Source organism: Mesorhizobium sp. M1006 (assembly GCF_040318825.1).
Lineage (GTDB): Bacteria > Pseudomonadota > Alphaproteobacteria > Rhizobiales > Rhizobiaceae > Mesorhizobium.
On the sequence record NZ_JAMYMZ010000016.1, the window covers coordinates 1 to 110,841 of the forward strand.

The following is a 110,841-nucleotide window of genomic DNA, read 5'->3' on the forward strand; positions in this document are numbered from 1 at the left end:
TCGACCCCTCTACCCGCTCAAGTCAAAATGGCAGTCGCGCCATCTCAGAACGAGGCGCCCCTCCCGCGAAGCGGGTTCGTGCATTAGGCGCAAAGCGGCCATTTAGGCCCGGGCGGACGTCAGTCGCCTTTGGATCATGGGCGTGAATTCGCGGGGCGGACGAGCGGCCGCTTAAGATCAAAACTCGGTCGCTCGAGGTAATTGGGTTTTGACCTCAGCGATACTCGAAGATCGACCTGAAAATCCCGGGCGCTATCACCGATAGCGGATTGACCTCCAGGTTCGGCTTGTTGGCGTTGCCCTTGAGCCTGTAGGTGACGCCGATCAGGCCCCGGTCGCGGCCGTTGCCGAGCAGTGCGCCGATCAGCGGCAGTTCGCCGAAGATGCGGTTTACGCCGTAGGCCGGCATGAACGTGCCGGTCATGTCCATATTGTTGTTCTGGTCGTAGAGCGTGCCCTGGAAGGTGGTGCCGATGCGCGAGCCGCGCAGTACGCCGTTGCGCAGCTTGAGATAGCCGCTGCCCTTATCGATCTCGCTGAAACCGCGCTCGAACTTCACCCTCGACGTGTCGAGATTGCCTTTGACCGCCTCGTTGAGGCTGCGGTTGTCGCCGGCCGGCGTCGTCGACACGATCGAGGCGAGCTTCGGCTCGTTGACGACAAAGAAGTTCTTGGCGTCGACCTGGCCTTTCATCGGACCGTCGCCGGCCCCGGTGAGCGCCAGCGTGATCGAGCCGCCTTCCATATGCTCGTAGATGTTGAGGAAGCGCAGTATGGCGCCGGCGTCGGCCGACTTCATGTTGAGCGTGCGCAGGCCGCCGCCGGTCGTGTTGCTGATGGTGATGGCGGCTCCCGAACTTGCCGTGGCGCTCACCTTGAGCCCGTTCACCCGGGACCCTGCGGCGCTGTAGTCGAGTTTCAGATTCGACAGCACCTCGTCGTGGAAGCCGGTCAGGGAGCTGACGTCGGCGCTGACCGAGATCGCATCGACGCCGGTGGTCTTGGTGGCGGTATCGACATCGGACGTGAATTGCTTGATCAGCGAGCGTGCGTCCAGCGCGCTGCCGCTGACCTCGACCGCATAGGCTTTGCCCGACCGCTTCACCGAGACGGCGACGTCGTCGCCCCTGTTCAACGTGACCTTGCTGAACCGGGCCGAGGACAAGGCGCCGTTGACCAGCACGGCGCTGCCGTCGATGGAGAAGGTCTTGCCGTCGAGTTCGAAATTGGACAGCGTCGTGGTGTCGCCGGTCTTCGCCATGGCGAAGACCACCTTGGCGGGAATGCCGGGGCCCTTGCTCCAGCCGGCCCAGGGAATGTCCAGCCTGGCATTGGTCAGGTCGGCCGACACGTTCTGGTTGCCGGTGCCACTCTTGTCGATCGCCACCTTGATGGTTCCGGAAAGCAGCGTCGACAGGCCAGGCATGGCGGTGGCGCGCGTCTTGTCGTCGAGCACCAGCTCCACTTTACGACTGCGCGGCGGGCCGCCATCCCTGAGTGGCTCGATCAGGTCGAGCTCGGCCGGAATGCCGTTGAGCAGCGCCTTGGCCGAGATCACCGCCCGGTCGGGCGCGACCGTGATCGAGCCGTCGGCATGGCTGACCGTCTGGCCCTCGAACGGCTTGCCCAGCGACAGGTCCTTGTAGTCGAGCGCCACCAGCCAATCGAGTTTGGAAGAGTCGACACCGGACTGCAGCGGAATATCGGCCTTGACGTGGCCGGTCACCGTGCCGGACAGGTCGTCCGGCAGCAGGCCGACATGGCGCATGGCGTTGATCGGGTCAAAGGATGCCAGCTCGGCGATTGCCGGCGCCTCGCCGGCGACATCGATGTCGAGCGCGCCGATCACCGGCGGATGGTTCGCCGCCTTGACGGTGAGCGTGCCGTTGCTCGCCGCCACCGTGCGGCCGCTCGGCATATAGACGCTGCCCGACGACAGCGCGACGTCGACGTCATTGCCGTGGAAGCCGACGACGCCGACGGCATCGCGGATCGGCGGAATGCGGCCGGCCGTGTCGAAGCGCGATCCTTCGACCTGGAATCGGCCGAACACTTCATCGGCCGAAAGTGGCACGCCGTTGCCGAGCCGTCCGGGCACGACCTGGAACTGCAGGCTGCCATCGACGACGCGGCCGCCGAACAGGTTCTTGAGCACCCACAGCCTGGCATTGCGCGCCGAAAACCAGGGCCATAATTGCTTGACGTGCGAGACCGGCATGTCGTGGACATTGAGCGCCACCGATATGCCCGGCGCCTGGTTGGCGACGAATGAAACCGAAGCCGTGCCCAGCACTTCGCTGCCCGGTCCGGACCGGACGCCGATCTGCTCGGCGACCAGCTTTTGGCTCGTCGGCTGGTAGACGCCGGCAATACGGGCAATGAAGCTGAGCGCCGGCTCCGGCGAATCCGAAGGCGCCAGGGTCGAACCGTCGCTGGTCAGGTCGTAACGATAGGATGGCTCCTCGCCCGCTGCGCCGGTAGCGGGCTTCGGGCCGATCGAACCGGCGAAATCGAAGGTCGAGCGGCCGGTTTTCACCAGCAAGCTTTCGACCTGGATCTTGTTCGACCCGGCGACGAGCGTCGCATCGAGATCGATGTCGGCCGGAAGCAGGCCGCGCGAACCGAGATTGAGCACCGACCCGGTCAGTGACAGGGCAGCGGTCAGCCGCGAACTGTTGTCGCCGGTCCCTTCCGACCCCGCCAGCTTCAAGGCGATCGCGCCCAATTTGCCGCCTGCTGCCGCAGCTTCGGCATCCGCCGCCTGGATGCTGGCATCCAGCGTGGTGATGCGTCGCGTCGCCGGATCGCGGGTGGCGGAAGCGGCGATGGTAAGTCCCCTGCCGTCGACATCCGCATCGGATGAAAACTCCATGCTTCCCGGTCCCGTCTGCGACACGGAGGCGTCGGCGATGGTGACCGACTTGACCGATCCGGTCTCGGGCAGTGCCAGCTCGACGTTGCGCAGATCGATCTGGCGCATCGAATCCACGCGCACCGCATCGAGCGCGCGGTTGACGTTGGCGAAGACGGCGGCGGAAAGTTTTTCCGGATCGATGAGGCCATCCTGGTTGCGCAGCCCGGCCGTCCAGTCGCCGCCGGACGGCATCGCGGCCATGACGATGTGCGCGTCGGAAATCCGGGCGCTGGTCAGCCGTACCTCGCCCGAAAGCAGCGGGATCAGCCGGATGCCGAAGCGGACCCGGCCGGCATCGGCCATCGGTTTGCCGTCGGCGGTCTTGAGGCTGACGTCGCTGACCTGCAGCGCAATGAAGCTCGACCCGTCAAGCGTCAGCCGGGCCGGCCCGACGGCAACGTCGACATCGAAGCCGGCCAATCTCTCGATTGCCGTTTCGGCTTCCGCGCGAAGCCGCTCCGAGCCGAAGCCGGACACGCCGATCGCGTAGACGCCGGCGCCAGCCAGCAGCACAAGGGCGACAAGGCCGGCAAACAGCCGCGCCATCAAACGGACGCCGCGACCGATCGACGCCTGGCCGAGCGGCGGGACGCGGCACGCGGACGGAAAGGTTCCCAGGTCGGTGATCTCGTCACGCCTGAACCTGATCTTCTCGTGCTGCGGTAGCTCCTGATCCACGCAATCTTCCGTTGAAACGAATTCGATCGTGGACGAATCCCCGCTCGACATTATATCGATGCAGCCTGGCGCGTAACCTCAAACAAGGGCATCGGTATGGCTGGCCTCGACGTGGGCGATGTTGCGCCGCAGTTCGATCTTCCGCGCGACGGCGGCGGTTCACTCAGCCTCGCCGCATTGCTGGGAAAACCCATCGTACTCTATTTCTACCCACAGGACGACACCACAAGCTGCACCAACGAGGCGATCGGCTTTTCGCAGTTGAAGCCGGAGTTCGAAAAGGCCGGCGCTGTCGTCATCGGGCTCTCGCCGGACAGCGTCAAGAAACATGACAAATTCAAGGCGAAATACGATCTGAGCGTCAACCTTGTCGCCGACGAAGAGCGCAAAGTGATCGAGGCTTACCATTTGTGGGTGGAAAAGAAGCTCTACGGCCGCACCTATATGGGCGTCGAGCGGGCGACGTTCCTGATCGGCCGGGACGGACGCATCGCCAGGATCTGGCGCAACGTCCGCGTCAAGGGGCACGCCGAAGAGGTGCTGGAGGCGGTTCACGCCCTTTGAGAGCTGCGCCAGGCCGCTGTAATTCGATACCCGTTTTGCGCGAAGACCTTTGCCTGTCGTTCGATCGGCAAAACTTTGTTAACCCTAATAATGTGTAATCAGGCTTGTCGTTGGTGTCGTAACGAAAGCTTGGTCCCGTGAACGTAGCCAGTCAGTCAGCGGTCTTCGGCAGACGCAGAGAGCCCCACACGGTCATCATCGCCCGGGGCGACCAGATAAGGCATTTCACCATACGCCCGTGGCTGGCTGCATTTTGCGGCTCGGCGCTGGCGGCGGTCGTCATCGGCTACCTGCTGGCGACCTCCTATCTGGTGCTGCGCGACGATCTAATCGGCGCCACGACGGCGCGGCAGGCGCGCATGCAGCAGACCTACGAAGACCGCATCTCGGCACTGCGCAGCCAGGTCGACCGCATCACCAGCCGCCAGCTACTCGATCAGCAACTGATGGAAACCAAGGTCAGCGAGCTGCTGGAACGGCAGAGCCAGCTCAGCCTGCGTCACGGCCGTCTCGGCCCGATCCTCGAACGAGCCGAAAACGAGGTCGCAACGCCGCCCATGCCGACGGCAAAGCCGGACGAACATGCCGACGCGACCGGCAGCATCCAGCCGATGGCCTATTCCGTCGCCAGCCTTGCTGCCCCCCTTCCCAGCAACGACACCAGGCCGTTCTCGCTGTGGTCGACCCGCGCCGATCCGCTGCCGAGCGAAAGCGCGGCCGACCGGGCAGACAAGCTCTTCGTTTCGATCAACAACTCGCTGAAGGCCATCGAGAGCCAGCAGCTCACCCGCATCGCCACACTTGCCGACAATGCCTACAAAAGCGCCGACGCGATTTCGCAGGCGCTCGAGGCCGCCGGCCTGCCCGTCGACAGCGAATTCGAAAAGAGCGACGTCGGCGGCCCGCTGATACCACTCGACAGCTCGTTGGTCTTCGACAGCAAGGTCAAGGAGTTGGACGAGGCTCTTGACGCGCTGGATCATCTTAAAAAGGAAGCGCGCCGGCTGCCGCTCGCCAACCCCGCCCCCGGCCGCAGCGTCACCAGCCCGTTCGGCGTGCGCACCGACCCCATCCTCGGCACGGCCGCCTTGCATTCCGGCATGGATTTCAGGGCGCCGGTCGGTGTGCCGGCCAAGGTCACGGCAGGCGGCGTCGTCGTCAAGGCCGGCTGGAACGGCGGCTACGGCCGCATGATCGAGGTCGACCACGGCAACGGTTTTGTAACGCGTTACGGGCATCTCAGCGAAATCGACGTCGCCGTCGGCCAGAAGCTCGATGCCGGAGACGTCATCGGCAAGACCGGCAACAGCGGCCGCTCGACCGGCCCGCACCTGCACTACGAGGTCCGCCACAATGGCGAGGCGATCGATCCGCTGCGCTTCCTGACCGTCGGCAAGAAGGTCGAGCGGTATCTGTAGAGCCGGCGATTCATTCGGCGTGAAGCCTGTCGCGCGCCAACCGCCCGCCAGGCAATATCAGAGATAGATCGCTTTCAGCCCTCAGCAGCAGCCATGAACGCGCCGAGCCGCCGGTTGAACGGCTCACCGGTCTGCTGAACGCTGTGCCCCGCGCCGGCGATCACGGCACGATCGGCACCAAGCACGTTTTCGAGCACGTCGCAGACGGCGTCGAATGCTGCGCTGTGCCCGCCGGATACCACCAGTTTCGGGAACGGCGCATCGGCAAGTTGCCGAAGCGGAATTTCGGCCTCCCATGGCCCGCGTTCGACGACGAGCATGGCCGCGCCTTGCGCGAGCGGGGGCGGCAGCGGGTCTGGCAATTGTATCGCCGAGCCGACCAGATGGAGAAACTGGCGCAAGAAAAGCGCGGGATCGTCGCGCGGTCCGCTTTGCCAGTGGGTCTTCAGGCGCGTCACGAGTTCATTGACGGCAACATCCTCGCGCGCAAGGTCAAAGGCCGGCGGCTCGATCACCGTGAGCGAACGGATTGCTCGCGGGCGCATCGCTGCTGCAAGAAGAGAGATGACGCCGCCATAGGAATGCCCGACCAGATGGACGCGGCTTTCGCCCCAGAGGTCATGCGTCCGATCGAGGAATCCGGCGACCAGTCTGGCGTCGACGACGAAATCCTCGCGTTCGGCAGGGGAACTTGATCCGTATCCCGGCCGGTCGACCACAACCAGCTTCCAGCGCTCCGCAAGCGGTTGCTGCGCGGACCACGTCATCATGCCGTTCGTGACGCTGCCGTGGACGAACAGAACCGGCGGCCCGTCGCCCCGCACCTCATAGCCGAGATCAATCCCGTCGAGGGTCAGCTTCGGCATCGCATCTCCTCCCGCAGACCGGCGAGAGGAAGTATGCTCCCCGCAACGGAAAGGCGCAACGAACTCCGATCCCTGGCCGGCTCACAGCCGGTTCCGAAATGGGCTTCAGGGCGCTGATCGGAATGCCGGCCAAGGTCATGCCCGGCGTCCCGTCCAGCCGGTGGCGCTTCATGCTGGAAAATTGCCAGAGTTGGCCCATCCGCCGGCGGGCGCGAATCCGCCGGCGTTAAAAGGACCTTGGCCACAGGCGAATTATTTTTGAATTCCATTTGACTGAATAAATCTTCAGTGCCAGTCTGGCCTCTCTCGAGGGCACAAGGCATGGCACTGCGGGGAACCAATCAGGAGTTCGGGCGGCCGTATAACCGGCGCATCGTGCTCGAATCCATCCGCCTTCACGGACCGATCGCCCGCGGCGATATCGCCAGGCGGGTCGGACTCACCGTGCAGACGGTGTCAACCATCGTTCGCGAGCTGGAAGAGCACGGTTACGTGCTGTCGCTGCGCGAAGAGCCCAAGGGGCGCGGCCTGCCACCGGCAACGCTGCGCATCAATCCGGAAGGCGGCTATGCCGTCGGCATCCACGTCACCCCGCTGGGCATCAATGCCGCCCTGATCAACCTAAGCGGCGATGTTATCGAGAGCACCTACCGCGAAGCCCCAAATGCAACGCCCGACCACGCTTTCGAGCTGATCGGCGCCATGGTGCTCGAATTGACGGCATTGCGGCCCGGTGGCCGCGTTCTCGGCATTGGCATGGCGCTGCCCGGACCGTTCGGCGTGGAGTCCATGAGCTTTGTCGGGCCGACCACCATGACCGGCTGGAAGGATGTGGCGCTGCGCGAGCGGCTGGCCGCCTCGACCGGACTGCCGGCCTTTTTCGAAACCGATATGGCGGCGGCTGCTATCGGCGAGCGCCTCTACGGCCTCGGAACGGCATATTCCGAGTATTACTATCTTTATTTCGGCGTCGGTCTCGGCGGCGTCATGGTGCATGACGGGGCGGCATTGCGCGGCGCCTGGGGAAACGCCGGTGAAATCGGCCACATTCCCGCAGTGCCAGGCGGGGAGCCCTGCCCGTGCGGCAATCGCGGCTGCCTCGAACGGTATCTCTCGCTCGAGGCGCTGCGGCGCCGCAACATCGCCGACGCCGAGTGGGTGAGCGAGATTGCGCCGATCTTCCGCAACGCCGTCACCATCATCGAAAACCTGTTCGATCCCGAAACCATCATCCTCGGCGGGCTGGCGTCCACCGAGCTGCTCGAAAGGCTTGCCGGCGCGGCCGTGCACCTGCCCAATTCGGTGTCGGCGCGAAGCGATCGCACGACGCCCCGCGTCAGCGTCGCGCGCGGCGGCCAGCATGCGGTGTTGCGCGGCGCCGCCGCGCTTGCCGTCTCAGGAGTGCTTTCGCCACGCTTCGGCCAGATCTTCACCGCCGAGCGCGAACGCGGACGAGATCTCTTGCATAACAAGGGGATCGCAGCATGAGCGAACCGCTGCTGGTGCTCGACAACGTAGCCAAGAATTACGGCGCCATCAAAGCGCTGAAAGGCATCAGCTTTTCGATCGACAAGGGCGAAGTGGTGGCGCTTCTGGGCGACAACGGCGCCGGCAAATCGACGCTGGTCAAGATCATTGCCGGCGGCCTCGAGCCGACCTCCGGCCGCATGCTGTTCGAAGGCAAGGAATTCCTGGCCAAATCTCCCGCCGAGGCCAAGGCCGCGGGGATCGAGACGGTCTACCAGGACCTGTCGCTTTGCACCAATGTCGACGTGGTCGCCAATTTCTTCATGGGCCGCGAGATCACCAGGAAGGTTCTCGGCATTCCGGTGCTCGACGAGCGCGCCATGGAGCAGGTGGTGCAAAAGGCGCTGGCCAGCGCCGGCACCCGCATTCCCTCGCTTCGCACCAATGTCGAGCATCTTTCCGGCGGCCAACGGCAGGCCATCGAGCTCAACCGGTTCGTGCATTTTGGCGGCAAGCTGGTGCTTCTCGACGAGCCGTTCGCGGCGCTCGGTGTCGAGCAGACGCGGCGCGGCCTCGACATGATCCGCCAGGTGGCGAGCCAGGGCATCGGCGTCGTCATCATCACCCATATCATGCAACAGGCCTTCCAGGTCGCCGACCGGATCGTGGTGATCCGGCAAGGCGTCGTGGCGGGCGATGTCGCACGCAACAAAACAAGTCCCGACGCGGTGATCAACATGATCACCGGAGAGACGCTCGCCGGTGCCGGACCGGCGAGCTGAGGGACAAATGAGGGGTCCGGCGCAAGAGGAGCGAACGACATGAAGAAAATACTTCTTTCCGTCTTCGGTATCCTGGCACTGGCCTTTGCCACGCTCACGCCGGCATTCGCCCAGTCCAAGGGCACCGTCTACTACATGGTGCCGACATTGCTCGATGAGTTCCAGACCGGCTCGGTGAGCGCGCTGGAACTGTTCCTGAAGCAGGTCGGCTACGAGATGAAGACGTTGAACGCCGACAACAAGACCGACGCTCAGCAATCGCAGATGAACGACGTCATCGCGCTGAAGCCGGCGGCGATCATCCTTGCCGCCGTCGATTTCAATGCGCTGAAACCGTCGATCGAGGCGGCCCGTGCCGCCGGCATCCCGGTCGTCGAGTTCGACCGCCAGATCACCTCGACCCCGTCCGACTTCACCTCGGTGGCCGGAACCGTCGAGATCGGCTACGTCGCCGCCGACCAGGCGCAAAAGCTCCTGACCGCGAAGAACGGCTCGGTGAAGGGCAAGATCCTGCAGGTGCTCGGCGATCCGGGCGATCCCTACACGCTCGACATCCAGAAGGGTTTCGAGGAGAAAATGAAGGCGTTCCCGGACGTCAAGATCATCTCGCTGCCGGCCATGCAATGGGCGGCGGATGCAGCCGGGACCATCGTGAACGACCAGTTGCTCGCCAACCCCGACATCGACCTGATCTTCAGCCATGCCGCGCATCTTTCGGTCGCTGCCGTCGCCTCGCTCGAGGCCGCCGGCAAGAAGCCGGGCGACGTCATGCTGATGAGCTCGAACGGCGCTCCGGTCGGCCTCGACTTGATCCGCAAGGGCTGGCTCAACGTCGAAGTCGAGCAGCCGCTCTACGCCCAGGCCGCGGCGGTCGCGATGTTCATGGACAAGGTGGTCAACAAGCAGGAGATCAAGCCCGGCGAATATGATGTGCTTGGCCTGAAATCAACCCTGACCAAGGAAGCGTGGGGACCGAACATCAAGATCCCCGGCGCTGCGATCACCAAGGAAAATGTCGATAACCCGGCCTTCTGGGGCAACATGAAGCCGCCGACCGAAACCATAAAGCCGGTCGAATAGCGAACTCGCCAGAAGCTCCGGGCCATGCCGGCCCGGAGCCCAGCCCTGCAGCCCGGGTGCGTTCAAACGGACGCGCGCGGGAATGCTGCAGCAATTTTCAACCACGCCTGATAGTCCGAAAACCGAGTGGTTTTTCGGGGTCGGCGCCAACCGGATCCTGAGATGAACCCCCGCACGCGCCAAACCCTCGAGTTCATCCTCGACAATCTTGTCTGGTTCATGCTGGTCTTCGTGCTGGTGGTCTTTTCCATCCTTATCCCGAACTACTTCCAACTCGGTATCTTCGCCAACATCATCGAGGCGTCGAGCGTGCTCGGCGTAATGTCGATCGGCCTGGCGCTGGTCATCATCGCCGGCCATATGGACCTGTCGGTCGAATCGGTCGCGGCGCTCAGCGCCATGGCGGTCGGCATCCTGTTCTGCTCGTCGGGCATCGGCCTTGGCATCCAGTTGCAGCCGCAATGGCTGATGGTTCCGGTTTCGCTGCTCATCGCGCTTGCCGTCGGCGGCCTCATCGGCGCCTTCAACGGCGTCCTCGTGGTCAAGGTGAAGATGAGCGCCTTCATCATCACGCTGGCGTCCTACATCTGGGTGCGCGGCCTGGTGCTGGTTATTTCCGGTGGCCGCTCGGCACAGGACCTGGCGCCGGCAATCCGCTGGTTCGCCATCCAGCGCCTGGGTGGTCTGCCGCTGACTGCCTGGATCGCCATTGCGTGCTTCGTGGTGTTCTCGCTGATCATGGCCAAGACGCCCTTCGGCCGGCACCTGGTCATGATCGGCGGCAACGAGACGGCGACCTTTCGCGCCGGCATCCGCGTCAACCGCAACCTGGTCATAGCCTTCGTTCTCGCCGGCGCCATCGCCGGCCTTGCCGGTTGGCTGCTGGCGATCCGTACCTCCGGCGCGACAGCTAATCTCGGGGTCGGCCTGTTGTTCAATGCCTTCGCCGCGGTCGTCATCGGCGGCGTCAGTCTGAAGGGCGGCGTCGGCACCTTGCCCGGCGTCTATGCCGGCGTGCTGCTGCTCTCGGCCATCAACACGGCGATCAATTTGATGGGCCTGCCGGCCAACTTCACCCAGGTGATCCATGGCGTGCTGGTGCTTGCCGCCGTGCTGCTCGATGCGTTCAAGCAGACGATACGCCAGAGGCTGGCATGACCGGCCGTCTGGAAGACAAAGTCGCGCTGATCGTTGGAAGTGCGCGCGGGATCGGCAAGGGCATCGCACGACGCTTTGCCGAAGAGGGCGCGACGCTTGTCCTGGCCGATACCGAGGCTGAGGTCGGGCAAGCGACTGCGGACGAGCTCGGTGCCGCCTTCATACGCACCGACATCTCGCAGATGGCCGATGCCGAGGCCGCTGTTGCACTGGCGCTCGACCGTCACGGCCGGCTCGACATCATGGTCCAGAACGCCGGCATCTATCCCTGGCAATTGCTGGAAAACACCAGTCCCGACGATTGGGACCGGGTCATGGCGGTAAACTTGCGCGGCAGCTTCATCGCTGCTCGCGCCGCACTGGTGCCGATGAAGGCACAGCATTTTGGCCGCATGCTGTTCACCTCCTCGATCACCGGCCCGCATGTCACCAGCCCCGGCCACGGCCATTATTCAGCGACCAAGGCCGGCATCAATGGGCTGATCCGTTCGGCTGCGCTCGAATTCTCGGGCTACGGCATTACAGTCAACGGCGTCGAGCCCGGCAACATCCTGACCGAAGGCATAGAGCAGCATCGCGGTGCGGCCTTCATCAAGAACATGGAAGACGCCATCCCGCTCGGCCGTCTCGGCAGCCCGCGCGATGTGGCCAATGCCTTCCTGTTCCTAGCCTCTGACGATGCCAGCTACATCACGGGCACGACCATCATCGTCGACGGCGGGCAGCTTTTGCCCGAGGGCAAGGATTTCCGGCTGCTGCCGCCATGATCCTCGATTTCGGCGGCGGTTTCTTCCTGCGCCGGGCGACCACCGCCGATCGTGCAGCGCTTGCGATGATCTGTCTCAAGACCGGCGATGCCGGCAAGGACGCCAGCGGCCGCGAGGACGACCCGGAACTGCTCGGCCTCCTCTACACCATTCCCTACCAGGTGCTCGAACCCGAGCTGGCCTTCATTATCGATAGTCCCGCAGGTGCGGCCGGCTACCTGCTTGGCGCGGCCGATACGGGCGCTTTCAATGCCAGCCTGGCATCAGACTGGTATCCCGACCTTCAGCGGCGCGTGGCAGACCCCGGACCCGACAGCTCGCGCTGGCGCGGCAGCGACTGGGCGCGGCATCGGGTCCATCGTCCCGATTTCGCTGTTCCGCCTGCGCTGACCGCCTATCCGTCGCATGGCCATATCGACCTGTTGCCGCAAGCGCGCGGGAAAGGCATCGGCCGGCGCGCGATGGCCTTCCTCGAGCAGGGGCTTGCCGCGAGCGGCTCGACCGGCATCCACCTCGAAGTCATGCCGGAGAACGATGGTGCGCTAAGGTTCTACAAGGCGATTGGATTTGAGGTGGTGCAGGACGCTGATTCATCGAAGCGTTGTGTTTATGTGGCGAAACGGATTGCTCACGCTCCGGCGATTGCAGGCTGATCTGCGACAGGCCAATCGCCCAAGTTGCAAAGAACCGGGAGGCCTATGGACGTACAATGCTGCCGTTCTGCAGCAGCCAGTTGCCCCGCGTGAACACCTTTGCCGCGGGAACGAAACCTTCGTCGCGTGCTCCACCGCAGACACGAAAGTCACCAGCATCAACACGGTGCGGGGCTAATCCGAGTGTTGGCGGAGCGTCTACTAGTGCAGTATGGGCGGCAGGGGAACATCCGCGACCGTTCCCCCGGCCACAATCGAGAGCACATAAAGCAGATAAATGGCTAATACCAACAGGGCGAGGAATGAACCGCTGGCAAAGACTCCTGCAACCGCGGCGTCGGGATAAGCTTCGACTTGTTCTTTCTTGAAGGTGTCTTCTTCGTTACGGGTTGTCTTCACAATCCGTTCGCCTGGAAGCCGGTTTTTTTCAGCTTCCTTCGATATCTTATCCGCGAGATCTCCTGCGATCACGGGATCGTCCGGAAGATGACTCGCAAGCCATCCAGGAATATTTTCGCTCCCGCCCATGCCCATACGCAATTGAGATACTGCAAGTTGTAGCTTTCGGCAATCGTTTCCCTCATGAGAGGCAAGCAGATCAGACTTAAGTCCCTGCGGAAAGACAGTTTGAATCAGACCAAAGTCCGAGTAGCACAGTGGTCGGATGCGTCTCACCTGGCGATCAGCTTGAGCGGTGTAGCCCAAACTGAACACATCGAGGAAAATGGTGGGCGATGACGGGCTCGAACCGCCGACATCTTCGGTGTAAACGAAGCGCTCTACCAACTGAGCTAATCGCCCGCTCCGGGCCGGACCTTTAAGCAGTTAGGACCGGCTTCGCAAGGCCAAATGAGCGGCCAGTGGCTTGGCCGGGAGCCGGTTTCGGCAACAAAGTTCGGCTTGTCAAAAAACCTTCTGCTGTTTGCTGTTATGCTGTCCGGGTCCGCTTGACACCCGGTGGCTTACCCCTTATCCACCGCCCCAACGACGAACACGGCTGACACGTGTTCGTCCATGCGCGGGTGTAGCTCAGTTGGTTAGAGTGCCGGCCTGTCACGCCGGAGGTCGCGGGTTCGAGCCCCGTCACTCGCGCCATTTCTCCTTTGGGGTCACGTCCCCTGGTGTCGGAGAAATGTCGACGTTGATTTGTCAAAAACCGTCGTCGTTCATGATGTAATCCATACGGTCTCACCCCTCGGCGAGCAGCGCCTCGACCTCCTGCAGCGTCGGCATGGACGGGGCGGTGCCTGGGCGCGTCACCGAGATGCCGGCGACGGCGCAGGCGAAGCGCACCGCTTCCAGAGGTTCGATCCCCCTCGACAGCGCGGCAGCCAGGCCGCCGTTGAAGGCGTCGCCCGCGCCTGTGGTCTCGACCACCGGGCCGGCGGCGACCGCTGCGACATGCTCGGAACGATCGGCCGTGTGCAGCAGCGCACCGTTTTCGCCAAGCGTCACGATGACTGCCCCAACGCCCTTCTCAAGCAGGCTGTCGGCGGCACGGCGGGCGTCGTCGATCGAGGACACCTTGATGCCGGTCAGTTCCTCGGCCTCGGTTTCGTTCGGCGTGACATAGTCGCAAAGCGTGTAGATGCGGTCCGGAAGCCTGGCCGCGGGCGCCGGGTTGAGGATGGTGGTCACCCCTGCCCCGCGCGCGATCTCCAGCGCCCGCAGCGCCGCCTCGATCGGCTGTTCGAGCTGGGTGACGAAAACGCCGGCCGCGCGGATCAGGCCGGCATTTGCCTCGATATCGGCGGGCGAGATCAGCATCGCCGCACCCGGACTGACGATGATCGCGTTGTTGCCGCTCGTCTCCTCGACGAAGATATAGGCGGCACCGGTGTAGCTTTCCGGTGTGTCGATGACGGCGCTCTTCACGCCGGCGTGCGACCAGGTCTGTCTCGCCATATCGGCAAAGGGGTCGACGCCGAGGCGGGTAAGAAAGGTGACGTCGGCGCCGAGCCGGCCGGCCGCCACCGCCTGGTTCGAGCCCTTGCCGCCGGGGCCGAGCGTGAAGGACGTGCCCAGGATCGTCTCGCCCATGCGCGGCTGGCGGGCGGCGCGGTAGGCCGTATCGGCGACGAAGACGCCCAATATGACAACCGGCTTCATGACGATCGGATTCGCCGGCATCCCGCTACTCCGCATCCGGTGGCACGACGCCCTTGCGGAACGCAAAACAGCCATAGAAGCGGCGCTCGCCGGTCTGGATGACGCAATAGGCCTTCTTGGCGCGTTCGTAGAAGGCGTAGCGCTCGACCGAGATCATCGGCCAGGCCTTGCCCTCGGCGGCATCGATCTCTTTTTGCACTTCCTTCTGCACGGCGGGAATGTCGTCCGGCTTGCCGACGATCTCCATGCGCGCGGCGGCATCGTCGACGAAGGTGTCCAGCGGATAGAGCGACAGTACCGCCTTGACCACGTCGGCCGCCGACGCATCGATGCGCAGTAGCCGGCCAAGCACGGTCTGGCGCGCCACCGAATCGGACGGGAAATTGGTGTCGGCGATAATCAGATCGTCACCGTGGCCCATCGCCCGCAGCGCCTGCAGCACATCGGCATTGAGCAGCGGATTGATTCCTTTGAGCATGGTATTCCTCGCGAAGTTTGCTGGGGCGAAATCAGAGACGCTTGCCGGTCTCTGCGTCGAAGAGATGCACCTGGTCGAGCCGCGGTTTCAGGTGCAGTGTGTCGCCCGGCTTGAAGTCGTGGCGCTCACGGAACAGCGCCACCATCTCGCCCTCGCCGAAGCGCAGGAACACCAAAGTCTCGGAACCGGTCGGCTCGACCACCGAAATCTTCGCCGGAACACCATCGGGATGGATTTCGAGGTGCTCGGGCCGCACGCCGTAGACGACATTACGGCCATCCTCGACGGCACTGGTCGCCGCAATCGGGAACGGCGTCCCGGCGATCTCGACGACGGGCTTGTCGCCCTTGCGCACGACGCCCTTGAGCAGGTTCATCGAGGGCGAGCCGATGAAGCCGGCGACAAACAGGTTGGCTGGCCGGTCGAATAATTCCAGCGGCGCGCCGACCTGTTCGATGCGACCGTCGCGCATCACCACGATCTTGTCGGCCATGGTCATGGCCTCGATCTGGTCGTGGGTGACGTAGATGGTGGTGGTCTTCAGCCGCTGGTGCAGTTCCTTGATCTCGGTGCGCATCTGGACACGCAGCTTGGCGTCGAGATTGGAGAGCGGCTCGTCGAAGAGGAACACCTGCGGGTTGCGCACGATGGCGCGGCCCATGGCGACGCGCTGGCGCTGGCCGCCAGAGAGCTGGCGCGGATAGCGCTTGAGGTAGGGATTGAGGTCGAGGATGTCGGCGGCGCGCTTGACCCGCTCAGTGACCACCGCCGGGTCGGTTTTGCGCAGCTTGAGAGCAAAGGCCATGTTCTGCTCGACCGTCTTGTGCGGATAGAGCGCGTAGTTCTGGAACACCATGGCGATGTCGCGCTTGGCCGGCGGCAAATGGTTGACGATGCGCTCGCCGATGGCGATGGTGCCGCCGGAGACCGTTTCCAGCCCGGCCACCATCCTCAGCAGCGTGGACTTGCCGCAACCGGAAGGCCCGACCAGCACCACGAACTGTCCGTCGGCGATGTCGACGCTGACATCGTGCAGAACCTTGACGGTTCCGAACGCCTTGGCCACATTGCGGATCGCGACTTGAGCCATCATTCCCCCTTCAGTTGCCGTGAAGCTAAACAACGCAAACGGCTAGGGCAAGTCAGTCTCTTATAGATAAAAAACCCATTCACGTTGACACCGCACTTCGTTGTGCGAATAGTGACAGTGCCCGGCTTATGACCCTGTTCCGGGCGCACCGGTACGCTTGTCCGGCACTGAATGCCAAGCGTCGCGGGAGGGAGAATTCGGGCCGCTATTTACCGGAGTCGCTGTCGTTGGGGAACATAATCGGCGCTCCACCATCTGAACCAATTCACAATTGACCTTCTGGGAGGAACGAAATGAAAGTCAGCCTTTATAACCAACTTGTCCGCGCCGGGGCCACCCGCCGCGACGTGCTGAAGGGAGCGGCCAGCATGGCCGCCCTCGCGGCGGCCTCAAGCGCCGGACTTGGTGCGCTGACGCGCACGGCTGCGGCCGCCGACGACCTGCGCGCGCAGATCCTGCAGATTCCGGGTGTCGGCAAGGGTCAGCCGACCGATGCCGATTTCCAGCAGGTCGGCGAGCTTTGCCTGGGAGCCACCAAGGCCAATGTCAAGGAAGGCGAATTCGCCGGCGTCGAACTCACCTTCATGGGCCTCAACAACCAGAACCTGCACAATGTGCTGTTTCGCGGCTTCCTGAAGCCGTGGGAGACCTATACCGGCGCCAAGATCAACTGGATCGACCTGGCGCAGGCTGACTACAACGCCCGCCTGCAGCAGTCGATCGCGACCGGCACCGTCGATTTCGACATCATCGAAATGGGGGCACCGTTCGAAGGCGACGTCTGCGGCAAGGGTCTCACCTCCGAGATGCCGGACTGGGTCAAGGACCAGATCGACATGAAGGATGTCGTGGCCTATCTGCAGCCGCCGGTGGGCACATGGGACGGCAAGCAATATCGCGTGACCGTTGACGGCGACGCACATAATTTCAACTACCGCACCGACGTGTTTGCCGATGCCGACCTCGCCAAGGCCTGGAAGGACGGCGGCGGAGAAGGCGAATGGGGCGTGCCGAAGACCTGGCAGCAGGTGCAGGCGGTGACGAAATTCCTCAAGGGCAAGCAGGTGAAGGGCCAGGATGTCTTTGGCTACCTCGATGCGCCCAAGCCCTGGGGCGGTTTCGGCTTCTATTTCCTCGGCAGCCGCGCCAGCGCCTACGCCAAGCATCCCGATGACAAGGCCTGGCTGTTCGATGCCGACACGATGAAGCCGCGCGTCAACAATCCGGCATGGGTGCGGGCGATCCAGGACGTCATCGATGCCCTGCCCTCCGAACCTGCCGACCAGATCAACGCCGACCCGAACACCACCGCCTTCCAGCAATTCTTGGCAGGCACCGGTTCGATGGTTACCTGGTGGGGCGACGTCGGTTCGAACGTCAAGACCAACGATTCCTCGGTCGTCGGCGACATCACCGGCTTCTCGATCCTGCCGGGCTCGGACGATGTCTACAACTCCAAGACCGGCCAGTGGGACAAGCTCGCCAGCGGCCCGAACCATGCGCCGAACTGCGCCTATCTCGGCTGGGGCGTTTACGTCATGGCCCGCGTCGACAGCGACGAAAAGAAGAAGAAGGCGGCATGGTCTGCCGCTGCCCATCTCGGCGGCAAGGACCTGTCGCTCTGGTGCGCGGCCTATCCGTCGGGTTTCCAGCCCTATCGCAACTCGCATTTCAACATTCCGGAATGGGTGGCGGCGGGCTACGACGAGGCGTTCATCACCTCGTATCTGAAGTCGGAAGCCGACAGCTACAACCATCCCAACGCGGCGATCGAGCCGCGCATCCCCGGCATATTCCAGTACTACAGCGCCGCCGAGGACATTTTGGCCAACACCTTTGCCGGCAAGATGAAGGCGCAGGAAGGCGCCGACGCCATCGCAGCCGCCTGGGAGAAGCTGACCGACCAGATCGGCCGCGACAAACAGGTCAAGCTCTACAAGGCCTCGCTCGGCATGTAGGCTGAGATCGTGAAACCTGGTCCGGCGGCGCACAGCCGCCGGACATCCGCTTGACCGGCCCGGCCTCGATCGGCTCGGCCGGTCATCGAGCCTCCTGTGAACAGGCAAGACGCGTGGCTGACCGGACCCTGGCTGACCAGACTTTGTCGACAAGTGAATGGCCGGCAGGCGCCGTGCCATCCGACCTGATTCCGCGGAGCCGCAAACGGCTTGGCTGGGCGCTGATGGCTGCTGCGACGCTCGGCCTTCTGGCGGTGATCGCGCTGCAAATCCTCTACAAGAGCGAGGTCGACACTATCGGCTTCGACACCTGGCGGCCGGTGGTCTATGCCTACGTGCTGTGGGGTGTCGCGCTCGGCATCGGCCAGGTGCTGACGCGCGGCGAGGACGGCCAGCGCGCGCTGTTCCTGCTGCCGGCGCTGCTGTTTACCATTGCCATGGTGATCTTCCCGACGCTATTCGGCTTCTACATCGCGCTGACCGACTGGAACCTCAGTTCCTTCAGCGGACGGCAGTTCAACGGGCTCGACAATTTCTGGCAGATGCTGAACGACGCCTATTATCGCAACGCGCTGTTCAACATGGTGCTCTACGTGCTGGCGGTGTTCGTCGAATATGTCATCGCCTTCGGCCTGGCGCTGCTGCTCAACGCGCAGATTAGGGCACGAAAATTCTTCCGCGTCGTGTTTCTCATGCCGCTGATGCTGTCGCCGGTGGCGGTGTCGTGGATGATCGGCAAGTCGCTGATGGAATACCGCTTCGGGCCCGCCGCGACGCTGGCGCGCCACCTCGGCTGGGAAAACCCGGCCTTCTTCTCCAACCCGATCACCGCCCGCATCTCGATCATGGTGCTCGACGCGTGGACGTTCATCCCGTTCATGATGATCATGCTGCTCGCCGGCCTGCAGGCGATGTCGCGCGAGGTGCTCGAGGCAGCGCGTGTCGATGGCGCCACTGCCTGGCAGACTTTCTGGCAGGTCACCTTCCCGCTGATGCTGCCGGTGTCGGTGACAGCGGTCATCCTGCGCATCATCTTCAAGCTGAAGCTCGCCGATATCATCATCACCGTCACCTCCGGCGGGCCGGGCGGCGCGACCGATTCGGTGTCCAGTTTCATCTACCGCGAATATCGCGACCGTTCGAACGTCGGCTACGGCACGATGCTGGCGATGGCCTATTTGATCATCATCATCGTGTTCGTGACCTGGCTGCTGAAGTTCGCCAGCCGCTTCGTGCGCAACGTCAACTGATCGGGCCGGCAAGATGAGCGTTCAGACCACCGACTATGCCGCTTCCGAAATCCGCTCGCCGGCGAGCTTCCTCGCTAACCGCGTCTTCATCTATGGCGCGCTCATCTTCTGGGCTTTCATCTGCCTGTTCCCGATCTATTGGACGATAACCACTTCGTTCAAGACCGCGGTCGACGTCACCCAGGGCCATCTGATCCCGTTCGTCGACTTCCGGCCCGACTGGAAAGGCTGGCGTTCGCTCGGCCTGTCGCCGGACTCGATCTTTCGGACGTCGACGGTCCGCGACGAATTCATCAAGCGTTTCATGAATTCGGTCATCACTTCGGTCGGTGCGTCGACCCTCGCCATCGTCATCGGCAGCCTCGCCGCCTACGGGCTGACCCGCTATCGTTACAAGTTTGCCTGGTTCAGGAACGAGGATATTTCCTTCTTCTTCCTGTCTCAGCTGATCCTGCCGCCGGTGGTTTTGGCCTTGCCCTTCCTCGTGCTTTACCGGGAGGTCGGCCTGCTCGACACACGCGTCGGGCTGATCCTGCTCTATACGCTGATGGTGCTGCCGATCGTCATCTGGATCATGCGAGACCAGTTCAACTCCATCCCGGTGGAGCTGGAGGAGGCAGCACTCGTCGACGGCCTGTCGATCTGGGGCGCCTTCTTGCGCATCGTCATGCCGATCGCGCTGCCGGGCATGGTCGCCGCCTTCATCCTGGCGATGGTGCTGTGCTGGAACGAGTATTTCTTCGCAGCGCTTTTGACCTCGACCGACGCAAAGACCATTCCTGTCATGGTGGCCAGCCAGACCGGCTCACAAGGCATCAACTGGTGGTCGATGGCAGCGCTTGCCACCGCCGCCATCACGCCGCTCGCCGTCATCGGCATCGCGCTCGAGCGTTACCTGATCATGGGCATGACAGCGGGCGCGGTGAAATAACTGCGCCGGCTCTCCCTTCTCCCCTTGTTGCGGGAGAAGGGAAAAGCGCGCTAACCCGAAAGTGTTGCTCGCAAATGCTCGAGGATCATGGCAACCCCTTTTTGCCCCAATTCCGCCGAAGCTTCGGGCGCACTTGCCGTGTACCAGCCGGTGTTGTCGGCGAAGCGGCCGGCATCCACCGCCTCCGGGCACAGCGCCAGCATCAGCGACGTCTCGCCGATGCCGGCATGGTCGAACGGGTACTGGCTGTGCAGTGAGGCCGGCATCAGCGGATGCACCTGCACCCAGTTGAAGAAATTGCTGCCCTCGGCGTGTTCGGCATAATAGTCAGCCATCGCCGCAGAGCCCCACCAGCCTTCGCCACGTTCTTTCTCCAGGAAGCGGAAGATCGCCTGCCGGCCGGCGGCCTTGAAGGCGAGATCGGTTGGCATGCCGGCGGCAAAATTTTCGGTCTGGTGGTGAATGATGGCGTGGATGTTGCGGAAGCCGATGCGCAGCAGGCTATAGAACAGTTCTTCCGCGAATGGCGCCAGCACATTGCCGCCGACCTGCAGCGAACCACTGCCCTCCGGTGCTGCAACGGCATAGCTCGCCGCGCCGTAATAGAAGGGCGGCAGAATGACGATTTCGGCTTCTTTTTCGAACAGTTCCAGGCTCTTGACCACCGCCAGCGTGTCCATGCCGACGGCCATGTGCTCGCCGTGATATTCAAGCACACCCAGCGGCAACACGACCGGCCGGTTTTCGGCGATCACCTTGCGTATCTGATGCGGCAGCATCAATTCGTAGCGCATGACACCTACTCCATATTGGTGTGGCGGGCGCGCATCGCTTCCGCCGAGACGCCGGTCAGGTCCCTGAGCTTCAGCACCATCACTTCGAAGAGGACGAACAGCACGCCTTCGAAAACCGAGCCCATCGGCAGGACGGATGTCTTTTCGGGACCCTGGTCGTCGGCCATGGTCTGAGCCGGGATAAGCAATGTGAAGTCGGCCAGCTTTGCGGCAGTGCTGTCGGCTTGCGCGGTGAGCAGCAGGACTGTGGCACCGGCCTCGCGCGCGACCTGCATCAAGGTCAGCACCGTCGACGTCTCACCGGGGCCGGAACTGGCGAGGAAGACATCGCCCTCGCCCAGCGGCGGCGTGGTCATGTCGCCGACGACCGACACCGGCAGACCGAGATGATAGAGCCGCATGGCAAAACCCTTGACCTGCAGCGCCTCGCGGCCGCAGCCATAGGTGACGATCTTTTTCGCACCGGCCAAGATGGCGCAAGCGGCGTCGATGCGGCTTGCGTCGATACGCTCCAGCACGGTGCCAAGCTCGTTCAGCGCAATCCCAAACAGGTTTTCGCCGGCGTCTGTCATGACATTTGCACCAGCCTGCCGGTGCCGGAGAACCATTTGAATATCTTAGTCACCTTTGCCCCGAACAGCTTGTTTTCATTCATGCTATCACCGCGAAAATCGGTGTCCAACGACACGCAGTGCTTTTGATGCGCTACAGCCGTGATAGTGTCACGGCAAATCGTGAATGAGGAAACGACGACATATGAAGACACGGCATTTCGACCGCATCGGCAATGGCGGCATCACCTTCACCGAGCTCGGCTTCGGCACCGCACCGCTCGGCAATCTTTACCGCGCCGTCCCCGACGAGGATGCCAATGCTACGCTGGAGGCGGCATGGCGGGTCGGCTGCCGCTACTTCGACACCGCGCCGCTTTATGGGCTAGGCCTAGCCGAAACGCGGCTCAATCCGTTCCTGCGTTCGAAGAAGCGCGACGACTACGTGCTGTCCAGCAAAGTCGGGCGCATAATGCGCGCCTGCCCGCCGGAACAGCGCACCGGCATCGGCAAATTCTTCGACACCCCATCGCGCCGAGAGGTCTACGATTACAGCTATGACGGCGTCATGCGCTCCTTCGAGGCCTCGCTGGAACGGCTCGGCGTCGACCGCATCAACATCCTCTTCGTGCACGATGTCGACATCTTCACCCATGGCAGCAAGGAAGCCTCGGACCAGCGCATCCAGGAATTCATGAGCTCCGGCTACTACGGATTGCTGGCATTGCGCGACCAGGGCGTGATCAAGGCATTCGGCGGCGGCATCAACGAGTGGCAGGTTGCCCAGACGCTGGCCGAGCGCGGCGATTTCGATCTGTTCCTGCTTGCCGGGCGTTACACGCTGCTGGAGCAGGAAGCGCTGCAGTCTTTCCTGCCGCTATGCCAGCAACGCGGCATCGGCATCGTTCTCGGCGGGCCTTACAATTCCGGCATCCTGGCAACCGGGCCGAAGCCCGGCGCCTACTACAATTATTCGGAGGCGCCGCAGGACATCATCGACCGCGTCACCCGCATCGAGGCCGTCTGCAGACGCCACGGCGTGCGCCTGATCGAGGCGGCGCTGCAGTTCCCGCTGCTGCATCCTTCCGTCGTCTCGGTAATCCCCGGCGGCCAGCGGCCGGGCGAAGTCGAAAGCAATCGCTCCCTGCTCGACGCAAAGCTGCCATCGGCGCTGTGGACCGATCTCAAGAAAGAAGGCTTGATGCGCACGGACGCGCCGACGGCATAGCGCCGCCTTTTCCAACAGAAAAGAAAAACCGGATATGCCGGCTTTTCTTTTCTCTGAAAGACTTAAGGAGGCGCCTAGTTGACCGCGTCCTTGAGGCCCTTGCCGGCCGAGAACTTCGGCACGGTGCGCGCCGGGATCTTCACTTCCGCACCGGTCTGCGGATTGCGGCCGGTCGACGCGGCGCGTTTTGACACGGTGAAATTTCCGAAGCCGACAAGCCGGACATCGCCGCCCTTTTTCAGTTCGCCGGTGATGACGGAAAACACCGCATCAACCGCCGACTGCGCGTCACCCTTCGAAATACTCGCGGCATCGGCGACAGCGGACACCAGTTCGTTCTTGTTCATAAAAATTCCCTTCCATGAGAAAACCGGAACACTCGACTCATCCGGCAGGAAACGGACTTTAGAAAGAAGCGCTCCGGCAACCAAGTCGAAAAGCGCCGGGAAAGTCGAAAAAAGCCCGGAAATCCGCGGTTCTTCACATGAAAAAGCCGGGCTCAAGGCCCGGCTCTCTCTTTGTGCATTGCAACTTTAGCAAGCACTAATGCGCCAGCGATTTACCAGCCTCGTCTCCGACATCGACCACGGCCGGCGCATTGACGGGTTCGACCCACTGGATCGGTTCCGGCATGCGCACCAGCGCATGGCGCAACACTTCGCCAACCCGTGAGACCGGAATGATCTCCATGCCGCTCTTCACGTTCTCCGGAATCTCCGCCAGATCCTTGGCGTTCTCTTCCGGAATCAGCACCTTCTTGATGCCGCCGCGGAGTGCGGCAAGCAGCTTTTCCTTAAGGCCGCCGATCGGCAGCACCCTGCCGCGCAGCGTGATCTCGCCAGTCATCGCCACATCGGCCCTGACCGGGATACCGGTCAGCACCGAGACGATCGCCGTCGCCATCGCCACGCCAGCCGACGGTCCGTCCTTCGGGGTTGCACCCTCCGGCACGTGGACGTGGATATCGCGCTTGTCGAACAGTGGCGGCTCGACGCCGAAATCGATGGCCCGCGAGCGGACATAGGACGCCGCCGCCGAAATCGATTCCTTCATCACGTCGCGCAGATTGCCGGTCACGGTCATGCGGCCCTTGCCGGGCATCATGACACCTTCCACCGTCAACAGCTCGCCGCCGACTTCCGTCCAGGCGAGCCCGGTGACCACGCCGACCTGATCGTCGCTCTCGACCTGGCCGAAGCGGAAGCGCGGAACACCAAGGTAATCGGCAAGATTGTCCGCCGTGATGTTGATCGTCTTCTTCTTCGTCTTCAGGATCTCGGTCACCGCCTTGCGCCCGAGCTTCATCAGCTCGCGCTCCAGGCTTCTGACGCCCGCTTCACGGGTGTAGGTCTGGATGATGCCGCGGATCGCGTCCTCGCCGACGGAGAACTCCTTCGGTTGCAACGCGTGGTCGCGGATCACCTTGGGCATCAGGTGACGCTTGGCGATCTCGATCTTCTCGTCCTCGGTGTAGCCGGCGATGCGGATGATCTCCATGCGGTCCATCAAGGGCGCAGGGATGTTCAGCGTGTTCGCCGTCGTCACGAACATCACGCTCGACAGGTCGTATTCGACCTCGAGGTAATGGTCCATGAACGTCGAGTTCTGCTCGGGATCGAGCACCTCGAGCAAAGCCGATGACGGATCGCCGCGGAAATCCTGGCCCATCTTGTCGATCTCGTCGAGCAGGAAGAGCGGGTTGGATTTCTTCGCCTTCTTCATCGACTGGATGACCTTGCCGGGCATCGAGCCGATGTAGGTGCGGCGGTGACCACGGATCTCGGCCTCGTCGCGCACGCCGCCCAGCGCCATGCGGATGAACTCACGGCCGGTCGCCTTGGCGATCGACTTGCCGAGCGAGGTCTTGCCCACGCCGGGAGGTCCGACGAGGCACAGGATCGGCCCCTTCAGCTTCTTCTGGCGGCTCTGCACAGCGAGATATTCGACGATGCGGTCCTTGACCTTGTCGAGGCCGAAATGATCGGTATCGAGCACATTCTGGGCAAAGGCCAGGTCCTGCTTGACCTTGGAGTTCCTGCCCCACGGGATCGACAGCAGCCAGTCGAGATAGTTGCGCACGACGGTCGATTCAGCCGACATCGGCGACATCGTCCGCAGCTTCTTCAGCTCGGCTTCCGCCTTTTCGCGGGCCTCCTTGGAGAGCTTGGTCTTCTTGATCCGCGCCTCGATCTCGGCGGCCTCGTCGCGGCCGTCCTCGCCCTCGCCGAGCTCCTTCTGGATCGCCTTCATCTGCTCGTTGAGGTAGTATTCGCGCTGCGTCTTCTCCATCTGGCGCTTGACGCGCGAGCGGATGCGCTTCTCCACCTGGAGCACCGAGATTTCGGCTTCCATGAAGCCCATCGCCTTTTCCAGCCGTTCCTTCACGGACAGCGTGGCGAGCATCTCCTGCTTCTCGGGGATCTTGATGGCAAGGTGCGAAGCGACCGTGTCGGCGAGCTTGGAATAGTCGTCGATCTGGCTGGCAGCACCCACCACTTCGGGCGAGATCTTCTTGTTCAGCTTGACGTAGTTCTCGAAGTCGGTGACCACGGAACGCGCCAGCGCCTCGACCTCGACCTCTTCCTCATCCGGTTCGACCAGCGCCGCAGCACGGGCTTCATGGAAATCGGGACGGTCGGTGAACGCGACGATTTTCGCGCGCGAGGCACCTTCGACCAGCACCTTCACGGTGCCGTCCGGCAGTTTCAGCAATTGCAGCACATTGGCGAGCGTGCCGATGTCAAAGATGGCATCGGGCTCCGGATCGTCGTCGGCGGCATTCATCTGGGTCGCGAGCAGGATCTGCTTTTCCTGACCCATCACTTCTTCCAGCGCCTTGATCGACTTTTCACGCCCGACGAAGAGCGGAACGATCATGTGCGGGAACACCACGATGTCGCGCAGTGGGAGGACTGCGAAGACGCCGTCGCTGGGAGCCTTGGATAATTTGGCCATTGTCCAACCTTTCATGTCGCGGCCGCCAATCGGCCAACCGCGAATCTCATATTAACGACCGGGGATCGTTCCGCCTACCACCGTTTGTGACGGGAGTTTTACAGCACAGAATTCGGCACCACGGCCTTCCGCCTTTAGTTGGAGGCACAGGGGGTAAAGATCAAGGGTCAACACGGTCCGTCCCTCCAATCCGCAGCCACTACGCGGCGCCGTACGCGGTGTGCGACAGCAAAACGGCGCCCTGCGGCGCCGTTTCAGAAAAATCCATTGCCGGCTCACGTCAGGCGCTGACGTTGCCCTTCTTTTCCTTCTGCTCGGAATAGATGTAGAGCGGCCTGGCGTTGCCTGACACCACCTCTTCCGAAATAACCACTTCGCGCACGCCTTCCAGTGCCGGCAGCTCGAACATGGTGTCGAGCAGGATCGCTTCCATGATCGAACGCAGGCCGCGTGCGCCGGTCTTGCGCTCGATGGCGCGCTTGGCGATCGCCGACAGCGCGTTCTCATGGAAGGTCAGGTCGACATTCTCCATCTCGAACAGCCGCTGATACTGCTTGACCAGCGCGTTCTTCGGTTCGGTCAGGATCTGGATCAGCGCCGGCTCGTCGAGATCCTCCAGCGTCGCCAGGACAGGCAGACGGCCGACGAACTCGGGAATGAGGCCGAACTTCAACAGATCCTCAGGCTCGACCAGGCGGAAAACATCGCCGGTGCGGCGATCCTCGGGCGAAGCGACGATGGCGCCGAATCCGATCGAGGTCTTTCTGCCGCGATCCGAGATGATCTTGTCCAGGCCGGCGAAAGCGCCGCCGCAGATGAACAGGATGTTGGCGGTGTCGACCTGCAGGAATTCCTGCTGCGGATGCTTCCTGCCGCCCTGCGGCGGCACGGAGGCGACAGTGCCTTCCATAATCTTCAAAAGTGCCTGCTGCACGCCCTCGCCCGACACGTCGCGGGTGATCGAGGGATTGTCCGACTTGCGCGAGATCTTGTCGATCTCGTCGATATAGACGATGCCGCGCTGGGCGCGCTCGACATTGTAGTCGGCCGACTGCAACAGCTTCAGGATGATGTTTTCGACGTCCTCGCCGACATAGCCGGCCTCGGTCAGCGTCGTCGCGTCGGCCATGGTGAAGGGGACGTCGATGATGCGGGCCAGCGTCTGCGCCAGCAACGTCTTGCCGCAGCCGGTCGGGCCGATCAGCAGGATGTTCGACTTCGCCAGCTCGACGTCGTTGTTCTTGCCGGCATGGGCGAGGCGCTTGTAGTGGTTGTGGACGGCCACCGACAGCACGCGCTTGGCGTAAGGCTGGCCGATGACGTAGTCGTCGAGAACCTTGAGGATTTCCTGCGGGGTCGGCACGCCCTCGCGCGACTTCACCATCGAGGTCTTGTTCTCCTCGCGGATGATGTCCATGCACAGTTCGACGCATTCGTCGCAGATGAACACCGTCGGCCCGGCGATCAGCTTGCGCACTTCGTGCTGGCTTTTGCCGCAAAACGAGCAATAAAGCGTGTTCTTGGAATCACCGCTGTTGTTGCCGACCTTGCTCATTTTCATGTCCTTTCATGGCCGCCCGCCGATGGTCTGGTTGAAAGGGCGCATATTCAATCTATCGCGGGAATCCGCTGCCGCCAGTGCCCCGGCTCCCGCAACGCATTCCGTACGAAACACAAATCGGAAAACGGGGCAATGATTCGAACAACCCCACGCAAAGCTAAGCCGTCGAAAATCAACATAGCCTTAACGTAGGCAATTGCACCCGTCGAGGGAACAGCCAATTGTGGCCGAAATGCCGCAAGCTGCGCCAAAAGCGCGTGATCCCGCCACTCATTGCCACCGCGGGGCCACCGCGGACCTATAAGGCAATACCTTCGACCGGCTCACGTGACGAAATGACCTTGTCGATGAGGCCGAAATCCCTGGCCTCGTCGGCAGTCATGAAATGGTCACGGTCGAGCGTTTTTTCAATCTCATCATAACTCTTGCCGGTGTGCTTGACGTAGACCTCGTTGAGGCGGCGCTTCAGCTTGATGATGTCCTGGGCATGGCGCTCGATGTCGGAAGCCTGGCCCTGGAAGCCGCCGGAAGGCTGGTGGACCATGATGCGGGCGTTCGGCGTGGCAAAGCGCATGTCCTTGTGGCCCGCCGTCAAGAGCAGCGAGCCCATCGAGGCGGCCTGACCGATGCAGAGCGTCGACACCGCAGGCTTGATGAACTGCATGGTGTCGTAGATCGCCATGCCGGAGGTGACGACGCCGCCGGGCGAGTTGATATAGAGGTTGATTTCCTTCTTCGGATTCTCCGCCTCGAGGAACAGCAGCTGCGCGCAGACAAGCGTCGCCATGCCATCCTCGACCGGGCCGGTGATGAAAATGATGCGCTCCTTGAGGAGCCGCGAGAAAATGTCGTAGGCCCGCTCGCCGCGATTGGTCTGTTCGACCACCATCGGAACGAGGTTCATGTAGGTTTCGACGGGGTTCTTCATGGACTATCCCTTTTTGAGGATGGGATTCCGGCGCCGGAGATTTGCAATCGGGCAGAATCGGTTCTGGATCGTTATTGTGTAAATAGGATGCCGGCTCACCCTAGCGCAAGGCCGCCTCTACTAGCCATCCGGTTAAGTCGAATCAAGGTTTCCAAACCAGTTTCGCCTGTCGCCGTGCCTGTAGCCCCTCTCCTGCCGTGGGAAGGGGCGCTCATGCTTGGCCGTTGTTAGCAGTTTCTTAACCCCATCGCTTAACGAAAAGTGGTGAAACCGCTTTTTCCGGCCACGGCTTACCCTACAATTCAACGTTGAACTCGCTTCGCAGTTCAAACAGGGGAGTGCTATGATCAAGAAAGTTGCTTCCTTGGCCCTTACCGGCATCAGCGTTCTCGGCATGGCGTCCGAAACGGCTGCCGGCGGACGCGCGGTCGAATGCTACGAGCAGGTCAATCGGCCGGCCGTCTACGACACCGTCTACGAGGAGGTGCTCGTCAGCCCAGCCGGCCAGCAGGTGCAGTATGAAGCGCCGATCTATGGGACGCGCGAGCGCGTGGTGCAGATCGCGCCGGCGCGCGTCAGCTACGAGATCGTGCCCGCCATCACCCGCACCATCTACCGGTCCGTGAGGGTCGATGACGGCGGCTATTCCTGGGAATGGCGCATCATTCATGGCCGCAAGGTGCTGTGCAAGGTCAGGCACAGGGCGCGCTATGAACGCGTGGCCGAGATCGTCGTGATTGAGCCGGAACGCCGGCGGCGCGTTGTCCTGCCCGCCGAATACGAGAGCGTCGCCGAAGAGGTGCTGGTGCGGCCGGAGCAGCGGCGCATCATCGAAATTCCGTCGTCTTATCAGACAGTGGCCCGCCGCGTGGTGGTCAGGGAGGGCTCATCCAGCTGGCGGCGCGTACATATTCCGAGGCATTGCCGATACTAGGCGCTCAGGCCGCCTCGGCCCTGAGCCATTTCTTCAGGCCGCCGACATCGCCATTGCCGACGCAGGCCGCAACCCTTCTGCCGACCGCCGCGCCGAACTTGTAGCCGTGGCCGGAGCAGGCCGAGACGACCAGGCATCTGCCTTTCCGGTGGGCCAGAAATTTCTCGTCGGCGGTGAAGGTGTAGGCGCAGGTGACCACTTCGGTGACCTTGTACTCGTCAATACGGGCAATCGGCGGTGAAAACAGGTTGCGGATCGCCTCGCCTTCGCCCGGCACCGGCTGACGGTTCCAGTCGGCATCGCTGGTCGGCACCCTGTGCAGGCCCGAGCCGAATTTCATGCCGGCCCCGCCCGAGGGCGGGATGGCGTAGCCGTCGACAGTGCCGCCGATGTTGAGGACGACCGGTGCTTCCTGCCAGACCGCTTTCAGGTCCGTCGGCGGTTCGACATAGGCGAGCGCGGTGCGCCAGGTTTTCAGCTCGCCATCCAGCTCCGGGAACAGTTTTAGCACCCAGGCGCCGGCAGCGACGACGATCCGGTCGGCCTGCATCGTTTCGCCGCCCGCCAGCACGACATGCCCGGCCTCGGCGTCGATCTCGACCACCTTGCTGTTTTCGTAGACATTGGCGCCGTTCGCGCGCAGCCACCTGGCGAGGCCGGCAGCGATCTTGCGGCAGTGCAGCGCGCCGCCGTCCGGCGAAAAATACGCATAGCGGAATGAACCAGGTTCTAGGAACGGCCAGCGTTCGACCGCGGCATCCGGCTCGAACAATTCGAACGGGTAGTTCCCGGCTTCCATGCCTTCGCGGTATTCCTCGGCCTCATCGCCCGGCTGGCGCGAAATGCAGATGAAGCCGCGCGGATCGAGATGGCTTTCACCGAGATCGGCCCACATCTCATCCCAGGCTTCATACGCTTCGGTGATCAGCCGGCCATAGCCCGTTCCGGCCCGGTAGGCGCGGCGGATGATGCGATGATGGTCGCCGGAGGCGGCGAGCGGATTGGGGATTGGTCCCTGCTCGACGATCGAGACGAGGTGACCGGCCTTGGCCAGCGACCACGCCGTCGAAAGCCCGGCAATGCCTGCACCGACCACGATCACATTCATGAAACCGTCCTTCCGCAGCCGCTTCGGCGGCTCGCCTCACGGGAGGGCCAACATACGGTCTGGCACCAGACAGGCAAGCCGCGCTAATGATCTGGCATGACCGAATTGAAGCCGCCCTACCTTGCCTTTGATCCAGCCTCCCGCCGCCTGCGGCTCGATCCGCACGAACCGGCTTTTTTCCAGGACCCTTACGAAGCCTATGCCTTCCTGCACGGCGCATCGAACGCCTTCGTCTGGGAAGAATTTGGTTTCTGGTGCTTTGGCGGCTTCGACGACGTCAACCGTCTGTTGCGCGATCGCCGCTTCGGCCGCCAGAACCCGGCCGGCATTCCGGACAGCCGGGGCATCGGCCAGGACCGCACGCATCTCAGCGCCTTCGACGACGTCGAGGCCAATTCGATGCTGGAGCTGGAGCCGCCTGTCCACACACGGCTCAGAACGCTGGTCAACCGCGCCTTCGTCTCGCGCCAGGTCGAGCGGCTCAGGCCACGTGTCGAGGCGCTGGCCAACGAACTGATCGACCGTCTCGAACCAGGAGGAGTCGACCTGCTGCCGGCATTCGCAGCTCCCTTGCCGATCACCATCATTGCGGAGATGCTCGGCGTGCCGGTCGACATGGGGCCGCAGCTGCTCGACTGGTCGCATCGGATGGTCGCCATGTACATGCATGGCCGCACCCGCGAGACGGAGGACACGGCCAATCGCGCCGCGCGCGACTTTTCCGATTTTCTGCGCGGCTACGTCGCCGAGCGGCGAAAGAGGCCGGGCGAGGATCTTCTGTCGCTGCTGATTGCGGCACAGGAGGACGGCCAGAAACTGTCGGAGGACGAGCTGGTATCCTCGGCCATCCTTTTGCTCAATGCCGGCCATGAAGCAACTGTCCACCAGACCGGCAATGCGGTGCGCTCGATCCTTGCGCAAGGCGGCGACGCGCGCCGCTTCTTCGCCTCACCGGAAGCAACAGCCGCGACGGTCGAAGAGTGCCTGCGCTTCGACGCGCCGCTGCACATGTTCACGCGCTACGCCTATCAGGAGGTCGAGGCCGGGCCGGGGATCATCGTCCAGCCGGGCGAGACGATCGGGCTGTTGCTCGGCATGGCCAATCGCGACCCTACTGCGTTTGCCGAGCCCCTCGCCTTCAGGCCGGACCGTGCCGACCAGAAGAACGTATCGTTCGGCGCCGGCATCCATTTCTGCATCGGCGCGCCGCTCGCCCGGCTCGAACTGCAGGTGTCGCTGAAAACCTTGTTCGACCGGCTACCGCAGCTGCATCTTGCCGAACAGCCGCGCTTCCGCGACACCTATCATTTCCACGGGCTGGAAACGCTTGCCGTCAGAATCTGAGGACGGCTTCCGACGACAGGCTTCGAAGCCGGCTCCGGCGAATTCCGGTCAAATAGGTAACATCTCAAGGCCGCGAGTGCCAAATAATCGCTGATTGAACGATGAAGCTACCGGAAGCAGGACCTCACACTAAAAATCCCGGATGCCTACAGAAATTCGGTCATGAAGCTTGAAGAGAGACGGGATTTGAATCTTTTTGCGTCGTCTCGCGGACGATGTCGAGGAAGGCCTTCAGCACCGGCGAGGGTTGTTCATGCCGGTAGATGATTGAAGTGTCGATAGACAAGGTTCGTCCCTGGATAGGGCGATAAACGACGCCGCTCCGGCGCAAATTTTGCAGACAGGCGGGCAGCAGCGAGACGCCCAGCCCGACGGATACAAGTCCGATGATTGTCTGCTTCGGCGTTGCTTCTCGAACGATCCTCGGGCTGAACCCGGATGAACGGCACAACCCGACGATCTCGTCATAGAGGGATGGATTGATGCTGCGCGGGAACTGAATCAACGCTTCGGAGGCCAAGTCGGCTAGCGCGACCTCTGCTTCCGAGGCCAGCCGATGCGTTTCCGGCAAGGCCACGATCAGGGGTTCGACCAGTATGCTTTCGACCTTCAATGCGTTGTGAACGACGGGAGGATGAACAAAACCGATATCGAGCTGGCGTTCGGCCACAGCCCTGACTTGATTGGGAATGCGCAGGTCGGTCAGGCTCAACTCGACCTCGGGATAGCGCTTGGTGAAGCGTTGGACGACAGACGGCACCACGCTGTAGATAGCCGCGTCGATGAATCCGACAGCAAGATGGCCGGTTTCGCCACGATCGGCTTTGCGAGCAAGCTCCACCGCCTGCTCTGTCTGCTGAAGCACGGCCCTAACCTCATCAAGGAACACACGCCCCGCCGCAGTCAGTTCGACCTTGCGCTTGGTGCGCTCCAGCAAGCGCACACCCATCGCCTGTTCCAGTTGCTGGATCTGCTTTGTCAGGGGCGGCTGTGAGATATGCAAGCGCGCTGCCGCGCGCCCGAAATGCAGCTCTTCGGCGACGGCCATGAAGGACTGCATCAGCTTGTGGTTCATCTTCAGCCTTTAATTTCCCAAATAGAATTACCCATGGCTCAAACGATATTGGAGGGAAAGTATCGGAATCTGCAAAATCCGGAAAGCTGCAAAATCCGGGAGACGCGCTTTGAAAAATTCCGAGATTTCACGCCGCCAGATGCTGAAAGTGCCGCTCATCGGCGCGACGATCGCCGCGACATCTCAATCCGGTCTTGTTTGCGAGGCCCTTGCCCAACCCGTTCCAGCTTCGTCGCCAGCGCCCCCTGGCGCTTTCGCCCACAATGTCGAAGCAGTGGGCTATACCGATCTCGATCATCGCCCAGCCTTCAAAATGGCGATCAGGCAGGTTGGCGAACGTTGGTATCTCTACACTGGGCACTTCTGGCACTCCGGCTGGAGCATCGTGGACGTGACCGACCCGGCCAAGCCCGAGACGGTCAAGTTCGTGCCCTATCTCGGCACGAATACTTGGACTCTACAAATAGATTTGTCCGGCGACACGATGGTGACCGCCCTCGAAAAGCCCTTTGCTAATTTCGGCGGTGACCCCGACGCACCGTTCGGCGAAGGCGTTCTGATCTGGGATATCGCGGACCCCATCAATCCGAAACAACTCAGTCACTACCGCACCGGCGGAAACGGCACGCATCGCAACCTCTATCCCGGTGGACGTTATGTCCACCTTGCCGCCGGCATGCCGGGTTACAGGGGCAACATCTACGTCATCCTCGATATTTCGGATCGCTCGAATCCGCGCGAAGCCGGACGCTGGTGGGTGCCGGGCCAGCACGAGGCCGGCGGCGAGAGCTTTGCGGCTGCGAAGCCCGCCGCCGACCAGGAGACCGCCGATCGCTACCGGTTGCGACTGAAGCCGCAATGCATGTGCGGCGCCTTCTGCGCCAGCACGGGCGAGGATGTCTCGCTGCACGGCCCGCCTTATGTCACTGGCGATCTTGTCTATTTGCCTTATGGTGCGGCGGGAATCGTTGTGCTCGATATTAGCGATGTCTCCCAGCCGAGGCAGGTCGGCGGCCTGAGCTTCAGCCCTCCGTTTCACTCGCGCTTCGGTGTGCATAGCGTGCTGCCGATTCCAGAGCGCGGCATTGCCTTCGCCAATTCGGAGAACGTCACCTATGGACTTGGTCCGATGCATCACGCTTCGATCGTCGATATTTCCGATTCCAGTGAACCCTTTCTGCTGTCGCTGTTGCCCGAACCAGTGCCACCCGAAGGCGCTCCCTATTCGGATTTCACAACTCGTGGCGGCTGGCGCGGACCGCACAACATCAACCACCACCAGCATCATCCCGATGTCCAGAAACAAGGCGATCTGTTCTATATCGCGCACTTCAACGCCGGGCTCAGGGTCTATGACGTCTCGAATACTCGGCTTCCGCGCGAGGTCGGCTACTTCATCCCGCCGGAGCCAGTCCGACGCTACGGCCCTATGCCGGAAGACAAGCTGGTTGTTCAGACCGAGGACGTGGTCGTGGACCGGCGCGGCTTCATTTACATAACTGACAAGAACCAGGGGCTCTGGATTCTCCGCTACACCGGCCCGCGGCCGGAAACGGATCGAACGTGACGGTCACATTCACCCTGAATGAAGCCTTAGTCGGAGCGCGGAAGCGGAGGCAGTCATGATTTGCTGGGAAAGTTTCATGGCACCGCGGCATTATGAGCCGATACGGATTTTCCGACACGGACATCGATCGCCTTTTGTAAAGTCCGGCGCGATGCGAGATCAAAGCTTGATCACATACTCCTTGCGCGTCGTTTCAAGCACTTCCCAGCTGCCCTTAAAGCCCGGCCTCAGCACGAAACTATCGCCGGCTTTGACGGTGCGCGCCTTCCCGCCGTCTTCGGCGATCGCCGAGACCCCTGACAGGATGTGGCAGAACTCCCATTCGTCATATTCGATGCGCCATTTGCCCGGCGTTGCTTCCCAGATGCCGGCATAGAGGCCGCCGTCCTGTTCCTCGACATTCCAGGTGCGGAATTTCGGATCGCCCGAAATCAGGCGATCCGGCGCTGGTGCGCCAAGTTCCGGTTCGACGGTGTCGACGCCGACGGAAAGAAATTTCGGCGTGGTCATGGCGATCAAACCTTGGCGAGAGCCTGTTCCAGATCGGCGACGATGTCGTTGACGTCCTCGATGCCGACCGAAAGCCTGACCGTGTCAGGCCCTGCCCCGGCGTTGATCTTCTGCTCGTCGGAAAGCTGGCGATGCGTGGTCGATGCCGGGTGGATGACCAGCGACTTGGTGTCGCCGACATTGGCCAGATGCGAGAACAGTTCGAGCGCCTCGACGAACTTGATGCCCGCCGCATAGCCGCCCTTCAGCCCGAAGGTGAACACCGCGCCGGCGCCAAGCGGCGAGTACTTCTTCTGCAACGCGTTGTTCTTGTCGCCGGGCAAGCCGGGATAGGAAACCCAAGCGACCTTGGGATGGTTGGAGAGCCATCCGGCGACCGCCGACGCATTGTCGCAGTGGCGCTGCATCCTGAGCGGCAAGGTTTCCAGACCGGTCAGGATCAGGAATGCATTGAACGGCGAAATCGCCGCGCCGATATCGCGCAGCCCGAGCACTCGGGCGGCAATGGCGAAAGCGAAATTGCCGAAGGTTTCGTGCAGGACGAGGCCGCCATATTCGGGGCGCGGCTCCGACAGCATCGGATACTTGCCCGACTTCGACCAATCGAACGTGCCGCCGTCGACAATAGCGCCGCCGATCGAATTGCCGTGACCGCCGATGAACTTGGTCAGCGAATGCACGACGATGTCGGCGCCATGCTCGATCGGCCGCAGCAGATAGGGCGAGGCCAGCGTGTTATCGACGATCAGCGGCAGGCCGTGCTTGCGGGCGATGTCGCCAATCTTCTCGATATCGACGAAGACGCCGCCAGGGTTAGCCAGGCTCTCGATGAAGATCGCCTTGGTCCTGTCGTCGATCTGGCTCTCGAAGGTCGAGATATCATTGGTGTCGGCCCAGCGCACCTGCCAGCCGAAATTCTTGAAGGCGTGGCCGAACTGGTTGATCGAGCCGCCGTAAAGCTTTGTCGCGGAAACGAAATTGTCGCCGGGCTGCATCAGATTGTGGAAGACCAGCACCTGCGCGGCATGGCCGGAGGCGACCGCAAGGCCTGCCGTGCCGCCTTCGAGTGCCGCGATGCGCTCTTCCAGCACCGCCTGCGTCGGGTTCATGATGCGGGTGTAGATGTTGCCGAACGCCTTCAGCCCGAACAGCGAGGCGGCATGGTCGGCATCGTCGAAGACGAAGGAGGTGGTCTGGTAGATTGGAGTCGCTCGCGCGCCGGTCGCCGGATCCGGCTTGGCGCCGGCATGGACGGCGAGCGTGTTGAAACCGGGCGTGCGGGCCATCGAAAAACCTCCCTCAATGGTGAATGGTGAATGGTGAATGGTGAATGGTGAATGGTGAATGGCAAAGTCGGCCAGCCCCACCCTGATTGCAAGCGGCTCATATGCCGCCTTGCCCGCCTTCCAGAAAAATCTTTCTATTCACCATTCACTATTCACTACCTACTTCTGGCGAACGCCGAAACTCTGGAATCCCGGCCGCATCAGCGGCTTCTTCGACGACAAAACGCCGGAATTGACGCCGGTCCAGCCGATCTCGCCGGACAGCTTGCCATATTCGATCTTGGGGCAACGGTTCATCACCACCTTGATGCCGGCGGCCTCGGCGCGCGCGGCGGCCTCGTCATTGCGCACACCAAGCTGCATCCAGATGACTTTCGGCAGCGGATCGAGCCGCAACACCTCGTCCACGATGCCCGGCACGGCAGCGGAGCCGCGAAAGACGTCGACCATGTCGATTGGCTCTGGAACATCGGCCAGCCTGGCATAGGTCATCCGCCCGAGGATTTCCTTGCCGGCCTGGCCGGGATTGATCGGGAACACCGAAAACCCTTTGCCGAGCAGATATTTCAGCACGAAATAGCTCGGCCGCACGTCATTGGCCGATGCGCCGACCATGGCGATGGTCTTCACCGAATTGAGGATGCCGGCGATATAGGCGTTGTCGTAGGCGTCGTGGTTCATGCCTCGTCATACAGCGCTTCGGAGTGAGGTGCCAACAGCCGAGCAAGTGGCTTGCAATGGGCCAGGGAGAACGTCGTCAGCCCGGCAGCGAGATCGTTCCGTCTTCCGCAATCGGAAAGGCCGGATTGTACGCAACCTCCCAGACATGCCCGTCGGCATCGGCGAAATAGCCATACCAGCCGCCCCAGAAGGCGCGCCCGGCCGGCTTGACGATCTTGCCGCCAGCCTTCTCAGCCGCCGCAAGCACTTCGTCGACCTCGGCGTCAGAGCGGGTGTTGTAGGCGAGGTAGACGGCCGACGGCGCCTTCGAGAAGCTGACGCCCGAATCCTCTTCGGCGCTTGGGCGCGGAAACAAGCCAAGAATAGCGCCGCCCATCTGGAAGAAGGCAACGCCGTCGGTGATCCCGGCATGGCGGGTCAGGCCCATCGCCTCATAGAAGCGCGTCGCACGGTCGAGATCGTCGGTGGCGATGGTGATGATGGAGATGCGCGGTTCCATATCCGCCTCCTACTCCTCCGGCCATTCCGGCTTGCGCTTGCCGATGAAGGCGCCAATGCCCTCTTCCGCATCGCGCGCCAGCATGTTCTCGACCATGACTCGCCCGGTGTAATCATAGGCCTCGGCCAGCCCCATTTCTGCCTGTTCGTAGAAGGCTTCCTTGCCGATCTTGACGACCAGAGAGGATTTGGACGCAATGGTTTGCGCGTATTTGGTGACAATCTGATTCAGATATTCGCGCGGCACGACGCGGTTGACCAAGCCGAATTCCTTGGCGGTTGCCGCATCGATCGTCTCGCCGGTCAAAAGCATCTCCAAGGCGTGCTTGCGCGAGACGTTGCGCGACAGCGCCACCATCGGCGTCGAGCAGAACAGTCCAATATTGACGCCAGGCGTGCAGAAGGTCGCCTCGTGCGAGGCGATGGCGAGATCGCAGCTGGCGACCAACTGCAATCCGGCCGCCGTCGCCAGGCCGTCGACTTCGGCGATCACCGGCTTAGGATGGCGAACGATCGCCTGCATCAGTGAAGCGCAGGCGGAAAACGTCTTTTCGAAGAAGCCCCTGCCGCGATCGGCATCGGCGCGGTGCGCGCTCAACTCCTTGAGGTCGTGTCCGGCGCAGAACACCTTGCCGACCGCCCCGAGGACGATGACGCGGACGGATTTGTCGGCCTTGGCGCGGTCGAGTTCCGCCGTCAGCGCCGCCATCACTGCAAGCGAAAGAGCATTGGCCGGCGGATTGGCGAGCGTCAGGCGCAGCACGCCGTTGTCCAGCCTGGAGACGACCGGCCCTTCGGCAACGGCAGGCTTGATGGCGACGATTTCGGCCATGATCATTCCTCTGCGATTCCGGATCGATGATGGACTAATCTAGTATGCCGCCTCGCTTCGTCCAACTCCCTCGTCCGCTTCTGCCATAATGAATGGGGTGTTGCCAGAAACGCCACGTCGCGTTCATACATGCAGGGCGCAAACCGGGAGACTGAAATGCCCGCCCACAGCAATCTCAAGCCGGTGCTGGCGGCTGCCGAAATCAACGCGCTGATGGCGACCATTTTCCCGCAGCTCAACGACCAGTTCACCTTCTACGAGGCGTTGGAGGTGTTTCCAGGCGGCTGTGTCGTGCGGCTCAACGCCGACGAGCGCCATTTGCGTCCCGGCGGCACCGTGTCGGGTTCGGCGCTGTTCACGCTGGCCGACATAGGCGGCTATGTCTGCGTGCTCTCGCATGCCGGACCGGATGCGCTTTCGGTCACCACCAGTCTCAACATCAATTTCGTCCGCAAGGCCGAGGCCGGGCCGATCGACGGCCATTGCCGCATCCTCAAGCTCGGCAAGAGCCTGATGGTGTTCGATATCGACATCGTCGCCGGCCCGGAGGGACACACGGTAGCGCACGCAACGGGCACCTATTCGATCCCGCCAAAGCGGATTGACGGTGTGGTAAAATAATACCTTTCATCCAAGGCATTGTTTTTGCTGGATTTTGATAGCTCGCCGACATTTCACGCGCCTTGACGCAGTCGCCGTCCTCTCCTATAAGCCCTCACGGAACAGCGGCCCGCAAAGGCCGCCGTTTTGTTATTGGCGGCGGGCAAGCGCCTTTCGCCAATCCAAGCAACAAGAAACGCCTTCTTTTGAAGGTCCGAACCGAAAGCAACAATCCATGGCAACCTTTTCGCAGAAGCCTGCGGATGTGGTGAAGAAGTGGGTGCTGATCGACGCCGAGGGTCTCGTCGTCGGCCGTCTCGCCACTGTCATCGCCAATCATCTTCGCGGCAAACACAAGCCCACCTTCACCCCGCACGTCGACGACGGCGACAACGTCATCGTCATCAATGCCGACAAGGTGGTGTTCACCGGCAAGAAGTTCACCGACAAGGTCTATTACTGGCACACCGGCCATCCCGGCGGCGTCAAGGAGCGCACCGCGCGCCAGCTGCTCGAGGGTCGTTTCCCCGAACGTGTCGTCGAGAAGGCCGTCGAACGCATGATCCCGCGTGGCCCGCTCGGCCGTCGCCAGATGAAGAACCTCCGCGTCTATGCAGGCACGGAACATCCGCATGTCGCCCAGCAGCCCGTCGTCCTCGACGTGGCCAAGCTGAACGCCAAGAACAAGAAGGTTTCGTAAGATGGCTGAGCTTTCCTCGCTCGCAGAACTCGGAGCTGCCACCGGCAATACCAACACCCAGCCGGCCGCACCCGTCCACGTCCAGAAACTCGATAAGTCGGGCCGCGCCTACGCCACCGGCAAGCGCAAGAACGCCATCGCCCGCGTCTGGGTGAAGCCCGGCTCCGGCAAGATCGTCGTCAACGACAAGGTGTTCGCCGAATATTTCGCGCGTCCGGTGCTGCAGATGATCCTCAACCAGCCGATTATCGCCGCCAATCGCGCCGGCCAGTACGACATCGTTGCCACCGTCATCGGCGGCGGCCTTTCCGGCCAGGCGGGTGCCGTGCGCCACGGCATCTCCAAGGCGCTGACCTATTACGAGCCGGCGCTGCGCGCCGTGCTCAAGAAGGGCGGCTTCCTGACCCGCGACAGCCGCGTCGTCGAGCGCAAGAAGTACGGCAAGGCGAAGGCCCGCCGCTCCTTCCAGTTCTCGAAGCGTTAAACAGAGACCTGTTTTCTATCGATTTTGTCAAATGGGCTGCGTATTTCGCAGCCCCTTTTCTTTGTCGACATAGCAATACCGCATCTTCAGGTGACCCAACATAATATTAGTAGTATCTTAATTACAGGCGCGTTCCAGATCCCAGGCCAGCAGCCAACTCCACAGAGCGGGAGCTGTGCACGTTGCGACGCGCCGGTAACCCGACGCTCGCGAAGGAGGAGGCAATGCGCATCCATTCCAGCAGTGTGTTTCTGGCAGCTGTCGCCGCCACTTGGGCATTCGCCGCGCCTGCGGCCGACAAAAGCGACGAGCAGCTGATCGAGAATGCGATTACAGCGGCACCGGCGGCTGTCGGCAAAAACGCCGCCGTCGTGAATTGGGAGATGAAAACGTTGAGGAAGGGCACCAACGGTTTCACTTGCATCCCGGACGACCCGAGCACTCCCGCCGACGACCCAATGTGCACGGATGAGAACGGGATGGCGTGGATGCACGCGATCATGTCCAAGAAGGAGCCGCCTGCAGGGAAAGTTGCTTTCGCCTACATGCTAAAAGGAGGCGATGCGGCCAGCAATACCGACCCCTTTGCAACCAAGCCGCCGGAGGGGGCCGAATGGCTGCATGATGGTCCGCACGTGATGGTCATGAACGCACCAGACATGATGGCCTTGTATCCCCACGAGCCGAACCCCACACAACCATACGTCATGTTCCCCGACACGCCCTACGCGCACCTGATGATTCCAGTCAAATAGATCAAGCAAGACCTGCCGCGAAACGTAGTGGCGGGTCACCTGAGGGAAGGGAGCCGCGCTTATTTTCGGGCGCGGCTCTCCCGGGTGTCAGGGCTGGCCGGCGGACGCCTTGATGAAGTCAATGAACGCCCGCAACGGCGCCGGCACGAGGCGCCGGCCGGGATAGTAAAGGAACGGCCCGGAGAAGCTCTGCCACCAGGGTTCAAGCAGCGGTTCGAGCGCTCCGCTCTCGAAGTGAGGACGTAGCCAATCCTCGAACAGGCTGATGATGCCGGTGCCGGCGATGGCTGCATCGACTTTGAGGTCAGTCGCCCCGCCCAGGGTCACGAGAAGCGGCCCCGTCGGGTCGACCCGCACCACCTCGCCGTCGCGCTCGAATTCCCACGGCGGCATCGCACGGCTGGCAAAGCGGCCGCGCAGGCAGGCGTGGCCGAGCAGGTCGCGCGGGTGTTGCGGCCGGCCATGACGATCCAGGTAGGCCGGGCTGGCGGCGGTGGCGAAGCGCTGCACACGCGGTCCGATCGGCACAGCGATCATGTCCTGCTCCAGCCGCTCCTCATAGCGGATGCCGGCGTCGCACCCCGCCGCCAGCACATCGACGAAGCTCTCCTCCGAGATCACCTCCAACCGGATGCCCGGATAGGCGGCGAGAAAAGGCGGAACGATGCTGGGCAGTACCAGCCGCGCCGCGCTGACCGGCACATTGAGGCGCAACGTACCTGCCGGCCTGTCGCGAAAGCCGTTCACTACGTCGAGGGCCGACTCCACCTCGGTCAAGGCAGGACCGAGCCGCGCCAGCAGGCCTTCGCCGGCTTCCGTCAGGACAACGCTGCGGGTCGTCCGGTTGAGCAGCCTGACACCGAGCTGCGTCTCCAGGCGCCGCACCGCCTCGCTCAAGCCGGACGCACTGCCGCCGCTGGCGCGTGCCGCATCCCGAAAACCTTTGGCGCGCGCTACGGCCACGAAGGCGTTCAGGTCCCCGAGATCAATCTGCATTGTTCGTCATTCCGCACAGCCCGTGCGAATTGTACCCAATTATCATGAGATCGGACAGCGTCTATCTGTGCACCGTTCCTGAAGGAGAAAGACCATGTCCAGCGTCGACCAGTCCGGCACATTCATCCTCGGCGACCGCAAGGTGAGACGGCTCGGCTACGGCGCCATGCAGCTCGCAGGGCCAGGCGTCTTCGGCCCACCAAAGGACCATGACACGGCATTGGCCGTACTGCGCGAAGCCGTTGCACAAGGCGTCAACCACATCGACACCAGCGACTTCTATGGCCCGCAGGTGACCAACCTGTTGATCCGCGAAGCGCTCGCACCCTATCCCGACGACCTCGTTATCGTCACCAAGATCGGTGCCCGACGCGGCACGGATGGCTCATGGCTGCCGGCCTTCTCGGCAGAAGAGCTGACACAGGCGGTGCACGACAATCTGCACAATCTCGGACTCGACGTGCTGGAGGTGGTCAACCTTCGGGTCATGTTCGACGCGCATGGCCCCGCCGAAGGGTCGATCGAGGCGCCGCTTGCGACGCTTGCCGAGCTCCAGCGACAGGGCCTCGTGCGCCACATCGGGCTGAGCAACGTCACCGCCGCACAGATCGCCGAAGGCCGCAGGATGTGCAGGATCGTCTGCGTGCAGAACCAGTACAATCTGGCGCATCGGGGCGATGATGCCTTGATCGACGATCTGGCCCGCGACGGCACCGCCTATGTGCCGTTCTTCCCACTTGGCGGCTTCAACCCGTTGCAGTCGTCGACCTTGTCCAAGGTCGCCGCACGCCTCGGCGCCACGCCCATGCAGGTCGCGCTCGCCTGGCTGCTTCGCCGCGCGCCCAACATTCTTCTGATTCCCGGCACGTCTTCCGTCGCGCATCTGCGGGAGAACCTCGCCGCTGCCGACCTCGAACTGTCGGACGATGTCATCAAGGAGCTGGATGGTGTGGCAATGGCGGCCTGCGGGTAGATTGCCGAAGGCAGTGATGAGCCAATCTCCCCCAAGTGGGTTCCCTTGCGGGGGAGATTGCCGGCAGGACAGCGAAGGAACCGCCGAGGCGCTGAAGGATCGTCGCATTTTTCTGCTACTACGCCACATTTTGTTCTTGCTTTGTGCCGGCAGCTATGCTACTAATCTGGGTATGGTGCTAATTGGCTCCAGCGACCCGCCCACGGAGGCGGGTTTTCTGTTTCTGGGTTCCTTCGAAAGTTTGGCGCTGCCGGCCTGGGGTAGGCGGGACAGCGCCCTTCTGCCCTGCCGGGCATCGTCACCACAAGAGGGAGATCCAATTCTCGCCGCGCCGGTCTAGTTGATGCTGGCCGTGTTGGCCGGCTCGGCCGGGCGCTTCTCACCGGCATAGGGCACGCGAAAACCGTTCGCCGCCAGCCAACTGATGGCGGCCTTCGGTTCGTCGGTCTGGATGATGGTGGCGCCGCGCTCGACCCAGAAGCCATAAGTCTCGCGCGGCAGGCTGGCCGCAACCGCCAGCTCGTCGCCGCGACCGCCGGCGAGGAAGCCTCCCGGCTTGTTGACGATGGCATAGGTGTCGGCCCAGATGTGCCAGTCGCCCCTCACCGCCAGCGCGCGCATGCGCGGGCTGAACAGCGGGCCGCCGGTCTCGGTCAGTGTCTCTGATCCCATGCGCCAGTTGATCATCTCGACCGCGCGCATCGGGAAGGCCCGGCCCACTTTCTCGGCAAACATGGCGTCGCGAACCGCGTCATCGGCGATAATCGGCATGAACTGGAAGCCGCTGCCGATCGCGTCCATGGCGGCCTTGACACTGGCAATCCGCTCCGCATTCCACAGGTTCTCCTTGACGATCACCTGTTCGGCCATGCCGAGGTCGCGCGCAACCGCGACCATGCCGACGAGGCTTTCGGTGTCGAGCTTGTTGTCGAGATTGATGAGGATCCTGTCCCTGGTCGTCATCAACATCTCGCGCAACGTCGAGACCGTCTCGCCCGTAACGGCGCCGGTGCCTTCGATCACCAAACGGCACGTCTTGAGTTCGGCCATCGTGCGGTTGACCACCTCACCCTTGCAATTCGTCGTGCGGTCGAGCCAACTGTCATGCATGACGACGAACTGTCCGTCCTTCGAGCGCCTTATATCGACCTCGACGATTTCGGCGCCCATTGCGATCGACGCCTCGGCGGCGGCGATCGAATTTTCGGGATAGAGCGTCTTGCCGGATTGCATGCCGCCGGCGCGGTGCGCGGCCACTATCACATGGTCGCGCCATTGGTTGGCGTGCTCGAAGCGGTCGAGAATCTGCCTGGCGCGCGTTTCGCCTGCCGATGCCTGGCCAAGGGAGAGCGCCAGCGCCGCGGAAAGTAGAAGGCTCAGCCAAATCGTTCGCATGAGACAGGTCGTTCGCACGAGAATCGCTCCGTACCGGGATCGCACCCCGGTTAAGCGATGCCCGTGACAGGCAGGTGAACGAAGCCGGCTTGCAAAATGCCGGAAAATCAGGTCAGCGCCGGCCGAAGCAGTCTTCGGCGGCTACTTTCGGTTGCTTGCCAGGCAATCTCCTGGCGAGCCTGCCGGGTTCGCCTGGCGAGCAAGGATTTGTGACCGGATCGAATGGCCATGATCCTCCGCAGGGGTCGCAATTCTGAGAATTATGTCCAATAAGGTTGCGCGTCGACGCACAGGAGATCGCTTCATGCCGCCAAGGACCATCGATCATGCCTTCACCACCCGCTCCAGGACGGGTGCGTCGTTCGAGCCGACCTATGCCGGCGCCCTGTCGTTCATGCGGCGCAAATATTCGAAGGACGTGAAGGACGCCGATGCGGTGGTGTGGGGCATTCCCTTCGACGCTGCGGTCACCAATCGGCCGGGCGCCCGTTTCGGACCGCAGGCAATCCGCCGCGCCTCGGCCATCCTCGACAACGACCCGCAATATCCGTTTTCGCGCGATCTGTTCGAACAGCTTGCCGTGGTCGATTATGGCGACTGCCTGCTCGACAGCGGCAATCACCAGAAGACGCCTGCCACGATCGAACGCGAAGCGGCCAAGATCCTGAAATCCGGCGCCTTTCTGCTGTCACTCGGTGGCGATCACTTCGTCACCTGGCCGCTGCTCAAGGCGCATGCCGCCATCCATGGCCCGCTGGCTCTGGTGCAGTTCGACGCACACCAGGACACCTGGCCCGACGACGGCAAGCGCATCGATCACGGCTCCTTCGTCGGCCGTGCAGTCAAGGAGGGCATCATCGACCCCGACCGGTCGATCCAGATCGGCATCCGCACCCATGCGCCCGACACGTTCGGTATCAAGATCCTATACGGCCATGAAGTGGAGGAAATGCGTGCGTCCGACATCGCGTATGCCATCGTCGACCGTACGGGCGGCAAGAAGACCTATGTCACTTTCGACATCGATTGCCTGGACCCGGCTTTTGCGCCCGGCACCGGAACGCCGGTCGCGGGAGGCCCGTCTTCGGCAAAGATCCTGTCGGTGCTGCGCCAGATCAACCAGCTCGATATCGTCGGCGCCGACGTCGTCGAGGTTGCGCCAGCCTATGATCACGCCGATATAACGGCGATTGCCGGCTCGATGGTGGCCATGCACTATCTCGGGCTGCTGGCGGAACGAAAGGCCCGGCTCGAGGAAATGAACCAAGGCAATCACAGCGTTGCCGGATTGAATCAGGCGAGCGGCATATAGCTTTGAGATAACAGGAATTTTGGCACGCAATGAAACCGAAAATCTTCATCGACGGCGAGCACGGCACCACCGGTCTGCAGATAAGGGCGCTGCTTGCCGAGCGCGGCGACCTGGAAATCATCTCCATCCCGACCGAGCGCCGCAAGGAAACGGCAGCGCGCGCCGAGTTCCTCAATGCCGCCGATGTCGCGATTCTCTGCCTACCGGACGCGGCCGCCAAGGAAAGCGTTTCGCTGATCGCCAATGACACCACCAAAGTGATCGACGCCTCGACGGCGCATCGTGTCGCCGATGGGTGGGAATATGGTTTCGCCGAAATGGACAAGGACCAGGCGAAGAAGATCGCTTCGGCGAAGCGCGTCGCCAATCCTGGCTGCTGGCCGCAAGGACCAATCGCGACGCTGCGGCCGCTGGTTGCGGCGGGGCTGCTGCCGGCCGATTTTCCGGTCACCGTCAACGGCATTTCCGGCTATTCCGGCGGCGGCCGGCCGATGATCGAGGATTATGTCGCCAAGGGCGAGGATGCGCCGGAATTCCTGCCCTACGGACTGACGCTGCAGCACAAGCACGTGCCGGAACTCAGGACCTATGCCAGGCTTTCGCACGATCCGATCATGCAGCCGGCAGTCGGCAATTTCGCGCAAGGCATGATCACGGTGGTGCCGCTGCAACTCGGCGGCCTCGACCATGTGCCCAGCGGTGCCGAGCTTCACGCGGCGATCGCCGATCATTTCGCTTCCATCGATGGCGGCGTGGTCGAGGTAGCGCCGTATCTGCATCAGGAACGCATGCCCGACATCGATCCGGAGATCTACAACGGCACCAACCGGATGAAGCTCTATGTCTTTGCCAATGATAACAGGGCGCAGGCGCTGCTGCTTGCCGTCTACGACAATCTCGGCAAGGGCGCCTCGGGCGCTGCCGTGCAGAACATGGATCTGATGCTCGGCCTCTGAATGGATGCGCCAGCATTTCCGAAGCGCTGGAAGGTCGGCGCGCCCGAACTCATCGCCGAAACGTTCAGCAGCCGCATCTGGAAGGTTGCTCGCGAAGACGGCTCACCGGCAATCGTCAAGGATCTAAAGCCTTTCGACGATGTCGAGGACGAGTTGCGCGGCGAGCATTTCCTCGCCTGGCGACGCGGCGAAGGCGCGGTGCGGCTGCTGGGCCGCGATGGCCAGTGCATGCTGCTCGAATATGCTGGCGACAGGATGCTGTCACACCATCTTGCCGAACACGGCGACAATGCCGCCACCGCGATCGCGGCGGAGGTGATGGCCAAGCTGTTCTCGCCGTCGAAGCACCCTGCCCCGCCGGACCTTCAGCCGTTGCGGATCCGGTTTTCCAGCCTGTTCAAAAAGGCGAAGGCTGATCGCGCCGCCGGCGAAAAGAGCCTGTATGTCGAAGCTGCCGAAATCGCGGAACAGCTGTTGTCCAATCCGCACGACGTACGGCCGCTGCATGGCGACCTGCATCACGACAACATCATGCACGGTCCGCGCGGCTGGCTGGCGATCGATCCGAAGGGCGTTCTCGGCGACCCCGGCTTCGATGCCGCCAATGTGTTCTACAACCCACTCGACCGAGACGATCTTTGCACCGATCCGCGGCGGATCGCGCATATGGCGCATGTCTTTGCAGCAACGCTCGGCCAGTCGCCGCCCGCGATACTGGACCACGCCATCGCCTATGGCTGCCTGTCGGCTGCATGGCACCATGAAGATCGCAATGCGGTCGACGAAAACCGCGAACTGGCGATTGCCGCGGCAATCCGGCGGGTGCGGCTCAGCCTCTGAGAGCGATCTCGTGGGGCAGCGGGTAAGCGCCCTTGGTACCGCGCCAATGCGCGGCGGCGAAGCCCAGCAGAAACAGCGCGAATGCCTGATGCGTCAGGGCCATGTGCAGAGGCACCTGCATCAATAGCGTGCCGATGCCGATCGACGCCTGCACCGCGACAATCAGGAACAGCAGCGTCGCGCGCCGGGCATGCGTCGTGCCCGGCAGGCGCCGGCGTGTCGCAATCATGTGCCAGAGCGCGACCGCGAAGATCGTGTAGGCGCCGACCCGGTGGACGAATTGCACCGTCTTCGGGTTTTCGAAGAAATTGCGCCATGCCGGCTCGAGCAGCAGCAGGTCGCCGGGAACCAGCTTACCGTCCATCAGCGGCCAGGTGTTGTAGCTCAAGCCGGCATCTAGCCCTGCGACCAGCCCGCCGAGATAGATCTGGACCAGCGCCAGCAGCACCAGAAAGCCGGCCAGACGTTGCGTCGAGCTGTCGGCGGCAGGTTCCGAGTGCGGCGCCAGCCCACGCGCGACCACCATGGTCGCCGTGAAGATCAGCGCCGCCAGCGTCAGATGCGTCGCCAGCCGATATTGGCTGACCGAAACCCGGTCAACCAACCCGGACGCCACCATCCACCAGCCTATCGCGCCCTGCAGAGCGCCGAGAAGGAGGATGCCCGACAACTTCGTGCCGAGGCCCCGCTCGATGCGGCGCGTCGCCCAGAAGAACAGCAGCGGCAGGGCGAAGACCACGCCGACACTACGCGCCAGGATGCGGTGCACCCATTCCCACCAGAAGATCGATTTGAACGCCTCGATGCTCATGCCGTTGTTGAGTTCGGCATATTGCGGGGTCTGCTGGTAGCGCAGGAACTCCTCCTGCCACTCGGCATCATTGAGCGGCGGGATGACGCCGTGTATCGGCTGCCATTCGGTGATCGACAGGCCGGAATTGGTGAGCCTTGTAGCGCCGCCGACCAGTACCAGCGCAAACAGCACCAGGAGCACGACATAGAGCCAACCGCGTACCAGCGCGCGGTTGCGAAGGTCGCGATCGCGGGCGGCGAAAGGCGCGGCATCGGATATGGCAGCAGCCATGGATTTGTCCCGGCAGTTGAAGTCGCGGATTGGTGAACCATCGCAACCCGGCTTGCAAGACCGGACAGCGCGGCACGCCGTCGCGCCGTTTCTGGCGGGTTGCGCGTATTGGCTGTTCGGCCTAAGCGATAGCGATCAACGAGATCGCGCCATGCCCATTCGCCTGAAAAAGCTGATCGGAAGCTTCCTGCTGGTAGTGCTGGTCATTGTCTATGCGCTGGTCGCCTCGATCGTGGCGGTCGCCCAATTGTCGCAGTCCGGGCCGCTGGCGCACTTCATCTTCTTCCTGCTCAGCGGGCTTTTGTGGGTGCTGCCGGCGATGGGCATCATCAAATGGCTGATCCTGGAGCCGCGGCCGAAGGGGCGAGGCAACAGTTAGATCGTCACCACCGTCTTGCCGGCATTGGCCAGCGGCGTCGTCACGCCCGACAACATTGTTCGGATGTGGGCGACGCTCTGATAGCGGCCATTGACCGAAATGCGCGGCAGGGCGTGCAGGAAGCCGGCATGCTCGGCGCGGAGTATGCCGTGGCGGGTCGTCACCGCCGAGGCGTAGCCGGCATCGCGGGCTAGGCCTACTTCGCGGCGGCCGACGGCACTGGCATAACCGTAGGGATAGGCGAAATGGCGCGGTTCCTCGCCGAGTTTGGCCTGCAATATGCGCTTGACGTCGCCGATCTCATGTCGCGCATCGCTCTCGGAAAGCCGCTTCAGATTGCAGTGATTGACGCTATGTGCGCCGATCGCCACCAGCGGGTGCCCGGCCATGGTGCGGATCTCGTCCCAGTTCATCAGCGTGCTCGGGCGCGGACCACCCAACTCGATGCCGTTCGAGCGCGCCAGATCCCGCAACACCGCACGCTGGTCCTGCTCGCGCACCTTCAGCGTCAGATGAGCGTGCAGGCGCGCATTGGCCTGGACCTTTTTTCCCGGACTCGAGCAGTCGATTGTCACCGGGCCATCCGGCGTCGTCAGCGTCAGGCGATCGCGCGCATTGACGATGTCCTCGACCACGTCCCACCACAAATCGGCAGCGCCGTCGATCAGCCCCGGCGCGACGTAGATGGTGATCGGCGCGCCGTGCTTCTCCAGCACCGGCAGCGCCTCGGTCATGTTGTCTCGATAGGCGTCGTCGGCGGTGATCGTCGCAAACTGGCCGTCCTTGTCGCCGGCCTTGATGCGCTCGATCGCCTCGTCAAGCGTGACGAAACTGTAGCCGTTCGCCTTCATGTCGGCGATCACGGTGTCGAGAAACCCCGGCGCGATGTTCAAATGGCGGTTGACGCCGTTCGGCTTCTCCGGTGTCGCGGTTACCCGATGCAGCATCAGGATGGCGCCAAGGCCGCCGATAAACGGCTTGGCCAGCGGCGCGAGACCGGAATAGCGGGCGAGATTGAGCGCCAGTTTGCGGATTGCCTCGCCCCCGTCGATCATTCATTCACCTTTTGCGCCTAAGCTCATCAAGCATGGAATGCGCCTGCGCGGACCCCCAATCGCGACGAATACGCCCCAAGGATTGAGGTATGGTTGACGCCACCGCGTCATTTGACGGCAATCGGCTGGCAAGCAGCGAGGCGTCGCCGTATGCCTTGCCGGCCGGCAAAGCCGGCCTGTCAACCTCGGTCGCCGATAGTGCGGCGTTGGCGGCGTACGCAGAATTCTGCCATTCGGCGCTTTTTGCCCCTGCGCAAAGCGCCGGCTGGATCCTGAACTGGGCCGCACATACCGGCGCCGACGTTGTCGTTGCGACGCTGCGCGCCGAGGACAGGCCGATTTTCTCACTGGCGCTGGAGGTCACTCGCAGTGGAGCGTTCCGCGTCGCCCGGTTCATGGGCGGCCGCCATGCAAACGGCAATTTTGCCGCCGCCGACCCGCAATGGCTGGCGAATGCCGATAGCGCGGCGATCCGCTCGATGCTGGCGGCGATTGCCAAGGCGCGGCGCGACATCGATCTTGTCGCGCTGGAGCGGCTGCTGCCCGATCTCGACGGCGTTGCCAACCCGCTCTCCGCCTTGCCGCATTTTTCGAGCCCCAATCTGTCGCTGGCTGCCGGTCTTGTGGGAGGATTTGACGCACTGCTCACCCGCGTGAGCGGCAAGCGCAGGCGCAAGAAGCATCGCTCGCAGGCGCGCAAGTTCGAGGCCGTTGGCAGCTATCGTCGCATCGAGGCGAGGACTGCGGACGAGGTGCACATGCTGCTCGATGCCTTTTTTGAGATGAAGGAATCCCGCTTCCGCAAGATGGGCATCGCCAATGTTTTCGGTGAGGCGGAGGTGCGCGCTTTTTTCCGCTCGCTGTTTGCCGACGCGCTTCAAGAGGAAGATCCGTCCTTCGTCCTGCATGGGCTGGAAGTCGCCGGCAAACTTCGTGCAGTCACCGGGTCGAGCCGCTCGGGCAAGCGGCTGATCTGCGAGTTCGGGGCGATTGCCGAGGACGACCTCGCACACACCAGCCCGGGCGACTTCCTGTTCTTCGAGAACATCCAGGAAGCCTGCGAGGCGGGTTTCGAAATCTATGATTTCTCGGTCGGCGACGAACCCTACAAGCGATTGTGGTGCGATGTCGAAACGCAGCATTTCGAGGTGCTGGTTCCGCTGACGCTGAAAGGTCGTGCGCTGGCGCTTGCGCTCAGGCACGGCGCAAGCCTGAAGGCATTCATCAAGCACAGCCCATTGGTCTGGAAGCTAACCAAGCTACTGCGCCGCAAAGCCGTGGGGCGGACAGCACCGGCCGCAGGCGAAGACGACAGCTGATTTCGATTTGAGAGAAAACTGCCTCAGGCGGCCGAGCGCCGTCCCGGCATTGGGCCCGGCGCCACATGGCCGATGGGCGTGACCAGCGTCAGGTCGGGATAGCCACTCTCGATGAGCGCGACCGCAGCCTGTGTCACCTCGTCGTCCGGCTCAAGCATGGAGAGCAAGACCTCGGTCCCCTCGCCCACCAGGCGGCTGATGCCTTGCGCGTCGGCCGGTCCGCATTCGACCACGACCAAATCATACGCGGTGGTCAGCGACTGCATGATGATCGGCAGCCGGTCGGCGGCGCGCATGGCGCGGACCGGATCGGCTGTGCCGACGGGAATAACGTGGCAGTCCGAATAGAGATCGGGGTGGATCACATCGCTGAACTGCGCTTGCGAGGCGAGCAGATCGGTGATGCCCGGAAACAGCCCGCTGTCCAGCATCGGCCGCGAGGCGGCACCCGAAGCGGTGAGATCAAGCAGCAGCACGCGTAGCCCGGCGTCGGAGACTGCGCGCGCCACCAACACCGCCGAGGCAGCCGCCTCGTCGCCTTCCGGCGACACGAATATGGCGCGGGCGGCACCGGTGGCGATCAGTTTTTCCGCGGCCTTGTCGATGTCGACCTCGCCGAGGATAGAACGTGCCGGTTCAATGTCTCCAGCTGCCATTTCAGAGTACTCCGGTTCGATTTTCTCGGCAGCCGCTTCCGCCACCGCGACGGGTTCCGGCTCCACTTTGCTTTCAATGATATTGTCGTCGTCGGCCTCATCGATCTCAACGACTGCCGGTTCGGACCGGCCAACCGACGGGTCGGGCTCGGCCATCACGCGTTCGGCCTGGACAGCCGGCATCGCAACCTGCTCGATGCGCTCGAAATGGGCACCGGCGGCCGGACGCATGGCGCGGCCGGAAAACAGTTCCTGCAGCAGCGTGACGATCGCCATGATGAGCAACGAGCCGACAAAGGCCGCACTGACAATCGGACCAATCTTGGGGAAATAAGGTTCGGCCGGCACCTGGGCCTCCGAAAATACGCGAGCGTCGACGGGCAGATAGTTGCGATCCTTGCGTGCGGCCGCCTGGAGATAGCTGGATGAATAGAGATCGAGCTGCTGACGCTTGGTCGCGGCATCACGCTGCAGCGCATCGAGTTCCACCTGCTCTTCGCCGGCGCGGGCGGACGCCGCCTTCAGCGTGTTGACGTCTGCCACGAGTTGAGCCTCTCGCGCCTTCGCCGTCTCGGCCTGCGCCATCAGGCCTTTCATGATCTTTTCCGCTTCGTTGCGGATCTGGCGGTCGAGATCCGCGAGCTGCGACTTCAGCGCGCGGATGCGCGGATGGTTGTCGAGCAAAGTGGTGGAAAGGTCGGCGATGTTGTTCTTGAGTTCGACTTGCCGCTCGCGCAGGCGCTGGATCAGTTCGGAAGACAACACCTCCGGAACGGCATCCAGCGAGCCGCCATTGCGCAACGCCATGCGCACGCTGTCAGCGGTCGCTTCCGCCGAAGCGCGATTGGCGCGCACGCGTGACAGTTCGCTCGACAATTCGGACAGCTGCTGGGTGGCAAGCACCGAATTGTTGCCGCCCATCAAAAGATCGGACTGCGCACGGAATGCGGCAACCTTGGCTTCCGCCTCCTTCACCCGGTTCTGCAGATCCGCGATTTCCGGCGCCAGAAAGTCGGTGGCGGCGGAATTCGATTCGAGCTTGGCATTGCCCTTGGAGGCGATATAGGCGTTTGCAATGGCGTTCGGGATCGCGGCGGCAAGCTTTGGATCCTCTGACGAGAACTCGATTGCGATCGCGCGGGTTTTTTCAACGCCATAGACGTTGAGCTTCTCATGCATTGCGTCCAGCACGCGCTCTTCCAGCGGAATCTCGAACGGATCGCTTTTCAAGCCAACAAGGACAAGGGCGCGGCTCAGCGCCGACATCTTCAGCGCCTCGTCGAATTCGGGCAATTTCGCCAGGTTGAGCTTCGCCGCCACCTGCTTGAGGATGTCGGGGGACGAGATGATCTGGACCTCGGTGGCCACAGCCTCTTCGTCGGGAATCGACCGCTCGTTGCCGTTGGCCCCGGCTGGCCGCGTGAACTCCGATTCTCGAGGCCCGATCTCCAGCTTGGCTGCCGCCTTGTATTCGGGCGTTGCAAGCCAGGCGAGCGCAAAGGCCAGGCCGGCTACAACCAGTGCGACGACAAGGATGCGCAACCAGTTTCGCGCCAGGCTGGCGAAAAGCTGCCTGAGATCGACGTCGACATCTGCGGCCGCGGATTGAACGGACATGCATCCCTGCTCCGGTACTGAGTCAGCATGCACCGTAAACAACTATGGTAACTCAGCCGTTAATATCGCGGTAAGAACCTGTCAGGCTCTATTAACAAGCCGCAAACAAGAGGCTGAAAACCATCTGCATTTGTCGATCCGGCCCGCATCGGCCGCGCGCCTTTACCGGCCATTAACCCTAACAGGATGATAACCGAGCTCGATCGTTAAGGTTTGCCGCAGAGTCGCCGGCTATTCAAAGGTACGTGTCCGCTCATGAAAAGCACTGCTCCCCTTTTCCGCGCGCTGCTTGCCGTATCGATGCTTTCGGGCTGCTCCAGCTACCGGCCGACGCCGGCCGCGTTCCATGAAGTTCTCGACCAGCCCTATCGCCTCGGCGCCGGCGACCGCGTCCGCGTAACCGTGTTCGAGCAGGAAGGACTGACCAATACCTACAGCGTCGACCAGTCCGGCTATCTCTCGCTGCCGCTCGTCGGCAACGTGCCGGCGCGCGGCCACACCGCCCAACAGCTTGAAAGGGAGATCGCCGAGAAACTGCGCCAGGGTTATTTGCGGGATCCCGATGTTTCGGTCGAAATCGATCGCTACCGGCCGATCTTCGTCATGGGTGAAGTAGGTGCGGCGGGGCAGTATTCCTACGTTCCAGGCCTGACCGTGCAGAAAGCCGTCGCCATCGCCGGCGGGTTCACGCCACGCGCCAACCAGGAAAGCGTCGACATTACCCGCGACATCAACGGCAAGGTGATAACCGGACGCGTGGTGACCTCCGACCCGCTGCTGCCCGGCGATACAGTCTATGTTCGCGAACGCCTGTTTTGATGTGCTGACAAAGTGGCGGACACACTCAGGATCGTCCACTGCTTTCGCTCACCGGTCGGAGGCATCTTCCGGCATGTGCGCGACCTGACCGAGGCTCAGGTCGCCGCCGGCCATGCCGTCGGCATCGTCTGCGATTCGACGACGGGCGGCGATTTCGAGGAACGGCTGTTCGAACAGATGAAAGGCAGCCTGGCACTCGGCATTCACCGCACCCCGATGCAGCGGCATGTCGGGCCAGGCGATCTCGCCTCGGCCCGGCGCACCTACAGGATCATAAAAGAATTGCGGCCGGACGTGCTGCACGGGCATGGCGCCAAAGGTGGCGCCTATGCCCGTCTGTTCGGCTCATTGTTGCGGGTATCCAGGTCGCGCGTAGCCCGCCTTTATTCGCCGCATGGCGGCTCGCTTCACTATGACGAGACCACCGCCATGGGGAAGTTGTTCTTCGCGCTCGAGCGCTTCATGGCTCGCTTCACCGATTGCCTGCTGTTTGTTTCCGATTATGAGCGGCGGACCTATCGCAGGAAGGTCGGCGAGCCGCCCATTCCGAACGCTCTCGTCCACAACGGCCTGCGCGCCGCCGAGTTCGAGCCGGTGCGGACCGAGCACAATGCGGTTGACCTCCTCTATATCGGCATGATGCGAGACCTCAAAGGCCCGGACATCTTCATCGATGCGCTGGGGCTAGCCGCGACACGGCTCGGCCGCCCTTTGAAAGCGCTGATGGTCGGCGACGGCGACGACCTGGCGCGCTATCGCGCCCAGGTGAATCAGCTCGGCCTCGAGGTCAGCTTCCTGACGCCGATGCCGGCCAGGCTCGCCTTCACGCTGGCCGAACTGGTCGTCGTTCCCTCGCGCGCGGAAGCCATGCCCTATATAGTTCTGGAAGCGCTCGCCGCCGGCAAGCCGATCATCGCGACGGCGGTCGGCGGCATACCGGAAATCTTCGACACCGGCTCACCTGTCCTGATCCGGCCCGACCCGCGCGAACTTGGCGACAAGATAAGCGCCGCATTGGCCGATCTCGACACCTACAAAGGCCTGATGCCCGGCCTCGCCGACCTCAAGGCACGCTTCGGCGCCGATGTAATGGCCGCCGAAATCGAAAAGGCCTATTTCGCCGCGCTCAAAAAATAGAGCAACGGGTTTCCACCGGGCTGCTCCTGGTGAAAGCGTCTCCAAAGCCATCCGTTGTTTCAAGGGTTTCTTAGCTCTCTTTTGCTATTCACCTGAGGGAAACCTGCGGACGCCCCATGAACGAAATCGACCCAGCGCGCCGTTTTTCGCTAGACGCGGTGCGCAAATTCGACGCCCCTGCCGAGAACAATACGGCCGGCGGCATGAACGATGTTGCCCGCCAGGTCGCCTCGCAATACCGGCGCGATACGATGTCGCCGATCATGGTGAGCGGCGTCCTGCGCATGGTGGAATTCGCGCTGCTGTTGGTCTCAGGTCTTGCCGTCTATTTCTATTATGTCGGCTTTTTCAACTATCTTGCCTGGCAATACTCACTGACGATCGCCGCCACCTCGTTCCTCGCGGTCGTTCTGTTCGACGTCACCGACCGCTACCAGATCGTCGCGCTGATGCGGCCGATCGCCAATTTCGGCCGTCTCTTGCTGGTCTGGGCCGGAACATTCGCCTTGATGGCGCTCACCGCCTTCACCATGAAAATGTCCGAAGACTATTCGCGCCTGCTCTTCGGCACATGGTTCGTCGTCGGTTTCGTGCTGATCCTGGGTCTCCGACTGGTGATGTCGAAGCTGATCCGGCGCTGGGCGCGCGACGGGCGGATGGAGCGCCGCGCCGTCATCGTCGGCGGCGGCAAGGCGGCGGAGGTATTGATCCGCTCGGTCGAAAGGCAGCCCTACAACGACATCCGCATCTGCGGCATCTTCGACGACCGCGGCGACAAGCGGTCGCCGCCCGTTGTCGCCGGTTATCCCAAGCTCGGTACAATTTCCGAACTCATCGAATTTGCCCGCATCGCGCGCATCGACATGCTGATCGTATCGCTGCCGCTGACCGCCGAATCGCGCGTGCTGCAGTTATTGAAGAAGCTGTGGGTGCTGCCGGTCGACATCCGGCTATCGGCGCATTCGAACGCGCTGCAGTTCAGGCCGCGCGCCTATTCCTACATCGGCTCGGTGCCGATGCTCGATATTTTCGACAAGCCGATCAACGACTGGGATTCGGTCGCCAAGCGCGCCTTCGACATTGTCTTTTCGATCATCGGCATCATCGTGTTCTCGCCGGTGATGCTGGCGACCGCAATCGCGATCAAACTCGACAGCAAGGGGCCGGTGCTGTTCCATCAGAAGCGGCACGGCTTCAACAACGAGATCATCGACGTCTACAAGTTCCGTTCGATGTATACCGACAAGGCGGACCCGACGGCCAAACAGACCGTGACCAAGAACGATCCGCGCGTCACCCGCGTCGGCCGCTTCATCCGCAAGACCTCGGTCGACGAACTGCCGCAGTTCTTCAATTCGCTGTTCGGTTCGCTGTCGCTGGTCGGGCCGCGCCCGCACGCCATTGCCGCGCAGTCGCACAACCTCCTCTACAATGAAGTGGTCGACGGCTATTTCGCTCGCCACAAGGTCAAACCCGGTGTGACCGGCTGGGCGCAGATCAATGGCTGGCGCGGCGAGATGGACACCAACGAGAAGATTCGCATGCGGACGGAATACGACCTCTATTACATCGAGAACTGGTCGCTCTTGTTCGACCTCAGAATCCTGTTCCTGACGCCGATCCGCCTGCTCAATACGGAAAACGCGTATTGAGCGCGACGGCCTATGAATTGCCCGCGACGGCGGTCAACGCCAAGCTGATTGCATTGATTGCTTCGGGGGCGGTTTTCCTCGGTGTTTTCCTGTCGGGCTTCGTCATCGATGAACCGGCGCCATACGACCTCTATATGGTCGGGCTGATCGTGGTGTGGCCCTTGTTCGGCCTGCGCATACAACGCGCGGCGGTGCCGCTGCTGGTGCTGCTGGTGATCATGAACATCGGCGGCATGATCTCGATGACGCAGATGTCGGACCTCGCCGGCACGCCGCTCTATCTCGCCGTCTCGCTGTTCCTGGCCTTAACCGCGGTTTTTTTCGCTTCGGTAACGGCCGTCCGGCCCAGTCTCTACCGGGTGATCTTCGTCGCCTATGTGGTGTCGGCGGTGCTGACTTCGCTGGTCGGCATAGCCGGCTATTTCGATGCCTTTCCAGGAGCCGAGATCTTCACCAAATACGACCGTGCCGCCGGCGCCTTCCAGGACCCGAACGTGTTCGGTCCGTTCCTGGTGCTGCCGGGCATCTACCTGCTCTATCTGCTGCTTACCGGCTCGGTCGCGCGCATGCCTCTATTGGCTATGCCGCTGCTGATCATCACCGCCGGCATCTTCTTTTCCTTTTCGCGCGGCGCCTGGGGCATGTTCGCCGTTTCGGCGATCCTTTTGACCGGTGCCTTGTTCCTGCAGAGCGCCAGCGGCAAGTTCAGGCTGCGCGTCGTCGTCATGACCATCGCCGCCGTCGGACTGCTGGTCATCGCAACGATCGTCATCCTGCAACTGCCAGGAGTCGCCGAAATGTTCTCGAACCGCGCACAGCTCGAACAAAGCTACGACACCGCCCGGCTCGGCCGCTTCGCCCGCTATACGATCGGCTTTCAGATGGCACTGGAGCATCCTTTCGGCATCGGCCCGCTCGTCTTCGGCAAGATCTTCGGCGAGGACACGCACGACATCTGGCTGAAGATGCTGATGGATTACGGCTGGCTCGGCTTCGTGTCGTTCCTGACGCTGACGTGCTGGACGATCGCCGCCGGCTTCCGCATTCTGCTGCGCGACCGGCCGTGGCAGCCTTATCTTCTATGCGCCTACGTCGCCTTCATCGGCAATATCGGGCTCGGCACCTTCATCGACATCGACCACTGGCGCCACGTCTACCTGCTGCTCGGCTTGATCTGGGGTGCCATCGCGCTCGAATACCGCCACCAGTGGCAGCTGCGGGCGACGCAGCGACCGGCAATCCCCGTCGCGGTTGCTTCAGGCAAGACAGCAACCGAATTCGGTTGACCGGACCCGGTCTATCACGATACATCGCGACCGGTCCGGAGTGTAGCGCAGCCCGGTAGCGCACTTGACTGGGGGTCAAGGGGTCGTCGGTTCGAATCCGGCCACTCCGACCATCAAAATCCAAAGGCTTAGCCAGTTTTCCCCCAAAACTGGCTGTACAGACGATAGCCGCACTGCAGCAGCGCAACATACGCAGGCGTGATCTCATCGAGGGAACCGATCACGCATCACTCGTGCGCGAGGCACGGAGGCTGGCGTCTAGCCAGAAGCCCACCGAGAAACCGCGCGGTAATGGCTAGGTAAGCTTTGCTGCGTACGCCAACCTTTATCGTGAGAAAAGGTCCCGCCGCACATGCCAGAACGGCGGGACTCGATCAGGCGCCTTGCATCAGGCAGGGGTGACTCGGGGGTTGGGCATGCCCGGTGCGCGCGGATCGTACTGAACCCTAGGCGCATCAGCTGCAATGCGTCCACCAACCGTCGGTTGGAAAGAACTAATTCAATCCCGACGGCTGGCCTGGCCTGAACAGGCGCGCGCTCAAGGCTCAGTTTCTTCCCGGGGAGGAGCTTTTTGGTCAGGACAATCAGGATAGGGCAATTCTTCACACGGAGAGGGCCTGTCGCCAACGCTGCGATAATGTTCCGCGAGTTTTGCGAAACCGTAGGCGAAGGCGAAAAGAAGCGCGAGGACAACCGCTATTCGGACGGCCATACCGTATTGTAGCAGGATCCTCGCATTGGAGCGCGCGGCGTTTTGGTACGTTTGAATGTTGAGTTCGAAAAAGGTTGGCTCTAGTTGAATTGCCGTCGTCCGCAGTTGTAAGGGCGAGCGGACGCTACGAAGATGCCACGCGCTTTCGCCCTTTTCGGGAGAGATGCAATGTCGCTTCAAGGAGTTGCCTGTCCTGCCGAGCTGACCATGTTGACCAAGGCACTTGATGCCCGATGCCGTGAACTAGGCCTCGCTGATGGAGATCCAGGCAGAGAAGTGCTCGGCCGCAGAGTGATGGATTTATTTGAAAGTGGTCAGCTCAGCGCCGAAGATTTGAGACTGGCTCTGAGCGGCGAGATCTTTAACGCCAAAAATCCTCCGGCCGGAGCCAGTGGGCCTTGATACGGCAAGCGGCTATCCGCGCAGCCATTTGAATCACTGGCCCAGCGTCGGCTTCCGTGTGCGCAGGAGCGCGTGTGAACAAATGTGATTTTGCGGTCGGTGCCAGACGGGCTAACTTTACCCATCGAACGAAAGAGGAGAATGATCATGAAGACATTCCTCGCAATAGCCGCGGCACTGACCATGTCCATATCAGCTGCCTCTGCGGATTGCCCCGCGCATTCCAAGGTTCAGGCATCGGTCGACACGCAGACGAAGACAGCAAGCGTCGAGAAGGCCGATATGTCGACTGTCACGGACGCTCAGACGATCAAGAAAGAAGAGCCACAGAAGACCGAGTAGCGGTAACGCTCAGCGGATTCCACGACCCGGATAAATCGCTACTGGCACACATCCACCCACTCGGCGTCGACGAGTTCGGCCAGGCGTTGCGGGCTGAGCCGCACGGCGGCATTCGTCGCGCCTGCCGCCGGGACGACCTCGTCAAAGGCGCGCAGCGAGATGTCGCAGTAGACCGGGAGCGGCGCCGGTAGGCCGAACGGGCACACCCCACCGACGGGATGGTTGGTCGCGGCGAGCACCTGGTCGGCGTCCAGCATTCGCGCCTTGCCACCAAACCGGTCCTTGAATTTGCGATTGTCCAGCCTGGAGATCCCGCTGGCCACGATCAGCATCGTCTGGTCGCCGGCGCGCAAGCAGATCGTCTTGGCAATCTGCGCCGGCGCTACGCCATGCGCTTCGGCGGCCAGAGCCACCGTCGCCGAGCTTGCCTCCGTGACGATGACGTCAATGTCGGGCGCGTGTGCGGCGAAGAAGGCGCGAACGGATTCGAGGCTCATCTCCAGCAATTTCCGTCTGGCGTCGCCGTGGCGGCCGGCAAGTCCACTACGTGGCCGAAAAAACGAAGCCCGCCAGGGCGACCCATGGCGAGCTCGTGGAATAAAAGCATGACACGTCGCTACGACACGGATCGCCTTTTGGCAGGCAACACGGCTTCGTCAAACAGAGCGCTTTCCGGAAGTTGAAGCGCGGAGGCAATACGCCGACGTTTCGAGGGATCGGCATCCTTGCCGCTTTCAACGTCGGCAATCTCATAGGCTGCCAGCCCGCACGCCAGGGACAGCTCTTCGATGCTGTATCCACGGGCTTCCCGGGCGGTTCGGACGGCACTGCGTTCAGGCGTAACCGCGCTCGCCGCCAGTTCGGAATAAGGTTCGCGTTTTGCTATTTGGGGCATTGGCAACTCCGTGGGATGAAAGAGTTAGATCAAATCATGTTGTTGCCTGAGACGATCGGGAGAATGCCCGCTCGCCGGTGATTTGCCAAGCATCAAAGATAGCGTCACGGCATCGTGAACCGACGCCGGAATGGATGGCGGATGCCGGCGAGCTGACATCTGGCCGGATCCTCAGCAGACACAGTTCGGAAACAAAATTCTACAGGCCGGAGAAACTGCCGAAAAACTCCAAGGCGATAGTCCCAACCGCAGCGCTCGAGTCACCGACCTGAATCAGTGACGCTCAAATTCCGCCTGCGCAAAAAGGAAACGATGTCATGAAGAAGCCTCTTCTCTCCGCCCTTGGACTTGCAATCGCACTTGCCCTCTCGATGCCGATCATCGGCGCAAGCAGCGCGAATGCGACGACGATGCACACCACCGTCAAGAAGCATCACCGCCATCACTACCATCACCGCGTCCACCACTACCGCCACCATCACAAGAAGGTTGTCGCGAAGAAGTACTGAAAACACCCTCGGGCGAACAACCCGCAGTCAGGCGTTCTGGTCCTGGATCAAGGGCGGCGCGCTTGCCGGGTTTGCCGTGTCGGCGAAAAATGGCGGCGGTCCGCTGACCACCGCCATTTGCTTTTCTTAACGTGCCGACCTTGAACGCGCTCGCGGCGCGTTTTGCTGCCGGCCGCCGAGGAACAGACTGGCGACAAGCCCGACCAGAACCAGCCCGACAGCGGCCGCCGTCGCCGGGTGATCTCGGGCGGTCTTCTCGATCGCCCGGCCTTGCCTTCTGATTGCCGGCAAGGCGTTGCCGAGCCGCTCAGTGATATCCGAATAGTAATCCGACGCGGTATCGCGCCCGTCTTCGTAAAAGGCGCCGCCCTGCTTCAACACGGCTTTCTTCAAGGTGGCCAGTTCCCTGGCCAAGGCCGCGACCTGCTTGTTGAGATCGGTGTCGGAGATGCTCGAAAGCGATGCCATGACGTGCTTCCTTCATCTGCAGAAGGAAGCCTAACGCGTGACCCTGAAGACCGTTCCGGTCAACCCGGCGGGCTCTAGCGAACCTGATCGAGCAGGCGCTTGCATTCCAGGAGGTCGAACAGCGCCTCCTGCAGCAACGCGCGATTGTCACGGGAAAGTTTTGACGTGTCCGGCGGAACCGGACCTTCCTCGTCGGTCTTGCCTATGCCGAAAAAACGACGGCTGGGTTTCACCCTCGGCTGGCCAACCAGCATTTCGTCGTCCGGGCCGCGCGGCTGCGCCGCTTGCGTCAGCGGTACCGTGTCGGCCTGTCGGCGCTGCGAGATCGCCTCGACCGCCGCCATGTCGCCACTGCCGACGGCGATCAGAAACTGGTTGCCGTTCTCGCGCAACAGCTTCTGCACGCCCTTGATCGTATAGCCCTGGTCGTAGAGCATATGACGAATACCCTTGATCAGTTCGACGTCCTGCGGACGGTAGTAGCGGCGACCGCCGCCGCGCTTCATCGGCTTGATCTGGTTGAAACGCGTCTCCCAGAAACGCAGCACGTGCTGCGGCAAATCCAGATCCTCCGCGACCTCGCTGATGGTGCGGAAAGCATCAGGGCTCTTGTCCATGGACGAATCCTCACGCTAGAGCATGATCGCGAAAGGCGGGAACCGGGTTCGGGCGACATCACGCTTAACAAAGAGAGCAGCTTTCCGTCCCGGCGGAACGGATCACACCCAAATACCGATCCGGCCTACCGAATCGCATCTTATTTCAGCGGTTTATGAAACAATATTCAAGCCCGGCGCAAAAGCAGGGTTCATTTTTCAACCGAAGCCTGGAGCATGATTCTTGGCAAAGGGGGATTGGACGGCTACTTGCTGCCCTTGGCTTTGCTGTTTTGATGGGAGCGCAGGATACGGTTCTTCAGTACGTTCGACGACTTGAAGGTCATCACCCGGCGCGGCAGGATCGGCACTTCCTCACCGGTCTTGGGATTGCGCCCGATGCGCTCGTTCTTGGAGCGGACGTGGAAGGTCGCGAAGGACGACAGCTTCACCGTCTCGCCGCGAACGATCGCCTCGCAGATCTCATTCAGCACCGCCTCGACAAGCTCGGCCGATTCAGTACGTGACAGCCCAACCTTGCGGTAAACGGCTTCGGCGAGGTCGGCGCGCGTAAGTGTCTTTCCCCCCATACGACCCGTCCCATCAGCTCAAAAACATAAATCGATACAAGCAACGGCAGAACCTAAGTAATTGATCCGTCAAGGTCAAGGACCCGAACCCGATAGTTCGGCACTTACCAGCGGAGCAGGACGGCACCCCAGGTGAAGCCGCCGCCCATCGCCTCGAGCAGTACCAGGTCACCCTTTTTGATGCGACCGTCGGCGACGGCTGCGGACAGTGCCAGCGGCACGGAAGCTGCCGAGGTATTACCGTGCAAATCGACGGTCACCACCACCTTCCGCTCCTCTATCCCGAGCTTTTTGGCCGAAGCGTCAATAATTCGTTTATTGGCTTGATGCGGCACGAACCAGTCGAGATCGGCGGCGCCGATGCCGGCCTGTGCGAACGTCGCCTCGATGACGTCGGTGATCATGCCGACCGCATGCTTGAACACTTCGCGGCCTTCCATCCTGAGGTGCCCGACCGTTCCGGTGGTCGACGGCCCACCGTCGACAAAAAGCTTGTCCTTGTGGATGCCGTCGGAGCGCAGGCTGGCCGCCAGAACGCCTCGGTCGGCGATGCCGCCTGCCCCCGTGCCTGCTTCCAGCACCATCGCGCCGGCGCCGTCGCCGAACAAAACGCAGGTCGAGCGGTCGTTCCAGTCGAGAATACGCGAAAATGTTTCCGAGCCGATCACCAGTACCCGTCTGGCCAAGCCGCCGCGGATATAGAGGTCGGCGGTCGTCACTGCATAGACGAAGCCGGAGCAGACCGCCTGCAGGTCGAAGGCAAAACCGTGGTGCATGCCGAGCCGGTTCTGGATCTCGACCGCGGTCGCGGGAAAGGTGTTGTTGGGCGTCGAGGTCGCCAGCACGATCAGGTCGATATCGTCAGCCGTCAGGCCGGCGCTGTCGAGGGCCGCGCGCGCTGCCGCCTCGCCCAGCGAGGCCGTCGTCTCGTCGTCGGCCGCAATGTGGCGCTGGCGAATGCCGGTGCGCTGGACGATCCACTCGTCCGACGTCTCGACCATGCCTTCGAAATCGGCATTCTTCATAATGCGGCGGGGCAGCGCGGCGCCCGTGCCGCGCACGACGGATCTGATCAATGCTCTTTCCTATTCCTTTGCGTCGATGACGACGTCGGATTTCCGGATTGTCTGGGCATTCGGATTGCGGGCATGGAACAGGTCGAGATCGGCTTCGATGCGGTCAAGCAGATTGTTGCGCACCATGTCGTAGCCAAGCTCGATCGCCGCCGCGAAGCCATCCGAATCAGCCCCGCCATGGCTCTTCACCACGATGCCGTTCAATCCGAGGAAGACGCCGCCATTGGAGCGGCCGACATCCATCTTCTCGCGCAGGCGATCGAAGGCGGTCTTGGCGAAGATATAGCCGATCCTGGCCATCAGCGTCCGGTTCATCGCCGCGCGCAGATAGCCGGCGATCTGCCTAACGGTGCCTTCCGCCGTCTTCAGCGCGATGTTGCCGGCAAATCCCTCGGTAACGACGACGTCGACACTGCCCTTGCCGATGTCGTCACCCTCGACAAAGCCATGGTAGTTCATCGAGGCCATGTTGGCCTCGCGCAACATACGACCCGCCTCCTTGACCTCTTCCTGGCCCTTGATCTCCTCGACGCCGACATTGAGCAGGCCGACGCTCGGCCGTTCGATGCCGAAAACAGAGCGCGCCATGCCGGTGCCCAGAATGGCAAAGTCAACCAGTTGATGCGCATCCGCGCCAATGGTGGCGCCGACGTCCAGCACCACGCTCTCGCCGCGCAATGTCGGCCAGAGCGCCGCGATTGCCGGGCGATCGATGGTCGCCATGGTGCGAAGGCAGAATCTGGACATTGCCATCAGCGCGCCGGTATTGCCGGCCGAGATACAGGCGTCGGCAGTGCCTGCCTTGACCGCCTCGACGGCCTTCCACATCGATGACTTCCAGCGGCCATGGCGCAGCGCCTGGCTCGGCTTGTCGTCCATCCGCACTGCGATCTCGCAGTGCACGAACTCACTCACTTCCGCCAGCTTGGGGAATTTGGCGAGTTCGGGCCGTACCACTTCTTCGCGCCCATAAATGACGAAGCGTATATCCGGACGGCGGGTGGCGACAGTCATGAGCGCCGGGATGACCACGCTTGGCCCGTGATCGCCGCCCATGGCATCGATGGAAATCCTGATCACGCGGTGTTCATCTCACGGTTGATTGGCCAGCGGGCTTGCCAAGGTGCGGGCTCGCGAAGGTTCGGCGAAAATAACGGTTTTGGGCTGCCGCACAACCAACTTTTCTCAAATTGGGTCAGCCATCAGGATTTTCCCAACAGTGATCTGAGCTTTTGCTGGAATTCATTCTCCACAGGCTCGGCATCGCCGGCGGCCTCCAGCGATACACCCGGCTTGCGCGGATATGGATCGATCGCCAAGCCAAAGAACTGCTCGGCAAGCGCCCCGACGTCGATCGCATCGCCGGAAAAGGTTTCCGGGCTGTCGGGGCCTTCGGCGTCGAGCAGGATCTCACCGCCGCCGTCGAAACCTTGCCGCCCGAGCTTGGATTGCTCCGGCAGGAACAGCGCTTCGACCGGCTCGTCGATATGCGCCTCGACCGGGTCGAGGGTGACGATGCAGGCCTGCGTTATATCGGCCTCGACATGGCCGCTGACTTTCACCCCGTTGCGTTTCCAGGGCTCGACCAGGAGTTCGGCGCGATAATTCTCGACCGAAAGCAGCTCGTGCTCGACGGCCAGCAGGGCGCGCTGCCCAGCGTCGGCATCGATCACCACCGGCAGCCCCTTTTGCGGCAGCCGGGCGACATTTGCCAGGAATGACACTGGGCTGTGGGTATCAGAGTGTTTCATCTTCGCCTCCACTTCGCCACCTTCATCGGCCTGCCGTCGCTCAAGCGTTGGCCACGGGAAATGACACCGTTCCGGAAACGATCGATTCGGTCGGCTGTTCCGCGAGTTGCCTTGATGCATCGGCGGCATAGAGTGCCAGTTGCGACGCTTGCGGCCAGGCGCCGGCATCCGGCCTGACATTGCGGGCAAGGGCGACGGCGAGTGCATCATGGTCATTTCTTTGCAGCGCATCATCATAGGCGGCGGTACGGCCATAGAACATTTTCGCCAGTTTCCGCATTCGCTTCGGCACGCCGACGTCGCCAATGCCCAATTCACGCAACGAATGTTCGACATCCATGAAGAACTCGTCGATCAGCACCTGCGCAACCTCTGCCGCAGCACCGCCCTCGCCGCGCAACCGGTGCTGAAACAGGAACATGTGCAACGACAGCATCTCGAAGCGGCCGAGCGGCGTGTCCGGTACGTTCCAGGCGGAATAAAACACCGTTTGCCGCGCCGCCGCCACGATTTGTGCGTAAAGCGCCTCGGTGATGGCGCGGTTGGCATGTCGTTCGCGGCCAAAGAGGCGCTGGAACATTTGAGGGTGGTCTCCCGGGACCGTTTGTTGAAGTGGCCTTGTTGCATCGGCAAGCAAGCTGGTTTACCGGTTTTGCGGCCCAGCGCAAGTTGCGGCCAGCTTATGGAGTTGTAGTTGCGCGCGCTGAAATTCAAGTCGACTTTCCTGCCCAGGCCCGGCGGTGCGGTTTCGCTGCTGGTGATCGCTGCGGCGCTTTCCGCCTGCAATTCGTCTAAGATGATCGGCGATCTCAATCCGAGCGAGACGCTGACGCAAGGCTACGTCATCGACCAGCAGGCGATCGACCTGGTGCCGGTCGGCTCAAGCCGCGAACAGGTGCTGCTGGCGCTCGGCACTCCCTCGACGAAGGCGACCTTCGATAACGAGGCCTTTTATTACATTTCTCAGACGCGCAAGCGCTATGTCGCCTTCGACAAGCCGCGGCTGGTCGACCAGCATGTGCTGGCGGTCTATTTTGGCGATGACGGGCGCGTCACCCAGATCGCCAATTACGGCTTGAAGGACGGCAAGGTGTTCGACTTCATCTCGCGCACCACGCCGACCGGCGGCAAGGACCAGAACTTCCTCAGCCAGATCATCAGTGGCGCCAGCAAGCTGGCGCCTGGTGTTCCCGGCGCCAGCGGCGGCAGCACGCTCGGCGGCTCCTGATCCACCCGAGGGTGTCGGCTTCCTTCCGTTCCTTTCGCTTCCCTGTAAGCGGCATATCTCAGGCAATGAAAAACCCGCGGGAGCGATCCCGCGGGTTTTTGTCTTAAGGCCATAGCGACCGAGCTTAGCCGTGCGCGAGAACGGCCAGCAACAGCAGCGCGACGATGTTGGTGATCTTGATCGCCGGGTTGACCGCTGGGCCGGCAGTATCCTTGTAGGGATCGCCGACCGTGTCGCCGGTCACCGAAGCCTTGTGCGCTTCGGAGCCCTTGAGGTGCTTGAGGCCGTCCTTGTCGACGAAACCATCTTCGAACGACTTCTTGGCGTTGTCCCAGGCGCCGCCGCCGGAGGTCATCGAGATGGCGACGAACAGGCCGTTGACGATGACGCCGAGCAGCGAGGCGCCAAGCGCGGCAAAGGCGGATGCCTTCGAACCGGAGATCAGGAGGACGCCGAAATAGACCACCAGCGGCGCCAGCACCGGCAGCAATGACGGAACGATCATCTCCCGGATCGCTGCCTTGGTCAGAAGGTCGACGGCGCGCGCATAGTTCGGCTTCGAGGTGCCGGCCATGATGCCCGGATCCTCCCGGAACTGCTTGCGCACCTCCTGGACGATAGCACCCGCGGCGCGGCCGACGGCGGTCATGGCGATGCCGCCGAACAGATACGGGATCAGGCCACCGAAGATCAGGCCGGCGACGACGTAAGGATTGGAGAGATCGAAGGAGACGTCGCCCATACCCTGGAAGTAGGGGTATTTGTCGCCATTGGCGGCAAAGAACTTCAGGTCGTTAGAGTAGGCCGCGAACAGCACCAGCGCGCCGAGGCCAGCCGAACCGATGGCGTAGCCCTTGGTTACCGCCTTGGTGGTGTTGCCGACAGCGTCGAGCGCGTCGGTTGACTGGCGCACTTCCTTGGGTAGGCCGGCCATTTCGGCAATGCCGCCGGCATTGTCGGTGACCGGGCCGAAGGCATCGAGCGCGACGATCATGCCGGCGAGGCCAAGCATCGTCGTCACCGCGATCGCCGTGCCGTAGAGGCCGGCGAGCTGGTATGTCGAGATGATGCCGCCGACGATGACGATCGCCGGCAACGCCGTCGCTTCCAGCGAGACCGCGAGGCCCTGGATGACATTGGTGCCGTGACCGGTGACCGAGGCCTGGGCGATGGAGTTCACCGGACGCTTGTTGGTGCCGGTATAATATTCGGTGATCACCACGATGAGTCCGGTCACCGCAAGGCCGACAAGGCCGCAGATGAACAGGTTCGTGCCGGTGATGGTCATGCCGGCGACGGTGCCGATCTCACCCCAGCCGATGCATGCCGAGGTGGCCACGGCAAGGCCGACAATTGACAGCAGGCCGGTGACGATCAGGCCCTTATAGAGCGCACCCATGATTGAGCCGCTGGAACCGAGCTTGACGAAGAAAGTGCCGACGATCGAGGTGAGAATGCAGGCGCCGCAGATGGCCAGCGGATAGAGCATGGCCGCGCCGAGAACGTCGGTGCCACCGAAGAAGATGGCGGCGAGGACCATGGTGGCGACCACGGTCACCGCATAGGTCTCGAACAGGTCGGCGGCCATGCCGGCGCAATCGCCGACATTGTCGCCGACGTTGTCGGCAATGGTGGCCGGATTGCGTGGATCGTCCTCGGGAATGCCGGCTTCAACCTTGCCGACAAGATCGCCGCCGACGTCGGCGCCTTTTGTGAAGATGCCGCCGCCGAGACGGGCGAAGATCGAGATCAGCGAGGCGCCGAAGCCGAGCGAAACAAGCGAGTCGATGACGACGCGATCGTTTGGCTGCAGACCCATGAACTGGGTCAGGATCAGGTAGTAGATCGAGACGCCGAGCAGGGCCAGGCCAGCAACCAGCATGCCAGTGATGGCGCCCGACTTGAAGGCGATCTCGAGACCGGCAGCGAGGCTGTTGGAAGCCGCCTGCGCGGTGCGCACATTGGCGCGCACCGAGACGTGCATGCCGATGAAGCCAGCGGCACCCGATAGAACGGCGCCGATCAGGAAGCCGATGGCCGCGGTGATCGAAAGCAGCCACCAGGCAAGCAGCAGGACCACGACGCCGACGATGGCGATGGTGGTGTACTGGCGCGCCAGATAAGCCTGAGCGCCTTCGCGGATGGCCGCGGAAATTTCCTGCATGCGTGCATTGCCCTGATCGGCCGCGAGGACCGAACGTGTCGCCCAGATGGCGTAAAGGACTGAAAGCAGACCGCAGGCGATGACAGCTGAAATTATGGTCATTGCCGAATTTTCCTCGATTGGTGGCCCAAAAGAACCCCTCCCCGGGCCGTTGAGACAGGGGACGAATTTTCCGCAACCGGAATCCGTCCCTTCGCAGCGGCTTATGCGAAACAGGGCTCGGAACGTCAAGATATTGTTCCGTTCCTGTCCGGCTTTCGCCCAAAAGATCCCGGGTTTCGCCCAAAAGGCTGGACGGCAGCGCCTGTCGACACTGCCATCCGGTTAGATCGGTTGAAATCGGCGAACAGTGGTCAGGCTTTACGCGGGTCGCCGTCCGGCTGGACGACGAAGACCAGCACCAGCAGCATGGTGATGTAGAATTTGAACGCCGCCTCCTGACCATTCCAAGTCGAAGACTGCCACATGGCGAACCACTCGCCGCCAACGACCATGAAGCCGAAATACCAAACGAAGAAGCCCATTGTGGCGGCAATGATGGCGAACTTCTTGGCATCGTTGAAAGCCTGTCCGCTGGCGTTGCGCGCCTGCCAGAGTTGCCAGGCGGCGATTAGGTAAAGCAGGCAGGTCAGCGCCTCGCCAATGATGATCAGCCAGTAGCCAGCCGTCCACAGCGACGGGTTGGTGATCGAGCGGTACATCAGTGCATTGCCGGGAAAGGTCGTGTCCATGCTCAGCACATGCTGGACAAAGGCGAAGTTTGAGCCGTAATCGGTGATGTTGCCGAAGGCGACGAGGAAGGCGAAAGCCGCCAGACACAAACACATGACGATCTTGGAGAAACGCGCGGTCATGGCAAGAACTCCTGCTGAAAGATCGGGGCATCGCACTCATCAATCGCCGAGTCCCGAAGATCGCGCAACGGGTGGGCCAGTGATCATCGTGCTCACAGCCGTTGCGAGACATTATGCCGGCAAGCAAGACATTGCCGAGACTGTCGAAGCCCTCGATCTCGACAGTGATTGCGCGGTGGGCGACTTGGTCTCTGTGGTTAGAGCCGACACACAGCACGATTTCGCCATCATCTGCCGCCGCTGGATCACCGGCGAGACGGGCACAACGCTGGAACTGACGCTCGATCATCCGACGCGGTCGACCGGCCACTGAAAAAAGAGCGAACTTCGCCCCGAGACGCTACTCGGGCTCGCGTCCCATGCGCCGGGCGGTATAGCGCTCGACCGCCGACAGCCCGTCATAGATCAGCACGGCAAGGGCGGCGACGATCAGGCCACCCTGCAGGATGAAGGCGAGGTTGTTCGACAGCAGGCCTGCGATGATCACCTCGCCCAGTGTCCTCGCCGCTACCGTCGAGCCGATGGTCGCGGTGGCGAGGCTGATCACCACCGACAGCCGGATACCACCGAGAATGATCGGCGCGCTGAGCGGCAGCTCGACCTTGACCAGTCTTTGCCAGCCGGTCATGCCGGCGCCACGCGCCGCCTCGACTACGTTGGCCGGCAGCGTCGTCAGGCCGGTCAGCGCATTCTCAAAGATCGGCAGCAGTCCGTAGAGAAACAGCGCAATCAGCGTCGGCTTTTCGCCGAAGCCGACGGCCGGCACGGCAAGCGCCAGCACCGCCACCGGCGGAAACGTTTGGCCGATATTGACCAGGCTGCGCGACAGCGGCAGGAATTCGGCGCCGGCTGGCCTGGTGACCAGAATGGCGAGCGCGACCGCAACGATCGTCGCGGCAACCGTCGCGATCAGCACGGTCCGCAGATGCAGCAGCGTCAACGTCAAAAGGCTGCCCTGATTGTAGATTACCGGCGCGTTGTTCTCTGTCAGCGGCTTCAGCAGCGGTTCGAACCAGCCGGGATTGGTGACGAAGGCAATAAGCACTACTACCAAGGCCAGCCTGAGCAGCGACGGAAGCCAGGCTTTCATGCCGGCCTCGCCGCACGCTTAACCAGTCCGTCCACAGTGACGCGGCCAAGCGATTTGCCGTCAGAATCTTTCACCGGAAGTGCCGGGCGGCCCGACCACAGGAGTTCGGCCAACGCGTCGCGTTGGCTGGCGTCACCGGGGATCGCCTCGCCTTCGGCCGTGCCTTTTTCCACCGCGTCGCGCACCCGGCCAAGCGACAACAGCCGGAACGGTCTTTCACTGGCGCCAACCAGGGTCTCGACAAACGCGCTGGCCGGTTTCGCCAGTATCTCGGCCGGCGCGGCATATTGCACTACTTTGCCGCCATCCATCACCGCGATCTTGTCGCCCATGTGAACGGCCTCTTCCATGTCATGGGTGACGAGGATGATGGTGGTGCCGAAGCGTTTCTGGATCGCCAGCAGATCCTCCTGCGCCTTGTTGCGGATGATCGGGTCGAGCGCGCCGAACGGCTCATCCATCAACAGCACGTTGGGTTCCGCGGCAAGCGCCCGGGCGACGCCGACGCGCTGCTGCTGGCCGCCGGAAAGCTCATGCGGATAGCGTGGCCCGTAGGCTTGCGGGTCGAGCTGGTATAGCGTCATCAGCTCGTCGACGCGGGCCTTGATGCGGTTGGCGCCCCAGCCGAGCAATACCGGCACAGTGGCGATGTTCTGCGCCACCGTGCGATGCGGAAACAGGCCGTGGCCCTGGATGGCATAGCCGATGCTGCGACGCAGCTCATAATCCGGGACCGAGCGGTTGTCGACGCCGTCGAGCTTGATCATGCCCGATGTCGGCTCGACCAGCCGGTTTATCATGCGAAGCAGCGTCGTCTTGCCGGAGCCGGAGGTGCCGACGATGACGGCGATGCTGCGCGGCTCGATTACTATCGACACGTCGTCGACGACTGTCGTCTCGCCGTAGCGCTTGGTGATGCCTTCGATCTCGATCATGCCGTTTCAACCCTGCGCTTGCTGGCGCTCATTTCGATCACTGCATCGAGGATGATGGCAGCGGCGAAGGCCAGCACCACCGTCGGAACAGCACCGAGCAGCACCAGGTCCATCGCCGTCTGGCCGACCCCCTGGAATACGAACACGCCAAAGCCGCCGCCGCCGATCAACGCGGCAATTGTGGCGAGGCCGATATTCTGCACCAGCACGATGCGGATGCCGGTGAGGATCACCGGGAAAGCCAGCGGAAACTCGACGCCGAACAGCCGCTGGCGGTCGGTCATGCCCATGCCGCGCGCTGCGTCGTTGGCGGCACGCGTCACACCGGCAAGGCCGACCACGGTGTTGGCCACTACCGGCAGCAGTGAATAGAGGAACAGGGCGACGAAAGCCGGCGCTGTGCCGATGCCGCGGATGCCGAGCGCGGCAGCACCCGGCACATGCGAAGCTACCCAGCCGAGCGGTGCGATTAAGAGGCCGAACAGCGCGATCGAAGGAATGGTCTGGATGATGTTCAGCACGTTGAGCACGCCGGCCCGCAATTTCTCGACGCGATGGCAGAGGATGCCGAGCGGCAGGCCGATAATCACCGCTGCCGCCAGCGAACCCAGCGCCAGCGTCACATGCTTGGAGCCTTCCGCCCAAAAACTATCGGAGCGATTGAAATATTCCTTGAGGATCGACAGGCTGTTCCAGCTTCCCGAGACGAGCAGCAGCCCGATCGCCGCGGCGGCGACAACAAGCACGCCGATCCGTGCCTGCGGCGACAGGTTCAGCCGCGTAAGCACGTCGGCGAGCAGAAGCGTGAAGGCGAAGATAAGCAGCCAAAAGCCCGAAGCCGGCGAGATACGGGCGAAGGTGTTGCCGGCAGGTGTCAGGAAACTGCCGGCGATGCCGATCAGCAGCGCCAGCGCCGCAAGCGCAACCACACTGGCGGCGAGGCGCAGAACAAGCGGCGTTTTCAGCAGCGCAATGAGCGCTGCTGCGACGACAATCGCCATCAACAGCGGACCGACGGTCGCAGGCAAAGATTCGAGGATCGAGCGCGCCTCGCCGGGTACGATGCGATTGGCGCGGAACGTGGCGAATGGTGCCGCAAAAGCCGCATAGGCTGATATCGCCGCGATGACCACGCCGAGCTTGTCGAACCGGATGCGCACGCCCTCCCCCATCGGCCGATCCGGCGCACCTCGAAAGCGGAGCGCCGGAATCGCCTTACTTCAGGAAGCCGTTCTTTTTCAAAAAGTCCTCGGCGACGCCCTTGACCGGCTCGCCGCCGACCTGCACGCGGCCGTTCAACTCCTGCAACGTGACGAGATCGAGCTTGGCGAACACCGGCTTCAGCAGCGTCTCGATTTCGGGATGCTCCTTCAGCACCGCCTCGCGGATGATCGGCGCCGGCTGGTAGACCGGCTGCACACCCTTGTCGTCCCCAAGCACGACGAGGCCGGAGGGCGCGATGCCGCCGTCGGTGCCGTAGACCATGGCGGCGTTGGCGCCGTTGGTCTGGTTGGCCGCAGCGGCAATGGTGGCCGCCGTGTCGCCGCCCGACAGCGTGATCAACTGGTCCGGCTTCAGCGTGAAGCCATAGGTCTTCTGGAAAGCGGGCAGCGCGGCCGCCGAATTGACGAACTCGGCGGAGGCCGCCAGCACCACCTTGCCGCCGCCCGAGACATATTTGCCGAAGTCGGAAAGGGTGACGAGCTTATTGGTATCGGCGACCTCCTTGCGCAGGGCGATCGCCCAGGTGTTGTTGGCCGGTGACGGTGACAGCCAGACGATCTTGTTGGCGTCGTAGTCGAGCTTCTTGGCAGTCTCGTAGGCCTTGGCGGCGTCTTTCCACACCGGATCGTCGGCCTTCTCGAAGAAGAAGGCGGCGTTGCCGGTGTATTCCGGATAGATGTCTATCTCGCCGGCTGTAATCGCCTTGCGTACCACGGGCGTGCCGCCGAGTTGGATGCGGTCGGTGGTCTGGATATTATTGGCGTTCAGCACCAGCTGGATGATATTGCCGAGCACACCGCCCTCGGTGTCGATCTTCGACGACACCACCACCTGGGCACTCGCCGAGGCCAACGCAATTCCGAGCGCTAGTACAGCGCCGGCCAGAATCTTGATTGAAAACATCTCACAAATCCCTTGCTGTGAACCGGAATACGGCTGCCGCATATGAGCATGGCTTCGATGCCCCGTCGGGGTACACGGTTTCATAAGAGGGGGGATGGGCGCAATAATTTTGTTCGGATGTGAGTGAATCCGCTGCCGCGACGTCCCGACAGGGTGACGTCAGTTGGCCGCGCGCAGGCCCGTCATCTTCAACACGCCCAGTGCCACGAAGCACAGCGCGACGACCGGGAAAATCATCCAGTTCAGCATCTCCCAGCCCCAGGCATTGTAGACCGCCCCCGACATCAGTGAGGCGAAGGCGACGGAGCCGAACAGGACGAAATCGTGGAACCCCTGGACCTTGCCTTTTTCGGATGACTGGTAGCTGTCGGCCACCATGGCGGTGGCACCGATGAAGCTGAAGTTCCAGCCAAGGCCGAGCAGGATCAGCGCCGTCCAGAACTGCCACAGTGCCAACCCTGACAGCGCCACTATGGCGCAGCCAATCAGCAGCACCAGGCCGATGGCCACGATCCGCTCAGCGCCGAAGCGATAGATCAGCGACCCCGTGAAGAAGCTCGGCGCGAACATCGCCATGACGTGCCAGGAAATGCCGAGCGTGGCGTCGTCGGTCGAAAGGCCGCAGCCGACCATGGCCAGCGGCGCGCCGGTCATCACGAAGCTCATCAGTGCGTAGCTGCCGATGGCGCAAAACAACGCCGCGACGAAGCGTGGCCTGGTGACAATTTCCGAGAGCGGCCGGGCGTCGCTGTCGGAAATTTCCACCTTGTCGGTTGCCTTGGCCGGGATGCGCAACAAAGAGAGAATGGCGGCGCCGACCGCCGCCAGCACCAGGATGGACGCAAACGAGCCGGCAAACTTCACCGGCGAGAACAGATCGCCGGTGAAGATGACGATCTGCGGTCCAAGGATGGCGGTGACGATGCCGCCGGCCAGCACGAAGGAGATGGCGCGCGCCTTGAATTCAGGCGGCGCATTGTCGGCGGCGGCAAAGCGGAACTGCTGGACGAAAGCGCCCCCGATGCCGATCACGGCCAAGCCGAAAGCGAATAGCCAGAAGCTGGGATGAAACAGCGCCAGCGTGGCGACCAGCCCGCCAAGCGCCGTGACCGCTGTGCCGGTCATGAAGCCGTCGCGCTGGCCGAGCCGGCGGATGATCGCCGCGGCCGGCAGGGAACCGAGCGCCACGCCGACATTGAAACCGGTGATCGGCGCGGTTGCCAGCGACTTGTCAGCATCGAGCAGGTACTGCCCGGCCAATCCGCCCATGGAAATGGCGATGGGTGCGGCCGAGCCGATGATCGCCTGCGAGGCTGCGAGGATGAAGGCGGTGCGACGCGCTTCCTTGCCCGCCCCAACGGCGACGATAGCAGTCATGAGGCGTCCTTGCCGCGGCCCTCGCCACGCACCCGGCGCGACACGCGATCAAGCACCGCATTGACCAGTTTCGGCTCGTCTTCCTCGTAAAATGCCTTGGCGATGTCGACATATTCGGAGACGATGACCGCCACCGGCACGTCCTCGCGCTGCATCAACTCGTAGACGCCGGCGCGCAATATGGCGCGCAACGTGGAATCGAGCCTCGACAGAGGCCAGTCCTCGGTCAGCGCCTGTCGAATGACTGGATCGATGGTCTTCTGGTGCTCGACAACGCCGGCAAGAATGGCACGAAACCATTGCGCATCGGCTTCGCGATAGAGCGCGCCGTCGACTTCCTTGCCGAGCCTGAACGCCTCGTATTCGGCGGTGATCTCAAACACACCGCTGCCGGCGACGTCCATCTGGTAGAGCGCCTGCACGGCGGCCAGACGGGCAGCACCGCGCTTGTTGGCATGGCGAACCGCAGGCTGGCCGGGCGAAGCGGGTTCGCTCACGTTCGCTCTCCCAACTGTTCCTTTAGAGCGATCATGGTCAGCGCCGCACGCGCCGCAAAGCCGCCCTTGTCGCCTTCCGAACGCCTGGCCCGTGTCCAGGCCTGTTCGTCGTTTTCGGTGGTCAGGATGCCGTTGCCGATGCAGACCGCATCCTGCACGGACAGGTCCATCAGGGCACGGCTGGATTCATTGGCGACGATATCGAAATGATAGGTGTCGCCGCGGACCACCGTGCCGAGGGCGACGAAGCCGTCATAGTTCGTCCCGCCTTCGGAGGCACCGTCGAGCGCGAAGGAAATCACCGCCGGGATTTCGAGCGAGCCCGGAACAGTGACGACGTCGTATGTCGCGCCCGCTTCCTCGAGGGCCTTTGTCGCGCCTTCGAGCAACGCGTCGGCAAGGTCGTCGTGAAAGCGCGCCTCGATGACAAGAAGGTGGGCCTTCTTCTTCGGACGGATGAACGCTTTGCCGTGTTGGGATGTGCCTGCCATAGATGTCTCCGGGGATCGCCGGTGACTTAGGCCGAAGCCGGTTTGATCGCAAGCGGAAGATTGCCGAAGGAACTTTCAAGGCCAACTCGGCGGCGGTCGCATCAGGGAATGGGCTTTATGGACGAGCGCCTCAAAGCCCCTCCTTCGCCGCCTCCACCAGTCGCGCCGCGTAGCGGGCCATGGTGTCGATCTCAAGGTTGACGCGATCGCCGACCTGGCGTTCGCCCCAGGTGGTGACGGTCAGCGAATGGTGGATCAACAGCACGTCGAATCGGGTGCCCTCGACCTTGTTGACGGTGAGCGAAGTGCCGTCGAGCGCGACGGAACCCTTGGGGGCGATGAATTTGGCAAGCTCGCGCGAGGCTTCCAGGGTGAAGCGAACGGCGTCGCCCTCTTCCTTACGCGCCACGATCTCGGCCATGCCGTCGACGTGGCCGGACACTATATGGCCGCCAAGCTCGTCGCCGATCTTCAGAGCCCGCTCCAGGTTGATGCGCGTGCCTGATTTCCAGCCCATCGCGGTCGTCAGCCTGAGGGCCTCTTCCCAGGCCTCGACCTCGAACCAACGTGCGTTGGCGCCATCTTCCGGCAATCCCGTTACCGTCAGGCAGACGCCGCCGCAGGAAATCGAGGCGCCGATGGCAATGGTCTGCGGATCGTAAGCGGTGTCGATACGCAAACCGACGCCTTCCCTGAGCGGCTTCACGGCAGCGACAGTGCCGACATCGGTGACGATTCCAGTGAACATTAGTTTGGCCCCGTGAACATCAGTTCGGTCCTAGATGTCTCTTATCCATTCCGCATATGTATCTTCGCCGAAACGCATGTTGCGCAATTTGCGAAATCCCGGCGGGATATTGTTGGCATCGATCGGCGATACAATGCCGCCCTCGCCGATCGCGCCCGGCCCCTGAAACAGCACGATACGATCGACCAGTTGTTCGTCGAGGAACGCCTTGGCCACCCTCGCGCCGCCCTCGACCAGGACGCTTGCCATGCCGAGCGCCGCCAGGTCCTCGAGCAGTTCCGGCAGCGCAATATCGCCTTCATAGGTCTCAGTACCGATGAAGCGAACGCCGGCGCGTTCGAGCGCGGCGCGCCGGTGCGGATCGGCCTCGGCGCAGGCAGCGACATAGAGCGGCACACGGTCGACGCCGGCGACCAGTTTCGAAGTCTCGGGTAGCCTGATCTGACGGTCGAGTACGATGCGCGCCGGCGAACGGCTCTCCAGTCCCGGAAGCCGAACCGTCAGCGCCGGATCGTCCTCCAATGCGGTGCCGATGCCGATCAATATGCCATCGGCTTCGGCGCGCATCAGATAGACTTCGCGCCGCGCAATATCGCCGGTGATGGAGACCTGTCCCTCGCCTTTCACGCCGATCTTGTTGTCGCTCGAAAGCGCAAGTTTCAGGATCACTTCCGGGCGTTTTTTCAGAGATCGAATTAAATAGCCGGCCATCTGCTCCGCGGCCTCGGCCGCCAACACTTTTTCCACCACTTCGACGCCGGCGGCACGCAAGATTGCATAGCCCTTGCCGGAAACACGCGGGTCCGGATCGCTGGCAGCGCCGACCACACGCGCCACGCCGGCACTGACCAGCGCATTGGCGCAAGGCGGCGTGCGGCCGTGATGGGCGCAGGGCTCCAGCGTTACATAGGCGGTGGCGCCGCGCGCCAGTTCGCCGGCCTCTGCCAAAGCCTCGGTCTCGGCATGCGGCCGGCCGCCGACGGCGGTGACGCCGCTGCCGACGATCCTCGGCCCGTCGCCGTCATCGCGCACGATCAGCGTGCCGACGGAAGGGTTGGTCGAGGTCCGCCCGGCATTCTTGCGCGACAGCCTGAGGGCTGCCGCCATATAGCGGCGATCGACGACCTCTTGCTCAGCCGTGCTGCGTTCGGACCCTGCCATGCTCAGCTGGCGTCCTCTTCGCTCTTCAGCTCTTCGCCCCTGGGCTCGTCGGTTTTGAGCTCGTCGCCTTTGAGTTCGCCCAACACGTCGTGGAAATCCTTGGCCTCGCGGAAATTGCGGTAGACGGAGGCAAAGCGCACATAGGCGACATCATCGAGCGACTTAAGCGCCTCCATGACCAGCCGGCCGACTTCCCCCGAGGCCACCTCGGTCTCGCCCGAGCTTTCGAGCTGGCGCACGATGCCGGTCACCGCGCGGTCGATGCGCTCCGGGTCGACGTTGCGCTTGCGTACCGCAATCTCGACCGAGCGCAGCAGCTTGTCGCGGTCGAACGGCACCTTGCGTCCCGACTTCTTCACCACGACGAGGTCGCGCAGTTGTACCCGCTCGAAAGTGGTGAAGCGGCCGCCGCAATCCGGGCAGACGCGCCGCCTGCGGATCGCTGCACCGTCTTCGGCAGGGCGCGAATCCTTCACCTGCGTATCTTCGGACTGGCAATAAGGGCAGCGCATGGAGAGCCTTCGGTTCGCGATTCTCGTGGAGCGAAAGGCTTAGAGGTTTTTGCCGCCGTGGCAAAGTATGGCCGATGACCGATCGCGCTTCAGAGATAGCGAGGCGCGAGGAAAATTGCGAGAGCGGCAATCAGTTGACAGCGGTCCGCCAATCAGGGCGCGACGTCGCCGGTCGGGAAGCCGCAAGACGTGCCGAGATAGCGATAGGCCTTGGTGAAGCCGTCCATCGATATGGTCGCGACCGGCTTGTCGGCGAAGCTGACATCGAGGGCGCTGGTGCGGCGCATGGCGCGCAGTACCGCGAGCGTGGTCTCGGACTTGTTGTCTATCATCCACTGTCCGTCGGCGATAAGACGAAAACCGGCCTTGATCTTGTCGTTGACGTCCCGGAACACCACCGGGATGTTATCGCCCTTGGGCAAGTCACTGTTTCTCACGGCGATGATGAGGCTCGGATAACCATCGGGTGGCAATACGTCGCCATTCGAGATGGCCAGCGTGAGGGTGCCACTGGTGCCGTTAGCGTCGAAAAAGACCGTCGAGGCGGCGCAGGTCTTGCGCACATCCTCGCCGGTGTTGACCTCGTCCACCGTGGTGGACCAACTGCCGAAGGTCTCTGTCTTGGGTGCTGCCGGGGTCGGCTCGGTCTGCGCAAAGGCCGCGCCGAGTAGCGGCGAGGTGGCTAAGGTGAGCAAGGCAGCGCCAACACTGGCGAAACGGAAAATTCGCATCATCATCAAGCGTCTCCGAGATGCAGCCGTGCCCAGTTGATCGGCGCCGTCACAGTTGGGGGAACGACGCCCTGCGTCAACCAAGATACGGGTAAAGCGGAAAACGATCCGTCAATGTCGCCACCTTGGCCTTCACGGTTGCCTCGACGGCCGCATTGCCTTCGTCGGAATTGGCGACCTTCAGTCCATCCAGCACTTCGGCGATCAGCTTGCCGATCTCGCGGAACTCGGCCTGACCGAAGCCGCGCGTGGTGCCGGCCGGCGTGCCGAGCCGAACGCCCGATGTCACGAAAGGCTTTTCCGGATCGAAGGGGATGCCGTTCTTGTTGCAGGTGATGTTGGCGCGGCCAAGGGCAGCCTCGGCGCGCTTGCCGGTGGCGTTCTTGGGACGCAGGTCGACCAACATCAGATGGTTGTCGGTGCCGCCGGAGACGATGTCGAGACCGGTTTCCTGCAGACTGGAGGCCAGCGCCTTGGCATTGGCGACGACGCTCTCCGCATAGATCTTGAAGCTCGGCTTCAGCGCCTCGCCCAGAGCCACCGCCTTGGCGGCGATGACATGCATCAGCGGTCCGCCCTGCAGGCCGGGGAAGACGGCCGAATTCATCTTCTTGGCAATATCCTCATCATTGCAAAGGATCATGCCGCCGCGCGGCCCGCGCAGCGATTTGTGCGTCGTGGTGGTGACCACATGGGCATGCGGCAGCGGCGACGGATGCATGCCGCCGGCGACCAGGCCGGCGATGTGGGCCATGTCGACCATCAGATAGGCACCGATCGAATCGGCGATCTCGCGAAAACGCTTCCAGTCCCAGACACGTGAATAGGCTGTGCCGCCGGCCAGGATCAATTTCGGCCTGGTCTCATGGGCGGTCTTCTCGATCGCATCCATGTCGAGCAGATGATCGTCCCGGCGCACGCCATAGGAGACGACCTTGAACCATTTGCCGCTCATATTGACCGGCGAGCCATGTGTCAGGTGTCCGCCGGAATTGAGGTCGAGGCCCATGAAGGTGTCGCCGGGCTGCAGCAACGCTAGGAACACCGCCTGGTTCATCTGGCTGCCGGAATTCGGCTGGACGTTGGCGAAGTTGCAGCCGAACAGCTTTTTCGCGCGTTCGATGGCCAGTTCCTCGGCGACATCGACGAATTGGCAGCCGCCGTAGTAGCGCTTGCCCGGATAGCCCTCGGCATATTTGTTGGTCATGATCGACCCCTGTGCCTCGAGCACGGCACGCGAGACGATATTTTCCGAGGCAATCAGCTCGATCTCGTGGCGCTGGCGGCCGAGTTCGTTGCGGATTGCGCCGAAAATCTCGGGGTCGGCATCGGCAAGCGTGGTTTCGAAAAAGGATTCGAATTTGTTCGACACTGCCGCTGCTGTTGCCATGGGCTGAAATCCTCAAGGTTCGGGGTCTGTCGCGCCATTAACACAGTTGCTTTCGGCCCGCCACGTTTGCAGCGCGAAATTTGCTAGCCGGATTGCGCCAGAGAGACTGGCAGCCTCTATTTCCTTGCCTGCCGGCCCTTCAGCAGGGCCTCGGTGAGCGTGATCTCGGTGAACAGCGCCTGCATCGTATGGTCGTTAATCTGGCCGCTGCGAAACATTGCGCGAACCGCTGCGCGTTCGGCCTCAATGCCCGCCAGCCTCAATTCGAGCTCCAGCCGTCCGGCCTCGCGGGCCTCGGCGCGCGCCTCGTCGGCCTCGTCGGAGGCAGCGATGCGGCGACGGTAGCCGGCGACGATGCTGTCGGCGGCGGCAAGCCGGGCGCCGGGTGTTTCCCCTTCATCGCTGTCGGTCGCGCCGGCCATGCTCTCGATGCGGGCGATGGCGGCCTTGGCCGCGCCCACGCGCGCAAAACGCTCCTCGGCAGCGCCAGGATCCTCGCCCGGCTCGACCAGCCCGCGTGCCACCTTGGGCAAGGCAAGGCTGGCAATGAGCAATGAGCAGATGATGACGCCTGCGGCGAGGAAGATCACCACGTCGCGCGCCGGAAAGGGCGAACCATTCGGCGTGGTGAGCGGCAGCGACAGGATGCCGGCCAGCGTGATGGCGCCGCGCACGCCGGCAACAGAGCCGGCGATCCGGACCCGCAGCCCGAACGGCTCGGCCTTCTGCTCGCGTAATCGCGCCGAGACGCGCGTCGCGATGTCGCCGACCCAGATCCACAGGAAGCGCAGCCCGATCAGGCATAGTGTCAGCGCGACCACCGTGGCGATTGGCTGGATGACCGGATAGCGGCTGCCGAGCTCAGGCGGCACGTTGCCGATGATTTCGGGAAGCTGCAACCCGAGCAGGATGAACAGCGCGCCGTTGAAGACGAAGGATAGCGTCGTCCACAGCGATACGGTCTGTATGCGCGCCGAGACGCCGAGAAAGCGGAAAATCCCGGAGCCGCCGGTGAGCACTCCGGCCGTGACCGCCGCCAGAATGCCCGAGGCGCCGACATTCTCGGCGCCGAGATAGGCGATGAACGGCAGCAGGACCATGACCAGCACCTGCGCCTCGGCCGGCACGCCGCCGATACGGTTCAGCAATTGCAGCACCTTGGCGGCGACGAACAAGGCAGCCACGCCGGCCAGGATGCCGGCAGCGACGGCATAGAGGAAAGTCACGGACGCCGCGACGAAGGAGAAGCTGCCGGTCAAGGCAGCTGCCACCGCAAAGCGGAACATCGCGAGGCCCGACGCATCGTTGAGCAGCGCCTCGCCCTCCAGGATGTGCATCAGCCGGGCCGGGACCAGGCTCTTGTCGACGATCGAGGAGACGGCCACCGCATCCGTTGGGGACAGCACCGCAGCAAGTGCGAAAGCGACGACGAGCGGGATGCTCGGGACAAGCCAGTGCAAAGCGTAGCCGAAGCCGACAATGGTGAAGAAGACCAGCCCGATGGCGAGGTCGAGGATCGGCCCGCGCAGCGCGATCAGTTCGCGCTTGGGCGCACCATAGGCGTCGCTGAACAACAGCGGTGGGATGAACACCAGCAGAAACAGCTCGGGATCGATCTCGACATGCATTCCGCGCACCGGCCAAGCCAGTGCCGCGCCGATGGCGATCTGCAGCACAGGTAGCGGAACCCGCACCGGCCGGACCAGCGCGCCCGAAACGGCGACGAAGATGAGCACGACCAGAATGAACATTGCGACATGCATGATGCGATTTCCGAATACGGCACCGCGCGTTCTTTTGCCGGCGATCAGTCCAGCAAAGCTTGCCGCGAAAGACTCGGCAACGAAAAAGGCCGCCCTTCCGGCGGCCTTTTGCAAATGAGCTCAACTGCTTAGAGCGCGGATGTGATCTGCAGCTCGTTGGCTCCGTCGAGGCCGTAAATGTCGTCACGGAACTGGACCACGCCCGGCCCTGTCGACCAGGCCGAGACGTAGAGAAAATAAACCGGCACCGGATTGGTGACCTGCACCGGCGTGTTCTCCCCGGTCTTGATCGCCGCCTCGAAATGCTGGCGATCCCAGCCCGGCGTGTCGCGCAGAATCCAGGTGACGAGGTCGCGCACGTTCTGAACCCGCACGCAGCCAGAGGAATCGAAGCGCATCAGCTTGCCGAACAGGCTCTGCTGCGGCGTGTCGTGCATGTAGACGCCGTCCGGGCTGGGGAAATTGATCTTGACCGAGGCCATCGCGTTGCCGGAACCGGGATCCTGGCGGAAGCGGTATTTGGCGGCATCGTCGGTCGACCAGTCGACCGTCATTGGGTCGACCTCGCTGCCGTCCGGCGCAAACAGGCGGATATGGCTGTCCTTGAGATAGTTGGGGTCCTTCCGCATCAGCGGAATGATATCCTTGCGCACGATCGAGACCGGCGCGTTCCAGTACGGATTGACGATGATTTCGTTGATCTTGGAATTGACGATCGGCGTCTGGCGATCGATCTTGCCGACGATTGCGGTGTGGCGCAGCACAACGCGGTCGTTCTCGACAGCCTCGATCTGCGCCGCCGGGATGTCGACCAGAACATAGCGGTTGCCAAGCGTGCCGGCCCGCTCACGCAGCCGTTGCAGATTGGTCTGGAGCTGACCAAGCCGAACCGGCGCCGACACGTTCATTGCCGCGAAAGTATATTTGCCCGTGGTTCCGTCGGCCGGCAAGCCGTGCCGCAACTGGAAGCGCTTAAGCGCCGAGTCGACGTAAGAATCGAACGCTTCCGAGAGCCCGGCGCTCTGCGCCAGATCGCCCGATATCATCAAGCGCCTGCGCAGCGGCACCACATCGGGATCCTCGACGCCAAGCTGCAGCTTCTTGGTGTCTGGAACCTGTTCCCAGCCGCCTTGCGCGACGATATTCTGATACTGCATGATCGCCTGCTCGGTGAAGGACACCGTCTGCAGGCTGAAGATCGGCAGCGTCGAGGCAACCTTGCCGCCTTCGCTGGCACGCGCATCGAATTGGTCGTCCCAATTGCCGCGCGCCGAGGATTTCAGGATATCCCCGATCACATCCTGTGCACTGGCGCGGCCGGCGACCATTGCGGCTGCGAGCGCGGAGGCTCCTGAAAGGAAGAAACGGCGGCTGGTTCTCATGGACGTTCCAGACATTCTTGCTACAATTCAACCCACCGGGCGGTCTCGCCCGCACTCTAGAGTTGGCTTCTTAACAATTAGCCAACCATGGCCCGCATCACTTCGGTGTAAAACCACATGGGAAGTGACTTGAGCACAGGACAAATGCACGGCTTTGGCCCCAGCATCACCCGCATCTTCGGTTCCATTGGAATATGGCGGCAACGTGGCTGTTGCTCGAATTTGGATCGGCCGGCCTGACGAAACGGCAAGACCGGTGCTTTTCGGCACCGGCCTTTGGTCCACTCCGCGGCAGCACTTCCGTAGTCCAGCTTCAAATCTAGATGCGGCGGATGCGATTACATTCGGTAGGCGATGGTATCGTTCCAGAACCGATCCAGGCGCTGCAGGGCGCGGTTCATCTGCTTGAACTCCTCCGTGTTGATGCCGCCAACCTGCTCGATCGAACCGACATGGCGCTCGTAGAGGCCGGCGACGACTTCCGCCACCTCATTGCCCTTCGGCGTCAGCGAAACCCGCACCGAACGGCGGTCGATGCGCGAGCGCTGGTGGTTGATGAAGCCGAGATCGACCAGCTTCTTCAGATTGTAGGAGACGTTCGAGCCGAGATAGTAGCCACGCGAGCGCAGTTCGCCGGCGGTCAGCTCCGAATTGCCGATGTTGAACAGGAGCAGCGCCTGGATGGCGTTGATGTCGGAGCGACCGTTGCGGTCGAATTCGTCCTTGATCACATCAAGCAGACGGCGATGCAGCCGCTCGACCAGCTGCAGCGATTCCATGTACAGCGAACGGATCGCCTCGCGGCGGTCATCGGATACGTTGGCGGTCTTCGCCGCCGGACGCGAATTGATCATTGTCTTTGCCTCTCGTTTGTCGCCCGGTGATTTTTTGTTCTTCACCTTGATCGCGACACTATCGAATACTCATAAAATTCGACTTAAACGCCAAGGCTAACAAGAGCTTACCGGTAAGGGGTTTCGAAAGAGGCTTAACGGACGGTCACCTGAGCAAGGATAATTAACCTAAAGATTTAGCCAACGATCCTGGCCGGAATTGCTATCGCCGGGGTTGCCGCTTCTGGATCCAGATCACCACGCGGAACACTATGTAGAGCAGCGCCACCGCAAGGTGCGAGGCGACGATCAGCGGCCGGTGGCCGAACAACTCGGGGAAGCCAGCATACATGACGCACTCGGTCACCGCGCAGATGAACCAGATCACCGGCCCCCAGGACGCCAGCATCCACAGGCCGGCGGCAGCGAACGGAAAAAACACCGCCAGCACCACCGCCGCCACTTGCCAGTGTACCGGCATCAGGTCGAAGCGCCACAACGGGCCGGGGTAAAAGCCGATCAGCCGGATCCAGTACAAGATGCCGAACAGCAGACAGTAGCCGGCGATGACGCGCTGGAACCAGGCGAAGATGACCTCGATCGTCGAGGGCTGCAGCACCACGCGTCTCGAGGCGACCTCGCTCACAGCTTCAGTTCCCGTTCGCCGAGCGATGCGAAATAGGCGTCGACGTTGGCGGCGCTGACGTCATCGATACCTGCCGGCCGCCATTGCGGCGTCGAGCCTTTATCGATGATGGCGGCGCGGATACCTTCATAGAAGTCGTGCCCGGCAAGCATGCGGTTGAGGATACGGAACTCCATTTTCATGCACTCGTCCATCGACAACGTCTGCCCGGCGCTAATCTGGCGCCATGCAACATGCAGGCTGGTCGGTGAACGTGTGCGGATGGTGGCCAGCGTCTTTGCCGCGAACTCGTCGGCAGCGGCTGCCCGCTCCAGACTGGCGACGATATCGGCCAGCGACGGCTGCGCGAAATGCCGGGCGATGGCTTCCAGCGTCGGCCTGTCGGTCTCGCGCCTGGCCGGGACGAAGCAGCCGCGCAGCACCGATTCCGGGTCGCCGCTTTCCGCCAGACGGTCGAGGAAGCCGGCCTGGTCCTCCGCCTTGATCGTATGGGTGGCGAGGCCCGAGCACAAAGCATCGCCATAGCGGATGCGGTTGCCGGTCAGCGCCAGATACATGCCGAAGCTGCCGCCGAGATCCGGCAACAGATGGCTGGCGCCGACATCCGGGAAAAAGCCGATGCCGACCTCGGGCATGGCAAACTGGGCGTTTTCGGTCAGCACTCGCTGCGAACCATGGAAGGAGATACCTACGCCGCCGCCCATGACGATGCCGTCGATCACCGCGACATAGGGTTTCTTGAAGCGGGCGATGCGGGCGTTCAGCCGGTATTCATCGGCGAAGAAATCGACCGGAGGCCTTCCTGCGCGGCCGGCTTCGTAGATGTGGAGGATGTCGCCGCCCGCCGAAAATGCCCTGCCCTCGGCCTTGACGACGACAACGTCGACGCCGTCGTCGCGCTCCCAACTGCGCAGCGCCTTGTCCAGCGCCTTGACCATGCGGTGGGTTACGGCATTGAGCGCCTGCGGCCGCGTCAGCGTGACGACGCCAGCCCTGCCCAATCTTTCGAAGCGAATCTCGTCGCCTCCGCCAAAATCCATCGCCAGAGAATCCCTCCCCGCGCCCGCCGGGAGTGAAGTGCTAAAGCGTGGCGCATGGCCGCGTCAATGGCGGCGGCCAATCCGCTGCATGGTCGTCGGCGTCACCCAGTGCTAATGCTGGCGCTTTGAACCGGAAGGTTGAACCATGCCTTGGTTGCCGCGCCTTGCTGTTATGGTGGTCGGCCTGATCGCTGCGAACACTCCTCCCGTATCGGCCGAAACCGTCGACGAGCTCTATCAATCGCAGACCATCGTCACCGGCCAGGGCGAGGTCAACAGGCAGATCGGCTTCAAGGCCTGCCTCGATGCGGTGCTGGTTCGTGTGTCCGGCGATCAGCGGCTGCCGAAGAGAACTGAGATGGCGGCGCTGCGCGACAAGGCCGGCAGCTTCGTTGCCGAATTCCGCTATCGCGACCGTCTCGAAGGCATTCCAATCCATGACGAACAAGGCACCCATGACCGGCCGCATGATCTCACTTGTCTGTACAGGCCTGACGTTATCGATCCGGTGCTTGCCGCGCTTGGCAGCAAACCATGGCTTGGCGAGCGGCCACGCCTGGCAATTTTCCTGGCGGCGGAGCAAGGCACAAGGCAGTTCATGCTGACCGCCGACGATGAGCGCGGGGCGGCGATGCGCGAATCCTTCGTCAATGCCACCGGTCCGCTGGTCATGCCGATTGTGTTTCCCGAAGCGTCACTGCTGTCGGCCTCGAAGCTTGACGACCAGGCCCTGCGCCATGCCGATATCACGACGCTGGACCAGCTTGCCAGGAAGGCCGGAGCCGACCAGGCGCTCGCCGGCAGTATCGTCTGGAGCGACAAGGAACTGGGCTGGATAGCCGACTGGCGGCTTGCCTTGAATGGCAAGAGCTACAATTGGCAAGTGCGCGGCGTCAGCTTCGACGAGGCATTCCGCGTCGCCATGCGGGGTGCTGCGCAGATCCTGTCGGGCAATGGCCAACCAGAATAGCGCCCGACAGGACCCTGGCACAATCGTGTCGCATTGGTCAGCAGCGGAAGCTCGTGGTAAAAGCCGCCCGATCCGGAGTTTTTGCGATGAACAAATTCACCCCTGCAAAGCCTGCCGGCGCGCGCAGCGTCGACGAGATCACCGGCAGCCGGCGTCTGCGGCGCATGCGCAAGGCCGATTGGTCGCGCCGCCTTGTCCAGGAGAACCGGCTCTCGGTCGACGATCTGATTTGGCCGATCTTCGTCGTCGACGGCAGACAAGTGCGCGAACCGATCGCCGCCATGCCCGGCGTGTTCCGCCTGTCGCTCGACCTCGCCGTCAAGGAGGCTGAGCGCGCGGCCAAGCTTGGCATTCCGGCGATCGCCACTTTCCCCAATGTGGAGCTCGGCCTGCGCGATCAGACCGGTTCGCACATCCTCGATCCGGAAAACATCATCAACCGCGCCACCCGCGCCATCAAGCGGGCGGTGCCGGAGATCGGCATCATCACCGACGCGGCGCTTGACCCGTTCACCTCGCATGGCCATGACGGCATCTTGCGCGAGGGCATTATCGTCAATGATGAAACGGTGGAGCAAGTGACGGCGGCGGCCGTCATCCAGGCGGCGGCGGGGGCCGACATCATTGCCCCCTCGGACATGATGGACGGCCGGATCGGTGCCATCCGCGATGCGCTCGACGCCAATGGATTTCAGGATGTGGCGATCATGTCCTATGCGACCAAGTTCGCATCCGCTTTTTACGGCCCCTACCGTGAGGCGGTCGGCACCGCCGGCCTGCTCAAGGGCGACAAGAAGACCTATTATATCGATCACGCCAATTCCGACGAAGCGGTGCGCGAGGCCGAGCAGGATCTGGCCGAGGGCGCCGACATGCTGATGGTCAAGCCCGGCCTGCCCTATCTCGACATCATCCGCCGGCTGAAAGTCGAGTTGCAGATGCCGACCTTTGCCTATCAGGTCTCGGGCGAATATTCGATGATCAAGGCCGCCGCCGCCAATGGCTGGATCGACGGCGAAAAGGCGATGCTGGAATCGCTGCTCGCCTTCAAGCGCGCCGGCTGCGACGGCATCCTGACCTACTTCGCGCCGGAAGTGGCGGCGATGCTCAAGGGGTGATGCGCCTTTGTAGCGTCTACATCGAGTTGTGTTCGTTCGTCCAAAGCGCGACATGGAACGCCGCAGGACATCGCTTCAAGTTTACGCTGCCCCTCGTTGCCCTGCCGGGCATTTCTCCCTGTAAAGTGGCAGGGAGAAAGACGCGTTCGTAAAAGATTTCACCAATCTCCAGCGTTGCAAAAACATCGACGTTGCGGCCAGCCCCTTCTCCCCGTCACTATACAGGGAGAAGCTGCCGGCAGGCGGATGACGGGCGGCGCCGACATTGAGATTGGTTATTCCAATATGATTTGGAAGCGATTGCCCCGCCGGCGATTCAAAATACCGCTTGCAAAATGCAATCAGTTAAGCTACCCCAATAACTGCTTGCATCTCACAATTGGCTATCGAGGAGGCTCCCATGTCCAAGCTTCGCGTCAGCGCCTTCACCCTGTCGATCGACGGCTTCGGCGCCGGTCCCGACCAAGACCTGAAGAACCCGCTGGGTGTTGGCGGAGAAGCCCTGCACGAATGGATGTTCGGCACCCGCACCTTCCGCAAGATGGTCCTCGGCAAGGATGGCGGGACCACGGACACCGACGAGGCGTTCGCGGCACGCAGCTTCGAAAATGTCGGCGCATGGATCCTCGGCCGCAACATGTTTGGGCCGATCCGCGGCGAATGGCCGGATGACAGCTGGAAAGGCTGGTGGGGTGACAACCCACCCTACCACGTGCCGGTCTTCGTGCTCACGCACCATGCGCGTGATCCTATTGTCATGGAGGGCGGCACGACCTTCTATTTCGTGACCGACGGCATCCACCCAGCGCTGGAGAAGGCGAAGGCAGTGGCTGACGGTAAGGATATACGGCTGGGCGGCGGCGTTTCTACGATCCGGCAATATCTCAAGGAAAAGCTCATTGACGAAATGCATCTGGCGATCTCACCGGTCCTGCTAGGCGCCGGCGAGAGCCTTTTTGCCGGCATCGACATGCCCAAGCTCGGCTATCGCTGCAGCGAGCAGGTCGCGACGCCGAAGGCCACGCATGTCATCATCGAGCGCACCTAGCTTGTTGCAGGGTGCCGCCATGGAGCGGCGCCCTCCTCGCCGCTTTAGTCAGTACTTCTCCGGCACATACTGTTTGCGCGGCAGTACCTGGCGCTCGTATTCGGGATTGAAGACGCGCTCCGCAGTGTGATCTCCTCGTGCGGCACCTCCTCATAGGGCACCTGCTTGAGCAGATGGTCGATGCAGTTCAGCCGTGCCTGTTTCTTGTCGTTGCCCTCGACGATGAACCACGGGGCTTCCGGGATATTGGTGCGGGCGAACGTTTCTTCCTTGGCCTTGGTGTACTGCTCCTAGCGCACGCGCGACTGGAGGTCCATCGGCGACAGTTTCCATTGCTTCATTGGGTCATGGATGCGCATCAAAAAGCGCATCTGCTGCTCCTCGTCGGTGATCGAAAACCAGTATTTGACAAGCGTAATGCCCGAGCGGACCAGCATGCGTTCGAAATCCGGAACGTCGCGGAAGAACTCCTCGACCTGATCCCGGCTGGGCAAAGCCCATTACCCGCTCGACGCCGGAGCGGTTGTACCAGGAGCGGTCGAACAGCACGATCTCGCCGCCGGCCGGCAGATGCGGAACGTAGCGCTGGAAATACCATTGCGACTTCTCGCGCTCGGTCGGCGCCCCACTATTGCGCTGGCTGTGCGTTTCAATCCGCAAGATGTGATCGAGCTTGCCCTGCGGAACGGGCGACAAGCGGAACGAATTATCCTACAAATAGCCGGTTCATTGAGGGCTGTCGTCTGCAACGCCCTTTCCCGATAAATTGTGAGGATACGACATGGAATACCGCACTCTCGGCCGTTCCGGGCTGAAGGTTTCGACGCTGACCATGGGCACCATGACGTTCGGCGGCGGCGGCGCGTTTTCGGCGGTCGGCAAGACCGACCTCGACGAGGCGCGCCGGATGATCGACCTTTGCATCGATGCCGGCGTCAATGTCATCGACACCGCCAACGTCTATTCGAACGGCGTGTCGGAAGAGATCATCGGCGAGGCGCTCGGCGGCAAGCGCAAGGGCGACGTGCTGATCGCCTCCAAGGCGCGCATGCGGATCGGCAAAGGCCCCAATGATGAAGGCCTGTCGCGCTACCATCTGATCCGCGAATGCGAGAGGAGCCTGAAGCGGCTCAGGACGGATGTCATCGACATCTATTTCCTGCACGAGTGGGATGGCCTGACACCGCTTGAGGAAACCATCGCCGCGCTCGACACGCTGGTCGCGCAGGGCAAGGTCCGTTATGTCGGCTGCTCCAATTATTCCGGCTGGCAAGTGATGAAGGGGCTGGGGATCAGCGACCGTCATCACCAGCCGCGCTTCGTCACCCAGCAGATCCATTACACGTTGGAAGCGCGCGAGGCCGAGTATGAATTGTTACCGATCTCGGTCGACCAGGGGCTCGGCGTGCTGGTCTGGAGCCCGCTTGCCGGCGGGTTGCTGTCCGGCAAATACCACCGTGACCAGCCGACCGCCCGCCAGCTCAGCGGCTGGTCGGAACCGCCGATCCGCGACGAGGACCGGCTGTGGCGGATCGTCGACACGCTGATCGATATCGGCAATAATCACGGCGTGTCGGCGGCGCAGGTGGCGCTCGCCTGGCTGCTCGGCCGGCCCGCTGTCAGTTCGCTGGTGATCGGCGGACGAACCGAAGCCCATTTCAAAGACAATATCGCCGCTGCAAGCCTTGTGCTTGCCGATGAGGAGCGCACACGGCTCGATGTGGTCAGCAGGCCGCCCGTGCTCTATCCCTACTGGCACCAGCAATTCACGGCAAAGGACCGGTTCGGGCCGGCCGATCTCGTTCTCGACCGCGACGGCGCCTGAAAAGCCGGGCTCTCCGGACTGCGCCGAGATATGGAGCCCGATCGTGCCTTGCGGTGTTGTGTTTGCGGTCCAATGCTCCTAGGCAAAGGCCAAGCACAACGAAAGGAAACGATATGGCACGAGCACCGAACTACGGTCAGGAACGCAAGGAACGCGACCGGCAGAAGGCTGCCAAGAAGGCGGAAAAGCTGGCTGCCAAGGTCGCAGCCAAGGAGCGATCGAAGCCCGAGGGCGAGAGCGAGTCCCAAACCAAAACCGAAACGGCAGAGTGATGATATCCGGGCTGTCAGGCGGGCCGGGCCTCGGTCAAATCCCGCTATGCCTCAGGCAGGCGCCTTGTCGCTGACGAAGACGTTCACTTCACGAGCGGCGGCAATGAAGGCCCGTCTTGCGTTCATGGCCGGCTTGTCGCCGGCCAGCGCATCAGGCTTGCAACGCTTCGCGGTGCTTGGGGCTGCGCTTGCCGGGCCAATTGTTGAGGAGGTAGTCGGAAGCCTCGCGGGCCGTACGCAAGAGCTGATTGCTTCCCGCCGCGCCCTTGACGGTCACGGGTGTGTCAAATCGGTTGTTTTCCATCGCCGCTCTTACGCCATCGGCATTTGCGAAGCGAGACCGAAAGTAGCATTCTTCGCTCATCTGCTCTTTTCGTGATCAATGGCAGCCGATCCTCACTCAAGCGACGACGGCAAATCCCCGGGCGCGCAGGCCGCGCCGGTCGTTGCGCAGCGAGGTCACCAGCCGGTCGCGGCTGCCGATGATATGGGCCGAAAGCAGGCGGGCGGCGCTATCGGCATCGCCGGCCCGCACCGCCGACAGAATGGCATGGTGTTCGGCCCAGGCACGGCCGAGCGCTGCCTCGTCGCGAACCTCGAGCCAGCGGGCGCGCGACAGGCGTGTCATCGCATCGCGAACCGCTCTGAACAGGAACTCGTTGCCGGATAGACGCGCCAACTCGATATGAAAATCCCTGCCGACGCGATGCCATTCCTCGCGCGGCGTCTTGTCGTCGCAAGAATCGAGCATCGCCTCGATGATTTCGACGGCACTTCTGTCCTGCAAGGTGCAAGTTAGTCTGAGTGCCGCGACCTCGACCGCCTCGCGATAGACGGCGATCTGCTCCAGCTCGGCAAGATTGATTGGCGAGACCGTCCAGCCGCGGCCGTCGCGGCAGATCAGGCCTTCGGTCTCGAGCCGCAGCAACGCAGCCCTGACCGGCGTGCGCGAGGCGCCGAAGCGGCTTTCGACCCAGCGCTCCGTCAGCCGCTCGCCGGGACCAATCTCGAGCCCGAGGATCATCTCGCGAAGCTGCTTTTCGACGTTCTGCATCTGCGACATTGGCGTTCCGTTCAGGTCATTCGTTCCGGCAATCGGGTCACTGGCCGGCGTTGGCCGATCACGCCGGCCTTTGTCGATCATGTTTGAGAGGCCCGCATTGACAGCGACGGGGCTTGCGTTCATGACAGATACCAGCTTGGTATCCCAAATAGGTATCCACAGCAAGTTTCATGCAAGCTGGCCGGACAGGACAGACATGCCGCAAGACGCCAACCGCGCCACGCACAACGTCCACTGGCGCCGCAATCTCGCCGGGTGTTTTGCCGGCTCGTTCACCACGCTTGTAGCGATGACGCTGCTGTTGCCCTTCCTGCCGCTTTACGTCGAGCAGCTGGGCGCAGAGGGCCATGCGGCGATCGTGCAGTGGTCGGGCGTCGCCTACGGCGCCACCTTCCTTGCCGCCGCGCTGGTCGCGCCCCTGTGGGGGCGGCTAGGCGACCTCTACGGCCGCAAACTGATGCTGGTGCGCGCCAGTTTCGGCATGGCGCTGTGCATGTCGCTGACCGGCATGGTGCAGACTGTCTGGCAATTGGTGCTCTTGCGCCTGCTGATCGGCTTTGCCGGCGGCTATTCTTCGGGCTCGACCATCCTGGTTGCCATGCAGACGCCGAAGGATCGCTCCGGCTGGGCGCTGGGCGTGCTGTCGGCCGGTATCACCGCCGGTGCCCTGGTCGGTCCGCTGCTTGGCGGCGCGCTGCCGCCGCTGATTGGCATCCGCGCCACATTCCTGCTCGCCGGCGGCGTCATTTTCCTGGCTTTTCTGGCAACCACCTTGCTGATCAAGGAGGCGCCTCGCCCGGTTGCCGCCAAGGCCGCGTCAGAAGAAAAAGTGAAAGACAGCTGGTCGCAGATTCCCGACAAGCGCCCCGTCGTCGCCATGCTCGCGACCGGCATGCTGTTGAGTTTCGCCACCATGTCGATCGAGCCGATCATCACCGTCTATGTCCAGCAGCTCATCGAAGACCAGAGCCAGGTCACGCTGGTCTCCGGCATCGTCATGTCCGCGGCAGCGCTCGGCGCCATCCTGTCGGCGTCGCGGCTCGGCAAGCTCGCGGACCGTATCGGCCACTGGAACGTCATCGTTGCCGCACTCGCCGTCTCGGCGCTGCTGCTGATCCCGCAGGCCTTCGTTACCCAGGGCTGGCAACTCGTCGTCCTGCGTTTCCTGATGGGCCTGGCGCTTGGCGGTCTTTTGCCCTGCATCACCAGCGTCATCCGCCACAATGTGCCCGACGGGGTCGGCGGCAATGTGCTGGGCTTGTCGATCTCGGCGCAATATGTCGGGCAGGTCGCCGGACCGTTGCTCGGCGGCTTTGCCGGCGGCCATTTCGGTATGCGCTCGGTGTTTCTCGGCACATCCATTCTGATGGCGGGCGGAGCGGCCTATAACTGGCTGGTCCAGTCGCGCCGCGAGCGCGACATGCTGGCGGAAGCCGGCAAATCCTGACACGGTTCGCAGCACTATCTCAGGCGGTCGCCAGGAATCACGGAGGCGTGGACATGAGCACGGATGAACACGCGGCAGGCGGCCGCATTCTGGTTTTTGCCGGCGGCCTATGCGGCGCGGCTGGCGTGGCGCTTTCGGCGGCGGCGGCGCATCTCGGCGGCGCTTTCTTCGGTACGGCCGCATCCTTCCTGCTCTTGCATGCGCCGGTCTTCCTTGCCGTCGGGCTGCTCGGTGGCAATAGCATCCTGCGAACCGGAAGCCTCATCCTTCTCGTCGGGCTTCTGCTGTTCTCGGGAGATCTTTTGGCCCGCGACTTCCTTGGCTCGCGGCTGTTCCCGATGTCGGCGCCGATCGGCGGCACGTTGCTCATCGGCGGCTGGCTGATGATGGCCGCCTCGGCGCTGGTGCGGCCGCGCCCTTGACGCGGCAGCCAGGTTCGCCGGTTCTGTCAGTCTTGGCGACGTTCGGGCCGGACTTGGCCGTCGCGTTTGGCCGTTTTGACCACACGCCGCCGCTCCGGCCGTTCGGTGGCCGGCGATATGCCCCAATAATTGCGATAGATGTCTTCGAACAGATGCTTGATCGGGTGCATGGCTTAATCTCCTTTTTGAATCGATCCAATCAGCGGGCACAAAAAATAGGCCGCCGATCAGCTCCGCTTGCGTCCTACGAGGAAACGCAGGTCGCGAATCCACGGACCGGTCCTGTCGCGCCCCTTGCGGGCCTCCGCGCTCGAGCGGATGCTCCAGTCGTTCCGGTAAATGTCCTCGAACAGATAATTGACGGGGTGCATGGCACTCTCCTCTTGTATCGATCCAATGTGCGGGCAAAACCGCTCTTGGATCGATTCAAGAATATGCGTCACAGCATAAATGTCAAGCAAAAATTTGAATCGATCCAAGGAAGATGTTAGGTAATCGGCACTACTGTCGGACAGGAGTCCTGGAGACGAACAAATGACATCACCCACCGAGGGCAGCAGGAGGCCCATCCGGCTGGCAGACATCGCCAAAGCCGCGGGCGTATCGCACGGCACTGCCTCCAATGCCTTCAGCCGTCCCGAAATCGTGCGCGAGGAAGTCCGCGAGCGGGTCAAGGCGGCGGCCGAGGCGCTGGGCTACGCCGGCCCGGATCCCAAGGGCCGGCTGCTGCGCGCCGGCAAGGTCAATGCAATCGGCGTCGCCACAACCGAGCCGCTGTCCTATTTCTTCGACGACCCGTTTGCCCGCGTGATGATGGCCGGCATCTCGGAAGCCTGCGACGCCACCGGCGCGGGGATAGCCCTCGTGTCGGCTGGCAACGAGGAAAAACTTGCCTGGAATATCCAGAGCGCCCTCGTGGACGGCTTCATCCTTTTCTGCATCGAGGGCGGTCCGCGTCTCGTTGAGCTGACGCGCGAACGAAAGCTCCCCTTCGTCGCGCTCGAGCTCGGCTCGCAGGACGAGACGGTCTCGGCGATCAGTATCGACAATGTTGCCGGCGGCCGGCTCGCGGCGCGCCATCTGGCGGAACTTGGACATCGCCGCTTCGCCGTGCTGTCGCTGGCCTTCGCCGACGACAGCACCGGTCTTGTCTCGCCCGAGCAGGTCCGGACCGCGGTCTATACCGGAACCCGTGACCGCCTCCTCGGCTATTTCGAAGAGCTTTCCCGGTTTGGTGTCGACACCGCCAAGGTGCCGGTCTACGAGACGGAAAACGATAAGGCGAGCACAAGGGCCGGTCTCGAAACCATCTTCGCCTCGGCGGAACCGCCGACCGCCATCCTGGCGATGTCGGACCGGATCGCGATGGTCGCGTTGGAATGGCTCAACGCACGGGGCATCGCGGTTCCCCGCGATGTTTCCGTCGTCGGCTTCGACGGCGTGCCTGAAGCCGCAACTTGCGAGCCTCCGCTCACCACCATCGCCCAGCCGATCGCCGAGATCGGCCGCCGGGCAGCGCGAAGAATCCTCGACTTCGACGGCACCGTGCGGCGAGAAACGCTCGACGTCGAACTTGTCGTCAGGGCATCGTCCGGACCGCCGCCAAGTACAGGCTGACTGGGGCAGATCGGCTCCAAATCTTACCTATTGGCCGCCATGGGACCGATGCCAAAGGATGGACGGACAGGCGGCGCCTCGTTGCGGACCGGCTTGCCCTTGCCGGACCAGCCGATGGCGGACAGCCACTCCAGATAGAAGGCGAGCGCGAACTGCATGGCGATGCCGGCGGCGAGCAGCAGACTGTCATAGGCAATGCCGCCCGGGTTGATCAGCTTCATCACCTGCGCCGCCATGGCAATCACCGTGCCGGCAATGAAAACCGGCAGCGAGCGTTTGCCCAATATGGCGAGCGGATTGTCGCGGCCGGTGCGGAACAGGTTCGAGACGAAAGGCAAGGCGACGACCAGATAGCTCATCGCCAGGATGTGCAGCAGCCGCGGCAACGACAGGAACGTCTTGTCGAAACCGGTCAGCACCACCGGCAGGTCAAGCCATGACACATGCCCCCACAGCGGGCTGTGCACCCAGACGAGCGCCGTCAGCACATAAGCGGACGCCGCGCCGACCAGCCAACGATTGACCGGGATGGTGCCGCCGCGCCGCACATGCAACACGCTGGCCATGCCGATATTGAACAGCAATTGCCATGACAGCGGATTGAGGAACCAGAAACCGGGCTCCGGGTAGTTCGGCGGCGCGATCTGGTAGATACCGGCAATCAGCCAAAGGGCTGCGGATACTGCGAGCGCCGCCAGTGGCCGGTAGCTGATGAACAGCAGGAAGACCGGCGCCATCAACAGCAGCGCCGCATAGACCGGCAGTATGTTGTTGTAACCGAGCTGATGGCCGAGCGTGACGATGCCGACCAGGACTTGTGGCGGGTTCCTGACGAGCGGCTCGATGTTGATCAGCGTCAGAAGATCCGGCCGTTTCGCAAACACCGCCGCCGCGCAGAAGATAGCCATGACCACCATCGTCGTGACGATGTGGGTGACATAGAGCACACCGGCGCGGCGCCACATTTTCAGTGTTGCAATCAGCCGGTTTCCCGGCTGGAACTTAGTGCCGTAGGCGAGAGCGACTGACATGCCGGAGATCAGCACGAAGGCCTCGGCCGCATCTGAAAACCCGAAATTCTTGTAGGTCAGGGTTTCGAACACGGTGCCCGGCACGTGGTCGACGAATATGGTCAGGAGGGCGAGAGCCCGGAACACATCAATACGCGTATCGCGTTCCGGCGAAACTGGCATGGTCATCGATAAAAGGCCTTAAAGCTGGTTGTTCATGCCCGGCATGCGATCCCTCGGGCGATCACCCGGCGCACACTGCTTCGATCCCCCCGCGGGGATTATATCGGCAAAGAAACGGACTGAAATGCGCCCGGTTCAATCAACTTTCGCGGAGCTTGAAAATATTTTGTTTTGAAGCCGGCAAATTAACGAAAGTAACGCGAAATCAAGAGGATGTGACCATGGCCGAGGAGAGCCTCGAAGACGGTATTCTGCAGGAGAATTCAGGCTTTTTCTACCGGCTCCATCGACCCGCCAACTTACCCGGTGACTGGCTGTTCCTGTTGCATGGATCGGGTGTCGACGAGACGACCTTGCTGCCGCTTGGTCGGCAAATCGCGCCGCATGCGGCGCTGGTTGCGGTCCGTGGCCGCATCCCTCAGGAGGACGGGTTCCGTTGGTTCACGCGAATCACCCCGACGCGATTCGAGCAGGCAAGCATCCGCGCGGAGGCGGAGGCATTCGCGGCCTTCGTCGCCGGCGTCGCGAAGCGCCACAGCCTCGATCTCCGCCACGCGACCTTTCTCGGCTATTCGAACGGCGCCAATTTGGTCTCAAGCGTCATGCTGCTGCATCCGGGCTTCATCGAGCGCGCTGCATTGCTGCGTCCGATGCCGGTGCTCGACGAGGTGCCGCCGGCCGACCTGTCGAAGGCGCGGACTCTGATCGTCGCCGGCGCCGCCGACCTGACCTACGCGCCATTCGCGCCGGTGCTGGCCGCTCTACTGAGCTCGCATGGCGCCAAGGTCGAAACCCACACCATTGCCTCCGGCCATGAAATCGGCGATCCGGACGCCGACATCGTCGGGCAATGGCTGGCGGATCCTGCGGTCGCCGTTGCAGCGTCGGATCGATGAGCCCCGAAGCTACCCTCGCCCCATGCGGTTCCAGGCGTCCAGCCCGGCGATCTTGTAGGCTTCCGCCAGCGTCGGGTAGTTGAAGGTGTTGTTGACGAAGAAGTCGACTGTGCCGCCGAGATTGATGACCGCCTGGCCGATGTGGATGAGTTCGGTCGCGCCCTCGCCGACAATATGGGCGCCGAGCAGACGGCGTGTTTCGATCGAGAACAGAAGCTTCAGGAAACCGGTGTTGACACCCATGATGTGGCCGCGCGATGTCTCGCGGAACCGCGCCACGCCGACCTCGTAGGCGGCACCGCTCTCGCGCACCTGCTCCTCGGATTGCCCGACGGTGGAGATTTCCGGCACGGCGTAGATGCCGTAGGGAAAGGTTTCGGGCGGCGGCGGCAAGGGCACGCCGAAGGCATGGCAGGCGGCCACCCTGCCCTGCTCCATCGAGGTCGATGCCAGGCTCGGAAAGCCGATGACATCGCCGGCGGCATAGATGTTGGGCGCGCTGGTCTGGAAGGTCTGCGGATCGACCTTGATGCGGCCTCGCGAATCAGCCTCGATGCCGACGGCGTCGAGCCCTAAATTGCCGACATTGCCGGTGCGTCCCGCGGCATAAAGCACGATCTCGGAACGTATGGTGCGGCCGTCGGCCAGCGTCACCTCAGCATAGTCGGGTTTCGAGGCGATCTCCTTGACGGCACTGCCCAATCGGATGGTCATGCCGCGGTCGCGCATCTGATGGATGAAGTCGTCGACGATCTCGCGGTCGACGAAATCCAATATCGTGTTGCGCGGCTCGACCAATGTCACCGGAACGTCGAGTGCCGAAAAGATTGTCGCATATTCGACGCCGATGACGCCGGCGCCGATCACCGTCAGCGTGCGCGGTAGCCGATCGAGCTCCAGCATCTCGTCGCTGTCGAAGATCCGTGTCTTGTCGAACGGCACGTCGCGCGGCCGGTGCGGCCGGGTGCCGACCGCGATCAGCGCATGGGCGAAGCCAACCTCGCTGTAGTCGCCGGTGTCGGTGGTCAGGCTGACCTTGTTGGGGCTCAGGAATTTTACCGCGGCGCGCGCACTCTTGACCGTGTTGCGCATGAACTGGTGCTGCAGCACCTCGACCTCATGGTCGAGCGTCTTGTGCAGGCGCTCGACCAGATCGCCGACCGAAATGTCCTGCTTGACGCGGTAGCCGCGTCCATAAAAGCCGCGCTCGCGCCAGCCGGAGAGGTTGAGCACCGTCTCGCGCAACGTCTTCGACGGTATAGTGCCGGTATGCACCGAAACGCCGCCGAGACGCCGGCCCCTGTCGACCACCAGCACTGACTTGCCGAGCTTGGCCGACTGCACCGCGGCGCGGCGCCCGGATGGGCCGCTGCCGATGACCAGCATGTCGTAGTCCATGTCGCCCCGTCCCCTCGGCTCGGCGCGCTTTGTGCGCCGCAGCAAACTAACGCTATCCGCGCCGTGAATTCAACAAGTCAGACGGCCCCAGGCGCTCTGTCGCCATCTACACGGCGGCGAAAGGCTCGATCTTGATTCCGCCGCGAACCTTCACCATTTCATCAATACGCGGCCCGTGCATTAACCCGGGTTCGATTACGAGGAAATGACATGAACGCTCGCGTTCTCGACGGCGAAATCATCACCAGCAGGCTCGAAGATGTCCGCTCTTATGAGGGCGTGCGCACGCGGCGCATTCTCGCTTTCGTCATCGACTATTTCATCGTCGCGCTGCTCACCATTCCATTCGCGATCCTGGTGTTCCTGTTCGGGCTGTTGACGCTCGGCCTCGGCTGGATGCTGTTTTCCATTCTCGTGCCGACCGTCGCCATCCTCTACATCTGGAACACGCTCGGCAGTAAAGACCAGGCCACCACCGGCATGAAGATGATGGGCATCCGGCTCGACCGACTCGACGGCAGCCGCATCGACGGGCTGACCGCCGTCGTGCATTCGGTGCTGTTTTGGGCCGGTAATGTCATCCTTTCGCCGCTGGTCCTGCTGGTGAGCCTGTTTTCCGACCGCAAGCGCACGCTGCACGACCTGCTGCTCGGCACCGTTGTCAGCCGCAGTGGCCGCTGAGCAGACTTTTGAAGCGCGGCCGCAGCCTTTGCGCACAAATGTGAAGACGTCCAATCAACCAGGCTTTCACAATCCTGTTGAATTTTTCGGCGTCCGCGCCAAAGGTAGAGCGATTCGCAGGAGTATTTCCAAGGCTCGATGACGCAGCACCCGACCCAGTCGCCGCAGTTCTTTCTGACCGCGCCCTCGCCATGTCCCTATCTCGAGGGCCAGTTCGAGCGCAAGGTGTTCACACACTTGGTCGGCGACAAGGCCCCCGAGATGAACGATCTGTTGACGCAGGGCGGTTTCAGGCGCTCGCAGAACATCGCCTACAGGCCGGCCTGCGAGACCTGCCGCGCCTGTGTGTCCGTGCGCATCCTGGCGCAGGAATTCACCGCCAGCCGCAACATGAAACGGGTCATACAGCATAATTCGGATCTGGTCGGCGCCATGCACGACGCCGAACCCTCCACCGAACAGTATTCGCTGTTCCGCAGCTATCTCGACGTCCGCCACCGCCGTGGCGGCATGTCTGACATGACCGTGCTCGACTACGCCATGATGGTCGAGGATACCCATGTCGACACCAAGGTCATCGAATACCGTCGCCGCGGACCTGACAGCTTCATTACCGGCAAGGGCCAGGGCGAACTGATCGCCGTGGCGCTTACCGACAAGATGGCCGATGGCCTGTCGATGGTCTATTCCTACTTCAACCCGGACTTCGAGGACCGTTCGCTCGGCACCTTCATGATCCTCGATCACATCGCCCGCGCCAGGGCGATGGGCCTGCCCCATGTCTACCTGGGTTACTGGGTCAACGGCTCGCGCAAGATGAATTATAAGATGCGCTTCCAGCCGCAGGAGCATCTCGGCCCGAAAGGCTGGGAACGCTACAATCACGAAGCGGTTTCGCGCTGATCTTCGCTTTCGGTATTCACTCTTAAATTGTTTCGAGGAGGATGCCGCTGGGCTTCCGGCCGATCGGCTGGGAAACCGGGCGGGTCAATTTTGCGCCTCCAAGCCTACGCGAGAATTGCCGCATGTCTTCCCACAACGACCAGAGAGGCCTTCTGATCACCGCCATCGGCGGGCTGACGCTGACCGTCGACATTCCGCTGATCCGGCTCGCCGACGGCGAGGCGTGGACGATCCTGCTGTTGCGCACCGGCACGACCTTCGTCGCCACGCTTATCATCTGGGCCGCCTGGCGATCGCTGAGCGCAAAGGCACCGCAGCTTGTACCGGGCTGGTCAGGGCTCATCGTTGCCGGCCTCTACGGGCTCGGCTCGATCGCCTTCATCACCGGTGTCTACAATACCTCGACAGCCAACCTCGTTTTCATCCTGGCGTTCACAACCATGTTCGCGGCCCTTTTGTCATGGCTGTTCCTGAAGGAGAGGCCACGGCCCCTGACGCTTGCAGCGCTGGCACTTATGATCGTCGGCGTGACGATCATTGTCGGCGATTCCGTTGGAACCGGACATCTCTTCGGCGACCTGATGGCGCTATGCTCGGCTTTCATGATCGCCGCGGCCATCACCATCTCGCGCGCCAGCGGCAAGGATATGGGTTTCACGGCGCTGATCGGAGTGGTCCTGCCGCTGGCCGTCGCCACCCTGATGGTTTCCAAGGTGGGTTTTCACGTCAACGCGCCATGGTGGATCGTCTTCAACGGTGCCGTCATCATGCCGATCTCGTTCTTCTGCCTCGCCAACGGCCCGAAATACATCTCCGGGCCGGAGGTGGCGATGTTCTACCTGCTTGAAACCGTGCTGGCGCCGGTCTGGGTGTGGATGATCTTCGCCGAAACACCGACGCGCAACAGCCTGATCGGCGGCGCGATCCTCATCATGACCTTGATCGGCCATTCGCTCTGGCAGTTGCACGACGGGCGCAAGCGCCGCGCCACGTTCGCCGTCAGTCACCCGGCCTGATTCTTTTTCGCGGCGGCGCGTTCGGCAACAATTTCAATCTGCGGCGGTGCATCTTCCTGCTCCGCCGGTTCGGCGGCAGCGAGTTCATCGGTCAGTTCCACCTCGCGCAGCCATTCGCGCCAGATTGCGACCAGCAGGGCCATCAGCACCGGGCCGATGAACAGGCCGAGAAAACCCATTGTCTTGACGCCGCCGATCAGGCCGAAAAAGGTTGGCAGGAAGGGCAGCTTTATCGGCCCGCCGACCAGCTTCGGGCGCAATGTCTTGTCGACGATGAAGAGTTCGACCGCGCCCCAGACGAACAGCGCCAGCCCCGCCATCGGCGAGCCGCTGGCGGCGAGATAGATCGAGACCAGCGTGAACGACAGCGGCGCGCCGCCGGGGATAAGCGCCATGATGCCGGTCAGCGCGCCGAGCGTCACCGGCGACGGTACGCCGGCCAACCAGTAAGCGATGCCCAGCACCAGTCCTTCGCCGATGGCGATAACGGTCATACCGGTAACCGTCGACGAGATCGTCGCCGGCACCACGCGTGAGATCCGTTCCCATCGGGCCGGCAGGATGCGTTCGCCGAGGCGATCGACCTGCCCGGCGAAATGCTCGCCGTCGCGATAGGCAAAGAACAATGCGATCATCATGAACAGCAGCGTCAGCAAAAGTCCGAAGGCGCTGCCGCCGGCGGCAAGCGCGCCGCGATAGATGCTGCCGATATTGGCGCCGCTGATCAGCTGGATCAGTTCGCCGATACCGCCTGGATGGCCAACGTTGACCGTCCACTGTTCATTGAGCCATTCGCCTACTACAGGCAGCGTGGCGATCCAGTGCGGCGTCGGCGCGCCGTAGCGGTTGGTCTCGATAGCCCAGCCGACCCATTCGCGCACCTCGTTGATGGCGTAGGTGCCGGCAAGCGCGATCGGCACCACCAGGAAGGTCAGGATGAACAGGATCGCAAGCGTAGCGGCAATCGTGCGGTTGCCGCCGACGCCGGCGAGCAGCCGCCGATAGAGCGGCCAACTGGCGAAAGCGATAACCAGGGCGGCAAGGACCGGGAAAAGGAACCCGTGGAAGAAATAGACGCCAGCGGCGACGATCAGCACCAGGAGCCAGCGCGCTGCCGACAGCGGCGGAATGACAGCGGCCCTGAGCGGCGTCGACAGGCCAAACAGGCGCTGCTGCCGCTCCGGCTTCTGGATCCTGACTTCCTTCAAGCGCCCAATTCTCCCTAGCCCATCGCATCGCTTATGCACTGATATAGTGCAGCAATCGTGACGACATTCCAAATGTTCGGGTGGCGCTGCTAATCTCCCCCCTTGAGGGGGAGATGTCGCCGAAGGCGACAGAGGGGTCGGGACGTCCTGACGCGACCTTACCACGAACAAAGCAGGCTGGCGCTTCATGCGCGGGGACCCCCTCTGGCCTGCCGGCCATCTCCCCCTCGAGGGGGGAGATTACCGCTTCACCCGAACTTGCCAGTCCTCGGGAAACCCTTCGGCACCATGCGGCCGGCCGAGGCGCGGGCGCCGATCCATTCGGCAAGCTCGTCACGCGATTTGGTGAAGGTGCGGTCTGCCGAATCCTGCCAGGACAGGCCGCTTGCCAGCGTGAAGGTCTTGAGGTCGAGGACACCGCCATCCTTGTATTTCTGCAGGCGCACGCCCTTGCCGCGTCCCATCTCGGGGATCTCGGCCAGCGGGAACACCAGCATCTTGCGGTTCTCGCCGACAATGGCGAGATGGTCGCCGGCGACGCTCACACAGCGCTGGGCTTCGTCGGGCGCCTTGACGTTCATCACCTGCTTGCCCTTGCGGGTGTTGGCGACGACTTCTTCTTCCGGCACGATGAAACCGTTGCCGTCATGCGACACCAGCAGCAGCTTGCGCTTGGGATCATGGACGAAAGCGGTGACGATATCCTGGTCGTTGTCCATGTCGACGATGATGCGGATCGGCTCGCCGTGGCCACGCCCACCCGGCAGCCGGTCGGCGCCGATCGTGTAGAACTTGCCGCCGGTGGTGAAGACCAGCACCTTGTCGGTCGTCTGGGCGTGGAAGGCGAGCTTGAGGCTGTCGCCTTCCTTGAAGGTCAGGGCCGAATGGTCGGTCAGATGACCTTTCATGGCCCTCAGCCAGCCCTTTTCCGAAACCACCACGGTGACCGGCTCGCGCTCGATCATGGCGTGGGCGATATCGGTCAGGTCATGCTCGGGTGCGTCGGCGAACTCGGTGCGGCGCTTGCCGATCTCGGTGTCGGGCCCGTATTTCTGGCGAACATTGGCGACTTCCCACTTGATCGTCGCCCACTGCTTGGCGTCGGACGCAAGCAGTGCCTCGATCTGCTTCTTCTCGCCGGTCAGGCCATTGAATTCCTCGCTGATTTCGAATTCCTCGAGCTTGCGCAGCGCTCTCAGCCGCATGTTGAGGATGGCTTCAGCCTGGGTGTCGGTCAGTGACCAGCGCGCCATCATCACCTGCTTGGGCTCGTCCTCCTCGCGGATGATCCTGATCACCTCGTCGATGTTGAGGTAGGCGATCAAATAGCCGGCGAGGATCTCCAGCCGCCTTTCGATCTCGCCGAGGCGGTGCTTGGAGCGGCGGATCAGGACGTCGCGGCGGTGCTCCAGCCATTCCTTGAGCACACCTTTCAGCGACAGCACGTTCGGCACCTTGCCGCGCGACAACACGTTCATGTTGAGCGGAAAGCGGCTTTCGAGCTCGGTCAGCTTGAACAGCGATTCCATCATGATGCCGGGATCGACCGAGCGGCTCTTCGGCACCAGCACGACGCGGATGTCCTCGGCGCTCTCGTCGCGGATGTCCTCGAGCAGCGGCAGCTTACGCGCCATCAAGAGCTCGGCGATCTTTTCGATCAGCCTGGCCTTCTGGACGCCATAGGGGATTTCGGTGACGACTATGTTCCAGGTGCCCCTGCCCTGGTCCTCCTGGCTCCATTTCGCCCTGACGCGAAAGCCGCCGCGACCCGTTTCGTAGGCTTCGAGGATCGAGGCTCGGCTGTCGACGATGATGCCGCCGGTCGGGAAATCCGGACCTTGCACGAAATCCATCAGCTTGGTGACGGGCGCATCCGGATGATCGATCAGGTGAAGCGCGGCGTCGCAAAGCTCGGCCGCATTGTGCGGCGGGATCGAGGTCGCCATGCCGACGGCGATGCCGGACGAGCCGTTGGCGAGCAGGTTCGGGAAGGCGCCGGGCAGCACGGCCGGCTCCTCGTCTTCCTCGTTGTAGGTCGGGCGGAAATCGACGGCGTCCTCGGTGATGCCTTCCAGCAGCAGCGTCGACACTTCGGTCATGCGCGCTTCGGTGTAGCGCATGGCGGCGGCGTTATCGCCGTCGATATTGCCGAAATTGCCCTGCCCGTCGACCAGCGGGTAGCGCATCGAAAAATCCTGCGCCAACCGCACCAACGCGTCGTAGATCGACTGGTCGCCATGCGGATGGAATTTGCCCATCACCTCGCCGACGATGCGGGCGCATTTGGCAAAACCCTGGTCGGGGTTGAGCCGCAACAGGCGCATGGCATGCATGATGCGACGATGCACCGGCTTCAATCCGTCGCGCACGTCCGGCAGCGCCCGGTGCATGATGGTCGACAGCGCGTAGGCGAGATAGCGCTCTTCCAGCGCCTTCTTCAGATCGACCGGCTCAATATTGTCGCCGCCGCCACTCTCGGGCGGCAAAAGCCTTTTTCCCATGGGCTGGCACTAGCCGAGCGGGTGATTCGCGGCAAGAGGCACACCGGTATGCGTGCTCCTAAAGCGCATCGCGTTCGACCGGCCCCATGCGACGCTTTAGGTCCTTGTTTTGATGCATGTCGTTATCGCAAAACCGTTGCACATTTTTGCGCGACACCCATTATGCAACAGGAATTGGAAGCGTCGCGACGCCGGCCAACATCAATCCGTTACATCCTGCTTCTATCGCAAGGCTGATGGATCGGGTTTGCCTTTGGCCGCGATTTTCGACCATTGTGCCGAGGCCCGCCTTTTTCCGGTCCAGTTCGTCACCGAATGGTGACGACGCGACGATTTGAAAAGAATTTCAGGACACTCTCAGGGGAGCTCTCGATGACGATCAGACACTCGACACTTATTAAAAGACACTCGACACTTGTTAAGAGACTGGCTTTTTCGACCTTTTTGCTGACGCTGCCGCTAAATGCGGCATTCGCGCAGGATACCGCGGTCGCCGACCGGCTGAAGGCTGCCCTCGCCGCGCAGGGTGTCGACCTCTCCTGGACCGGAGTAACCGGCGACACCTCCAGCATGATTCTGCAAGGCGTAGCGGTCAAACCGGCGGCCGAAAAGGAGGCGCTCAAGATCGGCGACGTCAAGCTCGAAGGTGTGACCGAAGCCAATGGCGGCTATCAAATCGCGACCGTATCGACGTCGCCGTTCGAACACAGCGAAGATGGCGTCACGCTCAATCTCAGCCCCTTCGTCATCCACGACATGACGGTTCCGGCCGAAGGCGCAACCGGTCCGCTGGGCTCGCTGATGATGTACAAATCGGCCGAGATCGACAACATGACAGTCAAAGTGGCTGACAAAACTGCTTTCTCGATGGACGGGCTTGCCATCGCAATCACGCCGCCGGCCGACGGCAAGGCCATGGCGTTTTCCGGCACTACGGAAAAATTCGCTGCCGACCTGACCCTGGTCGAAGATCCGAAATCCAAGGAAGTCATCAACGCACTCGGCTACCAGAACATAACAGGCAATCTTGAGATGGAAGGCACCTGGCAGCCTACCGACGGCAGGATGGACTTGTCGAAATACGAAATATCGGTCGACAATGCCGGCACGCTCGGCATGACCTTCGATCTCGGCGGCTACACGCTGGACGTCATCAAATCACTGCAGGAGATGCAGAAGAAGATGGCAGCGCAGCCCGAAGGCGCCGACAATTCGGCGCAAGGCATGGCCATGCTCGGGCTGCTGCAGCAGCTTTCGTTCAACAGCGCCTCGATCCGCTTCGACGACGATTCGCTGACCAAAAAGGTGCTCGATTATGCCGGCAAGCAGCAAGGCATGTCCGGCAAGGACATCGCCAACCAGGCCAAGGCGATCGTGCCCTTCGGCATGGCGCAGCTCAACAATCCGGAACTGACCGCGCAGGTTTCGGCCGCGGTCAACAAGTTCCTCGACGATCCGCAAAGCATCGAGGTCTCGGCCGAGCCGCCGGCAGCGGTGCCGTTCGCGCTGATCATGGCGGGCGCCATGTCCAACCCGCTCGACCTGCCGAAAACGCTCGGCGTGACGGTTACGGCAAACGAAGACTGACCGAGACAGGCTTCAAGCAAAAAGCCCGGCAGCGATGCCGGGCTTTTTTATGAATCAACAGCACCGGTTCGGAGCGTTTCTAAACCTCTTTCTTCGTCGCCACCACGCGCAGCGACAATTCGCGAAGCTGCTGCGGGCTGGCTTCCGACGGCGCGCTCATCAACAGGTCGTAGGCCTGCTGGTTCATCGGGAACATAGTCACTTCGCGCAGGTTCCTGGCGCCGACCAGAAGCATGACGACGCGGTCGATGCCGGCCGCCATGCCGCCATGCGGCGGCGCGCCATACTGGAAGGCGCGATAAAGGCCGCCGAAGCGCTCTTCGACCGTCGCGCGGTCCAGCCCGACGGTTTCGAACGCCTTGACCATGGTTTCGGGCAGATGGTTGCGGATGCCGCCGGAGGCGATCTCGAAACCGTTACAGACCATGTCGTACTGGAACGCCTTGATGCCGAGCAGATCCTCGCCGTTAAGCGCATCGATGCCGCCTTGTGGCATCGAGAAAGGATTGTGCGCGAAGTCGATCTTCTTCTCCTCCTCGTTCCATTCGAAGAACGGGAAGTCGACGATCCAGCACAATTCGAAGCGGTCGCGGTCGACAAGATTGAGCTCCTCGCCGGCGCGGGTGCGCGCCGCTCCTGCGAAGGAGACGAACTTCTTCGGATCACCGGCGACGAAGAAGGCGGCATCGCCATCGGCGAGGCCGAGTTGTTGTCGGATCGCCTCCGTGCGCTCCTCGCCGATGTTCTTGGCCAGCGGCCCGGCGCCTTCGAGCTTCTCGCCCTCCTTGCGCCAGAAGATGTAGCCGAGGCCGGGCTGACCCTCGCCTTGCGCCCATGAGTTCATGCGGTCGCAGAAGGCGCGAGACCCGCCGGTCTTGGCCGGAATGGCCCAGACCTCGGCCTTCGGATCGTTGGCAAGGATGTTGGCAAATACCTTGAAGCCAGAGTCGCGAAAATGATCCGAGACGGCCTGCATCTCGATCGGGTTGCGCAGGTCCGGCTTGTCGGTGCCGTATTTGCGCATGGCGACATCATAGGCGATGCGCGGAAACTTCTCCGTCACCGGCTTGCCGGCGGCAAAGGTCTCGAACACCCCCCGCATCACCGGCTCCATGGTGGTGAACACATCCTCCTGCTCGACGAAGCTCATCTCAACGTCGAGCTGGTAGAATTCACCCGGCAGACGGTCGGCGCGCGGGTCCTCGTCGCGGAAGCACGGCGCAATCTGGAAGTAGCGGTCGAAGCCGGACACCATGATCAGCTGCTTATATATCTGCGGTGCCTGCGGCAGCGCATAGAAAGTGCCGGGGTGGATGCGCGACGGCACCAGAAAGTCGCGCGCCCCTTCCGGCGACGAGGCGGTCAGGATCGGCGTCGAGAATTCGGTGAAGCCGACCTCGCCCATCAGCTTGCGCATCTCGGCGATGATTTTGGTGCGCGCGACGATGTTCTTGTGCAGGGTATCGCGGCGCAGGTCGAGGAAGCGGTATTTGAGGCGGATGTCCTCTGGGTAATCCGGCTCGCCGAAGACCGGCAGGGGCAATTCCCTGGCGGCCGACAGTACCTCGATCTCGCGCGCGAAGACTTCGATCTCGCCGGTTGGCAAATTAGGGTTCACGGTGTCGGCGAGGCGCGCCTTGACCTCGCCGTCGACGCGGACGACCCATTCGCCGCGCAGGGTCTCGGCGATCTTGAAGGCGGGCGAATCCGGATCGGCGACGATCTGGGTCAGGCCGTAATGGTCGCGCAAATCGATGAACAGCAGGCCGCCATGGTCGCGCACGCGATGCACCCAGCCCGACAGGCGAACGGTCGAGCCGACGTCGGCCTTCCTCAACTGGGCACAGGTATGGCTGCGGTAACGATGCATTGTCATTCTTAAAGTCCGGATGTTGGGTTGCGGCCAAGGCATGATGGCCCAGCCTGAAAATTTGCGCGAAAAGCACATGAGAGGGTGCATTTGTCAAGGCAAGCTGCAGCCGGGTCGAGTCCCACCGGCATCAATTTATGCTCGAGGCGTCAATCTGAGTTCGCTGCTCTGTGCCGGCAGTTCAACTATGCACTCACCCCTTCACCCCGCCCGCCGTGAGACCGGAAATGATCTTGCGCTGGAAGATGAGAACGAGGACGACGAGCGGCACGGTGACGATCACCGATGCGGCCATGATGTTGCCCCACGGGATCTCGAACTGCGAGCTGCCGGAGAGCAGAGCGATGGCGACCGGCACGGTTCGCTGCTCGTTGCTGGAGGTAAACGTCAGGGCGAACAGGAACTCGTTCCACGCACCGATGAAGGCGAGAAGCCCGGTGGTCGCCAGCGCCGGCCACATGAGCGGCAGGAAGACGCGGCTGATGATGATCCAGGGCGTGGCGCCATCGAGGATCGCCGCTTCCTCCAGCTCGATCGGCAGGTCGCGAACGAAGGCGGTGAGCACCCAGACGGTGAACGGCAAGGTGAAGATCATGTAGGACAAGATCAGCGCGAACGGCGAATTGTAGAGGCCGAAGATGCGGATCAGCTCGAAAAGCCCGGCAAGCACCGCCAATTGCGGGAACATCGAAACGGACAGGATAGTGAGGAGCAGAGCCGAGCGGCCGCGGAAGCGGATGCGCGCCAGCGCATAGGCGGCGGTGACGCCGAGGAACAGCGAAATGACGACAACGGCGCTCGAGATGAACAGCGAGTTCACGAGGTTGCGCAGGAAGGTCCCCTCGGTGAACACGGTCCTGTAATTGCTGAAGGTAATCGTCTTCGGCCAATAGTCGATCTGGAAGAGCGCCGTCCCCGATTTCAGGCTGGTGATGATGGCGTAGTAGAACGGGAACACCGCGACGACGACGATAACGGCGACGAGGAGGTAGAAAGCCGTGCGCTTGACGATCCACATGGTCAGTTGTCCCCCATGATCAATAGTCCCCCATGATCAATAGTCCTTGTCCAGTCGTATCCGGCCGAGCCAAAGAACGAGCATGGTCAGCAGAGCGAGGATAAGGAAGAGAAGCGTCGAGGCGGCGGAACCGGAAGCGAACTTGTCGAACTCAAACAGGCTCTCGCGGGCAAACACCGACATCGACTTGGTGTGTATGTTGTTTGGCGTAAGCACGTAGATCAGATCGAAGATGCGCAGGGCATCGAGACCGCGAAAGATCATGGCCACCATCAACGCCGGTCGGATGAGCGGCAAAGTGATCTTCCAGAAAATTCTCCACGCGCCGACGCCGTCGAGCTTGGCGACCTCGTAGATTTCTTGTGGAAGCATCTGGAGGCCGGCGAGAATGAGAAGCGCCATGAAGGGGGTCGCCTTCCAGATGTCGACAACAAGGACGGCGACCATC

The 110,841-nt window shown here is 62.4% G+C and carries 110 protein-coding genes, 3 tRNA genes and 2 pseudogenes (1 of these 115 only partly in view); 50 read left to right on the forward strand and 65 right to left on the reverse strand.

The window, feature by feature from the left end; all coding sequences use genetic code 11:
- Positions 1–214: 214 nt before the first annotated feature.
- Positions 215–3,592 (reverse strand): hypothetical protein, encoded by a 3,378-nt coding sequence (locus tag NKH60_RS17050; protein ID WP_352833260.1) that lies wholly within the window; start codon positions 3,590–3,592, stop codon positions 215–217.
- Between the two features lie 96 nt (positions 3,593–3,688).
- On the opposite strand from NKH60_RS17050, the gene NKH60_RS17055 reads away from it, so the two are divergent.
- Both NKH60_RS17055 and NKH60_RS17060 read left to right on the forward strand, forming a co-directional pair.
- A complete protein-coding gene (locus tag NKH60_RS17055) occupies positions 3,689–4,156 on the forward strand; it encodes a peroxiredoxin (protein WP_352471944.1) in 468 nt (155 codons plus the stop codon).
- 137 nt (positions 4,157–4,293) lie between these two features.
- Positions 4,294–5,574 carry a M23 family metallopeptidase gene (locus tag NKH60_RS17060; protein ID WP_352833263.1) on the forward strand — a complete coding sequence of 427 codons (1,281 nt, stop codon included), beginning with the start codon at positions 4,294–4,296 and terminating at the stop codon, positions 5,572–5,574.
- A 74-nt stretch (positions 5,575–5,648) separates the two neighbouring features.
- On the opposite strand, the gene NKH60_RS17065 is transcribed toward NKH60_RS17060, so the two are convergent.
- Complete coding sequence (locus tag NKH60_RS17065; protein ID WP_352501558.1) at positions 5,649–6,440, reverse strand: alpha/beta fold hydrolase; 792 nt, start codon at positions 6,438–6,440, stop codon at positions 5,649–5,651.
- Between the two features lie 321 nt (positions 6,441–6,761).
- Here NKH60_RS17065 and NKH60_RS17070 point away from each other — a divergent pair, with 321 nt between their 5' ends.
- The 6 genes from NKH60_RS17070 to NKH60_RS17095 all read left to right on the forward strand — a co-directional run bounded on the left by NKH60_RS17070 (position 6,762) and on the right by NKH60_RS17095 (position 12,347).
- Positions 6,762–7,928, forward strand: coding sequence for an ROK family transcriptional regulator (locus NKH60_RS17070; protein WP_352833266.1), 1,167 nt, complete (start codon positions 6,762–6,764; stop codon positions 7,926–7,928).
- Positions 7,925–8,689 (forward strand): ATP-binding cassette domain-containing protein, encoded by a 765-nt coding sequence (locus NKH60_RS17075; protein ID WP_352872773.1) that lies wholly within the window; start codon positions 7,925–7,927, stop codon positions 8,687–8,689. The genes NKH60_RS17070 and NKH60_RS17075 overlap by 4 nt, the downstream gene beginning before the upstream one ends.
- A 39-nt stretch (positions 8,690–8,728) precedes the next feature.
- On the forward strand, positions 8,729–9,769 hold the full coding sequence (locus tag NKH60_RS17080; protein ID WP_292663104.1) for a sugar ABC transporter substrate-binding protein: 1,041 nt from the start codon (positions 8,729–8,731) through the stop codon (positions 9,767–9,769).
- Positions 9,770–9,931: 162 nt separating this feature from the next.
- Positions 9,932–10,927 carry an ABC transporter permease gene (locus NKH60_RS17085; RefSeq protein WP_352833269.1) on the forward strand — a complete coding sequence of 332 codons (996 nt, stop codon included), beginning with the start codon at positions 9,932–9,934 and terminating at the stop codon, positions 10,925–10,927.
- Positions 10,924–11,694: an SDR family oxidoreductase gene (locus tag NKH60_RS17090; protein WP_352766855.1), complete on the forward strand. Its 771-nt coding sequence runs from the start codon at positions 10,924–10,926 to the stop codon at positions 11,692–11,694. The genes NKH60_RS17085 and NKH60_RS17090 overlap by 4 nt, the downstream gene beginning before the upstream one ends.
- Positions 11,691–12,347, forward strand: a complete 657-nt coding sequence (locus tag NKH60_RS17095; protein WP_352769713.1) for a GNAT family N-acetyltransferase — start codon at positions 11,691–11,693, stop codon at positions 12,345–12,347. Before NKH60_RS17090 ends, NKH60_RS17095 begins: the two co-directional genes overlap by 4 nt.
- 201 nt (positions 12,348–12,548) lie before the next feature.
- On the opposite strand, the gene NKH60_RS17100 is transcribed toward NKH60_RS17095, so the two are convergent.
- Entirely contained in the window at positions 12,549–13,052 is a 504-nt protein-coding gene (locus NKH60_RS17100) for a hypothetical protein (protein WP_352769716.1), read from the reverse strand.
- Positions 13,053–13,072: 20 nt separating this feature from the next.
- Positions 13,073–13,148 (reverse strand) — tRNA-Val (locus tag NKH60_RS17105).
- A gap of 217 nt (positions 13,149–13,365) precedes the next feature.
- Between NKH60_RS17105 and NKH60_RS17110 the strand changes: the two genes are divergently transcribed.
- Positions 13,366–13,442: transfer RNA gene (locus NKH60_RS17110), tRNA-Asp, on the forward strand.
- Between the two features lie 93 nt (positions 13,443–13,535).
- Here the strand turns inward: NKH60_RS17110 and rbsK are convergent.
- Genes rbsK through NKH60_RS17125 form a run of 3 tightly spaced genes read right to left on the reverse strand, consistent with a single transcriptional unit; the run spans position 13,536 to position 16,024 of the window.
- Positions 13,536–14,477: a ribokinase gene (rbsK, locus tag NKH60_RS17115; protein ID WP_352833274.1), complete on the reverse strand. Its 942-nt coding sequence runs from the start codon at positions 14,475–14,477 to the stop codon at positions 13,536–13,538.
- A 4-nt stretch (positions 14,478–14,481) separates the two neighbouring features.
- Positions 14,482–14,934, reverse strand: a complete 453-nt coding sequence (locus NKH60_RS17120; RefSeq protein WP_352471958.1) for an RbsD/FucU family protein — start codon at positions 14,932–14,934, stop codon at positions 14,482–14,484.
- Between the two features lie 31 nt (positions 14,935–14,965).
- On the reverse strand, positions 14,966–16,024 hold the full coding sequence (locus NKH60_RS17125; protein WP_352449436.1) for an ABC transporter ATP-binding protein: 1,059 nt from the start codon (positions 16,022–16,024) through the stop codon (positions 14,966–14,968).
- 293 nt (positions 16,025–16,317) lie between these two features.
- Between NKH60_RS17125 and NKH60_RS17130 the strand changes: the two genes are divergently transcribed.
- From NKH60_RS17130 to NKH60_RS17140, 3 genes are all read left to right on the forward strand, one after another.
- Positions 16,318–17,982, forward strand: coding sequence for an ABC transporter substrate-binding protein (locus NKH60_RS17130; RefSeq protein WP_023674663.1), 1,665 nt, complete (start codon positions 16,318–16,320; stop codon positions 17,980–17,982).
- 128 nt (positions 17,983–18,110) lie between these two features.
- Entirely contained in the window at positions 18,111–19,232 is a 1,122-nt protein-coding gene (locus NKH60_RS17135; RefSeq protein WP_352456633.1) for a carbohydrate ABC transporter permease, read from the forward strand.
- Positions 19,233–19,245: 13 nt separating this feature from the next.
- On the forward strand, positions 19,246–20,163 hold the full coding sequence (locus NKH60_RS17140) for a carbohydrate ABC transporter permease (protein ID WP_352833277.1): 918 nt from the start codon (positions 19,246–19,248) through the stop codon (positions 20,161–20,163).
- Between the two features lie 50 nt (positions 20,164–20,213).
- Here the strand turns inward: NKH60_RS17140 and NKH60_RS17145 are convergent, their stop codons facing one another.
- Both NKH60_RS17145 and hxlB read right to left on the reverse strand, forming a co-directional pair.
- Positions 20,214–20,957, reverse strand: a complete 744-nt coding sequence (locus NKH60_RS17145) for a creatininase family protein (protein WP_352833280.1) — start codon at positions 20,955–20,957, stop codon at positions 20,214–20,216.
- Between the two features lie 5 nt (positions 20,958–20,962).
- On the reverse strand, positions 20,963–21,529 hold the full coding sequence (hxlB, locus tag NKH60_RS17150) for a 6-phospho-3-hexuloisomerase (protein WP_352833283.1): 567 nt from the start codon (positions 21,527–21,529) through the stop codon (positions 20,963–20,965).
- A gap of 184 nt (positions 21,530–21,713) precedes the next feature.
- On the opposite strand from hxlB, the gene NKH60_RS17155 reads away from it, so the two are divergent.
- The gene (locus tag NKH60_RS17155; protein WP_352833286.1) at positions 21,714–22,736 is read left to right on the forward strand and encodes an aldo/keto reductase; all 1,023 of its coding nucleotides are present in this window, start codon (positions 21,714–21,716) and stop codon (positions 22,734–22,736) included.
- A gap of 74 nt (positions 22,737–22,810) precedes the next feature.
- Here the strand turns inward: NKH60_RS17155 and NKH60_RS17160 are convergent, their stop codons facing one another.
- The 4 genes from NKH60_RS17160 to NKH60_RS17175 form a co-directional block, all read right to left on the reverse strand.
- Entirely contained in the window at positions 22,811–23,083 is a 273-nt protein-coding gene (locus NKH60_RS17160; protein WP_006201846.1) for an HU family DNA-binding protein, read from the reverse strand.
- A 196-nt stretch (positions 23,084–23,279) separates the two neighbouring features.
- Positions 23,280–25,691, reverse strand: coding sequence for an endopeptidase La (lon, locus tag NKH60_RS17165; RefSeq protein ID WP_352491903.1), 2,412 nt, complete (start codon positions 25,689–25,691; stop codon positions 23,280–23,282).
- 280 nt (positions 25,692–25,971) lie between these two features.
- Positions 25,972–27,246 (reverse strand): ATP-dependent Clp protease ATP-binding subunit ClpX, encoded by a 1,275-nt coding sequence (clpX, locus tag NKH60_RS17170; protein WP_006332719.1) that lies wholly within the window; start codon positions 27,244–27,246, stop codon positions 25,972–25,974.
- A gap of 304 nt (positions 27,247–27,550) precedes the next feature.
- Positions 27,551–28,180: an ATP-dependent Clp protease proteolytic subunit gene (locus NKH60_RS17175; protein WP_023674655.1), complete on the reverse strand. Its 630-nt coding sequence runs from the start codon at positions 28,178–28,180 to the stop codon at positions 27,551–27,553.
- Positions 28,181–28,523: 343 nt separating this feature from the next.
- Here NKH60_RS17175 and NKH60_RS17180 point away from each other — a divergent pair, with 343 nt between their 5' ends.
- The gene (locus tag NKH60_RS17180; protein WP_352833289.1) at positions 28,524–29,114 is read left to right on the forward strand and encodes a hypothetical protein; all 591 of its coding nucleotides are present in this window, start codon (positions 28,524–28,526) and stop codon (positions 29,112–29,114) included.
- 4 nt (positions 29,115–29,118) lie between these two features.
- Here the strand turns inward: NKH60_RS17180 and NKH60_RS17185 are convergent, their stop codons facing one another.
- Positions 29,119–30,222, reverse strand: a complete 1,104-nt coding sequence (locus tag NKH60_RS17185; RefSeq protein ID WP_352449347.1) for an NAD(P)/FAD-dependent oxidoreductase — start codon at positions 30,220–30,222, stop codon at positions 29,119–29,121.
- 96 nt (positions 30,223–30,318) lie between these two features.
- On the opposite strand from NKH60_RS17185, the gene NKH60_RS17190 reads away from it, so the two are divergent.
- Positions 30,319–31,566: a cytochrome P450 gene (locus NKH60_RS17190; RefSeq protein WP_352833292.1), complete on the forward strand. Its 1,248-nt coding sequence runs from the start codon at positions 30,319–30,321 to the stop codon at positions 31,564–31,566.
- Between the two features lie 160 nt (positions 31,567–31,726).
- Here the strand turns inward: NKH60_RS17190 and NKH60_RS17195 are convergent, their stop codons facing one another.
- On the reverse strand, positions 31,727–32,641 hold the full coding sequence (locus NKH60_RS17195; RefSeq protein ID WP_352682001.1) for a LysR family transcriptional regulator: 915 nt from the start codon (positions 32,639–32,641) through the stop codon (positions 31,727–31,729).
- 109 nt (positions 32,642–32,750) lie between these two features.
- On the opposite strand from NKH60_RS17195, the gene NKH60_RS17200 reads away from it, so the two are divergent.
- Positions 32,751–34,208 carry an LVIVD repeat-containing protein gene (locus NKH60_RS17200; protein ID WP_352449344.1) on the forward strand — a complete coding sequence of 486 codons (1,458 nt, stop codon included), beginning with the start codon at positions 32,751–32,753 and terminating at the stop codon, positions 34,206–34,208.
- A gap of 159 nt (positions 34,209–34,367) precedes the next feature.
- Here NKH60_RS17200 and NKH60_RS17205 read toward each other — a convergent pair whose 3' ends face one another.
- The 5 genes from NKH60_RS17205 to NKH60_RS17225 form a co-directional block, all read right to left on the reverse strand.
- Positions 34,368–34,718 carry a cupin domain-containing protein gene (locus NKH60_RS17205; protein WP_352501543.1) on the reverse strand — a complete coding sequence of 117 codons (351 nt, stop codon included), beginning with the start codon at positions 34,716–34,718 and terminating at the stop codon, positions 34,368–34,370.
- Between the two features lie 5 nt (positions 34,719–34,723).
- A complete protein-coding gene (locus NKH60_RS17210; RefSeq protein WP_352501542.1) occupies positions 34,724–36,004 on the reverse strand; it encodes an O-acetylhomoserine aminocarboxypropyltransferase in 1,281 nt (426 codons plus the stop codon).
- A gap of 159 nt (positions 36,005–36,163) precedes the next feature.
- Positions 36,164–36,685 (reverse strand): CoA-binding protein, encoded by a 522-nt coding sequence (locus NKH60_RS17215; RefSeq protein ID WP_352682009.1) that lies wholly within the window; start codon positions 36,683–36,685, stop codon positions 36,164–36,166.
- A gap of 76 nt (positions 36,686–36,761) precedes the next feature.
- Complete coding sequence (locus NKH60_RS17220; protein ID WP_352833298.1) at positions 36,762–37,184, reverse strand: VOC family protein; 423 nt, start codon at positions 37,182–37,184, stop codon at positions 36,762–36,764.
- A gap of 9 nt (positions 37,185–37,193) precedes the next feature.
- The gene (locus NKH60_RS17225; RefSeq protein ID WP_352833301.1) at positions 37,194–38,015 is read right to left on the reverse strand and encodes an enoyl-CoA hydratase; all 822 of its coding nucleotides are present in this window, start codon (positions 38,013–38,015) and stop codon (positions 37,194–37,196) included.
- A gap of 156 nt (positions 38,016–38,171) precedes the next feature.
- Between NKH60_RS17225 and NKH60_RS17230 the strand changes: the two genes are divergently transcribed.
- From NKH60_RS17230 to NKH60_RS17245, 4 genes are all read left to right on the forward strand, one after another.
- Positions 38,172–38,636: a PaaI family thioesterase gene (locus NKH60_RS17230; protein ID WP_352542427.1), complete on the forward strand. Its 465-nt coding sequence runs from the start codon at positions 38,172–38,174 to the stop codon at positions 38,634–38,636.
- Between the two features lie 214 nt (positions 38,637–38,850).
- Positions 38,851–39,315: a 50S ribosomal protein L13 gene (gene rplM / locus NKH60_RS17235; RefSeq protein ID WP_023674645.1), complete on the forward strand. Its 465-nt coding sequence runs from the start codon at positions 38,851–38,853 to the stop codon at positions 39,313–39,315.
- 1 nt (position 39,316) lies between these two features.
- Entirely contained in the window at positions 39,317–39,799 is a 483-nt protein-coding gene (rpsI, locus tag NKH60_RS17240; RefSeq protein ID WP_023674644.1) for a 30S ribosomal protein S9, read from the forward strand.
- A gap of 224 nt (positions 39,800–40,023) precedes the next feature.
- Positions 40,024–40,554 carry a hypothetical protein gene (locus tag NKH60_RS17245; protein ID WP_352542425.1) on the forward strand — a complete coding sequence of 177 codons (531 nt, stop codon included), beginning with the start codon at positions 40,024–40,026 and terminating at the stop codon, positions 40,552–40,554.
- Positions 40,555–40,641: 87 nt separating this feature from the next.
- On the opposite strand, the gene NKH60_RS17250 is transcribed toward NKH60_RS17245, so the two are convergent.
- Positions 40,642–41,550 carry a LysR family transcriptional regulator gene (locus NKH60_RS17250; protein ID WP_352614137.1) on the reverse strand — a complete coding sequence of 303 codons (909 nt, stop codon included), beginning with the start codon at positions 41,548–41,550 and terminating at the stop codon, positions 40,642–40,644.
- A 94-nt stretch (positions 41,551–41,644) separates the two neighbouring features.
- On the opposite strand from NKH60_RS17250, the gene NKH60_RS17255 reads away from it, so the two are divergent.
- Entirely contained in the window at positions 41,645–42,523 is an 879-nt protein-coding gene (locus tag NKH60_RS17255) for an aldo/keto reductase family oxidoreductase (protein ID WP_352833305.1), read from the forward strand.
- Positions 42,524–42,859: 336 nt separating this feature from the next.
- On the opposite strand, the gene NKH60_RS17260 is transcribed toward NKH60_RS17255, so the two are convergent.
- Positions 42,860–43,918, reverse strand: a complete 1,059-nt coding sequence (locus NKH60_RS17260) for a glycerophosphodiester phosphodiesterase family protein (RefSeq protein WP_352745892.1) — start codon at positions 43,916–43,918, stop codon at positions 42,860–42,862.
- A 304-nt stretch (positions 43,919–44,222) separates the two neighbouring features.
- Here NKH60_RS17260 and speB point away from each other — a divergent pair, with 304 nt between their 5' ends.
- Genes speB through NKH60_RS17275 form a run of 3 tightly spaced genes read left to right on the forward strand, consistent with a single transcriptional unit; the run spans position 44,223 to position 47,026 of the window.
- A complete protein-coding gene (gene speB / locus NKH60_RS17265) occupies positions 44,223–45,230 on the forward strand; it encodes an agmatinase (RefSeq protein WP_352471982.1) in 1,008 nt (335 codons plus the stop codon).
- A gap of 29 nt (positions 45,231–45,259) precedes the next feature.
- On the forward strand, positions 45,260–46,186 hold the full coding sequence (gene argC, locus NKH60_RS17270; protein WP_352833308.1) for an N-acetyl-gamma-glutamyl-phosphate reductase: 927 nt from the start codon (positions 45,260–45,262) through the stop codon (positions 46,184–46,186).
- Entirely contained in the window at positions 46,187–47,026 is an 840-nt protein-coding gene (locus NKH60_RS17275) for an aminoglycoside phosphotransferase family protein (protein ID WP_352872784.1), read from the forward strand.
- Here NKH60_RS17275 and NKH60_RS17280 read toward each other — a convergent pair.
- Positions 47,016–48,110, reverse strand: coding sequence for a COX15/CtaA family protein (locus NKH60_RS17280; protein WP_352833314.1), 1,095 nt, complete (start codon positions 48,108–48,110; stop codon positions 47,016–47,018). The genes NKH60_RS17275 and NKH60_RS17280 overlap by 11 nt on opposite strands.
- A 151-nt stretch (positions 48,111–48,261) precedes the next feature.
- Here NKH60_RS17280 and NKH60_RS17285 point away from each other — a divergent pair, with 151 nt between their 5' ends.
- Entirely contained in the window at positions 48,262–48,489 is a 228-nt protein-coding gene (locus NKH60_RS17285; RefSeq protein ID WP_023674629.1) for a DUF2842 domain-containing protein, read from the forward strand.
- Here NKH60_RS17285 and NKH60_RS17290 read toward each other — a convergent pair.
- A complete protein-coding gene (locus NKH60_RS17290; RefSeq protein ID WP_352471988.1) occupies positions 48,486–49,544 on the reverse strand; it encodes a polysaccharide deacetylase family protein in 1,059 nt (352 codons plus the stop codon). The genes NKH60_RS17285 and NKH60_RS17290 overlap by 4 nt on opposite strands.
- Positions 49,545–49,633: 89 nt before the next feature.
- On the opposite strand from NKH60_RS17290, the gene NKH60_RS17295 reads away from it, so the two are divergent.
- On the forward strand, positions 49,634–50,863 hold the full coding sequence (locus NKH60_RS17295; RefSeq protein ID WP_352833316.1) for a GNAT family N-acetyltransferase: 1,230 nt from the start codon (positions 49,634–49,636) through the stop codon (positions 50,861–50,863).
- Between the two features lie 23 nt (positions 50,864–50,886).
- Here NKH60_RS17295 and NKH60_RS17300 read toward each other — a convergent pair whose 3' ends face one another.
- A complete protein-coding gene (locus NKH60_RS17300; protein WP_352833319.1) occupies positions 50,887–53,136 on the reverse strand; it encodes a GumC family protein in 2,250 nt (749 codons plus the stop codon).
- A 255-nt stretch (positions 53,137–53,391) separates the two neighbouring features.
- Between NKH60_RS17300 and NKH60_RS17305 the strand changes: the two genes are divergently transcribed.
- The 7 genes from NKH60_RS17305 (at position 53,392) to NKH60_RS17335 (ending at position 59,486) form a co-directional block, all read left to right on the forward strand.
- On the forward strand, positions 53,392–53,955 hold the full coding sequence (locus NKH60_RS17305) for a polysaccharide biosynthesis/export family protein (RefSeq protein ID WP_352471991.1): 564 nt from the start codon (positions 53,392–53,394) through the stop codon (positions 53,953–53,955).
- 12 nt (positions 53,956–53,967) lie between these two features.
- Positions 53,968–55,092 carry a glycosyltransferase family 4 protein gene (locus NKH60_RS17310; RefSeq protein ID WP_352833322.1) on the forward strand — a complete coding sequence of 375 codons (1,125 nt, stop codon included), beginning with the start codon at positions 53,968–53,970 and terminating at the stop codon, positions 55,090–55,092.
- Positions 55,093–55,208: 116 nt separating this feature from the next.
- On the forward strand, positions 55,209–56,744 hold the full coding sequence (locus NKH60_RS17315; protein ID WP_352770039.1) for an undecaprenyl-phosphate glucose phosphotransferase: 1,536 nt from the start codon (positions 55,209–55,211) through the stop codon (positions 56,742–56,744).
- On the forward strand, positions 56,741–58,030 hold the full coding sequence (locus NKH60_RS17320; RefSeq protein WP_352833325.1) for an O-antigen ligase family protein: 1,290 nt from the start codon (positions 56,741–56,743) through the stop codon (positions 58,028–58,030). The genes NKH60_RS17315 and NKH60_RS17320 overlap by 4 nt, the downstream gene beginning before the upstream one ends.
- A gap of 36 nt (positions 58,031–58,066) precedes the next feature.
- A tRNA-Pro gene (locus tag NKH60_RS17325) sits at positions 58,067–58,143 on the forward strand.
- Between the two features lie 767 nt (positions 58,144–58,910).
- Positions 58,911–59,144, forward strand: coding sequence for a hypothetical protein (locus NKH60_RS17330; RefSeq protein WP_352471996.1), 234 nt, complete (start codon positions 58,911–58,913; stop codon positions 59,142–59,144).
- Between the two features lie 147 nt (positions 59,145–59,291).
- Positions 59,292–59,486 carry a hypothetical protein gene (locus NKH60_RS17335; RefSeq protein WP_023674517.1) on the forward strand — a complete coding sequence of 65 codons (195 nt, stop codon included), beginning with the start codon at positions 59,292–59,294 and terminating at the stop codon, positions 59,484–59,486.
- Positions 59,487–59,524: 38 nt separating this feature from the next.
- Here the strand turns inward: NKH60_RS17335 and NKH60_RS17340 are convergent, their stop codons facing one another.
- Positions 59,525–59,983: a YbaK/EbsC family protein gene (locus NKH60_RS17340; protein WP_352770045.1), complete on the reverse strand. Its 459-nt coding sequence runs from the start codon at positions 59,981–59,983 to the stop codon at positions 59,525–59,527.
- 119 nt (positions 59,984–60,102) lie between these two features.
- Positions 60,103–60,381: a helix-turn-helix domain-containing protein gene (locus NKH60_RS17345; protein ID WP_352471998.1), complete on the reverse strand. Its 279-nt coding sequence runs from the start codon at positions 60,379–60,381 to the stop codon at positions 60,103–60,105.
- Between the two features lie 317 nt (positions 60,382–60,698).
- Here NKH60_RS17345 and NKH60_RS17350 point away from each other — a divergent pair, with 317 nt between their 5' ends.
- Positions 60,699–60,890, forward strand: a complete 192-nt coding sequence (locus tag NKH60_RS17350) for a hypothetical protein (RefSeq protein WP_023674514.1) — start codon at positions 60,699–60,701, stop codon at positions 60,888–60,890.
- Between the two features lie 126 nt (positions 60,891–61,016).
- Here the strand turns inward: NKH60_RS17350 and NKH60_RS17355 are convergent, their stop codons facing one another.
- From NKH60_RS17355 to NKH60_RS17385, 7 genes are all read right to left on the reverse strand, one after another.
- Positions 61,017–61,358 carry a hypothetical protein gene (locus tag NKH60_RS17355; protein ID WP_352501526.1) on the reverse strand — a complete coding sequence of 114 codons (342 nt, stop codon included), beginning with the start codon at positions 61,356–61,358 and terminating at the stop codon, positions 61,017–61,019.
- Positions 61,359–61,432: 74 nt separating this feature from the next.
- Positions 61,433–61,975 (reverse strand): MerR family transcriptional regulator, encoded by a 543-nt coding sequence (locus tag NKH60_RS17360; protein ID WP_023674511.1) that lies wholly within the window; start codon positions 61,973–61,975, stop codon positions 61,433–61,435.
- Between the two features lie 245 nt (positions 61,976–62,220).
- A complete protein-coding gene (locus NKH60_RS17365; protein ID WP_023717292.1) occupies positions 62,221–62,544 on the reverse strand; it encodes an integration host factor subunit alpha in 324 nt (107 codons plus the stop codon).
- A 104-nt stretch (positions 62,545–62,648) separates the two neighbouring features.
- Entirely contained in the window at positions 62,649–63,620 is a 972-nt protein-coding gene (locus NKH60_RS17370) for a beta-ketoacyl-ACP synthase III (RefSeq protein ID WP_023674509.1), read from the reverse strand.
- Between the two features lie 9 nt (positions 63,621–63,629).
- Positions 63,630–64,700, reverse strand: coding sequence for a phosphate acyltransferase PlsX (gene plsX / locus NKH60_RS17375; protein WP_352472001.1), 1,071 nt, complete (start codon positions 64,698–64,700; stop codon positions 63,630–63,632).
- A gap of 122 nt (positions 64,701–64,822) precedes the next feature.
- Positions 64,823–65,371 carry a YceD family protein gene (locus tag NKH60_RS17380; RefSeq protein WP_352833331.1) on the reverse strand — a complete coding sequence of 183 codons (549 nt, stop codon included), beginning with the start codon at positions 65,369–65,371 and terminating at the stop codon, positions 64,823–64,825.
- Positions 65,372–65,411: 40 nt separating this feature from the next.
- Positions 65,412–65,951: a ubiquinol-cytochrome C chaperone family protein gene (locus NKH60_RS17385; protein ID WP_352501523.1), complete on the reverse strand. Its 540-nt coding sequence runs from the start codon at positions 65,949–65,951 to the stop codon at positions 65,412–65,414.
- A 114-nt stretch (positions 65,952–66,065) separates the two neighbouring features.
- Between NKH60_RS17385 and NKH60_RS17390 the strand changes: the two genes are divergently transcribed.
- Positions 66,066–66,599, forward strand: coding sequence for an outer membrane protein assembly factor BamE (locus tag NKH60_RS17390; RefSeq protein WP_352449315.1), 534 nt, complete (start codon positions 66,066–66,068; stop codon positions 66,597–66,599).
- A gap of 124 nt (positions 66,600–66,723) precedes the next feature.
- Here the strand turns inward: NKH60_RS17390 and NKH60_RS17395 are convergent, their stop codons facing one another.
- Together NKH60_RS17395 and NKH60_RS17400 are read right to left on the reverse strand one after the other, a co-directional pair.
- Positions 66,724–68,865, reverse strand: coding sequence for a sodium-translocating pyrophosphatase (locus NKH60_RS17395; protein WP_352449314.1), 2,142 nt, complete (start codon positions 68,863–68,865; stop codon positions 66,724–66,726).
- A 251-nt stretch (positions 68,866–69,116) separates the two neighbouring features.
- Positions 69,117–69,617, reverse strand: a complete 501-nt coding sequence (locus tag NKH60_RS17400) for a DUF2165 family protein (RefSeq protein ID WP_352449313.1) — start codon at positions 69,615–69,617, stop codon at positions 69,117–69,119.
- 79 nt (positions 69,618–69,696) lie between these two features.
- On the opposite strand from NKH60_RS17400, the gene NKH60_RS17405 reads away from it, so the two are divergent.
- A complete protein-coding gene (locus tag NKH60_RS17405; protein WP_352746349.1) occupies positions 69,697–69,930 on the forward strand; it encodes a hypothetical protein in 234 nt (77 codons plus the stop codon).
- 27 nt (positions 69,931–69,957) lie between these two features.
- Here NKH60_RS17405 and NKH60_RS17410 read toward each other — a convergent pair whose 3' ends face one another.
- The 13 genes from NKH60_RS17410 to NKH60_RS17470 form a co-directional block, all read right to left on the reverse strand.
- Positions 69,958–70,707, reverse strand: a complete 750-nt coding sequence (locus NKH60_RS17410; protein WP_352746346.1) for an ABC transporter permease — start codon at positions 70,705–70,707, stop codon at positions 69,958–69,960.
- On the reverse strand, positions 70,704–71,642 hold the full coding sequence (locus NKH60_RS17415) for an ABC transporter ATP-binding protein (protein WP_352833336.1): 939 nt from the start codon (positions 71,640–71,642) through the stop codon (positions 70,704–70,706). The genes NKH60_RS17410 and NKH60_RS17415 overlap by 4 nt, the downstream gene beginning before the upstream one ends.
- A complete protein-coding gene (locus NKH60_RS17420; protein WP_352833339.1) occupies positions 71,639–72,814 on the reverse strand; it encodes an ABC transporter permease in 1,176 nt (391 codons plus the stop codon). Before NKH60_RS17420 ends, NKH60_RS17415 begins: the two co-directional genes overlap by 4 nt.
- A gap of 43 nt (positions 72,815–72,857) precedes the next feature.
- Complete coding sequence (osmF, locus tag NKH60_RS17425) at positions 72,858–73,769, reverse strand: glycine betaine ABC transporter substrate-binding protein OsmF (RefSeq protein ID WP_352449308.1); 912 nt, start codon at positions 73,767–73,769, stop codon at positions 72,858–72,860.
- A 159-nt stretch (positions 73,770–73,928) separates the two neighbouring features.
- Positions 73,929–75,146 carry an MFS transporter gene (locus NKH60_RS17430; RefSeq protein WP_352449307.1) on the reverse strand — a complete coding sequence of 406 codons (1,218 nt, stop codon included), beginning with the start codon at positions 75,144–75,146 and terminating at the stop codon, positions 73,929–73,931.
- Positions 75,143–75,643 carry a transcription antitermination factor NusB gene (gene nusB / locus NKH60_RS17435; RefSeq protein ID WP_352449306.1) on the reverse strand — a complete coding sequence of 167 codons (501 nt, stop codon included), beginning with the start codon at positions 75,641–75,643 and terminating at the stop codon, positions 75,143–75,145. Before nusB ends, NKH60_RS17430 begins: the two co-directional genes overlap by 4 nt.
- A complete protein-coding gene (gene ribH, locus NKH60_RS17440; RefSeq protein WP_352449305.1) occupies positions 75,640–76,134 on the reverse strand; it encodes a 6,7-dimethyl-8-ribityllumazine synthase in 495 nt (164 codons plus the stop codon). The genes nusB and ribH overlap by 4 nt, the downstream gene beginning before the upstream one ends.
- A 130-nt stretch (positions 76,135–76,264) precedes the next feature.
- Positions 76,265–76,882 carry a riboflavin synthase gene (locus tag NKH60_RS17445; protein WP_352746335.1) on the reverse strand — a complete coding sequence of 206 codons (618 nt, stop codon included), beginning with the start codon at positions 76,880–76,882 and terminating at the stop codon, positions 76,265–76,267.
- A gap of 30 nt (positions 76,883–76,912) precedes the next feature.
- Positions 76,913–78,043 (reverse strand): bifunctional diaminohydroxyphosphoribosylaminopyrimidine deaminase/5-amino-6-(5-phosphoribosylamino)uracil reductase RibD, encoded by a 1,131-nt coding sequence (gene ribD, locus NKH60_RS17450; RefSeq protein WP_352449303.1) that lies wholly within the window; start codon positions 78,041–78,043, stop codon positions 76,913–76,915.
- A 2-nt stretch (positions 78,044–78,045) separates the two neighbouring features.
- Positions 78,046–78,555, reverse strand: a complete 510-nt coding sequence (gene nrdR, locus NKH60_RS17455; RefSeq protein ID WP_023674492.1) for a transcriptional regulator NrdR — start codon at positions 78,553–78,555, stop codon at positions 78,046–78,048.
- A gap of 152 nt (positions 78,556–78,707) precedes the next feature.
- Positions 78,708–79,286 carry an invasion associated locus B family protein gene (locus NKH60_RS17460; RefSeq protein WP_502898579.1) on the reverse strand — a complete coding sequence of 193 codons (579 nt, stop codon included), beginning with the start codon at positions 79,284–79,286 and terminating at the stop codon, positions 78,708–78,710.
- Between the two features lie 76 nt (positions 79,287–79,362).
- On the reverse strand, positions 79,363–80,676 hold the full coding sequence (gene glyA, locus NKH60_RS17465) for a serine hydroxymethyltransferase (RefSeq protein ID WP_352681642.1): 1,314 nt from the start codon (positions 80,674–80,676) through the stop codon (positions 79,363–79,365).
- Positions 80,677–80,792: 116 nt separating this feature from the next.
- On the reverse strand, positions 80,793–82,439 hold the full coding sequence (locus NKH60_RS17470) for a Na+/H+ antiporter (RefSeq protein WP_352449300.1): 1,647 nt from the start codon (positions 82,437–82,439) through the stop codon (positions 80,793–80,795).
- Between NKH60_RS17470 and NKH60_RS17475 the strand changes: the two genes are divergently transcribed.
- Positions 82,434–82,571, forward strand: a complete 138-nt coding sequence (locus NKH60_RS17475; RefSeq protein ID WP_352449299.1) for a hypothetical protein — start codon at positions 82,434–82,436, stop codon at positions 82,569–82,571. The genes NKH60_RS17470 and NKH60_RS17475 overlap by 6 nt on opposite strands.
- On the opposite strand, the gene NKH60_RS17480 is transcribed toward NKH60_RS17475, so the two are convergent.
- From NKH60_RS17480 to NKH60_RS17495, 4 genes are all read right to left on the reverse strand, one after another.
- Positions 82,568–83,821 (reverse strand): L,D-transpeptidase family protein, encoded by a 1,254-nt coding sequence (locus tag NKH60_RS17480; RefSeq protein ID WP_023674488.1) that lies wholly within the window; start codon positions 83,819–83,821, stop codon positions 82,568–82,570. The genes NKH60_RS17475 and NKH60_RS17480 overlap by 4 nt on opposite strands.
- Before the next feature lie 338 nt (positions 83,822–84,159).
- Positions 84,160–84,675 (reverse strand): transcriptional regulator LdtR, encoded by a 516-nt coding sequence (ldtR, locus tag NKH60_RS17485; RefSeq protein WP_023674486.1) that lies wholly within the window; start codon positions 84,673–84,675, stop codon positions 84,160–84,162.
- A gap of 202 nt (positions 84,676–84,877) precedes the next feature.
- Positions 84,878–85,300, reverse strand: a complete 423-nt coding sequence (locus NKH60_RS17490) for a DUF6163 family protein (RefSeq protein ID WP_023674485.1) — start codon at positions 85,298–85,300, stop codon at positions 84,878–84,880.
- Entirely contained in the window at positions 85,297–86,340 is a 1,044-nt protein-coding gene (locus NKH60_RS17495; protein WP_352542403.1) for an enoyl-CoA hydratase/isomerase family protein, read from the reverse strand. The genes NKH60_RS17490 and NKH60_RS17495 overlap by 4 nt, the downstream gene beginning before the upstream one ends.
- 145 nt (positions 86,341–86,485) lie before the next feature.
- Here NKH60_RS17495 and NKH60_RS17500 point away from each other — a divergent pair, with 145 nt between their 5' ends.
- The 3 genes from NKH60_RS17500 to NKH60_RS17510 all read left to right on the forward strand — a co-directional run bounded on the left by NKH60_RS17500 (position 86,486) and on the right by NKH60_RS17510 (position 89,476).
- Positions 86,486–87,310, forward strand: a complete 825-nt coding sequence (locus tag NKH60_RS17500; RefSeq protein ID WP_352833346.1) for a DUF8605 domain-containing protein — start codon at positions 86,486–86,488, stop codon at positions 87,308–87,310.
- An 86-nt stretch (positions 87,311–87,396) separates the two neighbouring features.
- Positions 87,397–88,428, forward strand: a complete 1,032-nt coding sequence (hemB, locus tag NKH60_RS17505; protein ID WP_352542426.1) for a porphobilinogen synthase — start codon at positions 87,397–87,399, stop codon at positions 88,426–88,428.
- A gap of 400 nt (positions 88,429–88,828) precedes the next feature.
- Positions 88,829–89,476 carry a dihydrofolate reductase family protein gene (locus NKH60_RS17510; protein WP_352833352.1) on the forward strand — a complete coding sequence of 216 codons (648 nt, stop codon included), beginning with the start codon at positions 88,829–88,831 and terminating at the stop codon, positions 89,474–89,476.
- Between the two features lie 48 nt (positions 89,477–89,524).
- Here NKH60_RS17510 and NKH60_RS17515 read toward each other — a convergent pair.
- Positions 89,525–90,100 (reverse strand): annotated as a pseudogene (locus NKH60_RS17515) (polyphosphate kinase 2 family protein); the annotation flags it as partial.
- Positions 90,101–90,257: 157 nt separating this feature from the next.
- On the opposite strand from NKH60_RS17515, the gene NKH60_RS17520 reads away from it, so the two are divergent.
- Both NKH60_RS17520 and NKH60_RS17525 read left to right on the forward strand, forming a co-directional pair.
- Positions 90,258–91,301: an aldo/keto reductase gene (locus NKH60_RS17520; protein WP_352472022.1), complete on the forward strand. Its 1,044-nt coding sequence runs from the start codon at positions 90,258–90,260 to the stop codon at positions 91,299–91,301.
- A 113-nt stretch (positions 91,302–91,414) separates the two neighbouring features.
- Entirely contained in the window at positions 91,415–91,573 is a 159-nt protein-coding gene (locus NKH60_RS17525) for a hypothetical protein (RefSeq protein WP_352833354.1), read from the forward strand.
- A 51-nt stretch (positions 91,574–91,624) separates the two neighbouring features.
- Here NKH60_RS17525 and NKH60_RS17530 read toward each other — a convergent pair.
- Both NKH60_RS17530 and NKH60_RS17535 read right to left on the reverse strand, forming a co-directional pair.
- Positions 91,625–91,937, reverse strand: a pseudogene (locus tag NKH60_RS17530) (DUF982 domain-containing protein).
- Between the two features lie 36 nt (positions 91,938–91,973).
- Entirely contained in the window at positions 91,974–92,636 is a 663-nt protein-coding gene (locus tag NKH60_RS17535; RefSeq protein WP_023674476.1) for a GntR family transcriptional regulator, read from the reverse strand.
- A 196-nt stretch (positions 92,637–92,832) separates the two neighbouring features.
- Here NKH60_RS17535 and NKH60_RS17540 point away from each other — a divergent pair, with 196 nt between their 5' ends.
- The gene (locus tag NKH60_RS17540; RefSeq protein WP_352833357.1) at positions 92,833–94,083 is read left to right on the forward strand and encodes a multidrug efflux MFS transporter; all 1,251 of its coding nucleotides are present in this window, start codon (positions 92,833–92,835) and stop codon (positions 94,081–94,083) included.
- A gap of 53 nt (positions 94,084–94,136) precedes the next feature.
- Positions 94,137–94,505 (forward strand): DUF423 domain-containing protein, encoded by a 369-nt coding sequence (locus tag NKH60_RS17545; RefSeq protein ID WP_352833360.1) that lies wholly within the window; start codon positions 94,137–94,139, stop codon positions 94,503–94,505.
- Positions 94,506–94,531: 26 nt separating this feature from the next.
- On the opposite strand, the gene NKH60_RS17550 is transcribed toward NKH60_RS17545, so the two are convergent.
- The gene (locus tag NKH60_RS17550) at positions 94,532–94,675 is read right to left on the reverse strand and encodes a hypothetical protein (protein WP_352472029.1); all 144 of its coding nucleotides are present in this window, start codon (positions 94,673–94,675) and stop codon (positions 94,532–94,534) included.
- Between the two features lie 57 nt (positions 94,676–94,732).
- Positions 94,733–94,876: a hypothetical protein gene (locus NKH60_RS17555; RefSeq protein ID WP_352472030.1), complete on the reverse strand. Its 144-nt coding sequence runs from the start codon at positions 94,874–94,876 to the stop codon at positions 94,733–94,735.
- A gap of 163 nt (positions 94,877–95,039) precedes the next feature.
- Between NKH60_RS17555 and NKH60_RS17560 the strand changes: the two genes are divergently transcribed.
- The gene (locus tag NKH60_RS17560; RefSeq protein ID WP_352833362.1) at positions 95,040–96,122 is read left to right on the forward strand and encodes a LacI family DNA-binding transcriptional regulator; all 1,083 of its coding nucleotides are present in this window, start codon (positions 95,040–95,042) and stop codon (positions 96,120–96,122) included.
- Positions 96,123–96,145: 23 nt separating this feature from the next.
- Here NKH60_RS17560 and NKH60_RS17565 read toward each other — a convergent pair whose 3' ends face one another.
- Complete coding sequence (locus tag NKH60_RS17565; RefSeq protein WP_352833365.1) at positions 96,146–97,321, reverse strand: OpgC family protein; 1,176 nt, start codon at positions 97,319–97,321, stop codon at positions 96,146–96,148.
- Positions 97,322–97,536: 215 nt separating this feature from the next.
- On the opposite strand from NKH60_RS17565, the gene NKH60_RS17570 reads away from it, so the two are divergent.
- Positions 97,537–98,211: an alpha/beta hydrolase gene (locus NKH60_RS17570; protein WP_352833368.1), complete on the forward strand. Its 675-nt coding sequence runs from the start codon at positions 97,537–97,539 to the stop codon at positions 98,209–98,211.
- 9 nt (positions 98,212–98,220) lie between these two features.
- Here NKH60_RS17570 and sthA read toward each other — a convergent pair whose 3' ends face one another.
- Positions 98,221–99,609, reverse strand: coding sequence for a Si-specific NAD(P)(+) transhydrogenase (gene sthA, locus NKH60_RS17575; RefSeq protein WP_352833371.1), 1,389 nt, complete (start codon positions 99,607–99,609; stop codon positions 98,221–98,223).
- 210 nt (positions 99,610–99,819) lie between these two features.
- Between sthA and NKH60_RS17580 the strand changes: the two genes are divergently transcribed.
- From NKH60_RS17580 to NKH60_RS17590, 3 genes are all read left to right on the forward strand, one after another.
- Positions 99,820–100,290: an RDD family protein gene (locus NKH60_RS17580; RefSeq protein WP_352472034.1), complete on the forward strand. Its 471-nt coding sequence runs from the start codon at positions 99,820–99,822 to the stop codon at positions 100,288–100,290.
- Positions 100,291–100,428: 138 nt separating this feature from the next.
- The gene (locus NKH60_RS17585; protein WP_352472035.1) at positions 100,429–101,193 is read left to right on the forward strand and encodes an arginyltransferase; all 765 of its coding nucleotides are present in this window, start codon (positions 100,429–100,431) and stop codon (positions 101,191–101,193) included.
- Positions 101,194–101,315: 122 nt separating this feature from the next.
- Positions 101,316–102,209: a DMT family transporter gene (locus NKH60_RS17590; RefSeq protein WP_352833374.1), complete on the forward strand. Its 894-nt coding sequence runs from the start codon at positions 101,316–101,318 to the stop codon at positions 102,207–102,209.
- Here NKH60_RS17590 and NKH60_RS17595 read toward each other — a convergent pair.
- Together NKH60_RS17595 and parC are read right to left on the reverse strand one after the other, a co-directional pair.
- Positions 102,197–103,417: an AI-2E family transporter gene (locus NKH60_RS17595; RefSeq protein ID WP_352472037.1), complete on the reverse strand. Its 1,221-nt coding sequence runs from the start codon at positions 103,415–103,417 to the stop codon at positions 102,197–102,199. The genes NKH60_RS17590 and NKH60_RS17595 overlap by 13 nt on opposite strands.
- 248 nt (positions 103,418–103,665) lie before the next feature.
- A complete protein-coding gene (gene parC / locus NKH60_RS17600; protein WP_352836422.1) occupies positions 103,666–105,918 on the reverse strand; it encodes a DNA topoisomerase IV subunit A in 2,253 nt (750 codons plus the stop codon).
- 372 nt (positions 105,919–106,290) lie between these two features.
- On the opposite strand from parC, the gene NKH60_RS17605 reads away from it, so the two are divergent.
- Positions 106,291–107,505 (forward strand): aq_1923 C-terminal domain, encoded by a 1,215-nt coding sequence (locus tag NKH60_RS17605; protein WP_352836425.1) that lies wholly within the window; start codon positions 106,291–106,293, stop codon positions 107,503–107,505.
- A gap of 79 nt (positions 107,506–107,584) precedes the next feature.
- Here the strand turns inward: NKH60_RS17605 and aspS are convergent, their stop codons facing one another.
- From aspS to NKH60_RS17620, 3 genes are all read right to left on the reverse strand, one after another.
- Positions 107,585–109,375: an aspartate--tRNA ligase gene (aspS, locus tag NKH60_RS17610; protein WP_352820089.1), complete on the reverse strand. Its 1,791-nt coding sequence runs from the start codon at positions 109,373–109,375 to the stop codon at positions 107,585–107,587.
- 193 nt (positions 109,376–109,568) lie between these two features.
- Complete coding sequence (locus NKH60_RS17615) at positions 109,569–110,393, reverse strand: carbohydrate ABC transporter permease (RefSeq protein ID WP_352472041.1); 825 nt, start codon at positions 110,391–110,393, stop codon at positions 109,569–109,571.
- 36 nt (positions 110,394–110,429) lie between these two features.
- Positions 110,430–110,841, reverse strand: partial view of a carbohydrate ABC transporter permease gene (locus NKH60_RS17620; protein ID WP_352472057.1) — the end only. Its footprint extends 461 nt past the window's final position; 412 of the gene's 873 nt are visible here — the last part of the coding sequence; its start codon lies beyond the right edge, outside the window — the gene reads right to left on this strand; the stop codon is at positions 110,430–110,432.

Excerpts from the sequence above, each read along its gene's own strand:
- NKH60_RS17315 (WP_352770039.1), top strand. The coding sequence starts at position 55,209 with ATGAACGAAATCGACCCAGCGCGCCGTTTTTCGCTAGACGCGGTGCGC.
- NKH60_RS17400 (WP_352449313.1), bottom strand. The coding sequence starts at position 69,617 with ATGACCGCGCGTTTCTCCAAGATCGTCATGTGTTTGTGTCTGGCGGCT.
- NKH60_RS17245 (WP_352542425.1), top strand. The coding sequence starts at position 40,024 with ATGCGCATCCATTCCAGCAGTGTGTTTCTGGCAGCTGTCGCCGCCACT.
- NKH60_RS17085 (WP_352833269.1), top strand. The coding sequence starts at position 9,932 with ATGAACCCCCGCACGCGCCAAACCCTCGAGTTCATCCTCGACAATCTT.
- hxlB (WP_352833283.1), bottom strand. The coding sequence starts at position 21,529 with ATGACAGACGCCGGCGAAAACCTGTTTGGGATTGCGCTGAACGAGCTT.
- NKH60_RS17585 (WP_352472035.1), top strand. The coding sequence starts at position 100,429 with ATGACGCAGCACCCGACCCAGTCGCCGCAGTTCTTTCTGACCGCGCCC.
- NKH60_RS17605 (WP_352836425.1), top strand. The coding sequence starts at position 106,291 with ATGACGATCAGACACTCGACACTTATTAAAAGACACTCGACACTTGTT.
- NKH60_RS17345 (WP_352471998.1), bottom strand. The coding sequence starts at position 60,381 with ATGCCCCAAATAGCAAAACGCGAACCTTATTCCGAACTGGCGGCGAGC.
- NKH60_RS17555 (WP_352472030.1), bottom strand. The coding sequence starts at position 94,876 with ATGCACCCCGTCAATTATCTGTTCGAGGACATTTACCGGAACGACTGG.
- ribD (WP_352449303.1), bottom strand. The coding sequence starts at position 78,043 with ATGGCAGGGTCCGAACGCAGCACGGCTGAGCAAGAGGTCGTCGATCGC.
- NKH60_RS17160 (WP_006201846.1), bottom strand. The coding sequence starts at position 23,083 with ATGAACAAGAACGAACTGGTGTCCGCTGTCGCCGATGCCGCGAGTATT.
- NKH60_RS17475 (WP_352449299.1), top strand. The coding sequence starts at position 82,434 with ATGCATGATGCGATTTCCGAATACGGCACCGCGCGTTCTTTTGCCGGC.
- NKH60_RS17525 (WP_352833354.1), top strand. The coding sequence starts at position 91,415 with ATGGCACGAGCACCGAACTACGGTCAGGAACGCAAGGAACGCGACCGG.
- NKH60_RS17145 (WP_352833280.1), bottom strand. The coding sequence starts at position 20,957 with ATGCGCTACGAATTGATGCTGCCGCATCAGATACGCAAGGTGATCGCC.
- NKH60_RS17560 (WP_352833362.1), top strand. The coding sequence starts at position 95,040 with ATGACATCACCCACCGAGGGCAGCAGGAGGCCCATCCGGCTGGCAGAC.
- sthA (WP_352833371.1), bottom strand. The coding sequence starts at position 99,609 with ATGGACTACGACATGCTGGTCATCGGCAGCGGCCCATCCGGGCGCCGC.
- NKH60_RS17500 (WP_352833346.1), top strand. The coding sequence starts at position 86,486 with ATGCCTTGGTTGCCGCGCCTTGCTGTTATGGTGGTCGGCCTGATCGCT.
- NKH60_RS17615 (WP_352472041.1), bottom strand. The coding sequence starts at position 110,393 with ATGTGGATCGTCAAGCGCACGGCTTTCTACCTCCTCGTCGCCGTTATC.
- NKH60_RS17055 (WP_352471944.1), top strand. The coding sequence starts at position 3,689 with ATGGCTGGCCTCGACGTGGGCGATGTTGCGCCGCAGTTCGATCTTCCG.
- NKH60_RS17350 (WP_023674514.1), top strand. The coding sequence starts at position 60,699 with ATGAAGAAGCCTCTTCTCTCCGCCCTTGGACTTGCAATCGCACTTGCC.
- NKH60_RS17090 (WP_352766855.1), top strand. The coding sequence starts at position 10,924 with ATGACCGGCCGTCTGGAAGACAAAGTCGCGCTGATCGTTGGAAGTGCG.
- NKH60_RS17470 (WP_352449300.1), bottom strand. The coding sequence starts at position 82,439 with ATGCATGTCGCAATGTTCATTCTGGTCGTGCTCATCTTCGTCGCCGTT.
- aspS (WP_352820089.1), bottom strand. The coding sequence starts at position 109,375 with ATGCATCGTTACCGCAGCCATACCTGTGCCCAGTTGAGGAAGGCCGAC.
- NKH60_RS17365 (WP_023717292.1), bottom strand. The coding sequence starts at position 62,544 with ATGGGGGGAAAGACACTTACGCGCGCCGACCTCGCCGAAGCCGTTTAC.
- NKH60_RS17210 (WP_352501542.1), bottom strand. The coding sequence starts at position 36,004 with ATGGCCCGCACGCCCGGTTTCAACACGCTCGCCGTCCATGCCGGCGCC.
- nrdR (WP_023674492.1), bottom strand. The coding sequence starts at position 78,555 with ATGCGCTGCCCTTATTGCCAGTCCGAAGATACGCAGGTGAAGGATTCG.
- speB (WP_352471982.1), top strand. The coding sequence starts at position 44,223 with ATGCCGCCAAGGACCATCGATCATGCCTTCACCACCCGCTCCAGGACG.
- NKH60_RS17130 (WP_023674663.1), top strand. The coding sequence starts at position 16,318 with ATGAAAGTCAGCCTTTATAACCAACTTGTCCGCGCCGGGGCCACCCGC.
- NKH60_RS17250 (WP_352614137.1), bottom strand. The coding sequence starts at position 41,550 with ATGCAGATTGATCTCGGGGACCTGAACGCCTTCGTGGCCGTAGCGCGC.
- clpX (WP_006332719.1), bottom strand. The coding sequence starts at position 27,246 with ATGAGCAAGGTCGGCAACAACAGCGGTGATTCCAAGAACACGCTTTAT.
- ribH (WP_352449305.1), bottom strand. The coding sequence starts at position 76,134 with ATGGCAGGCACATCCCAACACGGCAAAGCGTTCATCCGTCCGAAGAAG.
- NKH60_RS17520 (WP_352472022.1), top strand. The coding sequence starts at position 90,258 with ATGGAATACCGCACTCTCGGCCGTTCCGGGCTGAAGGTTTCGACGCTG.
- NKH60_RS17340 (WP_352770045.1), bottom strand. The coding sequence starts at position 59,983 with ATGAGCCTCGAATCCGTTCGCGCCTTCTTCGCCGCACACGCGCCCGAC.
- NKH60_RS17295 (WP_352833316.1), top strand. The coding sequence starts at position 49,634 with ATGGTTGACGCCACCGCGTCATTTGACGGCAATCGGCTGGCAAGCAGC.
- NKH60_RS17545 (WP_352833360.1), top strand. The coding sequence starts at position 94,137 with ATGAGCACGGATGAACACGCGGCAGGCGGCCGCATTCTGGTTTTTGCC.
- NKH60_RS17155 (WP_352833286.1), top strand. The coding sequence starts at position 21,714 with ATGAAGACACGGCATTTCGACCGCATCGGCAATGGCGGCATCACCTTC.
- NKH60_RS17335 (WP_023674517.1), top strand. The coding sequence starts at position 59,292 with ATGAAGACATTCCTCGCAATAGCCGCGGCACTGACCATGTCCATATCA.
- NKH60_RS17300 (WP_352833319.1), bottom strand. The coding sequence starts at position 53,136 with ATGTCCGTTCAATCCGCGGCCGCAGATGTCGACGTCGATCTCAGGCAG.
- NKH60_RS17565 (WP_352833365.1), bottom strand. The coding sequence starts at position 97,321 with ATGACCATGCCAGTTTCGCCGGAACGCGATACGCGTATTGATGTGTTC.
- NKH60_RS17220 (WP_352833298.1), bottom strand. The coding sequence starts at position 37,184 with ATGGAACCGCGCATCTCCATCATCACCATCGCCACCGACGATCTCGAC.
- NKH60_RS17215 (WP_352682009.1), bottom strand. The coding sequence starts at position 36,685 with ATGAACCACGACGCCTACGACAACGCCTATATCGCCGGCATCCTCAAT.
- hemB (WP_352542426.1), top strand. The coding sequence starts at position 87,397 with ATGAACAAATTCACCCCTGCAAAGCCTGCCGGCGCGCGCAGCGTCGAC.
- NKH60_RS17280 (WP_352833314.1), bottom strand. The coding sequence starts at position 48,110 with ATGGCTGCTGCCATATCCGATGCCGCGCCTTTCGCCGCCCGCGATCGC.
- NKH60_RS17495 (WP_352542403.1), bottom strand. The coding sequence starts at position 86,340 with ATGGATTTTGGCGGAGGCGACGAGATTCGCTTCGAAAGATTGGGCAGG.
- NKH60_RS17580 (WP_352472034.1), top strand. The coding sequence starts at position 99,820 with ATGAACGCTCGCGTTCTCGACGGCGAAATCATCACCAGCAGGCTCGAA.
- NKH60_RS17330 (WP_352471996.1), top strand. The coding sequence starts at position 58,911 with ATGTCGCTTCAAGGAGTTGCCTGTCCTGCCGAGCTGACCATGTTGACC.
- NKH60_RS17305 (WP_352471991.1), top strand. The coding sequence starts at position 53,392 with ATGAAAAGCACTGCTCCCCTTTTCCGCGCGCTGCTTGCCGTATCGATG.
- ldtR (WP_023674486.1), bottom strand. The coding sequence starts at position 84,675 with ATGATCAATTCGCGTCCGGCGGCGAAGACCGCCAACGTATCCGATGAC.
- NKH60_RS17070 (WP_352833266.1), top strand. The coding sequence starts at position 6,762 with ATGGCACTGCGGGGAACCAATCAGGAGTTCGGGCGGCCGTATAACCGG.
- NKH60_RS17535 (WP_023674476.1), bottom strand. The coding sequence starts at position 92,636 with ATGTCGCAGATGCAGAACGTCGAAAAGCAGCTTCGCGAGATGATCCTC.
- NKH60_RS17415 (WP_352833336.1), bottom strand. The coding sequence starts at position 71,642 with ATGATCGAGATCGAAGGCATCACCAAGCGCTACGGCGAGACGACAGTC.
- rbsK (WP_352833274.1), bottom strand. The coding sequence starts at position 14,477 with ATGCCGGCGAATCCGATCGTCATGAAGCCGGTTGTCATATTGGGCGTC.
- NKH60_RS17290 (WP_352471988.1), bottom strand. The coding sequence starts at position 49,544 with ATGATCGACGGGGGCGAGGCAATCCGCAAACTGGCGCTCAATCTCGCC.
- NKH60_RS17260 (WP_352745892.1), bottom strand. The coding sequence starts at position 43,918 with ATGCGAACGATTTGGCTGAGCCTTCTACTTTCCGCGGCGCTGGCGCTC.
- NKH60_RS17590 (WP_352833374.1), top strand. The coding sequence starts at position 101,316 with ATGTCTTCCCACAACGACCAGAGAGGCCTTCTGATCACCGCCATCGGC.
- NKH60_RS17410 (WP_352746346.1), bottom strand. The coding sequence starts at position 70,707 with ATGAAAGCCTGGCTTCCGTCGCTGCTCAGGCTGGCCTTGGTAGTAGTG.
- argC (WP_352833308.1), top strand. The coding sequence starts at position 45,260 with ATGAAACCGAAAATCTTCATCGACGGCGAGCACGGCACCACCGGTCTG.
- NKH60_RS17480 (WP_023674488.1), bottom strand. The coding sequence starts at position 83,821 with ATGAGAACCAGCCGCCGTTTCTTCCTTTCAGGAGCCTCCGCGCTCGCA.
- NKH60_RS17065 (WP_352501558.1), bottom strand. The coding sequence starts at position 6,440 with ATGCCGAAGCTGACCCTCGACGGGATTGATCTCGGCTATGAGGTGCGG.
- osmF (WP_352449308.1), bottom strand. The coding sequence starts at position 73,769 with ATGTTTTCAATCAAGATTCTGGCCGGCGCTGTACTAGCGCTCGGAATT.
- NKH60_RS17275 (WP_352872784.1), top strand. The coding sequence starts at position 46,187 with ATGGATGCGCCAGCATTTCCGAAGCGCTGGAAGGTCGGCGCGCCCGAA.
- NKH60_RS17125 (WP_352449436.1), bottom strand. The coding sequence starts at position 16,024 with ATGGCTCAAGTCGCGATCCGCAATGTGGCCAAGGCGTTCGGAACCGTC.
- NKH60_RS17225 (WP_352833301.1), bottom strand. The coding sequence starts at position 38,015 with ATGGCCGAAATCGTCGCCATCAAGCCTGCCGTTGCCGAAGGGCCGGTC.
- NKH60_RS17195 (WP_352682001.1), bottom strand. The coding sequence starts at position 32,641 with ATGAACCACAAGCTGATGCAGTCCTTCATGGCCGTCGCCGAAGAGCTG.
- NKH60_RS17570 (WP_352833368.1), top strand. The coding sequence starts at position 97,537 with ATGGCCGAGGAGAGCCTCGAAGACGGTATTCTGCAGGAGAATTCAGGC.
- NKH60_RS17430 (WP_352449307.1), bottom strand. The coding sequence starts at position 75,146 with ATGACTGCTATCGTCGCCGTTGGGGCGGGCAAGGAAGCGCGTCGCACC.
- NKH60_RS17420 (WP_352833339.1), bottom strand. The coding sequence starts at position 72,814 with ATGGGGGAGGGCGTGCGCATCCGGTTCGACAAGCTCGGCGTGGTCATC.
- NKH60_RS17360 (WP_023674511.1), bottom strand. The coding sequence starts at position 61,975 with ATGGACAAGAGCCCTGATGCTTTCCGCACCATCAGCGAGGTCGCGGAG.
- NKH60_RS17395 (WP_352449314.1), bottom strand. The coding sequence starts at position 68,865 with ATGACCATAATTTCAGCTGTCATCGCCTGCGGTCTGCTTTCAGTCCTT.
- NKH60_RS17080 (WP_292663104.1), top strand. The coding sequence starts at position 8,729 with ATGAAGAAAATACTTCTTTCCGTCTTCGGTATCCTGGCACTGGCCTTT.
- NKH60_RS17190 (WP_352833292.1), top strand. The coding sequence starts at position 30,319 with ATGACCGAATTGAAGCCGCCCTACCTTGCCTTTGATCCAGCCTCCCGC.
- NKH60_RS17140 (WP_352833277.1), top strand. The coding sequence starts at position 19,246 with ATGAGCGTTCAGACCACCGACTATGCCGCTTCCGAAATCCGCTCGCCG.
- NKH60_RS17445 (WP_352746335.1), bottom strand. The coding sequence starts at position 76,882 with ATGTTCACTGGAATCGTCACCGATGTCGGCACTGTCGCTGCCGTGAAG.
- lon (WP_352491903.1), bottom strand. The coding sequence starts at position 25,691 with ATGGCCAAATTATCCAAGGCTCCCAGCGACGGCGTCTTCGCAGTCCTC.
- NKH60_RS17385 (WP_352501523.1), bottom strand. The coding sequence starts at position 65,951 with ATGTTCCAGCGCCTCTTTGGCCGCGAACGACATGCCAACCGCGCCATC.
- NKH60_RS17180 (WP_352833289.1), top strand. The coding sequence starts at position 28,524 with ATGATCAAGAAAGTTGCTTCCTTGGCCCTTACCGGCATCAGCGTTCTC.
- glyA (WP_352681642.1), bottom strand. The coding sequence starts at position 80,676 with ATGGCAACAGCAGCGGCAGTGTCGAACAAATTCGAATCCTTTTTCGAA.
- NKH60_RS17205 (WP_352501543.1), bottom strand. The coding sequence starts at position 34,718 with ATGACCACGCCGAAATTTCTTTCCGTCGGCGTCGACACCGTCGAACCG.
- NKH60_RS17095 (WP_352769713.1), top strand. The coding sequence starts at position 11,691 with ATGATCCTCGATTTCGGCGGCGGTTTCTTCCTGCGCCGGGCGACCACC.
- NKH60_RS17255 (WP_352833305.1), top strand. The coding sequence starts at position 41,645 with ATGTCCAGCGTCGACCAGTCCGGCACATTCATCCTCGGCGACCGCAAG.
- NKH60_RS17120 (WP_352471958.1), bottom strand. The coding sequence starts at position 14,934 with ATGCTCAAAGGAATCAATCCGCTGCTCAATGCCGATGTGCTGCAGGCG.
- NKH60_RS17175 (WP_023674655.1), bottom strand. The coding sequence starts at position 28,180 with ATGAAGAACCCCGTCGAAACCTACATGAACCTCGTTCCGATGGTGGTC.
- NKH60_RS17285 (WP_023674629.1), top strand. The coding sequence starts at position 48,262 with ATGCCCATTCGCCTGAAAAAGCTGATCGGAAGCTTCCTGCTGGTAGTG.
- NKH60_RS17460 (WP_502898579.1), bottom strand. The coding sequence starts at position 79,286 with ATGCGAATTTTCCGTTTCGCCAGTGTTGGCGCTGCCTTGCTCACCTTA.
- rplM (WP_023674645.1), top strand. The coding sequence starts at position 38,851 with ATGGCAACCTTTTCGCAGAAGCCTGCGGATGTGGTGAAGAAGTGGGTG.
- NKH60_RS17510 (WP_352833352.1), top strand. The coding sequence starts at position 88,829 with ATGTCCAAGCTTCGCGTCAGCGCCTTCACCCTGTCGATCGACGGCTTC.
- NKH60_RS17380 (WP_352833331.1), bottom strand. The coding sequence starts at position 65,371 with ATGAAACACTCTGATACCCACAGCCCAGTGTCATTCCTGGCAAATGTC.
- rpsI (WP_023674644.1), top strand. The coding sequence starts at position 39,317 with ATGGCTGAGCTTTCCTCGCTCGCAGAACTCGGAGCTGCCACCGGCAAT.
- NKH60_RS17355 (WP_352501526.1), bottom strand. The coding sequence starts at position 61,358 with ATGGCATCGCTTTCGAGCATCTCCGACACCGATCTCAACAAGCAGGTC.
- NKH60_RS17550 (WP_352472029.1), bottom strand. The coding sequence starts at position 94,675 with ATGCACCCGATCAAGCATCTGTTCGAAGACATCTATCGCAATTATTGG.
- NKH60_RS17075 (WP_352872773.1), top strand. The coding sequence starts at position 7,925 with ATGAGCGAACCGCTGCTGGTGCTCGACAACGTAGCCAAGAATTACGGC.
- NKH60_RS17185 (WP_352449347.1), bottom strand. The coding sequence starts at position 30,222 with ATGAATGTGATCGTGGTCGGTGCAGGCATTGCCGGGCTTTCGACGGCG.
- NKH60_RS17230 (WP_352542427.1), top strand. The coding sequence starts at position 38,172 with ATGCCCGCCCACAGCAATCTCAAGCCGGTGCTGGCGGCTGCCGAAATC.
- parC (WP_352836422.1), bottom strand. The coding sequence starts at position 105,918 with ATGGGAAAAAGGCTTTTGCCGCCCGAGAGTGGCGGCGGCGACAATATT.
- NKH60_RS17540 (WP_352833357.1), top strand. The coding sequence starts at position 92,833 with ATGCCGCAAGACGCCAACCGCGCCACGCACAACGTCCACTGGCGCCGC.